This window comes from Cupriavidus basilensis OR16, assembly GCF_000243095.1.
Classification (GTDB): Bacteria; Pseudomonadota; Gammaproteobacteria; order Burkholderiales; family Burkholderiaceae; genus Cupriavidus; species Cupriavidus basilensis_D.
Genome location: NZ_AHJE01000036.1, coordinates 1 through 99,939 on the forward strand (window position 1 = coordinate 1; position 99,939 = coordinate 99,939).

The 99,939-nt window shown below is 64.6% G+C and carries 90 protein-coding genes, 7 tRNA genes and 12 pseudogenes; 66 read left to right on the plus strand and 43 right to left on the minus strand.

Annotation, left to right across the window (positions count from 1 at the left end):
• Positions 1–216: 216 nt before the first annotated feature.
• The 5 genes from folC to OR16_RS13745 all read left to right on the plus strand — a co-directional run bounded on the left by folC (position 217) and on the right by OR16_RS13745 (position 6,122).
• The gene (gene folC / locus OR16_RS13725; RefSeq protein WP_006158561.1) at positions 217–1,527 is read left to right on the plus strand and encodes a bifunctional tetrahydrofolate synthase/dihydrofolate synthase; all 1,311 of its coding nucleotides are present in this window, start codon (positions 217–219) and stop codon (positions 1,525–1,527) included.
• 110 nt (positions 1,528–1,637) lie between these two features.
• Positions 1,638–2,381, plus strand: a complete 744-nt coding sequence (locus OR16_RS13730) for an SPOR domain-containing protein (protein WP_006158562.1) — start codon at positions 1,638–1,640, stop codon at positions 2,379–2,381.
• 77 nt (positions 2,382–2,458) lie between these two features.
• Positions 2,459–2,956 carry a CvpA family protein gene (locus OR16_RS13735; RefSeq protein ID WP_006158563.1) on the plus strand — a complete coding sequence of 166 codons (498 nt, stop codon included), beginning with the start codon at positions 2,459–2,461 and terminating at the stop codon, positions 2,954–2,956.
• A 98-nt stretch (positions 2,957–3,054) separates the two neighbouring features.
• Entirely contained in the window at positions 3,055–4,590 is a 1,536-nt protein-coding gene (gene purF, locus OR16_RS13740) for an amidophosphoribosyltransferase (protein WP_006158564.1), read from the plus strand.
• Positions 4,591–4,916: 326 nt separating this feature from the next.
• A complete protein-coding gene (locus tag OR16_RS13745; protein WP_006158565.1) occupies positions 4,917–6,122 on the plus strand; it encodes an O-succinylhomoserine sulfhydrylase in 1,206 nt (401 codons plus the stop codon).
• A gap of 37 nt (positions 6,123–6,159) precedes the next feature.
• On the opposite strand, the gene OR16_RS13750 is transcribed toward OR16_RS13745, so the two are convergent.
• The 3 genes from OR16_RS13750 to nodI all read right to left on the minus strand — a co-directional run bounded on the left by OR16_RS13750 (position 6,160) and on the right by nodI (position 8,444).
• Entirely contained in the window at positions 6,160–6,465 is a 306-nt protein-coding gene (locus OR16_RS13750; RefSeq protein ID WP_237717054.1) for a hypothetical protein, read from the minus strand.
• A gap of 182 nt (positions 6,466–6,647) precedes the next feature.
• Positions 6,648–7,508, minus strand: a complete 861-nt coding sequence (locus OR16_RS13755; RefSeq protein WP_043419667.1) for an ABC transporter permease — start codon at positions 7,506–7,508, stop codon at positions 6,648–6,650.
• 24 nt (positions 7,509–7,532) lie between these two features.
• Complete coding sequence (nodI, locus tag OR16_RS13760) at positions 7,533–8,444, minus strand: nodulation factor ABC transporter ATP-binding protein NodI (protein WP_043419697.1); 912 nt, start codon at positions 8,442–8,444, stop codon at positions 7,533–7,535.
• Between the two features lie 202 nt (positions 8,445–8,646).
• Between nodI and OR16_RS40420 the strand changes: the two genes are divergently transcribed.
• Positions 8,647–8,928 (plus strand): hypothetical protein, encoded by a 282-nt coding sequence (locus OR16_RS40420; RefSeq protein ID WP_043419700.1) that lies wholly within the window; start codon positions 8,647–8,649, stop codon positions 8,926–8,928.
• Positions 8,929–9,025: 97 nt separating this feature from the next.
• Positions 9,026–9,643 (plus strand): LysE family translocator, encoded by a 618-nt coding sequence (locus tag OR16_RS13770; RefSeq protein ID WP_006158570.1) that lies wholly within the window; start codon positions 9,026–9,028, stop codon positions 9,641–9,643.
• Positions 9,644–10,042: 399 nt separating this feature from the next.
• On the opposite strand, the gene rpsU is transcribed toward OR16_RS13770, so the two are convergent.
• Both rpsU and OR16_RS13780 read right to left on the minus strand, forming a co-directional pair.
• Positions 10,043–10,255 (minus strand): 30S ribosomal protein S21, encoded by a 213-nt coding sequence (rpsU, locus tag OR16_RS13775; RefSeq protein ID WP_006158571.1) that lies wholly within the window; start codon positions 10,253–10,255, stop codon positions 10,043–10,045.
• Positions 10,256–10,289: 34 nt separating this feature from the next.
• Positions 10,290–10,487 carry a cold-shock protein gene (locus tag OR16_RS13780; protein ID WP_006158572.1) on the minus strand — a complete coding sequence of 66 codons (198 nt, stop codon included), beginning with the start codon at positions 10,485–10,487 and terminating at the stop codon, positions 10,290–10,292.
• Positions 10,488–10,616: 129 nt separating this feature from the next.
• Between OR16_RS13780 and OR16_RS13785 the strand changes: the two genes are divergently transcribed.
• Positions 10,617–10,692 (plus strand) — tRNA-Met (locus OR16_RS13785).
• Between the two features lie 196 nt (positions 10,693–10,888).
• On the opposite strand, the gene OR16_RS13790 is transcribed toward OR16_RS13785, so the two are convergent.
• Together OR16_RS13790 and OR16_RS13795 are read right to left on the minus strand one after the other, a co-directional pair.
• The gene (locus tag OR16_RS13790; protein ID WP_006158573.1) at positions 10,889–12,217 is read right to left on the minus strand and encodes an ATP-binding protein; all 1,329 of its coding nucleotides are present in this window, start codon (positions 12,215–12,217) and stop codon (positions 10,889–10,891) included.
• Positions 12,218–12,952: a response regulator gene (locus OR16_RS13795; RefSeq protein WP_006158574.1), complete on the minus strand. Its 735-nt coding sequence runs from the start codon at positions 12,950–12,952 to the stop codon at positions 12,218–12,220.
• A 177-nt stretch (positions 12,953–13,129) separates the two neighbouring features.
• Between OR16_RS13795 and OR16_RS13800 the strand changes: the two genes are divergently transcribed.
• From OR16_RS13800 to OR16_RS40425, 5 genes and pseudogenes are all read left to right on the plus strand, one after another.
• Entirely contained in the window at positions 13,130–13,942 is an 813-nt protein-coding gene (locus tag OR16_RS13800; RefSeq protein ID WP_237717055.1) for a MipA/OmpV family protein, read from the plus strand.
• Positions 13,943–13,952: 10 nt separating this feature from the next.
• Positions 13,953–15,149: an SDR family oxidoreductase gene (locus OR16_RS13805; RefSeq protein WP_006158576.1), complete on the plus strand. Its 1,197-nt coding sequence runs from the start codon at positions 13,953–13,955 to the stop codon at positions 15,147–15,149.
• 196 nt (positions 15,150–15,345) lie between these two features.
• Positions 15,346–17,474 (plus strand): annotated as a pseudogene (gene fusA / locus OR16_RS13810) (elongation factor G).
• An 81-nt stretch (positions 17,475–17,555) separates the two neighbouring features.
• Entirely contained in the window at positions 17,556–17,837 is a 282-nt protein-coding gene (locus OR16_RS13815) for a hypothetical protein (RefSeq protein ID WP_006158577.1), read from the plus strand.
• A 219-nt stretch (positions 17,838–18,056) separates the two neighbouring features.
• Positions 18,057–18,772: pseudogene (locus OR16_RS40425) on the plus strand (tripartite tricarboxylate transporter substrate-binding protein).
• Between the two features lie 133 nt (positions 18,773–18,905).
• Here the strand turns inward: OR16_RS40425 and OR16_RS13825 are convergent.
• From OR16_RS13825 to fdxA, 3 genes are all read right to left on the minus strand, one after another.
• Positions 18,906–18,981 (minus strand) — tRNA-Asn (locus tag OR16_RS13825).
• A 239-nt stretch (positions 18,982–19,220) separates the two neighbouring features.
• Positions 19,221–20,330, minus strand: coding sequence for an NAD(P)/FAD-dependent oxidoreductase (locus OR16_RS13830; protein WP_006158580.1), 1,110 nt, complete (start codon positions 20,328–20,330; stop codon positions 19,221–19,223).
• 98 nt (positions 20,331–20,428) lie between these two features.
• The gene (gene fdxA / locus OR16_RS13835) at positions 20,429–20,752 is read right to left on the minus strand and encodes a ferredoxin FdxA (protein ID WP_006158581.1); all 324 of its coding nucleotides are present in this window, start codon (positions 20,750–20,752) and stop codon (positions 20,429–20,431) included.
• A 354-nt stretch (positions 20,753–21,106) separates the two neighbouring features.
• Here fdxA and OR16_RS13840 point away from each other — a divergent pair, with 354 nt between their 5' ends.
• The 6 genes and pseudogenes from OR16_RS13840 (at position 21,107) to rmuC (ending at position 27,484) form a co-directional block, all read left to right on the plus strand.
• Complete coding sequence (locus tag OR16_RS13840; protein ID WP_050982968.1) at positions 21,107–21,646, plus strand: hypothetical protein; 540 nt, start codon at positions 21,107–21,109, stop codon at positions 21,644–21,646.
• Between the two features lie 93 nt (positions 21,647–21,739).
• Positions 21,740–22,680, plus strand: a pseudogene (locus OR16_RS13845) (nicotinate phosphoribosyltransferase).
• A gap of 86 nt (positions 22,681–22,766) precedes the next feature.
• Positions 22,767–23,429, plus strand: a complete 663-nt coding sequence (locus OR16_RS13850; protein ID WP_006158583.1) for a LutC/YkgG family protein — start codon at positions 22,767–22,769, stop codon at positions 23,427–23,429.
• Between the two features lie 177 nt (positions 23,430–23,606).
• On the plus strand, positions 23,607–25,049 hold the full coding sequence (locus OR16_RS13855) for a sodium:proton antiporter (RefSeq protein WP_006158584.1): 1,443 nt from the start codon (positions 23,607–23,609) through the stop codon (positions 25,047–25,049).
• A 2-nt stretch (positions 25,050–25,051) separates the two neighbouring features.
• A pseudogene (locus OR16_RS13860) lies at positions 25,052–25,992 on the plus strand (2-hydroxyacid dehydrogenase).
• A gap of 22 nt (positions 25,993–26,014) precedes the next feature.
• Complete coding sequence (rmuC, locus tag OR16_RS13865; protein WP_006158585.1) at positions 26,015–27,484, plus strand: DNA recombination protein RmuC; 1,470 nt, start codon at positions 26,015–26,017, stop codon at positions 27,482–27,484.
• 73 nt (positions 27,485–27,557) lie between these two features.
• Here the strand turns inward: rmuC and OR16_RS13870 are convergent, their stop codons facing one another.
• From OR16_RS13870 to OR16_RS45720, 5 genes and pseudogenes are all read right to left on the minus strand, one after another.
• Positions 27,558–27,824: a hypothetical protein gene (locus tag OR16_RS13870; protein ID WP_006158586.1), complete on the minus strand. Its 267-nt coding sequence runs from the start codon at positions 27,822–27,824 to the stop codon at positions 27,558–27,560.
• A 171-nt stretch (positions 27,825–27,995) separates the two neighbouring features.
• Positions 27,996–29,273 carry a gephyrin-like molybdotransferase Glp gene (gene glp, locus OR16_RS13875; RefSeq protein ID WP_006158587.1) on the minus strand — a complete coding sequence of 426 codons (1,278 nt, stop codon included), beginning with the start codon at positions 29,271–29,273 and terminating at the stop codon, positions 27,996–27,998.
• A 40-nt stretch (positions 29,274–29,313) separates the two neighbouring features.
• Positions 29,314–29,913, minus strand: a complete 600-nt coding sequence (gene mobA / locus OR16_RS13880) for a molybdenum cofactor guanylyltransferase MobA (protein ID WP_006158588.1) — start codon at positions 29,911–29,913, stop codon at positions 29,314–29,316.
• 46 nt (positions 29,914–29,959) lie between these two features.
• Positions 29,960–31,084, minus strand: a complete 1,125-nt coding sequence (moaA, locus tag OR16_RS13885) for a GTP 3',8-cyclase MoaA (protein WP_006158589.1) — start codon at positions 31,082–31,084, stop codon at positions 29,960–29,962.
• 216 nt (positions 31,085–31,300) lie between these two features.
• Positions 31,301–34,249, minus strand: a pseudogene (locus OR16_RS45720) (Rne/Rng family ribonuclease).
• A 732-nt stretch (positions 34,250–34,981) separates the two neighbouring features.
• Here OR16_RS45720 and OR16_RS13895 point away from each other — a divergent pair.
• From OR16_RS13895 to OR16_RS13910, 4 genes are all read left to right on the plus strand, one after another.
• Complete coding sequence (locus OR16_RS13895; RefSeq protein ID WP_006158590.1) at positions 34,982–35,983, plus strand: RluA family pseudouridine synthase; 1,002 nt, start codon at positions 34,982–34,984, stop codon at positions 35,981–35,983.
• Between the two features lie 19 nt (positions 35,984–36,002).
• Complete coding sequence (locus OR16_RS13900; RefSeq protein ID WP_006158591.1) at positions 36,003–36,662, plus strand: HAD-IA family hydrolase; 660 nt, start codon at positions 36,003–36,005, stop codon at positions 36,660–36,662.
• Positions 36,655–37,047 (plus strand): Rieske (2Fe-2S) protein, encoded by a 393-nt coding sequence (locus tag OR16_RS13905; protein WP_006158592.1) that lies wholly within the window; start codon positions 36,655–36,657, stop codon positions 37,045–37,047. The genes OR16_RS13900 and OR16_RS13905 overlap by 8 nt, the downstream gene beginning before the upstream one ends.
• A 61-nt stretch (positions 37,048–37,108) precedes the next feature.
• The gene (locus OR16_RS13910) at positions 37,109–38,278 is read left to right on the plus strand and encodes a S49 family peptidase (RefSeq protein WP_006158593.1); all 1,170 of its coding nucleotides are present in this window, start codon (positions 37,109–37,111) and stop codon (positions 38,276–38,278) included.
• An 81-nt stretch (positions 38,279–38,359) separates the two neighbouring features.
• On the opposite strand, the gene OR16_RS13915 is transcribed toward OR16_RS13910, so the two are convergent.
• Both OR16_RS13915 and OR16_RS13920 read right to left on the minus strand, forming a co-directional pair.
• Positions 38,360–38,767 carry a hypothetical protein gene (locus tag OR16_RS13915; RefSeq protein ID WP_006158594.1) on the minus strand — a complete coding sequence of 136 codons (408 nt, stop codon included), beginning with the start codon at positions 38,765–38,767 and terminating at the stop codon, positions 38,360–38,362.
• Between the two features lie 53 nt (positions 38,768–38,820).
• Positions 38,821–39,420, minus strand: coding sequence for a Maf-like protein (locus tag OR16_RS13920; protein ID WP_006158595.1), 600 nt, complete (start codon positions 39,418–39,420; stop codon positions 38,821–38,823).
• Positions 39,421–39,658: 238 nt separating this feature from the next.
• On the opposite strand from OR16_RS13920, the gene OR16_RS13925 reads away from it, so the two are divergent.
• The 23 genes and pseudogenes from OR16_RS13925 to nagZ all read left to right on the plus strand — a co-directional run bounded on the left by OR16_RS13925 (position 39,659) and on the right by nagZ (position 59,404).
• Entirely contained in the window at positions 39,659–40,255 is a 597-nt protein-coding gene (locus OR16_RS13925) for a DUF177 domain-containing protein (protein WP_006158596.1), read from the plus strand.
• Positions 40,256–40,374: 119 nt separating this feature from the next.
• Positions 40,375–40,554: a 50S ribosomal protein L32 gene (gene rpmF / locus OR16_RS13930; protein ID WP_006158597.1), complete on the plus strand. Its 180-nt coding sequence runs from the start codon at positions 40,375–40,377 to the stop codon at positions 40,552–40,554.
• Between the two features lie 323 nt (positions 40,555–40,877).
• Positions 40,878–41,954, plus strand: coding sequence for a phosphate acyltransferase PlsX (gene plsX, locus OR16_RS13935; protein WP_006158598.1), 1,077 nt, complete (start codon positions 40,878–40,880; stop codon positions 41,952–41,954).
• Between the two features lie 59 nt (positions 41,955–42,013).
• Complete coding sequence (locus OR16_RS13940; RefSeq protein WP_006158599.1) at positions 42,014–42,994, plus strand: beta-ketoacyl-ACP synthase III; 981 nt, start codon at positions 42,014–42,016, stop codon at positions 42,992–42,994.
• 72 nt (positions 42,995–43,066) lie between these two features.
• Positions 43,067–44,002 (plus strand): ACP S-malonyltransferase, encoded by a 936-nt coding sequence (gene fabD / locus OR16_RS13945; protein WP_006158600.1) that lies wholly within the window; start codon positions 43,067–43,069, stop codon positions 44,000–44,002.
• Between the two features lie 15 nt (positions 44,003–44,017).
• The gene (gene fabG, locus OR16_RS13950; protein WP_006158601.1) at positions 44,018–44,767 is read left to right on the plus strand and encodes a 3-oxoacyl-ACP reductase FabG; all 750 of its coding nucleotides are present in this window, start codon (positions 44,018–44,020) and stop codon (positions 44,765–44,767) included.
• A gap of 181 nt (positions 44,768–44,948) precedes the next feature.
• Positions 44,949–45,134 (plus strand): annotated as a pseudogene (gene acpP, locus OR16_RS13955) (acyl carrier protein); the annotation flags it as partial.
• Between the two features lie 199 nt (positions 45,135–45,333).
• Positions 45,334–46,456, plus strand: a pseudogene (fabF, locus tag OR16_RS13960) (beta-ketoacyl-ACP synthase II).
• Positions 46,457–46,520: 64 nt separating this feature from the next.
• A complete protein-coding gene (locus OR16_RS13965; protein WP_006158603.1) occupies positions 46,521–46,976 on the plus strand; it encodes a hypothetical protein in 456 nt (151 codons plus the stop codon).
• 129 nt (positions 46,977–47,105) lie between these two features.
• Positions 47,106–47,705 carry an RNA polymerase sigma factor RpoE gene (rpoE, locus tag OR16_RS13970; RefSeq protein WP_006158605.1) on the plus strand — a complete coding sequence of 200 codons (600 nt, stop codon included), beginning with the start codon at positions 47,106–47,108 and terminating at the stop codon, positions 47,703–47,705.
• A gap of 134 nt (positions 47,706–47,839) precedes the next feature.
• Complete coding sequence (locus tag OR16_RS13975; protein WP_043419672.1) at positions 47,840–48,469, plus strand: sigma-E factor negative regulatory protein; 630 nt, start codon at positions 47,840–47,842, stop codon at positions 48,467–48,469.
• Positions 48,470–48,477: 8 nt separating this feature from the next.
• Positions 48,478–49,551 carry a MucB/RseB C-terminal domain-containing protein gene (locus tag OR16_RS13980; RefSeq protein WP_043419712.1) on the plus strand — a complete coding sequence of 358 codons (1,074 nt, stop codon included), beginning with the start codon at positions 48,478–48,480 and terminating at the stop codon, positions 49,549–49,551.
• 113 nt (positions 49,552–49,664) lie between these two features.
• Positions 49,665–51,072: pseudogene (locus tag OR16_RS13985) on the plus strand (DegQ family serine endoprotease); the annotation flags it as partial.
• On the plus strand, positions 51,047–51,364 hold the full coding sequence (locus OR16_RS41245; protein ID WP_081488773.1) for a glutaredoxin family protein: 318 nt from the start codon (positions 51,047–51,049) through the stop codon (positions 51,362–51,364). The pseudogene OR16_RS13985 and the gene OR16_RS41245, both read left to right, overlap by 26 nt.
• A gap of 240 nt (positions 51,365–51,604) precedes the next feature.
• Positions 51,605–53,398 (plus strand): translation elongation factor 4, encoded by a 1,794-nt coding sequence (gene lepA / locus OR16_RS13990; protein WP_006158609.1) that lies wholly within the window; start codon positions 51,605–51,607, stop codon positions 53,396–53,398.
• 87 nt (positions 53,399–53,485) lie between these two features.
• Positions 53,486–54,385 (plus strand): signal peptidase I, encoded by a 900-nt coding sequence (gene lepB / locus OR16_RS13995; protein WP_006158610.1) that lies wholly within the window; start codon positions 53,486–53,488, stop codon positions 54,383–54,385.
• Positions 54,386–54,436: 51 nt separating this feature from the next.
• Positions 54,437–54,895, plus strand: a complete 459-nt coding sequence (locus OR16_RS14000; protein WP_337459838.1) for a DUF4845 domain-containing protein — start codon at positions 54,437–54,439, stop codon at positions 54,893–54,895.
• Position 54,896: 1 nt separating this feature from the next.
• Positions 54,897–55,667, plus strand: coding sequence for a ribonuclease III (rnc, locus tag OR16_RS14005; protein ID WP_006158612.1), 771 nt, complete (start codon positions 54,897–54,899; stop codon positions 55,665–55,667).
• Complete coding sequence (era, locus tag OR16_RS14010) at positions 55,664–56,599, plus strand: GTPase Era (RefSeq protein WP_006158613.1); 936 nt, start codon at positions 55,664–55,666, stop codon at positions 56,597–56,599. Before rnc ends, era begins: the two co-directional genes overlap by 4 nt.
• Entirely contained in the window at positions 56,592–57,515 is a 924-nt protein-coding gene (gene recO, locus OR16_RS14015) for a DNA repair protein RecO (protein ID WP_006158614.1), read from the plus strand. Before era ends, recO begins: the two co-directional genes overlap by 8 nt.
• Positions 57,409–58,137 carry a pyridoxine 5'-phosphate synthase gene (gene pdxJ, locus OR16_RS14020; RefSeq protein WP_006158615.1) on the plus strand — a complete coding sequence of 243 codons (729 nt, stop codon included), beginning with the start codon at positions 57,409–57,411 and terminating at the stop codon, positions 58,135–58,137. The genes recO and pdxJ overlap by 107 nt, the downstream gene beginning before the upstream one ends.
• Positions 58,134–58,583: a holo-ACP synthase gene (acpS, locus tag OR16_RS14025; RefSeq protein WP_006158616.1), complete on the plus strand. Its 450-nt coding sequence runs from the start codon at positions 58,134–58,136 to the stop codon at positions 58,581–58,583. The genes pdxJ and acpS overlap by 4 nt, the downstream gene beginning before the upstream one ends.
• A complete protein-coding gene (gene nagZ / locus OR16_RS14030) occupies positions 58,580–59,404 on the plus strand; it encodes a beta-N-acetylhexosaminidase (protein WP_006158617.1) in 825 nt (274 codons plus the stop codon). Before acpS ends, nagZ begins: the two co-directional genes overlap by 4 nt.
• A gap of 108 nt (positions 59,405–59,512) precedes the next feature.
• Here the strand turns inward: nagZ and efp are convergent, their stop codons facing one another.
• Together efp and earP are read right to left on the minus strand one after the other, a co-directional pair.
• The gene (gene efp / locus OR16_RS14035) at positions 59,513–60,073 is read right to left on the minus strand and encodes an elongation factor P (protein WP_006158618.1); all 561 of its coding nucleotides are present in this window, start codon (positions 60,071–60,073) and stop codon (positions 59,513–59,515) included.
• 5 nt (positions 60,074–60,078) lie between these two features.
• Positions 60,079–61,344: an elongation factor P maturation arginine rhamnosyltransferase EarP gene (gene earP, locus OR16_RS14040; RefSeq protein ID WP_006158619.1), complete on the minus strand. Its 1,266-nt coding sequence runs from the start codon at positions 61,342–61,344 to the stop codon at positions 60,079–60,081.
• Positions 61,345–61,456: 112 nt separating this feature from the next.
• Here earP and OR16_RS14045 point away from each other — a divergent pair.
• The 7 genes and pseudogenes from OR16_RS14045 to ybaL all read left to right on the plus strand — a co-directional run bounded on the left by OR16_RS14045 (position 61,457) and on the right by ybaL (position 68,289).
• A pseudogene (locus OR16_RS14045) lies at positions 61,457–63,455 on the plus strand (GIY-YIG nuclease family protein).
• Between the two features lie 102 nt (positions 63,456–63,557).
• Positions 63,558–64,160: a CDP-diacylglycerol--glycerol-3-phosphate 3-phosphatidyltransferase gene (gene pgsA, locus OR16_RS14050; protein WP_006158620.1), complete on the plus strand. Its 603-nt coding sequence runs from the start codon at positions 63,558–63,560 to the stop codon at positions 64,158–64,160.
• A gap of 168 nt (positions 64,161–64,328) precedes the next feature.
• Positions 64,329–64,404: transfer RNA gene (locus OR16_RS14055), tRNA-Gly, on the plus strand.
• Between the two features lie 69 nt (positions 64,405–64,473).
• Positions 64,474–64,549 (plus strand) — tRNA-Gly (locus OR16_RS14060).
• A gap of 105 nt (positions 64,550–64,654) precedes the next feature.
• Positions 64,655–64,728 (plus strand) — tRNA-Cys (locus OR16_RS14065).
• Between the two features lie 412 nt (positions 64,729–65,140).
• A pseudogene (locus tag OR16_RS14070) lies at positions 65,141–66,686 on the plus strand (methyl-accepting chemotaxis protein).
• 382 nt (positions 66,687–67,068) lie between these two features.
• A complete protein-coding gene (ybaL, locus tag OR16_RS14075; protein WP_006158623.1) occupies positions 67,069–68,289 on the plus strand; it encodes a YbaL family putative K(+) efflux transporter in 1,221 nt (406 codons plus the stop codon).
• Positions 68,290–68,317: 28 nt separating this feature from the next.
• On the opposite strand, the gene OR16_RS14080 is transcribed toward ybaL, so the two are convergent.
• Positions 68,318–69,223, minus strand: coding sequence for a LysR family transcriptional regulator (locus OR16_RS14080; protein ID WP_006158624.1), 906 nt, complete (start codon positions 69,221–69,223; stop codon positions 68,318–68,320).
• A 124-nt stretch (positions 69,224–69,347) separates the two neighbouring features.
• On the opposite strand from OR16_RS14080, the gene OR16_RS14085 reads away from it, so the two are divergent.
• A complete protein-coding gene (locus tag OR16_RS14085) occupies positions 69,348–70,451 on the plus strand; it encodes a YeiH family protein (RefSeq protein ID WP_043419677.1) in 1,104 nt (367 codons plus the stop codon).
• 240 nt (positions 70,452–70,691) lie between these two features.
• A tRNA-Leu gene (locus OR16_RS14090) sits at positions 70,692–70,776 on the plus strand.
• 151 nt (positions 70,777–70,927) lie between these two features.
• On the opposite strand, the gene OR16_RS14095 is transcribed toward OR16_RS14090, so the two are convergent.
• The 10 genes from OR16_RS14095 to OR16_RS14130 form a co-directional block, all read right to left on the minus strand.
• Positions 70,928–71,365, minus strand: a complete 438-nt coding sequence (locus OR16_RS14095) for a hypothetical protein (protein ID WP_006158627.1) — start codon at positions 71,363–71,365, stop codon at positions 70,928–70,930.
• On the minus strand, positions 71,362–72,183 hold the full coding sequence (locus OR16_RS14100; RefSeq protein ID WP_237717056.1) for a ComEC/Rec2 family competence protein: 822 nt from the start codon (positions 72,181–72,183) through the stop codon (positions 71,362–71,364). The genes OR16_RS14095 and OR16_RS14100 overlap by 4 nt, the downstream gene beginning before the upstream one ends.
• A gap of 198 nt (positions 72,184–72,381) precedes the next feature.
• Positions 72,382–72,537: a hypothetical protein gene (locus OR16_RS44060; protein ID WP_158001354.1), complete on the minus strand. Its 156-nt coding sequence runs from the start codon at positions 72,535–72,537 to the stop codon at positions 72,382–72,384.
• A 112-nt stretch (positions 72,538–72,649) separates the two neighbouring features.
• Entirely contained in the window at positions 72,650–72,865 is a 216-nt protein-coding gene (locus tag OR16_RS14105; protein ID WP_006158630.1) for a hypothetical protein, read from the minus strand.
• Entirely contained in the window at positions 72,862–73,206 is a 345-nt protein-coding gene (locus OR16_RS14110) for a hypothetical protein (RefSeq protein ID WP_006158631.1), read from the minus strand. The genes OR16_RS14105 and OR16_RS14110 overlap by 4 nt, the downstream gene beginning before the upstream one ends.
• Complete coding sequence (locus OR16_RS14115; protein ID WP_006158632.1) at positions 73,203–73,391, minus strand: hypothetical protein; 189 nt, start codon at positions 73,389–73,391, stop codon at positions 73,203–73,205. The genes OR16_RS14110 and OR16_RS14115 overlap by 4 nt, the downstream gene beginning before the upstream one ends.
• A 202-nt stretch (positions 73,392–73,593) precedes the next feature.
• Positions 73,594–73,779, minus strand: coding sequence for a hypothetical protein (locus OR16_RS14120; RefSeq protein WP_141639869.1), 186 nt, complete (start codon positions 73,777–73,779; stop codon positions 73,594–73,596).
• A gap of 189 nt (positions 73,780–73,968) precedes the next feature.
• Positions 73,969–74,142 (minus strand): hypothetical protein, encoded by a 174-nt coding sequence (locus OR16_RS44065; RefSeq protein ID WP_158001355.1) that lies wholly within the window; start codon positions 74,140–74,142, stop codon positions 73,969–73,971.
• Between the two features lie 2 nt (positions 74,143–74,144).
• On the minus strand, positions 74,145–74,525 hold the full coding sequence (locus OR16_RS14125; RefSeq protein WP_006158634.1) for a hypothetical protein: 381 nt from the start codon (positions 74,523–74,525) through the stop codon (positions 74,145–74,147).
• Positions 74,522–74,893, minus strand: coding sequence for a hypothetical protein (locus OR16_RS14130; protein ID WP_006158635.1), 372 nt, complete (start codon positions 74,891–74,893; stop codon positions 74,522–74,524). Before OR16_RS14130 ends, OR16_RS14125 begins: the two co-directional genes overlap by 4 nt.
• Between OR16_RS14130 and OR16_RS43500 the strand changes: the two genes are divergently transcribed.
• Entirely contained in the window at positions 74,880–75,794 is a 915-nt protein-coding gene (locus tag OR16_RS43500; protein WP_141639870.1) for a hypothetical protein, read from the plus strand. The genes OR16_RS14130 and OR16_RS43500 overlap by 14 nt on opposite strands.
• 80 nt (positions 75,795–75,874) lie before the next feature.
• Here the strand turns inward: OR16_RS43500 and OR16_RS14140 are convergent, their stop codons facing one another.
• The 5 genes from OR16_RS14140 to OR16_RS45725 form a co-directional block, all read right to left on the minus strand.
• A complete protein-coding gene (locus OR16_RS14140) occupies positions 75,875–76,192 on the minus strand; it encodes a helix-turn-helix domain-containing protein (RefSeq protein ID WP_043419684.1) in 318 nt (105 codons plus the stop codon).
• A gap of 214 nt (positions 76,193–76,406) precedes the next feature.
• On the minus strand, positions 76,407–78,521 hold the full coding sequence (locus OR16_RS39710) for a DUF5906 domain-containing protein (protein WP_006158637.1): 2,115 nt from the start codon (positions 78,519–78,521) through the stop codon (positions 76,407–76,409).
• Positions 78,518–78,796, minus strand: coding sequence for a hypothetical protein (locus OR16_RS14150; protein ID WP_006158638.1), 279 nt, complete (start codon positions 78,794–78,796; stop codon positions 78,518–78,520). Before OR16_RS14150 ends, OR16_RS39710 begins: the two co-directional genes overlap by 4 nt.
• A 16-nt stretch (positions 78,797–78,812) precedes the next feature.
• On the minus strand, positions 78,813–79,040 hold the full coding sequence (locus OR16_RS14155) for a hypothetical protein (RefSeq protein WP_006158639.1): 228 nt from the start codon (positions 79,038–79,040) through the stop codon (positions 78,813–78,815).
• A gap of 235 nt (positions 79,041–79,275) precedes the next feature.
• Positions 79,276–80,433 carry a tyrosine-type recombinase/integrase gene (locus OR16_RS45725; protein WP_423739655.1) on the minus strand — a complete coding sequence of 386 codons (1,158 nt, stop codon included), beginning with the start codon at positions 80,431–80,433 and terminating at the stop codon, positions 79,276–79,278.
• Between the two features lie 300 nt (positions 80,434–80,733).
• On the opposite strand from OR16_RS45725, the gene OR16_RS14165 reads away from it, so the two are divergent.
• Positions 80,734–80,991: a hypothetical protein gene (locus tag OR16_RS14165; RefSeq protein ID WP_006158643.1), complete on the plus strand. Its 258-nt coding sequence runs from the start codon at positions 80,734–80,736 to the stop codon at positions 80,989–80,991.
• A 196-nt stretch (positions 80,992–81,187) separates the two neighbouring features.
• A complete protein-coding gene (locus OR16_RS14170) occupies positions 81,188–81,595 on the plus strand; it encodes a heme-binding protein (protein WP_006158644.1) in 408 nt (135 codons plus the stop codon).
• A 247-nt stretch (positions 81,596–81,842) separates the two neighbouring features.
• Here OR16_RS14170 and OR16_RS14175 read toward each other — a convergent pair whose 3' ends face one another.
• From OR16_RS14175 to OR16_RS14190, 4 genes and pseudogenes are all read right to left on the minus strand, one after another.
• Positions 81,843–82,175 carry a hemin uptake protein HemP gene (locus OR16_RS14175; protein ID WP_006158645.1) on the minus strand — a complete coding sequence of 111 codons (333 nt, stop codon included), beginning with the start codon at positions 82,173–82,175 and terminating at the stop codon, positions 81,843–81,845.
• Positions 82,176–82,390: 215 nt separating this feature from the next.
• On the minus strand, positions 82,391–82,804 hold the full coding sequence (locus OR16_RS14180) for an ExbD/TolR family protein (RefSeq protein ID WP_006158646.1): 414 nt from the start codon (positions 82,802–82,804) through the stop codon (positions 82,391–82,393).
• 35 nt (positions 82,805–82,839) lie between these two features.
• A pseudogene (locus tag OR16_RS14185) lies at positions 82,840–83,061 on the minus strand (MotA/TolQ/ExbB proton channel family protein); the annotation flags it as partial.
• A gap of 98 nt (positions 83,062–83,159) precedes the next feature.
• Complete coding sequence (locus tag OR16_RS14190) at positions 83,160–83,816, minus strand: energy transducer TonB (RefSeq protein WP_006158648.1); 657 nt, start codon at positions 83,814–83,816, stop codon at positions 83,160–83,162.
• Between the two features lie 449 nt (positions 83,817–84,265).
• Between OR16_RS14190 and OR16_RS14200 the strand changes: the two genes are divergently transcribed.
• On the plus strand, positions 84,266–86,356 hold the full coding sequence (locus tag OR16_RS14200) for an AAA family ATPase (RefSeq protein ID WP_006158649.1): 2,091 nt from the start codon (positions 84,266–84,268) through the stop codon (positions 86,354–86,356).
• A 34-nt stretch (positions 86,357–86,390) separates the two neighbouring features.
• On the opposite strand, the gene murI is transcribed toward OR16_RS14200, so the two are convergent.
• Positions 86,391–87,203 carry a glutamate racemase gene (gene murI / locus OR16_RS14205; protein ID WP_006158650.1) on the minus strand — a complete coding sequence of 271 codons (813 nt, stop codon included), beginning with the start codon at positions 87,201–87,203 and terminating at the stop codon, positions 86,391–86,393.
• 105 nt (positions 87,204–87,308) lie between these two features.
• Complete coding sequence (locus tag OR16_RS14210; RefSeq protein ID WP_006158651.1) at positions 87,309–88,832, minus strand: fumarate hydratase; 1,524 nt, start codon at positions 88,830–88,832, stop codon at positions 87,309–87,311.
• Between the two features lie 287 nt (positions 88,833–89,119).
• On the opposite strand from OR16_RS14210, the gene OR16_RS14215 reads away from it, so the two are divergent.
• The 3 genes from OR16_RS14215 (at position 89,120) to OR16_RS14225 (ending at position 92,095) form a co-directional block, all read left to right on the plus strand.
• Positions 89,120–89,923: a hypothetical protein gene (locus OR16_RS14215; protein WP_043419691.1), complete on the plus strand. Its 804-nt coding sequence runs from the start codon at positions 89,120–89,122 to the stop codon at positions 89,921–89,923.
• 157 nt (positions 89,924–90,080) lie between these two features.
• Complete coding sequence (locus OR16_RS14220) at positions 90,081–90,833, plus strand: response regulator (RefSeq protein ID WP_043419734.1); 753 nt, start codon at positions 90,081–90,083, stop codon at positions 90,831–90,833.
• Positions 90,830–92,095 (plus strand): sensor histidine kinase, encoded by a 1,266-nt coding sequence (locus OR16_RS14225; protein ID WP_006158654.1) that lies wholly within the window; start codon positions 90,830–90,832, stop codon positions 92,093–92,095. The genes OR16_RS14220 and OR16_RS14225 overlap by 4 nt, the downstream gene beginning before the upstream one ends.
• A 144-nt stretch (positions 92,096–92,239) precedes the next feature.
• Here OR16_RS14225 and OR16_RS14230 read toward each other — a convergent pair whose 3' ends face one another.
• Complete coding sequence (locus tag OR16_RS14230; RefSeq protein ID WP_006158655.1) at positions 92,240–93,181, minus strand: DMT family transporter; 942 nt, start codon at positions 93,179–93,181, stop codon at positions 92,240–92,242.
• A 373-nt stretch (positions 93,182–93,554) separates the two neighbouring features.
• On the opposite strand from OR16_RS14230, the gene acs reads away from it, so the two are divergent.
• The 4 genes and pseudogenes from acs (at position 93,555) to OR16_RS14250 (ending at position 98,734) form a co-directional block, all read left to right on the plus strand.
• The gene (acs, locus tag OR16_RS14235) at positions 93,555–95,537 is read left to right on the plus strand and encodes an acetate--CoA ligase (protein WP_006158656.1); all 1,983 of its coding nucleotides are present in this window, start codon (positions 93,555–93,557) and stop codon (positions 95,535–95,537) included.
• Between the two features lie 94 nt (positions 95,538–95,631).
• A pseudogene (locus OR16_RS14240) lies at positions 95,632–97,669 on the plus strand (sodium:solute symporter family protein).
• Between the two features lie 62 nt (positions 97,670–97,731).
• A tRNA-Ser gene (locus OR16_RS14245) sits at positions 97,732–97,821 on the plus strand.
• Between the two features lie 532 nt (positions 97,822–98,353).
• The gene (locus OR16_RS14250; RefSeq protein WP_006158658.1) at positions 98,354–98,734 is read left to right on the plus strand and encodes a DUF5594 family protein; all 381 of its coding nucleotides are present in this window, start codon (positions 98,354–98,356) and stop codon (positions 98,732–98,734) included.
• Between the two features lie 7 nt (positions 98,735–98,741).
• Here OR16_RS14250 and OR16_RS14255 read toward each other — a convergent pair.
• The coding region (locus tag OR16_RS14255; protein WP_006158659.1) for an IclR family transcriptional regulator domain-containing protein at positions 98,742–99,939 on the minus strand (1,198 nt) is incomplete at its 5' end.

Below are 99,939 nucleotides of genomic sequence, written 5' to 3' on the forward strand. Positions count from 1 at the left end.
TGCCGTTGCCCTTGACGTTAAGCCGCTGAAGTTGCAGTTGTAGTTGCAGTTGCAGTTGCCTTGACCCCAAGCCTTTGACTTAATCCAACCCGCCCCAATATCCCCCCAAGTAAAGCTAAATCCAACCAATCCACCTCGCAAAAAGAACCACTTACCCCAAAACCGGCTCCAATTAGCCACCCCCCCCCCCCCCCCGATTAACGCCGTCTCCCCATCATGCCCATCTTCCCCTCCCTCCCCGAATGGCTAACCCATCTCGAATCCGCCCATCCGGTCGGCATCGACATGGGCCTGGCGCGCATCACCCGCGTCAAGGAGGCCCTGGGGCTGCGTATCGATGCGGTGGTGTTCACCGTCGGCGGCACCAACGGCAAGGGCTCCACCTGCGCCATGCTGGAGCGCATCCTGCTTGAGGCGGGCTACAAGGTGGGTTGCCATACGTCGCCGCACCTGATGGCGTTCAACGAGCGTGCGCGCATCAATGGCGAGTTCGCCACGGACGCGCAGTTGCTGCCGCATTTCGAGGCGGTGGAGCGGGCGCGGACCAGCTTTGCGGATCCGGTGAGCCTGACGTATTTCGAGTTCACCACGCTGGCCATCATTCACGCCTTCGCCGCGGCGGGGCTCGATGCCATGATCCTGGAAGTGGGGCTGGGCGGCCGGCTGGATGCGGTGAACGTGATCGATACCGATTGCGCCATCGTGACCAGCGTGGATATCGACCACACAAGTTACCTGGGTGATACGCGCGAGAAGATCGGCTACGAGAAGGCGGGGATCTTCCGCCCGGGCGTGCCGGCCATCGTGGCGGATCCGGTGCCGCCGCAGTCGCTGATCGATCATGCCGAGGCGATCGGCGCGGATCTCTGGCTGGTGGGCCGGGACTTCCATCAGCAGGCTTCCAAGGGCCAGGAGCGTCAGCAGTGGGACTGGAGCAGCCGCGAGCGCAAGCTCAACGGGTTGGGCTACCCAGCGCTGCGCGGTGCCAACCAATTGCTCAACGCTTCGGCCGCGCTGGCTGCCCTGCAGGCGATGCGCCCGCGGCTGCCGGTGAGTGCGCAGGAAGTGCGCAACGGGCTGGCCTTCGTGGAGTTGCCGGGGCGCTTCCAAGTCATGCCGGGGCGCCCGACGGTAATCCTGGATGTGGCGCATAACCCGCATGCGGCCGCCACGCTTGGCCAGAACCTCGACAACATGGGCTTCTTCCGCTACACCTACGCGGTGTTTGGCGCGATGGAGGACAAGGACATCGCCGGCGTGCTGCGCCATCTGGCCGACAAGGTCGACCACTGGTGCCTGGCCGACCTGCCGACGCCGCGCGCGGCCAGCGCGGCGGACTTGCTGGAGAAGCTGGAAGAGGGCGGTTTCCGTCCGGGGCCAGATGCCACGGCGGCCTGCTTTGCCAGCCCGGAGGCGGCTTACCGGGATGCCCTCGGGAGAGCGACCGAGGATGATAGAATTCTGGTCTTCGGATCGTTCTACACCGTGGCGGGCGTGATGGCTTATCGCGCCACCCGGGCAAATTGAGTCGCGCGGCCGCCGGGCAGTTTTCCGGGGCTAACACCGGGGCAAATCGCCGCGCAATCTGAGCGACAATTTCAACGGCCGGTTTTACGGCCGTCGCACCGAACCAATCTATGGGCCTGCTTTCGCTGTTTTCTTCCCGCAAGGGCAACGCCCCGGCACCGGAGCGTGGGCGCCGCTCGCGTTCGGATCCGGGTGCAGGCATCGCTTCGTCGCGGCGTCTGGCCGAGGAGTACGCGGACGACACGCTTGACCCGGAGTTTCCGCAAAAGCAACGGGCACGCCGGCGCCTGATCGGCGCGGTGGTGCTGATGGCGGCTGCCGTCATCGTGCTGCCGATCGTCTTCGAGACCCAGCCAAGGCCGGTCGTCGACAATATCGCGGTCAAGATCGATGGCGGGCCGGCCGGCGCCGCGGGCAAGGTGAAGCCTGATGCCCGCAAGGCGGAGCCGTTGCCGCCTGCTCCGCAATCCAAGCTCGATAGCCAGGCGCTTGATGCCGGCGAGGAACTGGTTGCCGATTCGGCTGCGGCCAAGCCGGCCGCCGCGGCCACTGTCGCAGCCGCTGTGGCAGTGGCTGCGGAGAAAGCCGCCGACAAGCCGGCCACCCCGGCGGCCAAGCCGGGCAGCGGCAAGTTCCTGGTGCTGATCGGCGCGTTCTCTTCGGAGGATAAGGCCAAGCTCTGGCTGAGCAAGCTCAAGGCCGGCAAGGTGCCCGCCTATATCGAGAAGAAGGTGCTGGCCGACGGAGAGCGTGTGCTGCTGCGTGCCGGCCCTTTTTCGGATCGCGACGCGGCTGACGCCGCCGAGAAGCGGGTGCGCGCCGTGGGCCTGACCGCCAAGGTGGTCGAACAGTAATGCCCGGCGCGGGCTGGTTGCCCCATGAGCCCCACTATCCTCACCACCCAGCCGCCGCACCGGGACACCGTATTCGCATGCAGCCGACTTTTTTCGATTACAGCGTTGTTTTCATCCTCATCGCCTCGGGCCTGATCGGCGTGCTGCGCGGGCTGGTGCGGGAAGTGCTCGCGCTGATCGGCTGGGTGGTGGCGTTCCTGGTGGCCTACCACTTCGCGGGCACCGCGGCTGGCTGGATTCCCGAATCGGTGCCCGGCGGGCAGCTGGCGCGCAGCGCACTGGGCTTCGCGGTGGTCTTCATCGGCACCGTGATCGCCGCGGCACTGGCCGGCACGGTGCTGGGCCAGTTGCTGGAGCGCACTGGGCTCAAGCCCGCCGACCGTGGCCTCGGGCTGGTGTTCGGGCTGCTGCGCGGCGCGTTGGTAGTGATGTTCGTGGTGACCGTGGCCGGGTTCACCAAGCTGCCTGAGGAAGCATTCTGGCGCGATGCGCTGTCCCGGCCCTACGTGATGCAGGCGATGGAGTCGCTGCGGCCCTGGCTGCCTCCCGAAGTCGCCAAGTACGTCAAGACATGACATGAGGCCGGGCAGACCAGCCCGGCTGGAAGTACGCGGGCTCCTCCCTGCAGGGCGGGGCCGCCCCCTGATTCAAACGCCTTTCCTGGGAGCTTGGCATGTGCGGTATCGTCGGTGTGGTTTCATCCACGCCCGTTAACCAATTGATTTACGACAGCCTGCTGCTGTTGCAACACCGCGGACAGGATGCAGCCGGCATCGCTACCGCAAACGGCAGCACCTTCCACATGCACAAGGCCAACGGCCTGGTGCGCGACGTGTTTCGCACGCGCAATATGCGCGGCTTGCCTGGTGCCGCCGGCATCGGGCAGGTGCGTTACCCTACCGCTGGTTCGGCCTCGAGCGAGGAAGAAGCCCAACCGTTCTACGTCAATGCGCCCTACGGCGTGATCCTGGCCCATAACGGCAACCTCACCAACTGGAAGCAGTTGCACGAGGAGCTGTTCAGCCGCGATCGCCGCCATATCAACACGCACTCCGACACCGAAGTGCTGCTCAACGTACTGGCCGACGAGCTGCAGCGCGCCAGCAGCGGCATGGCACTGGATCCCCCCACGATCTTCAGGGCCGTGGCCGGCATGCACCGCCGCGTGCGTGGTTCTTACGCCATCGCCGCGCAGATCGCCGGCTATGGCATGCTGGCCGTACGCGATCCGTTCGGCATCCGTCCGTTGTGCCTGGGCAGCGTGGAAACGCCGACCGGCAAGGAATGGATGGTGGCGTCGGAATCGGTGGCGCTCGAAGGCATCGGCTACAAGCTCGAGCGCGACGTGGCGCCCGGCGAGGCGATCTTCATCGACCTCGACGGCAAGCTCTACACCCAGCAGTGCGCCGACAATCCGGTGCTGACGCCTTGCATCTTCGAGTACGTCTACCTGGCTCGCCCGGATTCGTGCATCGACGGCGTGCCCGTGTACGACGCGCGCCTGCGCATGGGCGACTACCTGGCGGAGAAGATTCGCGGCGAAGTCTCCGCCGGCGACATCGACGTGGTGATGCCGATCCCCGACTCCAGCCGTCCGGCCGCCATGCAGGTGGCCAACAAGCTGGGCGTGAACTATCGCGAAGGCTTCTTCAAGAACCGCTATATCGGCCGCACCTTCATCATGCCCGGCCAGGCCGTGCGCAAGAAGTCGGTGCGCCAGAAGCTCAACGCCATGGGCGTGGAGTTCAAGGGCAAGAACGTGCTGATCGTGGACGATTCCATCGTGCGCGGTACCACGTCCTTCGAGATCGTGCAGATGGCGCGCGAAGCTGGCGCCAACAAGGTGATCTTCGCCTCGGCCGCGCCGCCGGTGAAGTTCCCCAATGTGTACGGCATCGATATGCCCACCCGCAGCGAACTGGTTGCCTACGGCCGCACGGATGAAGAAATTGCCCGCATCATCGGCGCCGACAAGCTGGTCTACCAGGACGTCGAAGCCATGAAGCAGGCCGTGCGCGACATCAACCCGAAGCTGAACGACTTCGATGCCTCGTGCTTCGATGGCCGCTACGTCACGGGCGATATCGACGAAGCCTACCTGGAGCGCCTGGAAACCGCGCGCAGCCAGGCTGATCGCGACGGCACTGGTGGCCTTGGCGACGGCGAGCGCTCGCAACTGCACTTGCAGCGTTCAGGCGGCAACGAGTAAGACGGCGCGCGTCCGCGACGCCCGCAAATAGTGCCGCGGAGTTGACGAGAAGCGAGGCCCGGCCGTAACATTGCCGGGCGTCGATTTGATTGTCAGCTTGCGGACGCGGGTCCTGCCGGAGCGCGGTGTTGATCGTTGATCCCGGAACAGGAAATTGCCCGTCACAGGGAAAAGCCCGAAACAGCTAAAGCGGAACGCCGGCTTCCCGGTAGTGCGCACCACGGGCACAATGGCAAGCCGGATTCCCGCCGCAGCGCGGGGCCTATCCCAAAGAACACAAGCAACCTCTTACACAGATAACCGCGCGGGTACTACCGCCTCCCATCATGAACGAACCGCTTCCTCTCGACTCCCTCGGCATCGATACGCTCGGCGTGCGCGCCGGCACCAAGCGCAGCGAGTTCATGGAGCACTCGGAGGCAATGTACCTGACCTCCAGCTTCTGCTTCAACAGTGCTGCCGAGGCCGCGGAGCGCTTTGCCAATTCGGAGTCGGGCTTCACGTACTCGCGCTTCACCAATCCCACCGTGGCGATGTTCCAGAGCCGCCTGGCCGCGCTGGAAGGCGCCGAGGCGTGCATGGCGACCGCGTCGGGGATGAGCGCGATCATGTCGATCGTGATGTCGTCGATGCAGGCGGGCGACCACCTCGTCAGCTCGCGCGCCATCTTCGGCTCGACCATGACGCTGTTCTCGAACATCTTCGGCAAGTTCGGCGTGGAGACCACCTTCGTGGATGGCACCGACCTGGCGGCCTGGCGCGCGGCGGTCAAGCCGAACACCAAGCTGTTTTTCCTGGAGACGCCGTCCAACCCGCTGACCGAAGTGGCTGACATCGCCGCGGTGGCGGATATCGCCCACAACGCCGGCGCGCTGCTGGTGGTGGACAACTGCTTCTGTTCGCCGGCGCTGCAGCAGCCGATGAAGTTCGGTGCCGACATCGTGGTGCACTCGGCCACCAAGCATATCGACGGGCAGGGCCGCGTGCTGGGCGGCGCGGTGCTGGGCTCTCACGATTTCATCATGGGCAAGGTGTTCCCGTTCGTGCGCACGGCCGGGCCGACGCTGTCGGCATTCAACGCCTGGGTGCTGCTCAAGGGCATGGAAACGCTGGCGATCCGCATGGAGCGCCACAGCCAGAGCGCGCTGGCACTGGCCGAGTTCCTGGAGTCGCATCCGGCGGTTGCGCGCGTGTATCACCCGGCGCTGAAGTCCCACCCGCAATATGAAGTCGCCCAGCGCCAGCAAAGCGGCGGTGGCGCCATCGTCTCGTTCGAACTCAAGGGGGCGTCGCCGGAGCAGCAGCGCGCCAATGCCTGGCGCGTGATCGACAACACCCGTGTGTGCTCGATCACCGGCAACCTGGGCGACACGCGTACCACCGTGACCCATCCCTATACCACCACGCATGCGCGCGTCAGCCCGGAAGCCAAGGCGGCAGCGGGCATCAGCGAAGGGCTGATCCGCCTGGCGGTCGGCCTGGAATCGGTGGCGGATTTGAAGGCGGACCTGCTGCGCGGCCTGCAGGGCTAAGTAGCTATGCCGCCATGAGCGCCAGGCGGCCTGGCGCTCATGGCGCCGGCACGGCTTGATCGCCGCTGCCGGCCACTGCCTTGACCCCGGCCTTGGTCACATCGTAGGTCGTCTCGACCACGGTCGATCCCACGCTCACGGCTGCGGAGCCGACCGTAGTCACGGTAGAGACCGCGGCACTGCCCACCGCGACGGTGGCGCCCACTACGCTGCAAGCGGCCAGTGCGCCGCACAGGCCGAGCGCGGCGAGCGTGGCTGCAGCGCGCGCGATCACAGGCACGACAGCGCGCTCTGGCGTAACGCTCTCGGCTGGCGCGATGCGGACGTTCATTGGAAATGGCATGGACACTGCTTGCCCTCGCGGGCTGTGGGGGATATGGGCGGCCGGCCTTGGGTATCCGGGTACACCGGACACCTTGCACCGTGCCCGGCATCATACTCTTCCCTAAGCGCCCGCTACCGCTACGTCAGTGGGCCCGGATCCCTATTCGGCGCGGGAGCGTGCGGCAATCCCGTCTCTTGGCCTCAGCGCAGCAAGCGTCGGCGCAGGAGCATCAGCGCCACCACCAGCGCCACGGCCGCGTATGCGCCGAGCACGGTCAGGTGCAGCGCCAGGTTGTCGATCGGGCGCCCCAGCATGATGGGACGGATCAACGCCACGGCATGCGCCAGCGGCAGCACCTGGGTGGCGGCCTGCGCGCCCGCGGGCAATTGCTCCAGCGGGAAGAACACGCCGGAGAGCAGCAGCATCGGCGTCATCACCAGCGTCTGGTAGAACATGAAGAAGTCGTAGCTGGGCGCCAGCGCCGTGACGATCATGGCCAGGCTGGCAAACGCGATGCCCGCCAGCACGATCACGGGCAGCGCCAGCAACGCGCCCGGCAACCGCGCGTAGCCCAGCGCGCCGGCCACCAGCATGATGGCCAGGCCCGACAGCACCGCCTTGCTGGCGGCCCACATGATCTCGCCCAGCACCACGTCGCCGAGCGTTAGCGGCGCATGCATGATGGCTTCCCAGGTGCGCTGCACATGCATGCGCGAGAAGGCGGAATACATCGACTCGAAGCTCGCCGACATCATCACGCTGGACGCCGTGGTGCCGGCCGCGAGGAAGGCGATGTAGGACACGCCGTTGACCTGCCCCACCAGCAGGCCAAGCCCAAGGCCGAGCCCGAACAGGTAGATCATCGGATCGGCCAGGTTGCCGATCATCGAGGGAATCGCCAGCTTCTTCCACACCATGAAGTTGCGGTACCAGACCATGGTCCAGTTGCGCATGTTCATTGGCAGCAGCGGTTGCGGGTAATGCTGCCGCTGCGCGGCGCCAGGCCGCGCAGCGGTGGTGGCGGCCGGCGGGACAGCGGGGCGGGGGTCTTGTTCGCTCATGTTCATTCCGTTGTCAGTCTGGCCTCAGTCCCGCATCTCGCGGCCGGTCAGCTTGAGAAAGACGTCTTCCAGGTTGGCGGGGCGGTGCAGGTAACGCACGCCGCTGCGGCCGTGCAGCGCCGCCAGCAATGGCGCTGGCTCCTTTACATAGCAAAACAGCGTCTCGCCGCTCATCTCGGTACGCGTCGCAAGCGGGTGCAGTTCGCTGCGCAGGGGTTCCAGGTTGTCGCCATACACTTCCACCACGTCGCAGCCGATCTGGCTGTCGATCAGTTCATGCGGCTTGCCTTCGGCGATCTTGCGGCCGCTGTCGATCACGCACAGGTAGTTGCACAGACGTTCGGCTTCTTCCATGAAGTGCGTGGTCAGCAGGATGGTCTTGCCGTTGGCCAGCAGCGACTTCAGGCGCTCCCAGATCAGGTGGCGCGCCTGCGGGTCCAGCCCGGTGGTTGGCTCGTCCATCACCAGCAGGTCGGGGTCGTTGATCAAGGCGCGCGCCACCGTCAGCCGCCGGCGCATGCCGCCCGACAGGTCGCGTACCTGCGCCTGGGCACGGCTCTCCAGCCGCGCGAATTCCAGCAGCGCCGGCACGCGCTCTTCGATCACGGCGCGCTCCAGGCCGAAGTAACGGCCGAAGATGCGCAGGTTCTCCACCACGGTGAAATCGGGATCGAGGTTATCGAACTGCGGCACCACGCCCACCCGCATGCGAGCCTGCGGCGCGCGTTGCGGAATCGGCTCGCCGCACAGCGTGAGCGTGCCGGACGCCGGCGTGGTCAGTCCCAGCAACAGGCGCAGCGTGGTGGTCTTGCCGGCGCCGTTCGGGCCCAGCAGGCCGAAGCACTGGCCGCGTTGCACGCTCAGGCTGAGATCGTCGACCACGACGGTGTCGCCGTATCGCTTGCTTACATTGCGTAGTTCAAGAATGGCAGTCAAGGCAGGAGCGGGAGTCAGGCGCGCCGCGGGCGCAATATCCGCCATTATGCAGGCAGTAGCGCGGATGCTTTGTGGCGCGCCGCAGCAAGAGTTCGCGGATGCGGTTATCGTGCTGGTTCGCGCGGGGGCGCGCATGCTGGCAGGCGTTGCTGCGTGCGCGGCACACAAAAGCAGATCGGAGCGGATCATGGAGACAAAGCAGATGAGTGCGCAAGACACACTGGCACAGTGGCAGGAAGCCGAGCGACTGGCGCGCGCCAGGCTGGGAGGGCCGGGTGTGGCAACGCTCGCGCAGTTGAGCGAACGTGCCGGGCTGCAGTTCTTCGAGGATATGCTGGCCGGCAAGCTTATCCGTGCGGAGGGCAAGGTCATCAGCCTGACCACGCAGATCGGCATTGCCGAGGGCCGCATTGTCGACACGCAGGGCAAGCTGTACGCTTATGCCACTACCACCTGCCTGGTCTTTCCGATGCCGGCTGGCTGATACGAGGCCGGGCCGACGCCGCTGCCAGCGGCAGGCTGTATTGCCTATACTTGCGCGTCACCCGTAGTGTGACCCATCAACGAAACCTGGAGTCGCAATGTCCTTCGAGCACTGGCTGGCCTTTGTGTTGACAAGTATCGTCGTGTTGATCATTCCCGGCCCGACCATCCTGCTGGTGATCGGCGATGCGCTTGCCCATCGTGGCCGCTCTGCTTATGCCACCGTGGCTGGCGTCGCCGCGGGCGACCTGACCGCATTCACGCTGTCCATGGCTGGCCTTGGCGCGGTACTGGCCACATCCGCAGCCTTGTTCACGGCGCTGAAGTGGGCTGGCGCGGCTTACCTCGTCTACCTGGGCATCCAGGCCCTGCGCGGCGCTTCGCGCGCTGGCGCGATGGCGGTCACGGCCCAGTCGGGCAGCAGCCGCCAGCGCTTTGCCAAGGCTTGGCTGGTCACCGCGCTCAATCCCAAGAGCATCGTGTTCTTCGTGGCTTTCGTGCCGCAGTTCCTCGACGCGCGCCTGGCCTTCTGGCCGCAGGCCGTAGTGCTCATTCCCACCTTCGTGGTGATGGCGACCGCCAACGCCGCGATCTACGCGCTGCTGGCACGTGCGCTGGCCACGCGCCTCACCACCCGGCGCGCGCAGGCCAATGTGCAGCGCGCGGGCGGCATCACGCTGATTGGCGCAGGTGCGCTGATTGCGGCGCGCAGCTGAGGGGGGCCTGATGTAGCCGCTGCCCTGCAGGCAGTGCGGGCTGCCATTGCGCGGCCTTTTTTACGGTCGCCAGCGCGCAGGCGCGCGAGGTCAAACGTCAAACGCAATGCGGCGGCAAGACGCAGCGGTGTCCGGGGCCAGGCAAAAAAGTCGGGAGGGGTAAAAGTGACAGCTGCGTCGCGCGCAAAAGGCGAGCGGGAGCTATTCGCCGGCCGCGCTCGATCCGGGTAGAACGAAGGGCAGGGCGATATCAGGGCCGGTCGGCGGGTGTCTGGCCACAGAGGGCCGGACATCCGGCGGTGCCGCTAAAACGAGAAAATCCGCCAGGCAATGACTGGCGGATTTATGCGGCCTGCGGCAGAAACGCGTCGAAGCGCGCTCGCCGCTTGCTGTGCCGAATCAGTACATCTTCTTCGGCAACATCTGCATGCGCAGACGCTTGCGAAGGCGCGATTCCGCGGCTTTCTTCTTGCGCTTGCGCTCGGTCGTGGGCTTCTCGTAAGCGGTACGGCTCTTGAGTTCAACGATCAGGCCGGTCTGGAGGATGGCCCGACGGAAACGCCGCATTGCAACTTCAACGGGCTCACCTGGTTTCAAGACGATCTTAGTCAATTCTGTCCTTTAGCTTTGCCGCAAAGCGGCGGGTTCAAACGGGGGAAACATTGGCCGCTTCAGGACCCTTCTTGCCCTGTTGCGACTGGTATTGCACTCGCTGGTTATCTTGCAGCGGAGCACCCCCGCGAACCTGAGAGATGTGGACGAACAAGTCCTTGCCACCAGCGTCCGGGGTGATGAAGCCAAAACCCTTCTGGGCGTTGAAGAACTTGACGGTACCAGTTTCCATGGAAAAATCCTTTTTTGAGCGCAAAGAATGCGCCCACTTGCTTTTACACGTTTACGTAAACGCTGTCAAGAAAGTGTGCTGGAAAAGCTTTGCAAATCCGTCAGGGTGGCGTATAGTACGCCCCTCTGACGCGGGGTGGAGCAGTTGGCAGCTCGTCGGGCTCATAACCCGAAGGTCGCAGGTTCAAGTCCTGCCCCCGCAACCAGACGTATTCTACTAAAAAGCCCGCCAGCAGTCCCGGCGGGCTTTTTGTTTTGTTGCGTGGGCAGACTACGTCACTGCCACGCCACTACTGCGGCATCAGGCCGGAGAACGCCATCGCCAGCCAGCCAGCGGCGGCGCACGCGCCCATCCACGAGAGCAGCACGGCGAGGATCGTCGACCATTTCATTGGCGGCTCCTCAAATCGACGGCTTGCCGGGCATGGCGCGCTCGTCCATGGGCGGCAAGGCGATCACGAAACGCGCGCCGCCCTCGCTGCCACTGTCCAGCCCCACTTGGCCGCCATGCAGCAACGCGATGCGTCGCACAATGGCCAGCCCCAGGCCGAAGCCCCCGGTGTGGCGGTTGCGGCTGGAATCGGGCCGATGGAAGGGCTCGAAAATGCGAGCGCGTTCCTCCGGCGCAATGCCAGGGCCATCGTCCTCCACCGTCAGGCGCAAGCGGCCAGCCGCGTCGGTCTCGGCGCGCAGGTGGATGGCGCTGCGGGCATAGCGGGTGGCGTTGCGGCACAGGTTGAGCAGGGCCCGGGCCACCAGCCGCGGATCGCAGACGTGGTGGGGGCGGGGGCCGGTGACGTGCACGGACAGCGTGAGCTTGTTGTCGGCCACCTCGTCGGCCAGGCTGGCCGCGACGCTGTCGATCAACTCGCTGACCGAGACCCGCATCAGCATCATCGGCGCCGCGCCTTGCTCTAGCTGGCCGAGCGTCAGCAGCTCGGTGACCAGCTCGTCGAGTTCGCGCACGTCGCGGCGCAGGTCTTCCAGCCGCAGTGCCTGGCGCGCCCGCTCGGCGTCGCCGGTGCCGGCCGACTGCAGCAAGGCGATGCCGAACTCCAGCCGCGCGATTGGCGTCTTCAGCTCGTGCGAGATGCCGTGCATCATTTCGCGCTGGTGCACGATCGACGCCTCGATCTGTTCGGCCATCTCATTGAATTGCGTCGCCAGCGCGGCGATGTTGGAGCGCCTTGGCAGGTTGGCCCGGGTCGACAGCTTGCCGCCGCCGAAATCCCTTGCCGCCTGCTGCAGCTTGTCCAGGTCGCGCCAGTGGTACCACACCCAGGCGATGATCGACAGCAAGGTGGCCAGGGCGATCAAGGCATAGGCCAGCACGGAGATGTTGGTGTGGTCTTCTTCCTCGCTGAGCGCGTGCAGGATCTGTCCGTCGCGCAGCGGCAGGTAGTAATCCTTGGCGTCGTAGCCGAGCACGAGCTTGCCGGCGGCAAGGTCGGCAAGCTGCTGTGCATCGAGGTGGGTCAGGCTGGCGGCGTCCACCAGGTCGAACTTCTCGCGCGCCTGCTCTTGCAGGATGGAAAGCGCGGCGTCGCGGTCCTTGCCCCGTTGCGGCCCGAGGTATTGGGATAGCGTAAAGGCATAGCCCCTGCGGTTTTCCCGTTCGGTCGCGGTGAAATGCTCATGGAACAGCGGGATGAAGGTGGTATTGATGGCGGTCACCGCGGCGGCCGCGGCCAGGATCACCAGCAGATAGAGCTTGAGTAGCGAGCGGACCATTCATTCCTCCCATGCCGAGGGGCTGAACAGGTAGCCGCGGCCCCAGATGGTCTTGATCTTGTGCGGCTCGGGCGAGGCATCCTCGAAGCGGCGGCGCAGCCGCGAGATGCCGGAGTCGACGGTGCGGTCGATGCCGTCGAATTCGATGCCGCGCAATGCCTTGAGAATGTCGTCGCGGCTCAGCACGGTGCCGGCGGCGCGCGCCAGGATCAGCAGCAGGTTGAACTCGGTGGTCTTCAGGTCTACTTCCTGCCCGCGCCATGTCACCTGCCGGTTCGGCGGCGAGATCACCAGGGCGCCGAATACCAGTTCATGGTCCCGTTGCGCGGGCGCGGCGGTCTCGGCAACCCGCTCTGCGGCGGCGCGCCGCAGCAGGGCGCGGGCGCGCGCCACCAGCAGCCTTGGCTCTATGGGCTTGACCACATAGTCGTCGGCGCCGATCTCCAGCCCCGCCACCTGGTCATACGTATCGACGCGCGCGGTCAGGATCAGCACGGGCACGCGCGAGAACGCGCGAATGCCGCGGCAAACCTCCATGCCGTCCATATGCGGCAGCATCAGGTCGAGGATGACCAGCGCCGGCCGGACGGCCTGGACCGCGGCTACCGCGATGTCGCCGCGCCGCACTACCTCCACCACAAACTCGTAGTTGCCCAGATATTCGCTGACAAGCTGCGCGAGGCGATCATCGTCCTCGACCAGCAATACCTTGTATTTGGCCATGGCATCGCTCATGACAGGGCTCCCGTGGGCAGAAAAGTGCCGATTCTATCCGGCCAGCGTCCCCCATTGGCTGCCCGAGACGCTTCAAGACAAATTTGCACAATTGAACAAGATTTCGCGCGATTTCAGGACAGACAGCCCGGGGCGCCATCCCTAATCTGCGTGCTTCGATATCAAGGCGGAGCATCCGTGGAACAGCGAGCAAGAAATCAATGGGATGTGGCAAGGTTGCCGGTGGCATGCAAGGGCGCGTTTCTCGTGGCCGCGCTGGCAAGCCTCTGCCCGGCGGCGCACGCGGAGAGAACCTATTCCATTGGCCTGGCCGCCGGTGCCGCGCCGCGCTACGCGGGCAGCCGCGACTACCGGGCGGTGGGCGCGCCGGTGCTGCGCGCCGACTTCGGCAATGGTGCCTTCATCGATGTGCTGCAAGGCGCTGGCTATACCTACAAGTTCGGCAACGGCATGTTCGCCACGGCCTCGCTCGGCTACGCGCTGGGCCGTACCGACAAGAACCGCGTGGACCTGCCGGGCTCCGATCACCTCAAGGGCATGGGCGATATCCGGGGTTCGCTGATGGGCGCGTTCCAGCTCGGCGCGCGCGTGTACGGCGACACCACGCTGAGCGTGACGCTGGACGCGCCGCTGACGCATCGCGAACGTGGCTTAAGCGGGCACATCGACCTGGTGGTGCCGGTGGTCCAGTCGGGCGCGCACCTGGTGACGCTGGGGCCGAGCGTGCACTACGGCTCGGGGCGCTACATGCAGACCCTCTTCGGCGTGACCGATGCACAGGCCGCCAATAGTGCCTTCAGCCAGTACGCCCCCAAGGCGGGCTTCGATGCCGCGACGCTGTCGCTCACATGGAACTACACGCTCTCGAAGGCGTGGTCGGTGTGCAGCCTGGTGGCGGCGACACGCTTGCTCGGGGATGCCGCGAAGAGCCCGATCGTGCAGAGCAAGCAGTCGTACTTCGGCATGAGCTCGATCAACTACACGTTCTGAGGAGAACGCCATGATGTGGGATTGGCACGCCAGCCTGCCCGCGCAGGATCTTGCCGCGCGCGCGCGGGCCTGCGACCGGCGCCTGCCCGGCGTCGGCGCGCTGCTGTTGACCGGCGCCACCGGCTTTATCGGCGGCAATGTGATGGTGGCCGCCATCAACGCTGGCCTTGCACGGCGCTTGCTCTGCCTGGTGCGCGGCGTGGATGCCGCGGACGCATTGGCTCGCCTGCGCGAAAACGCCATCCAGTGCGGCCTGTTGCGCAGCCGCGTGCAATGGCTGACCGAGGACAACGTGTTGCTCGGCGCGCTGGACAGCGATTTCGCGCCAGCCGCACAGGCGCGGCTGGCTGGCGTCACCCATGTCATCAACTGCGCCGCGATGGCCTCGTTTTCCGCCAATGCGCAGGTCACGCGCGTCAACGTGGGGGATACGTTGCGCTTTGCCTCGCGCTTTGCCGCCAGCGCGGCCTTGCGGCGCTTCATCCATGTCGGTACCGCGATGGCCTGCGGCACGCAGCGCGGGACGAGGATTTCAGAGCGGGACGCCGGTCAAGGGGGCACCAGCTATCCCAGCCACCTGGTGCCTTACACGCGCAGCAAGCAGGAAGTGGAGGAACTGCTGCGCAGCAGCTTCCCCGACCTGCCGCTGGTGGTGGCGCGCCCCTCCATCGTGGTGGGCCACACCGTGCTGGGCACGCAGCCCTCGGCCAGTATCTTCTGGCTCTTCCGGATCATCCACCAGTCGCGCCGTTATACCGCGGGCCCGCATACCCGCATCGACGTGATCGCGGCGGACGACTGCGCGCGGGCGCTGCTGCGGCTAGCGGTAAAGCCCGAGCTGGGCTTCGATGCCTATCATCTCTCGGCTGGCGAGCGCGCACCCACCATCGCGCAGGTGATCGCCGCCATGGACGAGGCTGCCTTGAGCGATGGCGTGCCCGCCTACCGCAGGTGCCCGGCCAGCGAACTGCCCGGCCTGGCGAGCGACGTGGCGCGTACGGAGCGCATCAGCAACCGGCGCCTGATCGAGCGCGCGCTGCGCCTGTACGCGGGCTTTGCCGAGCTCGGTTATGTCTTTGACAACGGGCGCATCCGGGAGGAGATCGATTTCGAGCCCTTGTCGATCACGGACTACGTCAGCGAATGCATGCGCACCTCGCGCGGCGTCGGCCTGCTCGAGCAGATGAGCTGGGATTTCAAGGCATGACGGGCTCCCGGCTAGCCGTGGCAGGGAACGATTCGGGACGAACGTGATGTTTGCGGTACTTTCGGCTGGCTGATGTGCCGGCGCGACGCGGCCTGCCACGGGCTGTGCCGGCCCGGCGAGCCGCCTGTGGCGGGCCGTACGATGCGGCGCCTGTAGAAGTGTTACTCTTTTGAGTGGTGCCTACCAGGAGATCACCGTGAGCCGCAAAACCCCCATTGAGCGCTATCGGAACATCGGTATCAGCGCGCACATCGACGCCGGCAAGACCACCACCACCGAGCGCATCCTCTTCTATACCGGGGTCAACCACAAGATTGGCGAAGTCCACGACGGCGCGGCCACCATGGACTGGATGGAGCAGGAGCAGGAGCGCGGCATCACCATCACTTCGGCCGCCACCACGGCGTTCTGGAAGGGGATGGCCGGCAATTATCCAGAACATCGCATCAATATCATCGACACCCCGGGGCACGTGGATTTCACCATCGAGGTAGAGCGTTCGATGCGCGTGCTCGATGGCGCCTGCATGGTCTACGACGCGGTGGGCGGCGTGCAGCCGCAGTCGGAAACGGTCTGGCGCCAGGCGAACAAGTACAAGGTGCCGCGCATCGCCTTCGTCAACAAGATGGACCGTGTCGGTGCGGACTTCTTCCGGGTGCGCTCGCAGATTGCCGACCGGCTCAAGGGCACGCCGGTGCCGATCCAGATACCGATCGGCGCCGAGGAAGGCTTCCAGGGTGTGATCGACCTTTCCAGGGTGTGATCGACCTGGTCAAGATGAAGGCGACGGTCTGGGACGACACCAGCCAGGGGCTACACTTCGAGTATCGCGAGGTGCCGCCCGAGTTGCTGGGCCTCGCCAAGGAATGGCGCGAGAAGATGGTCGAAGCCGCGGCGGAAGCCAACGACGAATTGCTGCACAAGTACCTGGGCGGCGAGCCGTTGACGGAGGACGAGATCAAGGCCGCCCTGCGCAAGCGCACCGTCGCCAACGAGATCGTGCCGATGCTGTGCGGCAGCGCGTTCAAGAACAAGGGCGTGCAGACGCTGCTCGATGCGGTGATCGACTACCTGCCGTCGCCGGCGGACGTGCCCGCGATTCTCGGCCATACAGAGGACGACAAGGAGGCAGAGCGCCATCCCAATGACGACGAGCCGTTCTCCGCGCTGGCCTTCAAGATCATGACCGACCCCTTCGTCGGGCAGCTGATCTTCTTCCGCGTCTATTCGGGCGTGGTGAACTCCGGCGACACGGTCTACAACCCGGTCAAGGAGAAGAAGGAGCGGCTGGGACGGATCCTGCAGATGCACGCCAACGTGCGCAGCGAAATCAAGGAAGTGCGCGCGGGCGACATTGCCGCGGCCGTGGGGCTGAAAGAGGCGACCACAGGCGACACGCTGTGCGACCCCGATCACGTGATCATCCTCGAGCGCATGAGTTTCCCGGATCCGGTGATCTCCCAGGCGGTCGAGCCCAAGACCAAGGCCGACCAGGAGAAAATGGGGCTGGCGCTGAATCGGCTGGCGCAGGAAGATCCTTCGTTCCGCGTGCATACCGACGAGGAATCGGGCCAGACCATCATCTCGGGCATGGGCGAGCTTCACCTGGAAATCCTGGTCGACCGCATGCGCCGCGAGTTTGGCGTGGAGGCCTCGGTCGGCAAGCCGCAGGTGGCGTATCGCGAGACCATCAAGCAGCCGGCAAAAGACATCGAAGGCAAGTTCGTCAAACAGTCCGGCGGGCGCGGCCAGTATGGCCACGTGGTGCTGGATCTGGAGCCGCAGGCGCCGGGCAAGGGCTATGAGTTTGTCGACGCCATCAAAGGTGGCGTGGTGCCGCGCGAGTTCATTCCCGCCGTGGACAAGGGCATCCGCGAAACGCTGGCGTCGGGCGTGCTGGCCGGCTATCCGGTGGTGGACGTCAAGGCGACGCTGGTGTTCGGCTCTTATCACGATGTCGACTCGAACGAGAATGCATTCCGCATGGCTGGCTCGATGGCCTTCAAGGAGGGCATGCGCCGCGCCAAGCCGATCCTGCTCGAGCCGATGATGGCGGTGGAAGTCGAGACACCCGAAGAGTTCACCGGCAACGTGATGGGCGACCTGTCTTCGCGCCGGGGCATCGTGCATGGCATGGAAGATATCGCGGGTGGCGGCGGCAAGTCGGTGCGCGCCGAGGTGCCGCTGGCCACCATGTTTGGCTACTCGACCTCGCTGCGGTCGCTGACCCAGGGGCGCGCCACCTACACCATGGAGTTCAAGCACTACACGGAAGCCCCGGCGAGCGTGGCCGAGGCGGTCATCAACAGCCGGCACACGCGCTAGCGCGCATTGAATGGCCGGGCAAGGGCAGGGCAAAGGCGCCGCGCGCCATGCGGCGCCGCTTCGACTTGATGGGAGAGTGCAATGGCCAAGCATCTGTTTTCCCAATTCCCCGAGGACGAGCAACGCGAGGTCGCGGCCGTCTGCTCACGGCTAGGCTTTGTGCCGGACGACTTCGAGATCACCGACGAGGGCTTTCAGCCGGATGACGGCGACCCGGCGCAACGCCAGGTGAGCGTGCGCCGCCCCGCGACCGATGCGCAGTGCGCCTACGACGCGAGCGAAGGACCCGGCTGGATCGGGGAGTTCGAGAGCGATCTCGAGTGCGGCCTGTTCGGGAAATCTTCAGGACGAGCGCCAGCCTAGGCGCAAGAGCGCCCAGGCGACGCTTGACCGCTGCATCCTGTACGCTTGCGCAATCACTTCGGCGCGGCGTCTTGCCGCGCCACAAAAAGACATTGGAGACAATTCATGGAGCGGGGTTTGCCGGCTATCGTGTCATCGCTTGTGCCTACTTTCTTGTTTTCCTTCCCGGCTGGTTCCCCCTCATCGTCCGCCGTCGCGCATGCCGCCCGGCGCTGGCAAATTGGCACGTGGCTTGCTACCGCGCTGCTTGGCCTGCCGGTGTTGGCGGCGGCACAGGCCGGGGATGGCTATCCTTCCAGGCCGATTCGCGTCGTGGTGCCGTATTCAGCGGGCGGCGGCGCGGACAACGCGGCGCGCGTGATCACGACCCAAATGAGCGTGCTGCTCAAGCAGCAGGTGGTGATCGACAACAAGCCGGGCGCGAGCGGTACCATCGGCGCCGCCGCGGTTGCCCAGGCGCCGGCCGATGGCTACGTGGTGCTGTACGATGCATCCACCTTTGTCGTCAATCCGGCGCTGCGCAAGCTGCCGTTCGATGCGGCCAGGGATTTCCTGCCGGTTTCGCTAGCGGTCACGGCGCCCAATATCCTGGTGGTTCCGCCAAGGCCGGCAAGCTGCGCGCGCTGGCGGTGACCTCCGCCAAGCGCATGCCGGCCTTGCCCGACGTGCCCACGCTGATGGAAAGCGGGTTGGCGGGCTTCGATGTGCTGGAGTGGAATGGTTTCTTCGTGCCCAAGGGAACGCCGCCGCGGGTGGTGGAGCGGCTAGCCGCGGCCGTGCGGGCCGCGCTCAACGATCCCAAGGTCAATGCCCGGCTGCTGGATCTGGGCGTGGTGCCGGTCGGCAGCAGCCCGCAGGCCTTTGGGCAATTCCTGCAGACCGAGCTCTCGCGCTGGGCGCGGCTGGTCAAGCAGAGCGGGATGACGATCGAGTAGGGCGTAGCGCGGCGGGATGCGGCTGCGGGCATTGCGTCCCGCGGCGACTCCCGCAGGCGGGATCGAGGTCAGAATGAATGCTGGGGTACAAATGGAAAAGGCCCGCAATTTCTTGCGGGCCTTTCACATTCTTTGGCTCCCCGAGCTGGGCTCGAACCAGCGACCTGCGGATTAACAGTCCGTCGCTCTACCAACTGAGCTATCAGGGAACAGCTGAGAAAAGGATTATAACCAGTCTCTCTTTTATTCGTCAACACCCTGGTGGCAAGTTTCTGCTGCAGGTGCTGCGAAATTTCTGGTTCCGCCGGAACGTATCCGTTGGTGCAAGCCGATGATACTGGCTTCGCGCGGACGGTGTCCGATGGCAGGGCCACATTATAGGCAGCCATCGAAGCTTTTGCCATAAAAAAAATGATGCCGCGTTCGGGAGTCGAATGCGGCCCCGGGCTCAGTCGAACACCGGTGAATCGACGCCGAGGATCTTGTGCAGCTTCGGCGACGTGGTGGTGTACTGCATGTGGATTTTCTTCTCGGGGAAGATGTAGGGCGCGGCGCCAAAGGCGGCCAGCGCGGCTTCATGGAAACCCGAGAGGATCAGCTTCTTCTTGCCGGGGTAGGTGTTGATGTCGCCCACCGCGAAAATGCCGGGGATGTTGGTCTCGAACTTCTCCGTGTCCACCTTGATCTGCTTGCGCTCCAGGTCCAGGCCCCATTCGGCGATCGGGCCCAGCTTGGGCGACAGGCCGAAGAACACCAGCAGGTCATCGAGCGGCAGGCGGCGGGTCACGCCGTCCGCGCCCGTCACCTTGATCTCGGTGAGCAGGCCGTCCTTTTCCTCGTAGCCGCTGATCTGGCCCACGACGAACTGCATCTCCATCTGCTCGCACAGGTCCTTCATCTTGGCGACCGAGGCCGGGGCGGCACGGAAGCCGTCGCGGCGATGGAGCATCACCACGGACTCGGCCTTGCCGACCAGGTCCAGCGTCCAGTCGAGCGCAGAGTCGCCACCGCCGACCACGACCAGGTTGCGGCCGTGGAAGCGGCTCGGATCCTTGACGCGGTAGAACAGCTGCTTGCCGTCGAACTTGTCGATGCCGTCCACCTTGACCGTACGCGGCTGGAACGAGCCCACGCCGGCGGCGATGAAGATGGTCTTGGTGATGAAGCGCGTGCCGAGCGAGGTCTCGACGAAGAAGCGGCCGTCTTCGCGGCGCTCCACCACGGCCACTTCCTGGCCCAGGTGGAAGGTCGGCTCGAACGGCTCGATCTGCTTGAGCAGGTTGTCCGTCAGGTCCTGGCCGGTGCAGATGGGCACGGCGGGGATGTCATAGATGGGCTTGTCCGGATAGAGCTCCACGCACTGGCCGCCGACCACCTTGAGGGAGTCGATCACGTGCGCCTTGATTTCGAGCAGGCCCAGTTCGAAGACCTGGAAGAGTCCGACCGGACCGGCACCGACGATCAGCGCGTCGATTTCCAGCGGGTGGCCGCCGCCAGCGTTGCCGGTGGCAACGTGGTTGGTGGCGTCGGCGACGGGGTTAGGGATGCTCAAATCCATATTCGTCCTGATACGTTGTGGGCACAGGCGTGCCCGGCATTACGGGAAAGCGCGTGGGTGGGGACGGCTTCCTGACCTGTCTTTTTGCGTTGCAGGTATCAGCGTTGCAGGTACTGCAGCTTGTCGGTCGTGTCCTTCCATTCCTCGGCTTCGGCCAGCGGGGCCTTGGTCTTGGTGATGGAGGGCCAGTTGCGTGCCAGCTCGGCGTTCAGGTCGATGAACTTTTGCTGGTCGCCCGGCACATCTTCCTCGGCGTAGATCGCGTTGACCGGGCATTCCGCCACGCACACCGCGCAATCGATACACTCATCCGGGTCGATGGCGAGGAAGTTGGGGCCTTCGCGGAAACAATCGACCGGACACACGTCAACGCAGTCGGTATAGCGGCAACGGATGCAGGATTCGGTGACAACGTGAGTCATTTCGGTTCCAGAAAAAACGGGATCGGCTTCGATGGGAATGGATTTGGCCTGCTGTGCCTTGCTCATCACGCCGGTGCGGGCCCAACCCGGGGTTCAGCGGGTTCACCATACGCGGCGCGAGCGAAGGCCGTGGCCTATCAAAGAGCGATATTGTAGCTGAGCCATAAAGCAAGGGTAGCCGCTCTATATAGCCAGATCAGATAGTTTTCTTATTTCTTTATGTGCATTTGATCCAAGACAGCCGGCGCCACGTCTGCCGATGTGCTTTACTGGCCGGTGCGGTGTTGGCGTTGTATGCTGCCTGAGCTTGTCTGCGCGGTATTGCCGCGTGCCTAATCGAATGAGGAGTGCGCCATGCCAAGGCCAAGACCAGTCCGGGAGTTGTTGCGCAGCTGCCGTTTCAGCCAGGTGGCGAGCGCCTTGCTATGCCTGGCGGCGCTGGCCATGCCAGCGGCGCATGCGCAGACGCTGGCCAAGGCCGGGCCGCCGGACAGCGTGGTGGCACGGCTGATGGCCTGGCGCACGATGAGCGACAGGCCGGTATCCCTGAGCGCGCTGGCGCTCTTTGAGTGGGATGATTTCGGCGTGGTGGTCGAGGTGGCGGGGGAGGGCATGGCCAACTGCGGCCAGGCCGGCTTCCTGCCATGCGACGCCAGCCTGCAGCCCGAGCGCGGCGCGCCGGTGCAGGTGCTGGTGTTCCGGCGTGGCACGCAGCGGGTCTACCAGGAGCGCATCACGGCCCGTTCGGCGACCTTCGCCGAACCGCTGCCCGCCGAAGTGCCCCGGGCGCAGGCCACGCTGGTTGGCTGCCCTGGCTATCGCGGGCAGGTCCTGTGGTGCCTGCGCGGCAGCGCGCGGGGCCGCCAGCCTGATCCTTTCCTCGATGGCGCATGAAGCCGGCCGGCATGGCCGATGCGGCTTCATAGCTTGAGCGCCGCGCTTTGGGTTAGCATGGCGCTCTGACTCGGCACTGCCGTCTGGCCCGACATGATCATTACCTCATTGCTCGACACCGACCTGTACAAGTTCACCATGATGCAGGTGGTGCTGCATCACTTCCCGGCGGCACAGGTCGAATACCGCTTCAAATGCCGTAACGCGGGGGTCGACCTGACACCCTACGTGGACGAGATCCGCGAAGAAGTGGCGCAGCTCTGCCAGGTCCGCTTTACGCCGGATGAACTGCAATACCTGCGCGAGCTGCGCTTTATCAAGAGCGATTTCGTCGACTTCCTCGGCCTGTTCCACCTCAACGAGAAATACGTGACGATTGCGCCCGCCGCTCCCGGCAGTGGCGAGATCGAGATCACCATTCGCGGGCCGTGGCTGCATACCATCCTGTTCGAGGTGCCGTTGCTGGCCATCGTCAACGAGGTCTATTTCCGCCGCACCCAGCCCCAACCGGACTGGAGCGAGGGACGCAAGCGCCTGGAAGACAAACTGGCCTTGCATTCGCGCTGGAAGTGTGGGCCAAGGAGTACCGCGGCGACCTCGGCATTGCCTTGTCCGACACCTATGGCTTTGACGCCTTCCTGCGCGATTTCGATTTGTACTTCTGCAAGCTGTTCGACGGTGTGCGCCACGATTCCGGCGACCCCATTGCCTGGGGCGAACGCATGCTGGCGCACTACGCCGCCGGCCGCGTCGACCCGTTGGGCAAGACGCTGATCTTCAGCGACAGCCTCGACATCCCGCGCGTGATCGAGTTGTACGAACGCTTCGGCGGGCGCTGCCGGCTTGCCTTTGGCGTGGGCACCAACCTGACCAACGACCTTGGCTACACGCCGCTGCAGATCGTCATCAAGATGACCCGCTGCAATGGCCAGCCGGTGGCCAAGCTGTCGGACACGCCCGAGAAGACCATGTGCGACGATCCCGCCTACCTGGCGTACCTGCGGCAGGTGTTTGGCATCAAGGCACCGGCGTAGCGATCGATTCCAGCGCGCCGGCATCGAAGCCCCTGCTCCTGCCAGGCCATCAAGCCATCAAGCATCCAACCTCCGGAAACCGACTCATGGATACCACCTCCGCCCGCGATCGCATCTTTGCCCGCATCCGCGCTGCCCAGGGCCGCGCGCCCGGGGTGAGCAACGGCGAGCGCGCGGCGGTGGCCGACTATCTCGCGCGGCATCCCGCCGGCCCCCGTCCGCCGGCGCCGGCGGACCGGATCCAGGCCGCCTCCACGGTGGAGCGGGTGGCCACCATGGCCGATGTGCCGGCCGCGGCCGCGCGCTACCTGGACAGCCTCGGCCTCGCGCGCCGCGCCGTGGCCTGGGACACCCTGGCAGCGCTGGACTGGCACGCGCAGGGCTTGGCCGTGGAGTGCCGCCCGCCCATCCGCGATGTGCAGGCCGATCACGACCATGGCGACATGGTCGGCATCACGGGCTGCTTTTGCGCGATCGCCGAGACCGGCTCGCTGATGCTGCTGTCCGGCCCGCAGACCTTCGCTTCGGCGGCGCTGCTGCCGGAGACGCATATCGCGGTGGTGCCGGTCTCGCGCATCGTCGATGGCCTGGAAGACGCCTTCGCGCTGGTGCGCAGCGAGCGCGGGGAACTGCCCCGTGCCACCAATACCATCAGCGGGCCTTCGCGCACCGGCGACATCGAGCAGACCATCGTGCTGGGCGCGCACGGCCCGTACCGCGTGCACGTGATCCTGGTCGAGCAGGACTGAGCGCGGCAGTCCAGGGCGTTCGGAATCGGCCGGGCCGCGCGGCGATTGCTTTACACTTGAGGGTCTCGCCGCGCGCCCGCGGCCCGCTCGCCGGGCCACGCGGGCTCGTGCGCTTTCTCCGCTCGCGGCCGCTGTCAGGCCCGGGGGACGCAATCCGATACAAGGAGATCCCGCCCGATGCGACGTGCCCCCGCACCGCTATCCTTGCTGGCCCCGCTGTTGTTCACCCTGCTGTTCACGCTGGCGCCGAGCCCGGCCAATGCCGCCGATCTCGATGGCGCCACGCTATCGCCAATATGGGCGTTGCCCTTCGCCGGCACCTTGCTGTCGATCGCACTGTTCCCGCTGATCGCGCCGCGCTTCTGGCATCACCACTATGGCAAGATCATTGCCGGCTGGGCGGTGCTGTTCCTGGTGCCGTTCGCGCAGGCCTTCGGCGTGCATGCCGCCGCCGCCAATGCCGTGCACGCGCTGCTGTCAGAGTACATCCCCTTCATCGCGCTGATCGCCGCCCTCTATATCGTGGCCGGCGGCATCTGCGTGCGTGGCAACCTGCACGGCACGCCGCGCCTGAATACCGGCCTGCTGGCGCTCGGCACGGTGCTGGCCAGCCTGATGGGCACCACCGGCGCCGCCATGCTGCTGATCCGGCCGCTGCTGCGCGCCAACGATAACCGCAGGCATGTGGCGCACGTGGTGGTGTTCTTTATTTTCCTGGCTGCCAATGCGGGCGGCGCGCTGACGCCGCTGGGCGATCCGCCGCTGTTCCTGGGCTTCCTGAAGGGCGTGGATTTCTTCTGGACCCTGCGCAACATCTTGCCCGAGACGCTGTTCATCTGCGTCGCGCTGCTGGTGATCTTCTATTTCGTCGATCGCCACTACTACCTGAACAAGGAAGAAGAGCTGCCGCAGGCATCGGACCCCACGCCCGATTCCGCGGGCATCCGCATCGAGGGCAAGCGCAATTTCGTGCTGCTGCTGGCGGTGGTGGGCCTGGTGCTGATGAGCGGGTTGTGGAAGCCGGGCATCGAGTTCAACGTGATGGGCACCATGGTCGGCCTGCCAGCGGCGGTGCGCGATGTGTTGCTGGTGGTCGTGGCGCTGGTGTCGCTGCTGATCACGCCGATCACGGCGCGCACGGGCAACGAATTCAACTGGGAACCGATCCTGGAAGTCGGCAAGCTGTTCGCCGGCATCTTCCTCACCATCATTCCCGTGATCGCCATGCTCAAGGCCGGCACCGGCGGCGCCTTTGCCGGCGTGATCCGGCTGGTCAGCGATGCCGGCGGCCAGCCCATCGACAGCATGTACTTCTGGGCCACGGGTATTCTCTCGTCCTTCCTGGACAATGCGCCGACCTACCTGGTCTTCTTCAACACGGCGGGCGGCGACCCCGCCACGCTGATGACGCGCGATGCCTCCACGCTTGCCGCCATCTCGGCCGGCGCGGTGTTCATGGGTGCCAACACGTACATCGGCAACGCGCCCAACCTGATGGTCAAGGCGATCGCCGAAAGCCGTGGCGTGCGCATGCCCAGTTTCTTCGGCTACATGCTGTGGTCGATCTGCGTGCTGGTGCCGCTGTTCCTGATAATGACCTTGATCTTTTTCCGCGTGTGAGCATGACCAAGCCTTCCATTCTTGTGACCCGCGCCGTCTTTCCCGAAGTGATCGACCGGCTCGCGCAGTATTTCGACGTCGACGACAACCAGCAGGATGTGGCGCTGGACGGCGCCGCGCTCAAGGCGCGCCTCGCCGGCAAGTCCGGCGTGCTGGCCAACGCCGCGGACCGTGTCGATGGCGCACTGGTAGCCGGGCTGCCGGCCTTGCGCGCGGTCTGCAATATGGCGGTGGGGTACAACAACCTCGATGTGCCGGCATTGACCGCCGCCGGTATCGTGGCCACCAATACGCCCGACGTGCTCACGGAGACCACGGCCGATTTCGGCTGGGCCTTGCTGATGGCCACGGCGCGCCGCGTGACCGAGTCCGAGCACTGGCTGCGCGCCGGCAAGTGGGAGCGGTGGAGCTACGACATGTTCCTCGGCATGGACCTGTACCGCAGCACGCTTGGCATCCTTGGCATGGGCCGCATCGGCCAGGCACTGGCGCGGCGCGCGGCAGGGTTTGGCATGTCGGTGCTCTATCACAACCGCAGCCGCTTGGCCCGTGACACCGAGCGCGCGCTCAACGCGCGCTATGTCAGCAAGGCCGAGACAGCATCGGCGCCGCCGAGCTGGCGCAGATGAAGCCGTCGGCTACGCTGGTCAACCTGGCACGCGGCGGGGTGGTCGACGATGCCGCGCTGGCCGAAGCGCTGCGCGAGCGGCGCATCTTCGCCGCCGGGCTCGACGTGTTCGAGGGTGAGCCGCAGGTCCATCCCGGCCTGCTGACGGTGCCCAACGTGGTGCTGACCCCGCATATCGCCAGCGCTTCGGAGAAGACCCGCCGCGCCATGGCCGATCTCGCTGCCGACAACCTGATCGCGGCGCTCGACGCGGGACCGCAGGCAGGGCATCCGCCTTCAGTGATCAATCCCGAAGTGATGGCGCGCCGCCGCTGATCCTCTCGCTGCCAACTCATTCATGACCTTGCTCCCCCTGTTGACCCTGGCCCTTGCGCTGGCAGCCGTGCTGATGCTGCTCGTGCTGTTGTTGCGGCCACGCACTGCACAAGACGGTGCCGGCCCGGAACTGTTGCGCCAGCTTGCCGAACTGCGTGCCGAAGGCACGCGCGGCAATGAGCGCCTGGAGCGCGAGCTGCGCACCGAGGTGACCGAGAGCGCGCGCGTCGGCCGCGGCGAAGCCGGCCAGCAGATGATGCGTTTCCAGCAGGCGCTGTCCTCGCAGCTCACCAGCATTGCCACGCTGCAGAACAACCAGATCGACATGTTCGCGCAGCAGCTTGCCAAGCTGACCGAGTCCAATGCCCAGCAGCTCGAGCAGGTCCGGCAAAACCTGCTGCAACAGGGCCAGCAGGCACGCGACGAGCAGGGCAGCGCGCTGCGCCGCTTTGGCGACGGGCTGCAGCAGCAGCTGGCGCAGATGTCGGAGGGCAACGAGCGCCGCCTGGGCGAGGTGCGTGCCACGCTGGAGCAGCGGCTCAAGGAGATCGAGGTCAATAACGCGGCCAAGCTCGAGGAGATGCGCCGCACCGTTGACGAGAAGCTGCACGCCACGCTGGAGCAGCGGCTGGGCGAGTCCTTCAAGCTGGTCTCGGACCGGCTCGAGCAGGTGCACCGGGGCCTTGGCGAAATGCAGGCGCTGGCGCAGGGCGTGGGCGATCTCAAGCGGGTGCTGACCAATGTGAAATCGCGCGGGACATGGGGCGAAGTGCAACTCGAGATGCTGCTCGAGCAGGTGCTGACCGCCGAGCAATACGCCAAGAATGTGGAGACGGTGCGTAATAGCGGCGCGCGCGTGGAGTTCGCGATTCGCCTGCCGGGCAAGGACGCTGCCGGCGGGCAGGTGTGGCTGCCCATCGACGCCAAGTTTCCGAAGGAGCAGTACGAGCGGTTGCTCGACGCGCAGGAGCGTGGCGATGTCGATGGTGTTGTGCTGGCCGGGCGCGAGCTGGAAACCGCGATCAAGCGCGAGGCCCAGACGATCTCCGAAAAATACGTGTCGCCGCCGGCGACCACGGACTTTGCCATTCTCTTCCTGCCTACCGAGGGGTTGTACGCCGAAGTCTTGCGGCGCCCGGGGCTGGCCGACCTGTTACAGCGCAACTTCCGCGTCACGGTAGCGGGGCCGACCACGCTGGCCGCGTTGCTCAACAGTTTGCAGATGGGGTTTCGCACGCTCGCACTGGAGCGCCGCTCAAGCGAAGTGTGGGAGGTGCTGGGCGCGGTCAAGACCGAGTTCGGCAAGTTCGGCGATGTGCTGGCCAAGACCCGCGACACCCTGGAACGCGCTGCCCGCAATATCGAGCAGGCCGAGGTGCGTACACGCCAGATGGAGCGCAAGCTGCGCACCGTGGAAGCGCTGCCGGGCGAGAATGCGCAGGAACTGCTTGGCTTGGCCGCCGTGCCCGATGACGAGGCCGCAGCCGGTTGAGCGGCAAAGTACGCTGGGCAAAAAAAAGCGCATCGATTCGATGCGCTTTTTTACTTTTCGGCGGCTGGCCGTTTCAGGACAAGTCGCGGATTGTCACCTCGATGCCGCCGAAACGCGCCGCTACCCAGTTGTAGGCCTTGCAGGCCAGCCAGAGCAGGCCGAAGCCGATCAGCGCATTGAGAATCAGTGCCGTGAAGACGGTGATGCCGGGCAGGTCGCCATAGCGGATAAAGGCCACGAACAGGCCCAGCGAGACGATGGGTACCGAAAAGCACAGGTACACGAGCACAAGCGCGCGGGCGGTTTTGACCGGGTGGAGGTACGCAATCTCCTGATTCATGACAGCTTGGGCAGTAAGCAAAGTAATGTTGCGCAAGTGTATCCAATGGGGGAGGCGGCGCATAGTCCGGCACTCGCGGGGTATGGAAAACCGCCGATCTGCTTGCTAAACCCAGGCAAAACTGCTGCGCAAAAACGACACAAAGGTGAAGCTTGCGTACCGTGGGAGGCTTTACATCAGCCCATCGAACAGCATGACCTCCACCTCGTCGCCAGTGGCCACCATGCCCTGTTCGTGCCCAAGCACGATGAAGCAATTGGCCTCGCTCATGGAGCGCAGCACGCCCGAGCCCTGCTGCCCGGTGATGCTCACCTGCCAGCCGCCTTCCGGGGCCGGCGCCAGGATGCCGCGCTGGTATTCGGTGCGGCCAGGTTTCTTGCGGATCGCCTGGGCGCTGCGCACGCGCATCAGTGGCAGGGGCGGCACTTTGGCGCCCATCTGGCGGTGCAGGGCGGCCCGCACGAAATGATAGAACGTCACCATCACCGCCACCGGGTTGCCCGGCAGGCCGAACAGCAGCGCCTCGCGGCCATGGGAGGCAATGCGCCCGAAGGCCATGGGCCGGCCGGGGCGCATGGCGATCTTCCAGAAGGTCACATCGCCCAGCTGGGCCATGATCTGCTTGGTGTAGTCGGCTTCGCCCACCGAGACGCCACCCGAGGTGATGACCGCGTCGGCGTTTTCGCACGCGCTGCGGAACGCGGCCTCCAGTGCTGCGGGATCATCGCGCACCACGCCCATGTCGATCAGGTCGACGTTCAGGCGCCGCAGCATGCCGTGCAGCGTATAGCGGTTCGAGTCGTAGACACAACCCGCGTCGAGCGGTTCGCCGATCGAGCGCAGTTCATCGCCGGTGGAGAAGAACGCCACGCGAAGGCGGCGCCGCACCTTGACCTCGGCCACGCCCAGCGACGCCAGCATCCCGAGGTCGGCAGGTTGCAGGATGCGCCCGGCGGCCAGCGCCGGCTGGCCGATCGCGAGATCCTCGCCCCGCAGGCGGCGGTTGTCGCCGGCCCGTACCGCCTTAGCGTCAAAGCGGATCAGCTCGCCTTCGACGTCGACGAATTCCTGGGGAATCACGGTGTCGCAGCCGGCCGGCATGATGGCGCCCGTCATGATGCGGGCCGCCTGCCCGCGCGCAACCGCTTGCTCGCGGGCCGCGCCGGCGAAGGCGCTGCCGGCCACCGTCAGGGTCACGTTGCCACCCGCGGCCAACTCACTGCTGGCGAACGCATAGCCGTCCATGGCGGAGTTGTCGTGCGCAGGCACATCCAGCGTGGAGACCACGTCTTCGGCCAGCACGCGGTCGAGCGCGGTGCGCAGGGCGACCTGCTCGGTGCCGCGCACCGGCTCGACCACCTCGCCGATGATCTGGTTGGCCTGCGCCACCGGCAACGCGCCGGGGTCATAGTCGGACAGGCAGGAAATAACGGAATGTAGTGATGGCATGGACCGTTCCCGGGAGGGGGCTGCGGCCTGGCTTGGGTTGTCAGCGCGCTTCCAGCGTGCGCAACTCATCCAGGGTATTGATATTGGCGAATGCGCCGGCGTCTTCGAACAGCACTTCGGCCAGGCGGTGCGAGGCGGCCCAGGTTTCGATCTTGCGGCCGCCGCCGTTGAGGAAAGCCAGCAGGCTATCGAGCGCCGTGACAGGCATCAGGCAAAACACCGGCTGGACCTGCCGGTGGCCGTCCGTGTCGATGGTGACCGGGATGGCCATCTGGGCATTTTCGCTGTCGATGGCGCTCGCCAGGCGTGCGGCCAGGTCGGTCGGCAGGAAAGGCGAGTCACAGGGGGCGCTCAGCATCCAGCCCGTCTGGCATTGTTCCAGCCCGGCCAGCATGCCGGCGAGCGGGCCGGCGAAGTCGGGCACCGAATCCGTGACCACCGGCACGCCGAAGGACTCATACGCGGCCAGGTTGCGGTTGGCATTGATCAGCATGCCCCCGGTCTGCGGCGACAGGCGCATCAGCGTATGCATGGCCATGGGCGCGCCGCGAAACGGTTGCAAGCCCTTGTCGGTGCCGCCCATGCGGCTGCCCCTGCCGCCGGCCAGGATCAAGCCCGTAATGTCTTCGCGTGCAATCATCGGGGGGTGGGAGGGTAGGGTGATGCGTTAGGCAAGGCGGCTGCCGTCAGCCGCCGATATACGACATTTCGATCTTGCTCTCGGCGCGCGCCTGCCTCACTGCGGGGTCGCTGCGCTGTTCCGAGTAGTGATCAGTGCGCCCTTGCCAGACCCCGGCAATGGCGTTCGAGATTTCCAGGTCGCTGTGCTCGCCGCGCAGCAGCGCCCGCAGGTCGTAGCCTTCGGTGGCGAACAGGCACAGGTAGAGCCGGCCTTCGGTCGACAGGCGGATGCGGCTGCAGTCGCCGCAGAAGGCGTGGGTCACGCTGGAGATCACGCCGATCTCGCCGGCGCCGTCGCGATAGCGCCAGCGCTCGGCGGTTTCGCCGCTATAGTTGGCGGCGATGGCTTCCAGTGGGAAGGCCTCGTGGATGCGGCGCACGACTTCGGCCGAGGGCAGTACCTCGTCCATCTGCCAGTGATTGCTCGCGCCCACGTCCATGAACTCGATAAAGCGCATGATGATGCCGCTGCCGCGGAAATGCGCGGCCATCGGCACGATCTCACCGTCGTTGGTGCCGCGCTTGACCACCATGTTGACCTTGATCGGCGCCAGCCCAACCGCCTGGGCGGTCTCGATGCCGTCCAGCACGTCGCCTACCGCGAAGTCGACATCGTTCATGCGGCGGAAGGTGGCGTCGTCGATGGCGTCCAGGCTCACGCTCACCCGCGCGAGGCCGGCGTCGCGCAGCGCGCGCGCCTTGCGTGCCAGCAGCGAGGCATTGGTGGTCAGGGTGAGGTCCAGCGGCTTGCCGGACACGGTCTCGATGCGCGCCAGCATTTCCACCAGCTTCTCGATGTTCTTGCGCAGCAGCGGTTCGCCGCCGGTCAGGCGGATCTTCTCCACGCCGTGCGCCACGAAAAGGCGGGCGGCGCGCTCGATTTCCTCAAAGCTCAGCAACTCGGAGTGCGGCAGGAAGGTGTAGTCCTTGTCGAACACTTCCTTGGGCATGCAGTAGACGCAGCGGAAATTGCAGCGATCCGTGACCGAGATGCGCAAGTCATGCAGCGGCCGGCCGCGGGTGTCGGCAACCAGCCCGGACGGCGCGGTGAGCACGGCCGGAATGCTTGGCGTCATCGAGCGGTAGCGATGGTCGCGCAGGTCGAAAATGGGGATGACGGATTCGGTCATGGCCTGGGGGCTTGGCAGTGCAGGTGACGGGCGGCTCTGGCGCGGTTGCGTGGGGCAAGCAACGCCCGTTCCGGGCACCATCTTTCGGGTGCCATCTATCTGTCATTCTAGCCGAGCCGCGCATGGTACCGCCGGCATCACCCGGGACAATGCCCCCGGGCATGAAAAAGGGACGGCATCGCCGTCCCTTTCCTTTGCTACCCGCGAGGGTACCGCTTACTTTTGCGGCGTCGTCTCTGCGGCATCGCCACCGGTCTCGACCAGGATCATCGGACCTTCAGGCAACGGCGGCAGGGGCTTGCGCTCCCGCACGACGCGCGGTGCCGGCGGGATGCTGGCGGCCGCTTCCTGCGCGGCGCGCAGTTTGCTGGTGTCGGTGTTGACCCACTCGAGGCCGGCCGAAGCCAGCATCGGCTGCAGGTTTTCCACTGCCACCGGGGCTGCGGCCGGCACGGGTGCCGGTGCGGCCACGGGTGCGGCTACCGCCACTTCAACGGCGGGTGCCACATCAGCGGGGGCTTGCACGACGGCTTCTGCCACGACCGGAGCAGGGGCCGGCTGGTAGGCGGCCGGGCTTGCCGCGACCGTTTCGATCACCGGTTCAGCCACCGTTTCCACGATCGGCGCAGCGACCGGGGCGGCGATGGGGGCAGCTTGCACGAACACCGGCTCGGCCGGCAGCTCGACGGGCTGTTGCGTCACAACGGCCGCCTCGGCGGGCTGGTATGCGGGCGCGCTCGGAGCAATTTCGGCAACCGTTACCGCAGCGGCTTCCACCACGGTAGCCTGGGCGACCACGGCAGGAGCGGCGGCTTGGGCGCTTTCGCGGGTTTCCGCCGCGTACTCGCTTTCGGCGCCTTCAGTGCCTTCGTTTGCCTGCACGCCGTCATCGCGCTCGCGGCGATAGCGGTTGCGGCCACGACGATTGCGGCGGCGGCGTTCTTCACCTTCGCCGTTTTCGGCACCTTCCGTGCCTTCCGGCAGGTCGGCGCGTGCGTTGTCGGCGTCGTCGTGCGAAGCAACTTGCGCGACGACAGCCGGCGCTGCAACAACAACGGCTGCGGTCGCGGCTACCGCTTCGGCAGCCAGGCCTTCGGTGGCTTCGCCTTCGCGCGGCGCGTCTCCTCGTTCACGCTGGCGGTCGCGCTGGCGCTCGCGGCGTTCCTGGTTACGGTCGCGGCGGCCTTCGCCACGGCCTTCCGTACGTTCGGCCGGTGCGCCCTCGGCCTGGCGGGCCGGCTGGACTTCCAGTGCGGCCTGGCGCGGGCGCGGGTGTTGCGCTCGCCACGTTCGCCGCGCTCACCACGCTCAGCACCGCGCTCGCCACGCTCACCGCGGGCTTCGACGCGCTCGCCACGCCGCCGCGCTCACCACGCTCGCCACCGCGTTCGCCGCGCTGGCCACGGCCTTCGCCGCGTTCGCCACGTTGGCCGCGTTCACGACGGTTCTCGGCGCTGCGCTGTTCGGCGTCCACCGGCTTGGCCGGTTCGACGGCTGGCGCCGCCGGCTTGGCGCCGAACAGGTTCTTCAGCCAGCCGATAAAGCCACCGCCGACCACCGGTTGGGTAGCAGGCACCGGGCGTGCGGCAGCCGCCGCGGCGTCCGGGCGCGGGGCGCGCTCGGCGCGCGGCACGGAGACGGGCGCCGGCTGTTCCGGGGTGATGCCCTTGACTGCGGCTTCCTGGCGCGGCTTGGCGTCTTCCTTCTTGCGGCTGCTGTAGCTGGTGTCGGCTTCGAGCTCCTTGGCGGCAGCTTCGGCCATCTTGTAGCTGGCCATGCTGTCTTCCAGGCGCGGGTCGTCGTGACGCAGGCGCTCCAGCTTGTAATGCGGGGTCTCGAGGTGCTTGTTGGGGATCAGCAGCACGTTGACCTTGAAACGCATCTCGATCAGGTTGATGTCCTGGCGCTTCTCGTTGAGCAGGAACGCAGCCACTTCCACCGGCACTTGGCAGTGGATGGCGGCGGTGTTTTCCTTCATGCCTTCTTCCTGGATGATGCGCAGCACCTGCAGGGCGGAGGATTCGGTATCGCGGATATGGCCGGTGCCGTTGCAACGCGGGCAAGTGATATGCGAGCCTTCCGACAGCGACGGGCGCAGGCGCTGGCGCGACAGCTCCATCAGGCCGAAACGGCTGATCTTGCCCATCTGCACGCGGGCGCGGTCATGGCGCAGGGCATCTTTCAGGCGCGTTTCCACGTCCCTCTGGGCCTTGCTGGCTTCCATGTCGATGAAGTCGATCACGATCAGGCCACCCAGGTCGCGCAGGCGCAGCTGGCGGGCGATCTCGTCGGCGGCTTCGAGGTTGGTGCGCAGCGCGGTTTCCTCGATGTCGGCGCCCTTGGTGGCGCGGGCCGAGTTCACGTCCACCGACACCAGGGCCTCGGTGTGGTCGATCACGATGGCGCCGCCCGAGGGCAACATCACCATGCGCGAATAAGCCGACTCGATCTGGTGCTCGATCTGGAAGCGCGAGAAGAGGGGGACGTCGTCCCGGTACTTCTTCACGCGGTTCATGTTGTCGGGCATGACCACGCTCATGAAGGCGCGGGCCTGCTCGTAGATTTCGTCGGTATCGATCAGGATCTCGCCGATATCCGGCTGGAAGTAATCGCGGATGGCGCGGATCACCAGGCTGGACTCGAGATAGATCAACAGCGGGGCCTTGTTGTCGCCGGCCGCGCCGTCGATGGCCTTCCACAGTTGCAGCAGGTAGTTCAGGTCCCACTGGAGCTCTTCGGCCGAACGGCCGATGCCCGCAGTGCGGGCGATGATGCTCATGCCCTCGGGCACGGCCAGCTGGCCCATGGTCTCGCGCAGTTCCTGGCGGTCCTCGCCCTCGATGCGGCGCGATACGCCACCGCCGCGCGGGTTGTTGGGCATCAGCACCAAGTAGCGGCCGGCCAGCGAGATAAAGGTGGTCAGCGCCGCGCCCTTGTTGCCGCGCTCTTCCTTTTCCACCTGGACGATGAGTTCCTGGCCTTCATGCAACGCGTCCTGGATGCGCGCGTTGCGCACGTCCACGCCTTCCTTGAAAAAGGCGCGTGCTACTTCCACGTAGTTGACGAAGCAGGCTTCCAGCGACGGCTCGATCCGGGTTCGCGCCCGGCGGCCTCGATGTCGATATCGATCAGTTTCTCACTCAATGCCGCGGATTGCACCGGCATGCGGTGCCCGCGGCGTTCGTTCCGTGGAGCACGCGAGGGAGCGAGTGAGGGCGCGAGAATTGCCAAAAGCGCCGTCGCGCAAATGAGCGCGGCCGGCTGGGCACGGGTGAAAGAGAGGTAACGACGTCGAAAGCGCCGTCCGCATGGTCGGAGAGAACGCCGGTGTGCTGCTCTGCGCAGCGACCCAGCGGGTTTCCGGCTGGCTTGGCGGCAGTGCGGGCGCAAAGGGGCGCCATCACACTGCGGCCGGCCGCGGAAGGGCCAGACGCGTCAAAGAGCAAGTTTGTCGTCACGGCAATGCTGCTTCGCTACCTGACATCTCCTGGCGGGCGCACCTACTGCTTGTTGGAGTTCTGCGACCGGGCGCCGGTATAACCAGTCAGGTGGCGTTGGAAGCATGCCGGCGGCACCGTTTCCCGGTGCGGGCGGGACTTCTCTCACCAGAGTGGATGCCGGGTGGGCATCCACTATCAAATTCTGTTCTACCTGAACACTCTATTCCCACGTGACCGCCGTCAGCGCCGAAGTTGCCTTTGGGCGACTTCCTGCGCGGGCGATACCGTGCGTGCTGCGTTTTTGCTGCCATTCACCAGCCCGGGGCTCGCGTGGTACGCAAAGAAGCGGGAGGCTGGCAGGGCTGGCGGCAACCCGAAGTGTAAAATACGACGAATCGCCTACACCTGACTTGCGCTGCCGGTCTTTGGCCGGGACAGCGAGGAAATTATATTGAAAATGAATGAGTTACGCCATCAAATTGAAAAAGAGGTGCGGCCCGCCGCGGCCGGCCCCCAGGTGGCGTACGTAACGATTGGCGACGAAGCCGATGGCCAGCGCATCGACAACTTCCTCCTGAGGCTCTCGAAAGGGGTGCCCAAGAGCCATGTCTACCGCATCCTGAGGTCGGGTGAAGTGCGTGTTAACAAGGGCCGGGTTGATGCCACCTATCGCCTGCAACTGGGCGACGTGGTGCGGATTCCGCCCATGCGTGTGGCGGCTCCGGCACCCGATGGCGGCAAATTCGTGCCGCCGGCCAGCTTCCCGGTGGTTTTCGAGGATGAATACCTGCTGGTGATCAACAAGCCTGCCGGCGTGGCCGTGCATGGCGGCTCCGGCGTGGCATTCGGCGTCATCGAGCAGTTGCGGCGGGCGCGCCCGCAGGCCAGGTTCCTTGAGCTTGTGCACCGTCTCGATCGCGAGACCTCCGGCCTGCTTGTGCTGGCAAAGAAGCGCACGGCGCTGGTGAACCTGCATGAACAGATGCGCGGCAGTGCGCTGGACAAGCGTTACTTCGCCTGCGTGGCGGGGCATTTCGAGAATGCCCGGCAGCACGTGAAATTCCCGCTATATAAATACACCACCCCGGAAGGCGAGCGCCGCGTGCGCGTGCAGGATGACGGGATTGCCGCGCATACCGTGTTCAACCGGCTCGAGGTCATGCCGGGTTTCACCCTGCTGGAGGCCGAACTGAAGACCGGCCGTACCCACCAGATCCGGGTCCACCTGGCACATTCCGGCTTCCCGATCCTCGGTGACGAGAAATACGGCGACTACGCCCTCAACAAGGCGCTGGCCCGCAGCGGCGCCAATCCCGGGCTCAAGCGCATGTTCCTGCACGCGCATAGCCTGACATTTACGCATCCGATAAGTGGCGAAATCACCACCGTCGTTGCGCCCATGCCGCCGGAGTGCGAAGCGTTCCTGCAGCAAGCCCGAAACCAGCGCGCCGCCGACTAAGGCGCAGACAAGGATATCAATGGCCAGGCAACGCTTCGACCTGATCGTGTTCGACTGGGATGGAACCCTGATGGACTCCACCCCGACCATCGCCAAGTGCATCCAGCTGGCCAGCCGCGACCTCGGCTTGCCAGTGCCTGACGACAACGCCGCCAGCCACGTGATCGGGCTAGGGCTCAAGGATGCGTTGTCGTACGCCGTGCCGACGCTGGATCCCGCCGACTATCCCAAGCTGGCCGAGCGCTACCGCTTTCACTTCCTGACCCGCGACGCCGAACTGGTGCTGTTCGACGGGGTGCGCGAGATGCTGGAGGCCTTGCACGCCGAGCACTATTTCCTCGGCGTGGCCACGGGCAAGACCCGCGTTGGCCTGCAGCGTGCCCTAGAGGCGACTGGCCTGGTGCGCCTGTTCGACGGCACGCGTTGCGCCGACGAGACCTTTTCCAAGCCCCATCCGGCCATGCTGCAAGAGTTGACCCGGGAGCTGGGGCAGGATATGGAGCGCACGGTGATGGTCGGTGATACCACCCATGACCTGCAGATGGCGGCCAATGCCGGTGCGGCGGGCATCGGCGTAGGCTATGGCGCCCACCCGGCAGACGCCCTGCGTGCGATGACGCCGCTGCATTGCGCGTCGTCCATCGCCGACCTGAGAGATTGGTTGCTGACGCATGCCTGACGCGACAGGCCCGGAGATGGCGGGCGAGCGCCGCCTGTGCGCGACGGAAGACTTGGTTGACGGCGGCGCCGGGGTGCGCTTCCTGGTCGAGATCGGCGGGCGTGCGGTGAGCGCGTTTGTCGTGCGCTTTGAGGGGCTCGCCCATGGCTACCTTAACCAGTGCGCCCACGTGCCGATGGAGCTCGATTGGCAGGAGGGGCAGTTTTTCGAGTCCTCGGGCCTATACTTGATGTGCGCGACACATGGCGCGGTTTATGCGCCAGACAGCGGCTTGTGCGTGGGCGGCCCCTGTCGGGGCGCGTCATTGTCCAAGCTGCGCGTCGACGAGCGCGACGGCAATGTCTACTGGTTGCCGGAAAGCCCATACGAAGCACCCGCAGGCTAGCTGGCAGCCGGCAGACCCGGCGCACGCTCTGCCTATCTATTCATAATCAAGAGCCAACTGCATGACTGAACAGCAAAAACCGCCCCACGACGATTCTGGCAAGACGCAGGATCCGGCGGCGCCTGCCAGCGCCGGAGCGCCGGGGGGTGGGGATGATCGGCTGGAAACGGCTTCCCAGGCTGATTTTCCGCTGGAGCAAGAATTGCGCGCCGGCGATGCGGCCTCGCAGAAGGAAGCCAGCCAGCGCAAGGCACGCCTGGCCGGCGGCGATGTGGGGCCGGTCCCCACCGGGACCGGCTGGGAGCGTGATGTGCTGGAAAAGGTGCTGATGGCGACCTTGCGCGAGCAGCGCGCCGCGCGCCGGTGGCGCATCTTCTTCCGCTTTGCCGGGCTAGCCCTGCTGGCACTGATCTTCTTTGCCGTCTTCGATTTCAAGGGTGATGGCAGTATCACCACGAGCGGCCGCCATACTGCAATGGTGTCGCTCGACGGCGAGATCGCAGCCGGTACTCCGGCCAGCGCCGAATCGATCAATGCGGCCCTGCAAGCTGCGTTTGCCGATACCAATGCTGCCGGCATCATCCTCAAGATCAATTCTCCGGGCGGCTCGCCAGTGCAGGCCGGCATGATCAATGACGAGATCCACCGCTTGCGCACCGTCTATCCGTCCAAGCCGTTCTACGTGGTGGTTGAGGAAATCTGTGCCTCGGGGGGGTATTACGTGGCGGCGGCGGCCGACAAGATCTACGTCGACAAGGCCAGTATCGTCGGCTCGATCGGCGTCCTGATGGACGGCTTCGGTTTCACCGGCCTGATGGACAAGCTGGGCGTCGAGCGACGGCTTTATACGTCCGGCGCTAACAAGGGCATGCTCGACCCGTTCTCGCCGCAGGTGCCGCGGCAGAAGCAATACGCCGAAACCATGCTCAAGCAGATCCACCAGCAATTCATCGACGTGGTCAAGGCAGGCCGTGGCGATCGCTTGAAGGACGATCCGGACCTGTTTTCCGGCTTGTTCTGGTCGGGTGAGCGCAGCGTTGAACTGGGCCTGGCCGATGGCCTGGGCAATGCGGACTACGTGGCGCGTGACCTCTTCAAGGCCGAAGACATCGTCGACTACACGGTCAAGGAGAACATCGCCGAGCGGGTGGCCAAGCGTTTCGGCGCTGCGATGGGCACGGCGGCAATGAAGACCATGTTGTTTGGCACGCGCGTGCAGGCCATGCACTAAGCATCCGAACTGGGTTCGGGGCAGAAAAATGGGGCGGTAACGCCCCATTTTTCTTTTGCTTCGCCGTTCGCCGGCCGGCGCTCAGGCTGCCAGCAGCGAAAAAATAGCCGGGCGCTTGTTCAGCTCCAGCCGCTCCGGGCGCCATTCGGAGATGGGCAACGTGACGATGGTCTCGCTCGGCAAGGTCAGGTCGACCGCGATCGACAGCAGGCTGGTGCCCGCGCAATGCTGGCGCATGGCGTCCAGCAAGGGGCCGTTGCGGTAAGGCGTCTCGATCCAGACCTGGGTCTGGTGCGCCTTGCGCGATAGCTGCTCCAGTTCCCGCAGGCGCTTGGCGCGCTCGCGAGGCCGGACGCCATCACGGCCAGCAGGATGGTAGTCCAGCCCGGCAGCGATTTGCTGCACGCCATCCGGAATGACGTCCGGCAGCGGGTCGAACTCGTCGCGTTTGCCCAGGGTGTTGGGGATCAGGTACAGGGTGCCGCTCATGCTTGGGTTCTCATTTTGTCTTCTGTGGCTTCGGCGCCGGGTGGGCCAAGCCCTCAGTCCTGGAAGAGTGGATAGCCGGCCTGGCGCAGCATGCTGGTCAGCGCGATCAGGGGCAGGCCCACCAGCGCGGTGGGATCGTCGGACTCCATATGCGAGAGCAGGGCGATGCCCAGTCCTTCGGATTTGGCGCTGCCCGCAACATCATAAGGGCGCTCGATGCGCAGGTAGGCATCCAGTTCCTGGTCGGACAGGTCGCGGAAGGTCGCGCGCGTCTGGATGTCCGCCAACTGGGCCTCGCCGTTGCGGCCGTCAAGCAGGCACAGCGCCGAGTGGAAAGTGACGGTGCGGCCACGCATCAACTGCAATTGGGCCAGGGCCTTCTCGTGGGAACCAGGCTTGCCGATCTGCTTGCCATCCAGCGTGGCGACCTGGTCCGAGCCGATGACCAGGGCGCCCGGATGCCGCTCGGCAATGGCCGATGCCTTGGCGTGGGAGAGTCGGAGCGCAGTGTCCTCAGGGCTTTCGCCGGGCTGCGGCGTTTCGTCGATGTCGGGAATCGCCACCTCGAAAGGCATGCGCAGGCGTTCCAGCAATTCGCGGCGATAACGTGAGCTGGAGCCCAGGATCAGGGTGGGGCGTGATGTTTGCGACATAAGTAATTGAGCGAAAAGGGAAAGCGGCGAATGGCCGTCTTCCAATATTTTGACCGCAGCAGAAGAATCGACGTATAATCTCGCGTTTAGCCAAGCAAGTCCGGCGCAATACCGTGTTTTTTCCGGTGTTGTGTAGCTTCCGAGTCACGTTTCGATGGTGCGTATACACGTATACGTAGAAAATTCGTCGAGACCGTGATCCTCCGGGATGCCTCCCGGCATGACGGCACGATAAGACATGACCCAGCCGATTGACCTGCGCGCGCTCGATCTCTTCGCGTTTTGCCGCGCTGGCGACGACGCCGCCGGCGAAGTTGCCGCACGTGATTTGCCGCGCATCATAGCCGAGACCGCGGCGCAAGCGCCAGCATCGGCGCCGGACGAGGTGTTCAGCTATGCGCTCTCGGGCTTTGTCGAGGAAGAGGCCGGCGAGCCCGGCAAGCCCGCGGTGGAGCGCCTGTTTGTCGATCTGGCCGTGAATGGCCGGGTCTGGCTCGATTGCCAGCGCTGCCTGCGGGTCTACGAGCAGCCGATCGCCACGGACATGTGTTTCGAGGTGGTCGCCAGCGAGGCGGATGCCGATGCGGCGCCCATGGACGACGACGGGCTCGATGTGATTGTCGGCTCCAAGCGTTTCGACCTGCAGACGCTGATTGAAGATGAAGTGCTGCTGGCATTGCCGGTGGCGCCCAAGCATGACGTTTGCCCCACGGTGCATGAAAGTCTCGTGACCGGGGTGGACGGACAGGCGGAACCTGAACCAGAGGTTCTGCCGGAAGAAGAAAAACGGCCTTCGCCCTTTGCGGCGCTGGCTGGCCTGAAAACGAAGCACTGAAGCCGGTTCACCGGCATCCGGCAACGTTCGAAGGCATCAGGATCAGCATCCGGCCGGGCCCGGCTACGCCTCGTGCGGGATGCGTGTGTTACCATTGAAAAATTCTCGAAGGAGTCATCATGGCAGTTCAACAGAACAAGAAGTCGCCCTCCAAGCGCGGCATGCATCGCTCGCACGACCACCTGACCACGGCAGCGCTGGCAGTGGAGCCGACCACGGGCGAAACCCACCTGCGTCACCACGTGAGCCCGAACGGCTACTATCGTGGCCGCAAGGTCATCAAGACCAAGAACGACTGACAGATCGTTCGGCGTGACTTTGCGTCTCGTACGCGCACGTTGGTAGGTCAAAAACAAAAAAGCGGCAAAATCGTTGCCGCTTTTTTGTTGCGCGCTCGCAGCGCAAACCGTAGCGCAGGCTTGCATCAGGCCGATTTGCGCCGCCGGCTCAAGCTGTGTGCATGGCTACGTGCCGTGCACGGTGGCGAGGGCGGCGCCAGATCTTGCCGTGGCGCGCTCCGGGAGTGCCGTCGGGTTGCCACCGGCCGGCCGGGCGCATGCCTGCCCGGCTTGGGAGCCAGGATTTCAAGTCACACCGACAAGCGCTTCTGCACCAGGAAACAATGACGATCAAACTAGCTATCGACTGCATGGGCGGCGATCACGGTGTCGCCGTGACCGTGCCGGCGGCGATCAGTTTTCTCTCAAGCCATAGTGACGCCGAAGTGGTGCTGGTTGGCTTGCGCGACAGCATCGAGCCACAGCTCAAGAAGCTGCACGCGCTCGACCATCCGCGGGTGCGCATTGTGACCGCGTCCGAAGTCATCACCATGGATGATCCCGTTGAGGTGGCGCTGCGCAGGAAGAAGGATTCCTCGATGCGCGTGGCGGTGACCCAGGTGAAGGAGGGGCTGGCTGGCGCATGTATCTCGGCGGGAAATACCGGCGCCCTGATGGCGGTGTCGCGCTATGTGCTCAAAACGCTCGAAGGCATCGAGCGGCCGGCGATCGCCACCACCATCCCCAACGAACAGGGCTGGGGCACCACGGTGCTCGACCTTGGCGCCAATGCCGACTGCGAGCCCGAGCACTTGCTGCAGTTCGCACGCATGGCCGAGGCCATGGTGGCCGTGGTGGATCACAAGGAGCGACCCAGCGTCGGCCTGCTGAATATCGGCGAGGAAGTGATCAAGGGCAACGACGTGGTGAAGCGCGCCGGTGAACTGCTGCGCGCTTCCGAGCTAAACTTCTACGGCAACGTGGAGGGCAACGACATCTTCAAGGGCACTACCGACATCGTGGTGTGCGATGGCTTCGTCGGCAACGTCGCGCTCAAGAGCAGCGAAGGGCTGGCCAAGATGATCGCCAACATGATCAAGGAAGAGTTCACCCGCTCATGGTTCACCAAGCTGCTGGCCGTGCTGGCCTTGCCAGTGCTCAAGCGCTTGTCCCGGCGCCTGGACCCGGCGCGCTACAACGGCGCGTCCCTGCTCGGGCTGCGCGGGCTGGTCATCAAGAGCCACGGCTCCGCCGACGCGCACGCTTTTGAGTGGGCTATCAAACGCGGGTATGATGCGGCCAGGAATGGTGTGATCGAACGCACCATCCAGGCTTTCGCCAACAAGTCGGGGAACAGCGCCCCGGCTACCGGCCCGCAGTCAGGCGCCCAGGATTCCAGTCCAAGCCCGCACGCCGCCTGAGGTCCTGATGTAGATGCCACGGGCAACGACCCGTGGCCACACGATCGATCCGACATTACATGACAAGCTACGCAAAAATCATCGGTACCGGGAGCTATTTGCCTCCGCGGCGGGTCACTAACCACGATCTCGCGGCGCAATTGGCTGAGAAGGGCATCGAAACCAGCGACGAATGGATCTTTTCGCGCAGTGGCATTTCTGCCCGCCATTGGGCCGAGCCGGACGTCACCAGCAGCGACCTGGCGGTCAAGGCGGCGGAGCGCGCGCTTGAGGCTGCCGGCATCGATCGGCAGAGCATCGACCTGATCATCGTGGCCACGTCCACGCCTGATTTTGTCTTTCCCAGCACCGCCTGCCTGGTGCAACAGAAGCTTGGCATCACCAACCACTGCGCGGCATTCGACCTGCAGGCAGTGTGTTCAGGCTTTGTCTACGCGCTGGCCACGGCCGAGAAATTCATTCGCAGCGGTTCGCATCGCAATGCGCTGGTGATCGGCTCGGAAGTGTTTTCCCGCATCCTGGATTTCAACGACCGCACCACCTGCGTGCTGTTCGGCGACGGTGCCGGCGCGGTCGTGCTGTCGGCCTCCGAGGAGCCCGGCATCCTGTCGTCGGCGATGCACTCCGACGGCAGCCACGTGGATATCCTGTGCGTACCGGGCAACGTCTCGGGTGGCAATATCACCGGCAACCCGTTCCTGCACATGGACGGCCAGGCGGTGTTCAAGCTGGCGGTCACCGTGCTCGACAAGGTCGCGCGCGAAGCACTCGCCGGCGCGCAGTTCCCGGCGGAAAAGGTCGACTGGCTGATACCGCACCAGGCCAATATCCGCATCATGCAAAGCACTGCCAGAAAGCTTGGCCTGCCAGCGGAGCGCATGGTGGCTACGGTGCACGAGCACGGCAACACGTCGGCTGCCTCGATCCCGCTGGCGCTCGACGTGGCGGTGCGAGATGGCCGCATCGGCGCAGGGCATCACGTGCTGATGGAAGGTGTGGGCGGCGGCTTCACCTGGGGCGCGGTACTGCTGCGCATGTAACATTCGGGCCGGTGCCGCGGTGCCATGGCGCCGCACCGGCCTGGCGCTATTCATCTTTACGATTCGATTGCGATGAAATTCTCCTTTGTATTCCCAGGGCAAGGCTCGCAGGCAGTCGGCATGCTCAACGCCTTTGCTGACAATGCGGTGGTCCGTGCCACGCTGGATGAGGCATCCGCCGCCCTTGGGCAGGACCTGGGCCGCCTGATCGCCGAAGGCCCGGCCGAGGACCTGAACCTCACCACCAACACGCAGCCGGTGATGCTGACAGCCGCAGTGGCTATCTACCGTGCCTGGCTCGACGCCGGCGGCCCGGCTCCAGCCTTGGTGGCGGGGCACAGCCTGGGTGAGTATTCCGCGCTGGTGGCGGCCGGGGTGATCCCCTTCGCTGACGCTGTGCCGCTTGTGCGCTTCCGTGCGCAAGCCATGCAGGAAGCCGTCCCGGTGGGCGAGGGCGGCATGGCGGCCATCCTGGGCCTGTCCGACGACGACGTGCGCGCGGCTTGCGCGGAAGCATCGGCGACCGGTGCTGGCGTGGTCGAGGCCGTAAACTTCAATGCCCCATCGCAGGTGGTGATCGCCGGCAACAAGGCTGCCGTGGAAAAGGCTTGCGAGATGGCCAAGGCACGTGGCGCCAAGCGCGCACTGCCGCTGCCGGTGTCCGCGCCGTTCCATTCGTCGCTGCTCAAGCCCGCATCGGATCGCCTGCGCGAGCGCATGGCCGGCATGGCCTTTGCCGCGCCGTCGATTCCGCTGGTGAACAACGTCGACGTGGCCATCGTCAACGACCCGCAAGCCATCAAGGACGCGCTGGTTCGCCAAGCCGCAGCCCCGGTGCGCTGGGTCGAGTGCGTGCAGAAGATCGCCGCCGAAGGCGTGACCCACGTGATCGAGTGCGGCCCCGGCAAGGTGCTGGCCGGCATGACCAAGCGCATCGACGGCAACCTGGTGGGTGGGGCGATCTTCGATCCGGCTTCCCTGCAGGACACGCTGGCGCTGCTGAAGTAAATAAGGACCAACGCAATGACAAAATTTCTGGAAAACCAGGTCGCGCTGGTGACCGGCGCATCGCGCGGCATTGGCCGTGCCATCGCGCTGGAACTGGCCGCCCAGGGTGCCACGGTGGTGGGTACCGCCACCAGCGAATCCGGCGCTGCCGCGATCAGCGAGTACCTGGCGGCAGCCGGCGGCAAGGGCCGCGGCGCCGTGCTCAATGTCAACGATGCGGCGGCTTCCGAGGCGCTGATCGATGAGCTCGTCAAGACGCATGGCGGCCTCGGAGTGCTGGTGAACAACGCCGGCATCACGCAGGACCAACTTGCGATGCGCATGAAAGACGACGACTGGAGCGCGGTCGTGGAGACGAACATGACGGCAGTGTTCCGCCTGTCGCGTGCCGTGCTGCGCCCGATGATGAAGGCCCGCGGCGGCCGTATCATCAACATCACCTCGGTGGTCGGCTCGACCGGCAACCCGGGCCAGATGAACTACGCAGCGGCCAAGGCCGGCGTGGAAGGCATGAGCCGCGCACTGGCGCGCGAGATCGGCAGCCGCAACGTCACCGTCAATTGCGTGGCGCCGGGCTTCATCGATACCGACATGACCAAGGTCTTGTCGGAAGAGCAGCATGCGGCACTGAAGACGCAGATCCCGTTGGGCCGGCTCGGCCAGCCGGAGGACATCGCACATGCGGTGGCCTTCCTGGCAGGCCCGCAGGCGGCCTACATTACTGGTACAACGCTCCATGTGAATGGTGGCATGTACATGAATTGATCGCCTTGTGCGGTGGTCGGATTCGAAGAAGAAGACGACAGAAGCTGTGCGAAGTGGTTATTTTTAAAACTGATCGGGCGCAGTTCTTGCAATAGACGGCGGGGGGCATTTTTATGGCCCAAACCTGCTAAAATGCGCCCACTTTTTGTCGAACTTCCCTGGAGGGCTACATGGACAATAGGCCGAGGCAGACATCAAGACCGAATCCTCGTTCGTGAACGACCTGGGCGCTGACTCGCTCGACACGGTTGAACTGGTGATGGCGTTGGAAGATGAATTCGGCATGGAAATTCCTGATGAGGAAGCCGAGAAGATCACGACCGTGCAACAGGCAATCGATTACGCCACTGCACACGTCAAGGCCTAAGCCTGTCGTATCTGAATTCCGAGCCACAGAAGGCAGGCGCGTGGGCCCATGGGTCCGTCGCGCTGTTTTCTGTGGCTTTCGTCTGTTCGAAGAAGCACAATTGGATGCGTTGCGCCGGTGTCGGTGCAGCCAGGTGCAGGCCATTGGCCGGCATCGATTCCCAATCCGGTTTTGCTTCACGTACCCGTAGGAAATCATAGTGAGCCGTCGTCGCGTCGTCGTCACTGGGCTTGGCCTTGTGTCTCCGGTCGGAAACACGGTTGCCGAAGGCTGGGCCAACCTGGTTGCCGGCAAGTCTGGCATTGCCACCGTTACTAAATTCGATCATTCCGCGCTCTCCGTGCACTTCGCTGGCGAGGTCAAGGGGTTCAACGCCGAGGATTACATCCCGGCCAAGGAAGCCCGCCATATGGATACGTTTATCCACTATGGCATCGCAGCGGGTTCGCAGGCGCTCAAGGACAGCGGCTACGAAGTGACCGAAGCCAATGCGGATCGCATTGGCGTGCTGGTCGGATCGGGCATCGGCGGCCTGCCGATGATCGAAGATACCCACGCGGAGCTGACCAATCGCGGTCCGCGCCGGATCTCCCGACAGTATTGGCCTGGCGGCTCGCCTGATCCAGGCGGGAGATGCCGACGTGATGCTGGCCGGTGGCGCCGAATCCACCGTCTCGCCGCTGGGCATCGGCGGTTTCGCCGCCGCGCGCGCGCTGTCGACCCGCAACGATGACCCCGCTGCCGCCTCCCGTCCCTGGGACAAGGATCGCGATGGCTTCGTGCTGGGCGAAGGCGCCGGCGTGGTCATGCTGGAGGAGTACGAGTCGGCCAAGGCTCGCGGTGCCAGGATCTATGCGGAGCTGATTGGCTTCGGCATGAGTGGCGACGCGTACCACATGACCGCGCCCAATATGGACGGCCCCCGCCGCTGCATGGCCAACGCCCTTCGGGACGCTGGCATCAATGCGGACGAAGTTGGCTACCTGAATGCGCACGGCACCTCGACTCCGCTTGGCGACAAGAACGAGACCGAGGCGATCAAGCTGGCCTTTGGCGATCACGCCTACAAGCTGGCGGTCAACTCGACCAAGTCGATGACCGGCCACTTGCTGGGCGGCGCAGGCGGGCTTGAGTCGGTCTTCACCGTGCTGGCGTTGCATCACCAGGTGTCGCCGCCGACCATCAACATCTTCAACCAGGATCCCGAGTGCGACCTGGACTACGTGGCCAATACGGCACGTGACCTGAAGATCGACGTGGCGGTGAAAAACAACTTCGGCTTCGGCGGCACTAACGGCACGCTTGTCTTCCGCCGCGCCTGAACCCGGCGGCCGCCGGGTGGCTTCCCCTTTGCGTCCGGTCAGGGCCCATCCCTTGCGGTGGGCCTTGGCGCTGTTCCTGGCCTGCGAGTTGGCAACGTTCGCGTTGCTGGCTCGGCAAGGAGTGCAGGAACTGGGGCGCTCGGCACAAGGCTGGGATTTCACGCAGTGGCTGTTGGCAGGCGGCCTGGCCGGATTGTGCGGCTGGCTGGCCTGGCATTGGCCCGCACTCTGGCGCGGGGCCGCTTGCACCTACGGCGGTTTGGCCCAAGGTCGGGACCGTACCGGCCGGCCGGGCATCCTGGTCGACATGCCGGATGGCCGCCGCGCGATAGCGCGGGTGGAATCCAGCTGGGAGCTGGGCGAGCTCGCGCTCGTGCTGGCCCTGGAGCCCGTGACCGGAAGGCCACCGCGTTTGCTGGTGGTCAATGGTGCATTTGTCGGCGCCAGCGCTTTGCGCGCCCTGCGACGCACCATTCGGGTCGCGCGCCGCGAAGGCCAGGCGGCCGGCGAGGTCGATTGATGCGCGGCCATTTCAGCCATTCTTCACAATATGCGTTGCAACGCACTGACCGTGCGGCCTGCAACGTAGGTAAAATACAACGTTTGTCGTGAAGACGATACCAAGAGATACACTGCAGGTGAAATATTCGTGAGCGAACGCGAAGCCGATCAGCTCCTCGTTGAACGCGTCCAGCAGGGCGATAAGCGGGCCTTTGAATTGCTGGTGGTGAAATACCACCGCAAGATCATCAGGCTCATTTCGCGTTTGGTGCGGGATTCCGCGGAAGTGGAGGATGTGGCACAGGATGCCTTTATCAAGGCGTATCGTGCATTGCCGCAATTTCGTGGCGAGTCGGCCTTCTACACCTGGTTGTACCGGATTGCGGTGAACACGGCGAAGAACTACCTGGCAACCCAGGGACGCCGGCCGGAAGCCTCCAGTGATATCGATGCCGAAGAGGCTGAAACTTTTGCGGACGGTGAGCAACTAAGAGATATCAATACGCCGGAGTCGATGCTCCATACCCGCCAGGTGGCCGAGACGGTCAACCGCGCGATGGAAGCACTGCCCGAGGAATTGCGCACCGCCATCACCCTTCGCGAGATCGAGGGCCTCAGCTATGAGGAGATCGCGGAAGCCATGGGTTGCCCGATCGGTACGGTCCGGTCACGCATCTTCAGGGCGCGCGAGGCGATTGCCGATAAATTGCGCCCGCTGCTGGGAACGGCAGAGGGCAAGCGGTGGTAGCAGGTAGTTACACGTAGTGGTAAGCAGCAAATAAAATGTCGTGCGGCCAGCGTTGCAGCCTATTCCTGCATCGAAGAACGACAAAGCAGTAGACGGGATTGTCGGTTGTTCAATGGTTTTTCTAGGGGTGGGAAATGGGTCAGGCTCATAAGCAGTCGGTTCATGAAGTGGAAGCAGCGGAGCAAATTTCCGTGCTGATGGATGGCGAGCTGGCGCCGCACGAAGTAAACGCAGTGCTGGACCTCGCAAAGAGCGAGGCAGGCATGGCGAGCTGGACCTCTTTTCAATTGATTGGCGATGCCCTGCGTTCGGAAGAATTGACGCATGCCGGCTCGACCGATGATTTTCTTTCCCGCTTTTCGGCTCGTCTGGACAGCGAACCGCATGTGCTGGTGCCTGCCGTCGCCAAAGCGTCGTCGGCCCATCGCCTGCTGTTCAAGCCGTCGTGGATGCGGCGCGTCGTGCCGAGCACGGCAATTGCCGCCGCGGTGGCCGCCGTCAGTTGGGTGGCCGTGCCGCAGCTGCGTGGCGCCGCCGACCTTGGCACGCCGGATGCGGTAGTGGCACGCGTCGAGCAACCCGCAGCGCCCAAGGCTGGCGGTATCGTGACTGTCTCCGCCGACAACGCGCAGATGATCCGCGATCCCCGTCTGGACGAATACCTTCGTGCCCACCGCGTCTCGGTTGCCACCGATGCGGTAGTGCCGACCATGCGCACAGTGGCTAACAGCGCAAACTTCTCTCAGGACAATTCGCAGGAATAATGCCGGACATGCATAAAGGATGGTCGCCCGCCAACGTAGCGGGCGCACACAGAATTGGGGCCCTTCGCAGGTCCTTTTTTCTGGCCTTGTGTCTGACTGCGGCTGCGGCAACTGCGCAGCCGCCGGACAATACGCTGGCCCGTCGCGACGCAACGGCCTGGCTTAACAAGATCCATCGCGCGGCCCAGCGCGAGAATTATGTCGGCACGCTGATTTATCAGCGTGGCAGCGTGATGCATGCATCACGTATCCAGCACTACAGCGATCTCGTCAACAACGAGTACGAACGGCTTGAGACGCTCGACGGCAAGCCGCGCGAGGTGCTGCGCCAGAACGACATCGTCCACAGCCTGATTCCCGAGGCCAAGCTGGTGGTGGTGGAGAAGCAGGAGGCCAAGGATCGCTTCCCGGCGCTGCTGGCCACCAACAAGAGCGACGTGCTTGATATCTACGATATGCGCAAGCTCCCTGGCGAGCGCGTGGCTGGCGTCGAGTGCGAAGTGTTCTCGCTCGAGCCGCATGACGCGGCTCGCTACGCCGTGCGGCTTTGGGCAGAGAAGAATTCCGGCTTGCTGATGCGTGCCCAGACCCTGGGCGAGGGCGGCAAGGTGCTGGAACAGGTTGCCTTTTCGCAGGTCGATATCGGCGTGCCGTCGGAAAAGCAGCGCATTCTCACGGCCATCAAGAACTCTGGCGCCTGGAATCACTACGAAGTGACCAACCATCCGGCCAATATCGCCGACGAAGGTTGGAGCATCGCGGTTCCGGTCAAGGGATTCCTGAAGATCCGCGAGGTTCGCCGTCCGCTGGGAGAGCTGCGCGCGCCGCAGGCCAATCCGCGCGGCAATGTCTTCGAAGTGCTGCAGATCGTCTACAGCGATGGCTTGACCGGCCTGTCGGTTTTCATCGAGCCGGTTTCCGAGCAGCGCGTGCGCCGCGAAGGCGTCGCCTCGCTGGGTGCCACGCAGGTGGTGGTGCGCCGCGTGGCGGACTTCTGGATCACCGTGGTGGGTGAAGTCCCGCCGGCCACAGTGAGGCAGTTTGCCTCGGCGGTAGAATACAAACCACCGAAGGCCCACTAGACCGGATCGCGGCGTCGCCGGAGGTGTGAACAATGCCTCCCGGCGCCCCGCCACTCGGCAACCCTGCTGCCTGTGCTTCCTTCCTCTTTTCGCTGATTTCCCGGGAGTCGACGATGTCACCAAGATCTCCAGCCTTGGCTCGGACCGTGCTCATGGCTGCCATTCTCGCCTTTGCGCCCTTTGTTGCCGAGTTGAGTCACGCGCAGGCCGCCGCGCCTTCCTACAACCTGCCCGATTTCACCGAGCTGGTGGAAAAGGCCGGCCCGGCCGTCGTGAACATCCGCACCACCGAGCGCGTGCGCGCGCGCGGCACGCCAGGGGGGACGGAAGACGACGAAATGGCAGAGTTCTTCCGCCGTTTCTTTGGCGTGCCCATGCCAGGCGCACCCACGCCACCGGGAGCCCCCCGCCGTGGCCAGCCGCCGCAGGGAGAGGAGCAGAGTCGTGGCGTGGGATCGGGTTTCGTCATCAGCCAGGATGGCTATGTGATGACCAATGCCCACGTGGTTGCCGATGCGGAAACCATCTACGTCACGCTGCCCGACAAGCGGGAATTCAAGGCCAAGCTGATTGGATCGGACAAGCGCACCGATGTCGCCTTGCTCAAGGTCGAAGCGACCGGCCTGCCCAAGCTGACGCTTGGCGATTCGGACAAGGTCCGCGCCGGCGAGTGGGTGCTGGCCATTGGTTCTCCTTTTGGCCTCGATAACACCGTGACTGCCGGCATTGTCTCCGCCAAGGGGCGCGATACCGGTGACTACCTGCCGTTCATCCAGACCGATGTGGCGGTCAACCCCGGCAATTCCGGCGGTCCGCTGATCAACCTGCGCGGCGAAGTGATCGGCATCAACTCGCAGATCTACAGCCGCAGCGGCGGCTATATGCATCTCCTTCGCGATCCCGATCGACGAAGCCTTGCGGGTTACCGAGCAGCTCAAGGCGACCGGCAAGGTCACGCGCGGACGCATCGCGGTGGCCATTGGCGACGTGACCAAGGAAGTCGCCGATTCGCTCGGCCTGGGCCGTGCCCGGGGCGCGCTGGTCGGCAGCGTCGAACCGGGCGGTCCTGCCGAGAAGGCTGGTATCGAGGCTGGCGACATCATCCTCAAGTTCAACGGCCGCGACATCGAGAAGGCGTCCGACCTGCCGCGCATGGTCGGCGACATCAAGCCGGGCACGCGCGTTCCGCTGCAACTCTGGCGCAAGGGCGCGACGCGCGAGGTATCCATCACCGTGGCTGAGCTCGACGCGGATGCCAAGGTGAAAACCCGCGGCGGCAACGGCCAGCGCGACGAAAGCAGCCCGCCGGCGGCCAAGCCTAATGCACTTGGCCTGATCGTCAACGAGATCCCCGACGGAAAGCTCAAAGAGCTCAAGATCAAGTCAGGGGTCGAGGTCGAGCAATCGGATGGGCCAGCGTTGCGTGCCGGCATTCGCCCGGGCGACATCATCCTGCGGCTGGGCGACAGCGATGTGACCAGCCCGAAGCAGTTCAATGAGCTGGTCAAGGCGCTCGACAAGGCCATATGGCAGGAGCTACTGCCATCTGTGCGAGGACATGAAAATCGCGCTGGAGCCGCTCCGGCGCGATTTTTCCTTTGTCCTGCACGAGGTGGACGTGGATGCCGACCCGGCGGCCGTTGCCCGTTTCGACGAGCTGGTTCCCGTGCTGATGGCCGGCTCCCCGGACGGCCCGGACGGGGAGCTGTGCCATTACTTTCTTGATGAAAAGCGGGTGAGGGCGTGGCTGGCCGCACATGTGGGGCCGCTGACGGCCGGACGGGCGGGCAATGGGACGGCGGATGGCGCATAAGTGCGCCCGGCGAAGCCCGCTTTGGCCGCGGGGCTAGCGCCGTGGCCCATTTCGCAATACGGAAGTCCTTGAAAATACGGTAAAATCGCACTTTGGCGCAAAGTCTGCGTCACCAACCTGCGGCCGGGATCGGCGCGCGCCCCGCAGGGCGCCAGTTCCAGGTCGTTCATAATTGCTGCGCCGCCCGGCGTGCCCACGCGGGCACTTCGTGGCCAGAATCGGCGCACCCCTGAGCATCAGATGGACCATATCCGCAATTTCTCGATCATCGCCCACATCGACCACGGTAAATCGACCCTGGCCGACCGCATCATCCAACTCTGCGGAGGCCTGTCCGATCGCGAGATGGAGGCGCAGGTGCTTGACTCGATGGACATCGAGAAGGAGCGCGGCATCACCATCAAGGCGCAGACCGCGGCGCTGAGCTACAAGGCGCGCGACGGCAAGATCTACAACCTCAACCTCATCGACACACCGGGACACGTCGACTTCAGCTATGAAGTCAGCCGCTCGCTGTCCGCCTGCGAAGGCGCGCTGCTGGTGGTCGATGCCTCGCAGGGCGTGGAAGCGCAGACCGTCGCAAACTGCTACACCGCGATCGAGCTGGGCGTGGAAGTGGTGCCGGTATTGAACAAGATCGACCTGCCGTCGGCCGATCCCGAAAACGCGATCCGCGAGATCGAGGAAGTGATCGGCATCGACGCGCATGACGCGACGCGTTGCTCGGCCAAGACCGGCCTTGGCGTGGAGGACGTCATCGAGGCGATGATCGCCCGCGTGCCGCCGCCCAAGGGCGACCCCGCTGCCCCGTTGCAGGCCCTGATCATCGACTCGTGGTTCGACAACTACGTGGGCGTGGTGATGCTGGTGCGCGTGGTCAACGGCACCCTCAAGCCCAAGGACAAGGTCCTGCTGATGGCCACCGGCTCGCAGCACCTGGTCGAGCAGGTCGGCGTGTTCTCGCCCAAGTCGCTGCCGCGTGAGTCGTTGCAGGCAGGGCAGGTGGGCTTCGTGATCGCCGGCATCAAGGAACTGAAGGCCGCCAAGGTGGGCGACACCATCACCACCATGACGCGTAAGGCGGCCGAGCCGCTGCCGGGCTTCAAGGAAGTCAAGCCGCAGGTGTTCGCCGGCCTGTACCCGGTGGAAGCCAACCAGTACGAAGCGCTGCGCGAATCGCTGGAAAAGCTCAAGCTCAACGACGCATCGCTCCAGTACGAGCCCGAGGTGTCGCAGGCGCTTGGCTTCGGTTTTCGCTGCGGCTTCCTTGGCCTGCTGCACATGGAAATCGTGCAGGAACGCCTGGAGCGCGAATTCGACATGGACCTCATCACCACCGCGCCGACGGTGGTGTACGAGGTCGACATGCGCGACAAGACCAAGCTGATCGTGGAGAACCCGGCCAAGATGCCGGACCCGAGCCGCATCGAGAACATCCTCGAGCCGATCGTCACGGTCAACCTGTACATGCCGCAGGCTTACGTCGGTTCGGTGATCACGCTGTGCACGCAGAAGCGCGGCACGCAGATCAACATGAGCTACCACGGCAAGCAGGTGCAGCTCACGTATGAGATTCCGATGGCGGAAATCGTCATGGACTTCTTCGACCGGCTGAAGTCCGTGTCGCGCGGCTATGCCTCGATGGACTATGAGTTCAAGGAGTATCGCGCCGCCGACGTGGTCAAGGTGGACATCCTGATCAACGGCGACAAGGTCGATGCGTTGTCCGTGATCGTGCACCGCTCCAACTCGCAGTACCGTGGCCGCGAAGTCGTATCGAAGATGCGCGAGATCATCCCGCGCCAGATGTATGACGTAGCCATCCAGGCCACCATTGGCGTCAACATCATCGCACGCGAGAACGTTAAGGCGCTGCGCAAGAACGTGCTCGCCAAATGCTATGGCGGCGATATCTCGCGTAAGAAGAAGCTGTTGGAAAAGCAGAAGGCGGGCAAGAAGCGCATGAAGCAGGTGGGTTCGGTCGAGATTCCCCAGGAGGCCTTCCTCGCGATCCTGCAGGTGGGCGACAAGTAAGCCGGCTGGGCCGTACCGGCGCCGCCGGCCGGCTCCTGGCAGTGGTTGACGCGGACTCTAACAAAACAACACGAAGATCTAGCCGACATGAATTTTGCACTGATCCTTTTTGTGCTGGTGGTCATTACGGGCATTGCCTGGGTGGCCGACAAACTGGTGTTCGAGAAGCAGCGGCGGCTTTCCGCCCAGTCCGCGCTGGCGGAATTCGACGCGCGCAAGGTCGATCTCCAGGGACGCTACGGCGTCGGTGAGATCGACACGTCGCGTAGCCGCCTGGCCGAGGAAAAGCTGCGCCAACCGTGGTGGCTGGAGTATTCGGCAAGCTTCTTCCCGGTCATCCTGGCTGTGTTCGTGCTGCGCTCCTTCGTGGTGGAGCCGTTCAAGATTCCGTCCGGCTCGATGATCCCGACGCTGCTGATCGGCGACTTCATCCTGGTCAACAAGTACGATTACGGCATCAGGCTGCCGGTGGTGAACAAGAAGATCCTCTCGGTCGGCGACCCGAAGCGCGGTGACGTGATGGTGTTCCGCTACCCGAAGGACCAGTCCCTCGACTACATCAAGCGTGTGATCGGCGTGCCGGGCGATGTGGTGAGCTACCAGAACAAGCGCCTGACCATCAACGGCAAGGCCGCGGACTACAGCACGCTGCCCGACTACCTGGATGAAGAGCGCCTCTCGTATTCGAAGCACTTCCGCGAGAAGCTGCCCGACGGTCCGGAGCACGGTATCCTCAACGACGCCGACCGGCCGCCTTTTGTCTCCGGCGCGGATCCCGATTTTCCGTTCCGCGAAAACTGCACTTACAATCAGCAAGGGCTGACCTGCAAGGTGCCGCAAGGTCACTATTTTGTGATGGGCGACAACCGCGACAACAGCCTGGATTCACGTTATTGGGGCTTCGTGCCCGATCAGAATATTGTCGGCAGGGCATTCCTGATCTGGATGAACCTCGGCAATATCGGACGCGTGGGGGCGTTCAAGTAAGCCTTCTGCGGTGCGTATAAATCACTCCAGTCAAGCGAGGGAAAGCGCAACATGGGTCAAAAGGGTCAAGCTGGTCAAGCTGGTCAAACGGAACAAGCTAAACAAGCGGAACAACTGAATCGGGACGTTGGTTCAGGCAGAGGCAGGGCGCGTCTGGCGGGGCGGTACAAGGCGCGCGGATTCTCCCTCGGCAGCTTGCTGATCGTCATCTTGATCGTCGGGGGCATCGTGATCCCGGCGGTCAGGGCGATTCCAAGCCTGCTGGAGTATTTCTCGGTCAAGCGCGCCATCAGTTATGCCAAGCAACAGGCATCCAACAGGCGCGAAGTGGCCGATTATTTCAACAAGCAAGCACAGATTGACCGTATCACCGCTGTACGCAGCGATGATCTGGATATTCACGAAGACGACAATGGCACGATCCGCTCGGTGGGCTTTTCCTACCGTAACGAGGTGCCGTTATACGGCCCTCTGAGCCTTATCATCACCTATTCGGGAACGCAGTACTGACATGAACCTCGATGCCTTGCAGCAACGCCTCGGCTACCGCTTCAGCAAGCCAGAATTGCTGCAGCAGGCGCTGACGCACCGCAGTCACAGTGCCTTGCACAACGAACGCCTGGAATTCCTGGGCGATTCGGTGCTGAACTGCGCCGTGGCCGATATGCTGTACGGCATGTTCAGCAAGCTCGACGAAGGTGATCTCTCGCGCGTGCGCGCCAACCTGGTCAAGCAGCAGGCGCTGTACGAAATTGCCCAGATGCTGCAGTTGTCCGAGGCGCTGCGCCTGGGCGAGGGTGAACTGAAAAGCGGCGGTTTCCGCCGCCCGTCGATCCTTGCCGATGCGCTGGAAGCCATCGTCGGCGCCGTCTTCCTCGACGCGGGCTTCGACGGCGCGCGCACGCTGATCCGCAAGCTCTATATTCCCATCCTCGAGCAAGTCGATCCGCGCACGCTGGGCAAGGATGCCAAAACGCTGTTGCAGGAGTACCTGCAAGGCCACAAGATCGCCCTGCCGCAATATAACGTGATCGCCACCCATGGCGCCGCGCATAACCAGCAGTTTGAAGTCGAGTGCACCGTGCCTAAACTGGAAGTGCGGGTGTTCGGCACCGGCGCGTCGCGCCGGGCGGCCGAACAAGCCGCCGCCAAGCTGGCGCTCGACGAGGTGCAAAAGCTCGTGCCCCAGTTGCTCAAGCGCAGCCGGGCCGAGCGCACCGGCAAGACGCGCAAGCAACCGGTGCCACCCGATCCCCAGTTGTCTCTCAGGTTGAAGGAATGACCGAATCTACCGATCCGCAGCAAGACGCCGCGGGTAACCCTACCGCAGCGTTTCGCTGCGGCACCGTGGCCATTGTCGGGCGTCCCAACGTCGGCAAGTCCACCCTGATGAATGCGTTGGTTGGCCAGAAGGTCAGCATCACCTCCCGCAAGGCGCAGACCACGCGCCACCGCATCGTCGGCATCCAGACCACCGAGGATGCCCAGTTCGTCTTCGTCGATACCCCGGGTTTCCAGACGCGCCATGCCAGCGCGTTGAACCGCTCGCTGAACCGCGCCGTCACCTCGACCCTGTCGTCGGTGGACCTGGTGCTGTTCGTGGTCGAGGCCGGCTATTACGGCGCCGACGACGAGAAAGTGCTGTCGCTGCTGCCGAAGAAAGTGCCGGTGCTGCTGGTCACCAACAAGCTGGACCGCCTTGGCGCGGACCGGGCCGAGGTGATGATGCCCTTCCTGGAAAAGATGGGCCACCAGTTCCAGTTCGCGGAAGTGGTGCCGATGTCAGCCAAGACGCACGATCACATCGAGCGCCTGCTCGCCATCATCCGGCCTTACCTGCCGGAAGGGGAGCCGATGTATGACGCCGACTCGATGACCGATCGCAGCGAGCGCTTCATGGCCTCGGAGATCATCCGCGAGAAGGTGTTCCGCTGGACCGGCGACGAGTTGCCGTACACCAGCACGGTCATCATCGAGAAGTTCGAGACCGAAGGCCGGTTGCGGCGCATCTTTGCCACCATCCTGGTCGAGCGCGACGGACACAAGGCCATGATCATCGGCAACAAGGGCGCCAAGCTCAAGACCATCTCCACGGAGGCCCGCATCGACATGGAGAAGCTGTTCGACGGCAAGGTCTACCTGGAGATGTTCATCAAGGTAAAGAGCGGCTGGGCCGACAACGAAGCTGGATTGCGCGCCTACGGCTATGAGTGAGAGAGCGGGCGGGCCTGCCCTGAAGGCCCGCCGCATTGATCCGGTGGTGGAAGAAGCTGCCGAACTGCTGGACAGCCACGCCGTGCCTGGCATGGCAGTGGCGGAGCAACGCGCGATGATGGATCGCGCGTTGCGCATTGTGCCGGCGCGCACGGAGCTGCGCGTGGCCAACCAGCCCGGCTTTGTGCTGCACGCCTGGCCGTACCGCGAAACCAGCCTGATCCTGGACGTGTTCACGCGTGACCACGGCCGCGTGGCCATGGTGGCCAAGGGCGCCAAGCGTCCGCATTCGGCGCTGCGCCCGGTGCTCCAGCATTTCCAGCCAATCTCCCTGTCATGGAGCGGCCGCGGCGAGGTCAAGACGCTGACGCGCGCGGAATGGGTCGGCGGCATGCTGCCGCTGGCCAGCGACGCCTTGCTCTCGGGCTTCTACCTCAACGAGTTGCTGCTGCGCTTTTGCGCCCGCGAAGACGCCCACGTTACCCTGTTCCGCCAGTACATGGCCACGCTGACCCGGCTCTCGCATGGCGAGCCTGCCGGCCTGGTGCTGCGCGGCTTCGAGCGCGTGCTGCTGCAGGAGACTGGCTTTGCGGTCGCCTTCGATGAGTGCGCCAATTCGGGCGAGACGGTCGAGCCGGCGCTGGACTACGTCTACCAACCCGAGCGAGGCGTGCGCCGGGCACAGGCCAGCGATCCTTCATCCTGGCCGGTGATTTCCGGGCAGACGCTGCTCGACATGTCGCAGGACGACTATAGTGATCTTCCACGCGCATCCCGGCGTCATCGACCTTGGCGTCAATATCGACCACGTGGCCACGCTGCGCAATGCGCGCGGCACGGTCTATCCCGATCCGATCCAGGCAGCGCTGCAGGCCGAGCAGGCCGGCGCCGACCTGATCACGCTGCACCTGCGTGAAGACCGCCGCCACATCCGCGACGCCGACGTGCAAGCGCTGCGGCCCCTGTTGGCAACGCGCATGAACCTGGAGTGCGCGATCACGCAGGAAATGCTCGACATCGCCTGCGGGATTCGTCCCCAGGATGTCTGCCTGGTGCCCGAGCGGCGCGAGGAAGTCACCACTGAAGGCGGCCTGGACGTAGCCGGCCGCTTCGAGCAGGTCAAGGCCGCCTGCCGCCAGTTGGCCGATGCAGGCATCCGCGTCTCGCTGTTCATCGATGCGCAGGCAGAGCAGATCGAAGCCGCCGCCGCTTGCGGTGCGCCGGTGGTGGAGCTGCACACCGGGCGCTACGCCGATGCGCATTCGCCTGAGGAGCAGGCCACCGAGCTGCGCCGAGTCGCCGAAGGCGTCGATGCCGGCGTGCGGCTTGGCCTGGTGGTCAACGCCGGCCACGGCCTGCACTACACCAATGTGCAGCCGGTTGCCGCGCTGCATGGCATCAAGGAATTGAATATCGGCCACGCCATCGTTGCGCATGCGGTCTTTGTCGGCTGGCAGAACGCCGTGCGCGAGATGAAGGCCATCATGGTGGCCGCGCGTCTGGGCACCACTTATCCGCGCCCGGACGCCGCAGCGTGATCTACGGCATCGGCACCGACATCATCCAGATCGATCGCGTGCAGGGCGTGATGGAGCGCACGCGCGGCCGTTTTGCCGAGAAGGTGCTCGGCCCGCAGGAACTCCAGAAATACCACGCCCGCAAGGCCCGCTCCGAAAAGCGCGGGCTAGCCTTCCTGGCCACGCGTTTCGCCGCCAAGGAGGCCTTTTCCAAAGCGATCGGCCTGGGTATGCGCTGGCCGATGACTTGGCGCGCAATGGAACTGCTGAACCTGCCCTCGGGCGAGCCGTATCCGCATTGCCACGGCGAGCTCGATGCCTGGTTGCGCGAACGCGGCCTGGTGGTACGGGTCAGTGTCAGCGACGAACACGATTACGCGATCGCTTTTGCGATCGCCGAGCCGGGTGGTGCTGGCGTCAGCGCCAGCCTGCCGCTCGCCTCCCAGCCTAGTGAAGACTCCAAATGATCAAGAAGATTTCCGGCAAACGGCCGGGCCCGGTCGTACTCGACGTCAAAGGCAAGCAACTCGATGCGGACGATGTCCGCCGCATCTCCCACCCGCTGACCGGCGGCGTGATCCTGTTTGCGCGCAACTTCGAGTCGCGCGCGCAACTGCAGGCACTGACGCATGAGATCCGTGCCGTGCGCGACGACGTCCTGATCTGCATCGATCACGAAGGCGGGCGGGTGCAGCGCGCCAAGACCGATGGCTTCACGCACCTGCCGGCCATGGCCCGGCTCGGCGCGTTGTGGGACCAGGATGTGCTCGCGGCGACCAAGGCGGCCATGGCTTGCGGCTATGTGCTCGCGGCCGAGTTGCGCGCCTGCGATATCGATCTGAGCTTCACCCCGGTGCTCGACCTGGATTACGGACTCAGCGCCGTGATCGGCGACCGCGCCTTCCACGCCGACCCGCGCGTGGTGACCATGCTCGCCAACCACCTGACCCACGGCCTGCTGCTGGCCGGCATGGCCAATTGCGGCAAGCACTTTCCGGGACACGGCTTCGTGGCCGCGGATTCGCATGTGGCCGTGCCGGTGGACGAGCGTGGCCTCGACGAAATCCTCTCGCAGGATGCGCGCCCGTACGAGTGGATGGGCATGGCGCTGTCTTCTGTGATGCCGGCGCACGTGATCTACCCGAAGGTGGACCCACACCCGGCCGGCTTCTCCCGCATCCGCCAGCTGTTCGGACGCCGCAAGCCGCTGGACTGGAACAAGCTGATGCAGGAGGCCGAGTACGCCGCCGCCATGCGCGTGCTCAAGAGCCACGGCCTGATTGCCTGACACGGCATTCGCCGAACGCCGGCACGCAGCTGGGAAAAGAAAGGGCAGCCGAAGCTGCCCTTTTTCGTTGCGCCATCCACGATGCGGATGGCGGCGAACAAACTGCGCTTAGTTGGCGCGGCTGCGGTATTCGCCGGTGCGGGTGTCGATTTCGATCTTGTCGCCGATGCTGCAGAACAGCGGCACTTGCAGCTCGAAGCCGGTGTTGATCTTGGCGCCCTTGAGCACCTTGCCCGACGAGGTGTCGCCCTTGACGGCCGGTTCGGTGTAGGTGATTTCGCGGACCAGCGTGGTCGGCATGTCCACCGAGATGGCCTTGTCGTTGTAGAACACCACTTCGACGGTCATGCCGTCTTCGAGGTAGTTCAGCGATTCACCCATGCTGTCCTGCTCGACTTCGTACTGGTTGAAGTCGGTGTCCATGAACACGTACATCGGATCGGCGAAGTACGAGTAAGTGCATTCGCGGCGTTCCAGCATCACGACTTCAAACTTGTCGTCAGCCTTGAAGACGGATTCACCCGGGGCTTCCGTCAGCAGGTTCTTGTACTTCATCTTGACCACGGCGGAGTTGCGGCCCGACTTGTTGTACTCAGCCTTCTGCACGACCATCGGGTCGGTACCGATCATGAATACGTTGCCGACGCGGAGTTCTTGTGCGGTTTTCATCTGAACTATTTCCTGAAAAAGTATGTCTCGGAATTCGGTATGGCGAAGGCGCTCTGCCGACTCTGCCGACACACTGCGCAGTTTTCACAGAAGGCCACGAGATTTGCCGCCAGGTCACCCAGGTGCTGCAGGCTGCGCTGCCACTGTTCGGTAATGGCGCCAAGCACGGGCAGATGGGCGCGCAGGCGCGGCCAGTCAGGTGCTTCTTCGTCCTTGTTCCAGCTGTGCCAGAAGCTGGAAAGTGCATTGGCAACCTCAATCTGACCGCTGCGCTCCAGCCGCTGCAGGAACAAGGCCAGGAAGGCATCGAGCTTGACCATGTGTGCCGCGTCGGCCTGAGGGTAGATATGCCAGACAAAGGGCCGGCCGGCCCAACGCCCCCCCAACAAACAATCCTCGCCGCGCACGAAGTTGAGGTCGCACAGCCACAGCAGTTCATCGTAATGCTCCTGGCGCACAAAGGGCACTACCTGCACGACCAGGTTGCCGCGTGCGAAGACGCTGCCCGGGGCGCAACCGGCCGCCCCGAACCATTCGCTTGCCTGTAGCGCCGCCAGGCCGGCCGGGACCAGGCACTGGACGGGTTCCGGACCATTCTGCCATTGTGCGAGCAACGCCGGCAGCGCGGGGTTGGGATAGGCGAACAGGCTGACTTTCAGTGCGCCGTCGACGGGCTGGAAGCCAAGGCGGTGCCAGAGCGCTGCCCGGGCCGCAGGGCTGGTGCGCAGGTGCTCGCGCTGCATGCCCAGCATGGCCTCGCGCAGCAGGCCGCCCGTGCCGGGCTCGAAGCCAGGGAAGAAGAAGTGCTTGACCAGCGGCAGGCGCGGGTGGGGCGAGGCCATGCCGTGGTGCTCCCTGACCCAGGGCTCGGCGCTCATGTATTCGAGATTGATCCAGGCCGGCCTGGGCTCGCATGCGGCCATGGCGGCGAGGAATGTCTCCGGCAGGTCGCAGCCGAAGGATTCGATCACTGCATCGTGCGGGGTGACCCCAGCGAAGCGCGCGGCGCTGGCCTGCGCGCTTTCCTGGTCCGGGCGCTGCCACGGGCGAATCGTCACGCCGGCAAGCGCTTGCTCCGGTGCGGCAGTGTCGAGCCCTGGCGCGAGGCGCGCGAAGCTGGCTAGGTCGTCCACCCACAGGCGCACGGCGTGGCCGTGTTCCTGGGCCAACTGGCGTGCCAGCCGCCAGCACACGCCAATATCGCCATAGTTGTCGATGACGGTGCAAAAGATGTCCCACGAGCGGATGGCGCGATCGGGCTGAGTTGGCATGGTGGCGTGATTCGGCAAGGATTTGCTCTAAACTTGCGATTTTAGAGCTAGTTGCGCCGTGGCCCTGCCGGTCATGCGCGCCACGTGCCATCCCACGGTCAATTTGCTACCGATGTCCCAGCAGGAACCCGAAACCCACGATCAGGGCGCGTCCGCGCCTGCCCAGCCGGACGGGCTGCCCGAGCAGCCCACCGAGGCGTCCTTGGCGGCCCCGTGCGCCGCATCTCCCGAAGCGGTGCCGGAAGCGCCGTTCGACGCCAAGGCCGTGATCGCGCAATTGCCCGGCCTGCCCGGGGTCTACCGCTACTTCGATGCCCAGGGCAATGTCCTTTACGTGGGCAAGGCGCGCGACCTGAAAAAGCGCGTCTCCAGCTACTTCAGCAAGACACTGCTGTCGCCGCGCATTGCCATGATGGTGGCCAAGATCGTGCGCATCGATACCACGGTGGTGCGCACCGAGGCCGAGGCGCTGCTGTTGGAGAACAACCTGATCAAGGCGCTGGCGCCGCGCTACAACATCCTGTTCCGCGACGACAAGTCGTATCCGTTCGTCAAGCTGACCGGCCATCGTTTCCCGCGCATGGCCTACTACCGCGGCGCCACCGATCGCAAGCACCAGTACTTCGGGCCGTTCCCGAGCGCGCACGCGGTGCGCGAAAGCATGCAGATCCTGCAGCGCGTGTTCCAACTGCGCACCTGCGAGGACACGGTCTTCGCCAACCGCACGCGGCCGTGCCTGCTGCATCAGATCCACCGCTGTACCGGGCCTTGCGTGGGCGCCATCAGCGAGGCGGACTATGCGCGCGACGTCGGTAACGCGGCGCGCTTCCTGCAAGGCCGTCAGAGCGAGGTGCTCGAAGGCCTGCAGGCGAAGATGGAGGAGCACGCCGGGAGGCTGGAGTTCGAGCAGGCGGCGGCGGTGCGCGACCAGATCGGTGCGGGGCCGCGCGTGTGTCAACCTGGCGATGGTGCGCGGCGGCCGGCATCTTGGCGACAAGGCCTACTTCCCGGCGCATGTCGAGGAAGGCGCGATGATTGTCGAGCACCAGGACGAGGATGCCGGTGCCAGCGCGGTGATCGAGCCGGTCGAGCCGGGCGAGGCCGGTGTCGAGGGCGCGGCAGTGCTCGGCGGCCCGGCCGGCATACCGGTCGAGCGGATTGCCGCCGAGGTATTGTCCGCCTTCATGGCGCAGCACTATCTGGAGCAGGCCGTGCCGCCGATCCTGGTGGTGAGCCACATGCCGCCGGACAAGGCCTTGCTGGAGGCGCTGTCGCTGCAGGCCGGGCGCAAGGTCACGCTGGTGCGCCAGCCGCAGGGGCAGCGCCGGTCCTGGCTGGAGATGGCGCAGAAGGGTGCTGAACTGGCATTGTCGCGCCGCCTGGCGGAGCAGGGTAGCCAGCAGGCCCGCACGCGGGCGCTGGCCGATACGATCGGCATCGACATGGAAGACCTGGCATTGCTGCGGGTCGAGTGCTTCGACATCAGCCACACGGCTGGCGAAGCCACGCAAGCGTCCTGCGTGGTCTTCCACCATCACGAGATGCAGAACGCGGAATACCGCCGCTACAACATCCAGGACATCACGCCCGGCGACGACTACGCCGCCATGCGCCAGGTGCTGACTCGCCGTTACCAGAAGCTGGTAGAGATGCTGGAGCAGGCGCAGGAACCCGGCATCGAGGGCGGCGAGGCGGGGGCGCCCAGTGCGTCCAGTGCGCAGGCGCTGGTCCCGAGTGTGGTGCTGATCGATGGTGGAAAGGGCCAGGTGGAGGTCGCGCGCCAGGTGTTCGAGGAGCTTGGCCTCGATATCGGGCCCGATGGCCGTCCCTCGCTGGAGCTGGGGCAGGGCAGTGCGGCGCTGATGCTGGTGGCCCAGATCCGCGACGAGGCGCACCGCTTCGCCATCACCGGCATGCGCGCGCGCCGAGCCAAGGTGCGCAACACCTCGCGGCTAGAGGAGATCGAGGGCGTCGGTGCCCGGCGCCGGCAGAAGCTGCTCACGCGCTTTGGCGGCCTGCGCGGGGTGGTCGCGGCCAGCATCGACGAACTGGCCAGCGTCGATGGCATCTCGCATGCGCTGGCCGAGGAAATCTATCGGCAGTTGCATTGAAGCATTCAAATCCGAGGCCCATGTGGCAGGAAATGCTCGGCCCCGGTTGAAATAGGCGACAATCCCGAAGTCCCCATCGCTGTTGCCTCGTTCCGAGCCCCCATGCCGCTGAATATACCGATCCTGCTGACCTGGCTCCGTGTTGCCATGATTCCCCTCGTGGTGGGCGTGTACTACCTGCCCGAAGCATGGTTGCCGATGCATGCCAAAAACATGACGGCAGCCGGTTTCTTCATCGTGGCCGCGGTCACCGACTGGCTGGATGGCTTCCTGGCCAGGCGCTGGAACCAGACGTCTTCCTTCGGCGCGTTCCTCGATCCGGTGGCGGACAAGCTGATGGTGGCGGCCGCGCTGCTGTCGCTGCTAGCGCTGGGCCGGGTGGCCGACCTGATCGCGCTTGTCATTATTGGCCGGGAGATCACCATCTCTGCGCTGCGTGAGTGGATGGCGCAGATCGGGGCGTCCAAGAGCGTCGCGGTGAATTTCCTCGGCAAGCTCAAGACCACCTTCCAGATGATTGCGATCCCGTTGCTGCTCTTCAACGATAGCCTGTTCGGCATCGTCGATGCTTCGGTGCTGGGCGCATGGATGATCTATGTGGCCGCGGTGCTGACCCTGTGGTCGATGTTCTATTACATGAAGCTGGCGTGGCCACAGATTCGCGAGCGCAGTGGCCTGAGTGGCGAGGCCACCGCACAAAAGTGATGACCCAATGAAAAATATGCTTGACGACCACGGCGCCGATTTGCAATAATCCTGTTCTCGCTTCTGACGAAACAAACCGAACGAAGCGAAATGCAGCAAGAACGTAGCGTGAAGTGAGCGGTATCGGCACGGAAGCTTACGTTTCAAGTAAGAAGTTAGCAGGATCCTGCGGGAGTAGCTCAGTTGGTAGAGCGCAACCTTGCCAAGGTTGAGGTCGCGAGTTCGAGCCTCGTCTCCCGCTCCAGGTTTCGGTTAAATGTGGATTCCACGGTGTTTGTCGTGTGATTCCAGATTGGCACGCAGAGTAGTAAATGCGGGAGTAGCTCAGTTGGTAGAGCGCAACCTTGCCAAGGTTGAGGTCGCGAGTTCGAGCCTCGTCTCCCGCTCCAATCCCAAAGGGAAGCACCGCTTCCCTTTTTGTTTGTGATGGTAGAGCGCAAGCGCGGCCCCGGCAGGGTCGGGCGAATGCGGCTACAATCCAGCAGCCGTCACCCGGCGGGGTGGCAGAGTGGTCATGCAGCGGCCTGCAAAGCCGTGTACGCCGGTTCGATTCCGACCCCCGCCTCCAAGATAGTCAAGCACAGAGCGCTACCCTCACCGGTGGCGCTTTTTGCTTTCTGGTGATCCGATCGCGGCGCCATCCGTTCCAGCGATTTCAATTTCCCCCCCCCAACTTCCCCTCAAGTTTCCGCCAGGCCGCACGTCCCGGCTCCTGTTTTTTCGCTTATCCTCGTCGATTTTTAGGACTAGTCCTAATATCGTCGCTTATTTTTGCCTTCTTTCCTGATTTCACTTCAGCTATCCCGGCAACTGCCGTAAAGGCGGAGGTAAGGGCTGTCCAAAAGACGGCTCGCCCGATATCGAGATTGTTGCAAGCGCGCTTCGAAAGCAGATTGCCTGGCCCCGTTGCCAACGGCCGTCAATTCATCGTCCACCATTCCTGGAATCGGTGTCGCCCTCGTGCGCGCCGACTATGCGCCATGAACATCACGCAACGCCTCCTAGCTACCTTATCGCTGGCCCTGCTTGCCCTGCTTGCCGTCGGAGTCGGCGGCCTCTGGCAACTGCGCGAGTCGCAGGAGCGCTTTACCTACTTCAATGACAACACGCTCACCAGCGTTCGCACGCTGAGCGACCTGCGGGATACCGTCAGCACCATGCGCGTGTCGCTCTATCGCTATGCCTTGTCGCCGGAGGCGAGCAGCCGCTCGGAGGCCGTGCAGGATCTGGCGAAGGCGGACGAGGTCTTTGACAGCACGGTCGCAACCTACGAGCGCACCGATCTGTCCGACGAGACCGACCGCCAGCTGCTGGAGGCGGACCGCGCCGCGGCGAGGCAATATCGCGCGGAGCGGGGGCGCTTCCTGGAGCGCTTCGCCGCCAACGACGATGAAGGCGCGCGGGGCATGCTGGTCGGGGGCTCGCTCTTTGTCGCGGCCTCGGCGCTGCGCACTGCCATCGACAAGCACGTGGCGTACAACGCGGGGCTGGGCGAACAGGTGGTGGCGAGCAACGGCAAGGCGTACGGACTGGCCCTGAAGGTCTTCTCGGCGGTCATTGCCTGCGCTTTCCTGGTCGCCGGTGCACTTGGCTATTCGCTCTACCGCCGCATCCACAACAGCCTGGCCGAGATCGAGCAGACCTTGCGCTATGTGAGCGAGTCGCTCGACCTCGATCGCCGCGCTTCGGTGCGCCATGAGGATGAGATCGGGCGCACGGCGGTTGCCTTCAACCAGTTGATCGAGCGCGTGGCATTGGCACTGCGTGAAGTCCGCTTGTCAACCGATTCGGTGAGTACGGCTGCCCACCAGATTGCGGCGGGCAACGCAGATCTGTCCACGCGTACCGAGCAGCAGGCGGCATCGCTGGAGCAGTCCGCCGCCAGCATGGAAGAGTTGACCGTGACCGTGCGCCAGAACGCCGACAATGCGGCGCCAGGCCAGCGGCCTGGCGGACAATGCCGCCGAGGTGGCGGAGCAGGGCGGCGCGGCCGTGCAGCAGATGGTGGAAACCATGGGTGCAATCAGCACCAATTCCACTCGCATTGCTGAAATCACCACGCTGATCGAAGGCATCGCCTTCCAGACCAATATCCTCGCGCTCAATGCGGCGGTCGAAGCGGCGCGTGCCGGCGAGCAGGGCCGCGGCTTCGCGGTCGTGGCCGGCGAAGTACGCAGCCTGGCCCAGCGCTCGTCCAGTGCGGCAAAGGAAATCAAGGATCTGATCGACACCTCGGTGAACACGGTTCGGCAAGGCTCGGCGCAAGCCGAGGATGCCGGCAGGACCATGAGCGAGATTCGCCAGGCCGTGCGGCGCGTGTCGGACATCATCGGGGAGATTGCCGCGGCCTCGCGCGAGCAGAGCACCGGGATCGAGCAGGTCAACCAGGCCGTCGGACAGATGGACCAGGCCACGCAACAGAATGCGGCTTTGGTGGAGCAGGCGGCAGCGGCCGCGCAGTCGCTCGAGGAGCAGTCCCACAAGCTGCGCGATACGGTCGCGACTTTCCATGTCGCCGGGCGATAGCGCGTCAGCGGGATGGGGCGGCAGCCCCGGCGGGCTTTTGCAGTGATTGGGGGTACTTCCCGCCGCGATTCCACGCTTTGTCATTGTGGTGATCGTGTTACATTGCACGTTGCAGTCTTCACGGGGCGTTCAGGGGATATCCGACCTGAACAGCGTGCCATCGCCGTCCGCATGGACCTATGCCACGTTGTTCGCCTCCGGGCTGCTGTAAGACTCCCGTTTCCGTTTCCCTCAATCAGTGCGCTACCTCCCGGACTGTGCCCGGCGTTCGACGCCGCAACGCAGCCCAGGGGTCGCCTTGTGGTCCCCGCCGTATGGCCGCCGGGGCGGGCGGGTCATCCAGTCACCGCCGCCATGGCCAAGCACGAGGAACCCAGAACGCATGCATCACGCTACCCCGCTTATCAGCACCATCGTCGGCGGTCTCGTCCTGGCGTTCATATTGGGCGCGCTGGCCAATCGGCTAAAGCTCCCGCCGCTGATCGGGTACTTGTGCGCGGGCATCGTGGTCGGCCCGTATACGCCGGGCTACACCGCGGACCAGGCGCTGGCGCCGGAACTGGCTGAGCTTGGCGTGATTCTGCTGATGTTTGGGGTTGGCTTGCATTTCTCGCTCAAGGACCTGATGGCGGTGAAAACGATCGCCATTCCGGGCGCTGTGGTGCAGATCGCCATTGCCACCGTGCTTGGGATGGGCGCGGCCTGGGGCTTTGGCTGGGAGTGGGGGCCGGGCCTGGTCTTCGGGTTGGCCCTTTCGGTGGCGAGTACCGTGGTACTGCTCAAGGCATTGCAGGAGCGCGGCCTGGTGGAGTCGCCGCAAGGCCGGATCGCGGTGGGCTGGCTGATCGTGGAAGACCTGGCAATGGTGCTGACCCTGGTGCTGTTGCCGGCGCTGGCCGGCCTGCTCACGCCGTCCGGAGGTGCCGCGCCGGACTCAGGTGAAGTCGTGTTCGCCGTGTTCGCTACCTTGGGCAAGGTGGCCGCCTTCGTCGCGGTGATGTTGGTGATCGGCCGTCGCTTTATTCCCTGGATGCTGGAGCGCATCGTCTGGACCGGGAGCCGCGAGCTGTTCCGCCTGGCGGTGCTGGCAACGGCGCTAGGGGTGGCCTTCGGCGCGTACTCGCTGTTCGGCGTGTCGTTTGCACTTGGCGCTTTCTTTGCCGGCATGGTGTTGGCGGAATCGGAGTTCAGTCACCGCGCGGCGGAGGAGTCGCTACCCCTGCGAGACGCGTTCGCGGTGCTGTTCTTTGTTTCGGTCGGCATGCTGTTCAACCCCATGGTGCTGATCAGCGACCCTTGGGGTGTACTGGCCACGCTATTCATCATCGTGGTGGGCAAATCGCTCGCCGCGCTCTGCATCGTGCGGGTATTCGGGCATTCCACCCGTACCGGCATGACCATTGCGGTCAGCCTGGCCCAGATCGGCGAGTTCTCCTTCATTCTCGCGGGCCTTGGCGTCTACCTGGAGATCCTGCCAGAACGGGGCCACGCACTGATCCTGGCTGGCGCGCTGCTGTCCATCGTGCTTAACCCGCTGCTGTTCCATCTGCTCGATCGCTATACCGCCAAGCATGCAGGCGAAGGCGATCCCCAGCCCGCCTGAGCGCCGGCAGGCAGGGGCGGCGGGCCGCTCACGTGCCGGGCGCCGCGGCATCGCGGCGGAGATATTCAGTAAAAGCCAGCAAGCCCTGGGTGGGGTACTTGTCCTGGTGGACCACGAGGTGCAGCGGCCTCACCACGTCGGGCAGGCCCTCGCGCAGCGCCACCAGCGTGCCGTGCCGCAATTCGTCTTCCACCACCTGCAGCGACAGGCAACTCACCCCGTAGCCGCTCATCACGGCACGCTTGATCGCTTCAGAGTTGCCCAGTTCCAGCGCAAAACGCAGCTCGCCCAACAACGGCGCCAGCCTTTGCTCGATGATCTCGCGCGTGCCTGACCCAGGCTCCCGGACCACCCAGTCGGCATCGCGCAGGGCGGTCAGGTCGCCAGGCTGGCTTGCCAGCGGGTGTGACGGGCTGACCACCACGACCATGGTGTCGTCCCGCCAATGGGCGCTGCGCAGGTCGCGCTCGTGGCACGTACCCTCGATCAGCCCGATATCCGCCTCGAAATGCAGCAGCGCCTGCAGGACCTCGCGCGTGTTGCCGATGCGCATGTCAAGCGCGCAGGGCCCGCTCTGCGCATGGCGAAAGCCTGCGAGCAGGCCCGGCAGGATATAGCTGCCGATGGTGTTGCTGGCGGCAATGCGCAGTTGTACCCCGGGCTGCACGGTGAAGCGCTCCAGCTCATGTGCCTGGTCCAGCAGCGACAGCGCGCGCGGGAAAAACAGCCGGCCGGTTTCATTGATGCTGAGGCGACGCGCGACGCGATCGAAGAGGGCGCCGCCCAGTGCGGACTCGAGATCGGCCAGTGCGGCGCTGACCGCCGATTGCGACATGGCCAGCGCATCGGCAGCCGCGACGGTGCTCCCGTGCTGCGCCACCGCGACGAAGACGGAGAGCTGGCGTAAGGTCAGGCGGAGCGGGCGTTGGTTCATATTTGTAAAGCAGGTAATGTATAGCGATATTACCTGTTTTACAGATTTTGGCCCGCTAAGTACGCTTCGGACATACTCAATATGCGCCCCGAAGCCCTCCGGTGTTACGGGCAGGATCCCCGCCATGTCTTCTACTCCCACGACTGCCGCTGCCACGCGCGTTGTCGAACTGCCCTCGTGGCCGACCCGGATCCTGACCTTGGTGCCGCTGGGTTTTATCGCCTGGCTAGCCATGGTGTTCTCGGCGCACCCGGCGGTTTCGCACCTCGGCATGAGCGCCCTGACGCTGGCCATGTTTGCCGGCATGGTGGCGGGCAACACGCTGCCGCAACGCTGGCTCACCCCGCTTGCGCCGGGCATGCTGCTGGCGCGCCAGCAACTGCTGCGCCTCGGTGTGGCGCTGTATGGCCTGCGCCTCACCTTCGGCGCGATCGTGGACCTGGGCCTGGCGGGCGTGCTGGTGCCGCTGGCCATGCTGGTGTCGACCATGTTCCTGGGCGTCTGGATCGGCTCGTCGCTGCTGGGGCTGAGCCGACGGGAGGCCATCCTGGTCAGCGCCGGCAGTGCGGTGTGCGGTGCCGCCGCGGCCATCGCAGTGGCCTCGGTGGTCCGTACCGACGACCGTCAGACGGCCGTAGCCGTGGCCACGGTCGTGTTGTTCGGCACGGCCGGCATGCTGCTCTATCCCTATCTGTATGAGCTGGCCACGCAGCACTGGCACCTGGCCATCAGCGAGCGCGCCTTCGGTATCTATACCGGCGCCACGCTCCACGAAGTGGCCCAGGTCATCGCATCGGGCAAGATGGTCAGCGATGCCACCGCGGACGCGGCCGTGGTGACCAAGATGGTGCGTGTGCTGGCGCTGGGTCCCTTGTTGCTGGTGCTGGCGCTGTGGCCGAAGGCCGGCCTCGGCCTCGAGGATGAGGGCAAATCCGGCAAGGCTGCTGGCGCACGGCCGTGGGGCGCGATCCTGAAAGCGGTGCCATGGTTTGCGGTTGGGTTTGTGGCGGTGATGGCCGTGCATTCCGCGGGCCTTGTGCCCGAGGACTGGAAGCCTGCCTTGCTGGCCTTCGATAACTGGCTGCTTGCTTGCGCGATGCTGGCAATCGGCTTGCACACCCGCATCGGCACCTTGCTGCGCGCCGGGCGCAAGCCCCTGGTGCTGGCCGGCCTGCTGTTTGCATTCCTGGTGTGTGGCGGCGCGCTGTTGTGCGCGGCGGTGGCCTGAGCACGCAAGGCCGGGAGAGGGTGGATGCTGGTGCGGCCGACGGGGGTCGAACCCGTAAGCCCGTAAAGGCGGCAGATTTTAAGTCCAGTACAATCGCAAAGCAACGACACCATGCACAACGTAACACCTTGATTTTATGGGGATATCTTCACGTCGCTTCACGTTCGTGTCGCTCGCTTGTGGTCGGTTGCGATGTGCGTTACGCACCGATTACACAAGCTGCGCTATACTCGCGGCCTCGCCCGGATGACGAAACTGGTAGACGTACCGGACTTAAAATTCGGAGCCGAAAGGCGTGCGGGTTCGACTCCCGCTCCGGGCACCACACCAAAAGCAAACAGCCCTGTCCATCGCGGTGGACAGGGCTTTTGTCTTTCTAGGCGCCGCTGCTCGCTGCGCCCCGCGCTGCCGGCTTGGTCGTTACCTTGGTGGTCGAGTGAATAGCCAACACGTTGCACACGAATCGCGTGCCGCTGTTACGCGCGCCAATCGCGCACATCACGTACTGTAGGGCGAACAAGCCCCCAGCAATCCATCGACTCGCAGTGGGTGCCCCTGCGTACCACAGCGCGAGAGGCTGGATCGGTCGGCAAGGCCCCGACATTCCTTGCCAGCGCCTTCATGTCGGTGCGGGCATCTGCCGGCGCGTATTTCGTGAAAGCCTGGCTGCCTGGTAGCGGGTTTCTGATCCTCCAGTAGACAAGCCTCGCCTTAGCTTCATGCGACAAAAGCCCGGTGAGCAACAGAACCACAACCGGCAACAGCGGCGATGCGCTGGCCCGCAGGATAGCCATCTTGCTGGCGTCCACCAACTCGGGCGCGATGAAAAGGAGCACCACGGCCGCATCCAGCACGGCCAGCATAACCAGCCACTTGATGTTCGCGTCCTTCAGGACGTGTGAGCGGGCTTTCATCCTTGGCACTCCGTGTCGATGTGAAAGGTGCCGTCCTCGGAGACCTCGAACTGGATAGTCCCATCGCGGCGCGTGGTAAGCACGTGGCGCCGCTTGCCCGTGGTCCTCACCAGCACGCCGGTGTCTCGCACCACGGCCCGATAGTCCGGCACGGTGCGCTGTGTGTCGTGCTGGATCGGCTTATCGGAAATGACGATTGCTTGGGGCGTGCAGAAGTTGAAAAGCTCGGGGCAGAAACCGTTTTCGCGCCCATGATGCGAGGCCACCAGGACATCGAGATTGCTCAGCGCTTGTCGGAAGTCTGCCCGCTGAAGCAGTGCTCGCCAGCCGTCCTTTTCAATGTCGCCTGGAAACAGAATGCTAAAGGGGCCGTATCGGATGAAGACGGCCAGGCTGAGATTGTTCGTATCTGTGAAAACCGGGTAGCTGTTCCAGAAAGCCGTCGCCGTGATACCGCCCATGTACTGGTTGAACGGCTCGCTGGCGGGCTGGTTGTAGCTGGCGCACGCATCTGCGTACCAAGACGCGTCGCCAGTAAGCGGTCCGCCGTTAAGCTTGACCTGGCGAATCTGGTTGCTGGTGTAGCTAGGATTGCGAAAGAGGACTGGGACGACGATGCCGGCGTCCTCTATGCCCCGCAAGTCGCTCATGTGGTCTTGGTCGGCGTTCGTGATGAACAGGTAGTCCAGCATGTTCCGACCCAGGCCGTGGCGGATGAAAGTGCTTGGCCGCCACGAATCGGTATCACCCGAATCGATCATCGCCAGCCGTCCGCCAACATCACCGCCCAGAAGCGTGGACGTGACATGCTGAATCATGGCGCAAGCGCCGTGCTCCACGTCCCATACGCGGAGCCGCATAACCCCCGGCATAGTAGCCCCCAAGTCCCAAGACAGGGGTTAATGTAATGCCTGGGGCCTGCATCCGCTAGTTTACGCCGCTTGGCCCCTCAACTTACCAACAGTTAGGCGGCCATGGGCGATGGCTTGCAAAAATGCCCGCGCTTGGCGGTGTGGTCAGGCAGTGGCCGGGAACACGTCCAGCGCATGCTGCACGTTCCTCAGCGGCGGCATGCTGCTGCGCAGGGCTTGATACACGTCTGCGGCAAGCTTTGCGCGCAAATCGGTGTCGATGGGCAATCCGGCGTGGGGTTCCAGTGCGTCGGCTGCCATGTTGGCAAGTTCTCCAGCGAGTGCTTGGAGTAGAGCGATGCGGGCGTGGTCAGAGTGAGTCAGAACTTCCATTTGTTGCTGTGGTTCGTTGTTGCTGGGTTGTGAAACTTGTTTAAACGGTCGCGCGGTGCTCGGCTTTGCAGGCTAGGTCTTTCTCGCCAGCAGTCCGCAGCGCGGCGGCAGCCAGGGCCAGCGCGTCGCGGCGGCGCTTGCAGGCTGGATCGCTAGTCAGGCGCGGCCCCAGCAGGCGAGCAACGGCGGCATCCCAGGTTTCCGCGTCGCTCCAAGGCGCCTCAGTAGGCATGCGGTAAGCGTCGCCCTTGCTCATCGCGTCACCAGCTGCATGGCGCGGCCAATGGCCACCAGGGCGGCATCACGCGTCAACCCGTTGCGTTCGAAAACCGTGCCGAATGCCGCCAGGTCTTCATCGCTCGGTTTGTCGTGAACCCCGCCAAGCCATCCCAGCGCCAGAAGCGTGTCGCGGTCAGGACGCCTGCGCAGTCCGTCAGCGCGCTGCTCGCCCTTACGAAGGTACAGAAGGAACACGGGATCAAATTTCCCGCGCTCCACGGCAGGCAGCAGCTTGTCGTCCCGATACTGCGTGACGCGGCGCGCCGTAATTCCCAGGATGGCGCCAATTTCCGGAGCGGTCATTGCGAAATCAATCATGCGGTGGCCTCTACGGCGGGTTGATAGTCTTTGAATTGAAAGGCAGCGCCTTTCCACACCTTCAGTGCTTCGCGGATGCGCCCGGCGGTGTCGCGGTCTTTTGCTGCCAGGCGCGTATCGGCTGCAATCTTGTCGGCAGTGCTGATTGCGCTGACCAACTGGCTGAACAGGTCTTGGTCGTTCATCGCTTGGCGCTCCGTGCCTGCTCCAGCCACGGCGCGGCAGGATCAATCCGGCGCGCACCAGGTGCAGCGCGGCGCTTGGCCCGGCGTAATTTGCGGCGGTCCTGGCGCGGTGCTGGTGTGGTCGGCGCTTGCTCGCGTGCGGGCGAGTGGGTGGCTTCGTCGTTTGCTCGACCAAGCAGGCGCGAAATCAATTTCCCAAACATCACTCGTCCCCCAGCGTTGCGCGGTGGCCGTTGGCCTCGGCGCGCTGTTGGGCAAGCAGGTCAATGGCCAGGATTTCAATTTCCTGGGCGGCGCGGCGAAGTTCGCCAGCAACGTCAGTGACGGCGGGCGACAACAGAGTGGGTGAGCCGAACAGGACGCTGCGCTGTACTTGCAGGCCGTTCATGATGATATTCAGCTGCTGCGAAAATGGTTTTGCGTGCATTGGTCAATGTTTTGTTGGGTGGTGCGCCGATATTTCCGGCCTCGGCGCCAGGGCGGGTGATACGGACCGCGTTTCGAAGTCGTTGGTGCGGTCCTACTCCCACGCTCGCGCTCTTTCCGGACCCAGGCGGCGCGAGTGGCCTGGTCTGCTTTAACCCGCAGCGGGTTGAGAGTCGTTCGGCTGGTGGTCCAGCGCGCGCCGCAGTAGCGCCTGGGCGGCCTGGCTCATTGACAGCTCGGCGCCGACACGCTGCGACATATCGCGGCGTGCAGTTTCAATCTGTTGGCGCAGTTCGCCCGGAAGGCTAAGCGAAATCTTTTCCATGTTTAAACGCTCCGAATCGGTTGCCAGTTCGCCCACCTTGACCCGCCACGCACAGCAGCTGCGGCGGCTTCCTGCTCGCGCTTGGCCGCGATGACTAGAGAGCCGATCAGGCCAAGGGCGTGTTGCCGTTGCACATCGGTCAGGTCGGGCCAGTTCGACTGCAACCAGGCGCGCGGCTGCTCGGCGCCGTAGAAGAACGCGCCTCGCGCCGTGGTAATCAATTGACGCGCAGATTTATCGTCTGCACCAGGACGCCCGATTACGTGCGCGCCGGCAATGGTGACTGCCACATCGGCGGGCAATGCGTCGGTGGGCGCTGTGGCGGCCACTGCAGCAGCTTCGTCCTGGCAGCTGCCCAGCAGGTTTTTCAGGTTGCCGATCATGCCGCCACCGTGAAGAAGTCCAGCGCAGCGGTGGGCAGGACGGCGCGCGCGTTTGCAAACACGCTAACGTCCAGGTTTCCGTTTGCATCCATGCGCTTGGCGTGGACGCTCACGGTCGGCCACACAGCGACGAACGCGCGCGAGAACACACCGGCGAACGACTTGGCATGACCAGCCGTTAGGCGCGCGGCGATGCCTTCCTTCGAACGAAGCGTGCCATCCTGCCAAACAGTTGCGCCCTGGCCGCCAGTTCCCAGGATGGCGGTGACGTCGCCGAGGCCGACGTTGCGGGCTGCCAGCCTCCCGAAATCGAACGCTGCCGGGGTCGCTGCGTCGATGGCGTCGAATACCAGCTTGTCCACAAGCAAGCCCAACGCCGCGCAAGATGGCGTTGGTCAGTTCGTCATGCAGCGTATCGCCGCCCAGGGCGCGCTGCTCGGCTCGCGACAGCGTAAAGCGAAGCGCGTAAGACGGCATGTCGGCGTATCCGAAGCTCAGGTCATGAACCGGCTTTGGCGACACAGCCGCGCTCGCGCCGTCAGCCACCTGCGCAAACTGCGCAGCATCGACCACGCGACCGAGCGCCGTTGTGCTGTACCCGCTGGTGGCAGCGTTGTATCCCGGCGCCCGCCCGTCCGGGGGCAGGAAGACGAACGCGCCAGCGCGTGCGGCCTGCGAGTGTTCGCGTACGGTCGCCAGCGGGTCAACCGCCTTAGTCTCGCCAGCAGGCTTGGTGGTCGCGCTGGGCAGTGGAACGTTCGTGTCGGGATTGCCGCCTGCCGGTGCGATGCTTTCGATGCCCAGCAATTGCGCAATATTTGCGCCATTCACTCCCAGGTCGATGGCGCGAGCCAGGTCAATCGCGGCGGTTGCGACGGCCGGCTGTGCAACGCGGCGCGGCTCGTCGCCCATGCCAATGTCGCGGAAGCCAAGCGCGCGGCCACCTTGTTCGATAGCAATGCGGATCGGGTTGGCCTGTGCGCCGGCGCTGGGTTTGCCAAGCGCATTGGCCATGCGTTCCAGCAGGTCGGCGTTGCGCGTAAATTCCGGCGTGGTCGGGTTCAGGTATTCGTCAAAAACGTCTTTGTGCATGCGGTCGCTCGGTTTCGGTTATCTCGGTTTAGATTTTGCAGAGTTCGCGCCCGTTTTTCCTCTTGTGGGTTCTTCGCGCTGCAGTCCTGCGAATTCTTGCGCGTTCGCGCCTGGACTTCCTTATGTGGGATTTCCGCGCTGCGGCGTCTCCGTTTCACAATGCGGAAACGGAAATGATGTTTTTTGGGGCACTGACACCTGGAGTGCGGCGGAGCCACTGACTCCGCATGACATACCCCCTCAAAGAGGACCCGGCATCACATTTGCCTGCCAGCCGCCCTAGCGGCCCGCCTGCGCCCCTCCGTGGTGAGGCTGTACCTACCCCTGCCATCCCTGGCCACCAGCCCAGCGCGCGCCATCCTCGCAAGCCTGCGCACTATCGTGGGCCGTGGCATGCCCACATAGGCCGCCAGCTTCCAGGCGGTCATGGGCTTGCCCTCCAGGTCGCCAACCGCCACTGCGCACACCAGCAGCACGTCACCGGCATGCGAGGCGAACCGATGCTGCCCCAGCAGTGCCATGGACAGGTTGCGCATGTCGTGCAGGGCGCGGTGCAGTGTGGTTGGTCGGGGCATATACCTTCCTGACTTAGCGCGCAGAGGTAACGGTAACGGTAGGTAACGGCAATCTGCATAGGCTTGGGAAAATCCGGTGAATTTCAGTCCTATTAGAAATGCCGTTACCTGCCGTTACCGTTACCTTCACTCCGCATCATGGAACGTCACGCGCTATAGCTCACTTCAATCCCGCGTAATGTGCGGCCAACAAAAAGCCCGCCTTGGTGGCGGGCTATTGGTCAGGCTGCAGCCAGGACTTCCGGTGTGGTCCTGAACCCATCAGGGCGCGCTCGGCAGATTTCCGCCGCCAGATCGTGCCCCTTGGCGCTCGTCCAGGTTCGTCGGCGTTGCGATGCATCAGCGATTTCGACGCATCCACGGCGGCGCGCTTGGCGTCGCTCATCGGCGGGCGCTCACCTGGGTTGAATGCGCTGATATCGCGGTCGCGCAGCCACACGCCAACGGCGTTGATGAATTCGCCATCATCCAGCAGCGCATACAGGCGCGCGTAGACTTCCGGGGAGCGTGGCGCCGCGTCGTGCCGCACCACACGCCAGCGGCGGTCGGTATCGTTCAGCGGCAGCGCGTTGTCGTGGTTGCTGAACACCAGCCAGCGGCAGGAATTGTGTTCCTTGAACTGGCGGCCGAATTTCGGATTGATGGAGCGTTCCTCGGCGTTGACGATAGATTTCAGGCGGTTAGCGTGGCGGAACTGGTTTTCGCCTCCGCCCTCTTGCACTTCGTCCACCATGGCCAACACGCGGCCCGCAAGCGCGCCGTTGAACTGGCTTTCGAGTAGCGCCGGCAAATCGACGTTGGGAGCCACATAGCCGCGCCACAAGCGAGCCAGCACCGATGCCAGCCAGTTGCGACCGGTGCCGGTGTTCTTGGCGATGTGCAGCCAGCCGTAATGCGGCAGCACACCGGGGCGCTGCTCGATGTGCGCCAGCCAATCCAGAAACGCGCCGCGCTCGGTGTCGTCTCCGATCAGGTACTCGACTTGCTCAAGAAACGGGGTCACGTCGCGTGCGGCCTTGCGGCGCTCGATGGGACGCCACGAATTCAGCGCAGTCGCGCCATCAGGGTCTGCGCAGATGGCAGGCGCACCAGCGTAAAACGTGCGGGTCATAACCGTTTTGCGCTCGGCGTGCTGCTTCCAGGTGACAGCGTGCAGCACGCGACGGCGCCGGCCATCGTCGCCTTCCACCTTGCTGGCGCAAGATGCAGTCAGGTCGCAGAACTCGCTGAACGGCAAAACCCATTTGGGATTGCTGATTCGGCCCACCTGGCTGCCCGATGCGATCCACACGCAGTCGTTCAGCATGTCATCGATAGATAGCGACGGCGGCTCGGTGTCGTGCTCCGCTTCCTGCAGTCTCGCGTTTTCGTCTTGCTGCAGGCGGCGGCGCGCATCGTTACGCGCATTGTCGTTCGCCGCAACCTCCACTGCCTGCTTCAGCACCGCCAGCACGGCATCGGCGCCACGCTCAAGGTGCAGGTCGTTCACGTCATTGCCGTCCGCCAGGTCGGCAGGCAGCACGGCGTATGCGCACCCATGACGCGCAGCAGCGGCGGCGGCTTCGCGCTCTTTGCCACGGTCAGGAACGATGATCGGCTTGGCGCCAGCGCGCTTGATGGCGGCGGTGGCTTTCTCGATGTTGCTAGCTCCGAACGACACCACTGCGGCGCTGCCAGTGACTGCGTTGACGCTCCAGGCATGCCCAATGCCTTCAATGATGTACGCGGGCGCGCCATGCTCCAGCGTGCCAACGGTGAACGTCCCGGCCATCGAGCAGCCAAAGGCGTTCAGCTTCTCGCCGCCGTTCGGGCCGATGAACTGAATGGACGCCAGTTCGCCGCTTGGCGCGCGAACCGGGACCATCAGCCAGCCTTCCAGGCAGCGCCCCTTGAACGCCGCCCAGCCCTGCAGCGGCCACGACACCAGGCGCAGCCCGTCAGGCGTGCCGTGTTTCCTGGTGATGTAGCCATGATCCGCCGTTGCTGCCGGACCACGTTCCCACCATTCGCGCAGTGGTGCGGCGCGTCTCGCATCACGCTGGGGCTTGTGGTCGCTTGCCGGGTCAGCCCAGCCAGCTTCACGCGCCAGGTGGAACAGGGTGCCGGCATTCACGCCGCCGTCCCGCTTAAATGATTTCCAGGCGTCGCTGGTGTCACCCTGGCCGCCGTAGTTGCCGGCGGTCGCGCTCCAGTCGTTGAAGTCCTCGAACGTGAGGCCAGCAGCCTTCGCTGCGCAGCCAATGCGGACCCATTCGCGGCGATCCACGCCGGCATCCAGCGCCCACAGCGCAGCGCGTGCGCGGTCAATGTCGATAGCGGCCGCGCTCATGCCGCACCCCGCATCGCCAGTTCGTTGACGACAGTCGCAACGCAATCGTGAAAGCCGTTGATGCTCGCCAACTGCGCCAAGTCATTCGCCACCGTCTCGGGCGACTGGCCACGACGCAGCAGTCGTGGCACTAGATCGAACAGCGCGACATGAACCTGCACATAGTTGTGCGCAAAAACCACACGATTGAAATAACGCATATAGCTACGCGGCGATGCGGTGTTACGCATATAATTGGCGGTGTTCGTGGTGTTTTTCTTAAAGGATCGTTCCATATGAACGGTCCTTTTTTTATTGTTTAGCCACGGCCACGCCGCCAGTTTCCGATAGCCATTCCTGATAGCGGCGTTCGGAAATCAGCAACTTTTTTCCAAGCTGCACGCAAGCCTTGGCCAGGCCGTTGTAGTCCCGGAACCTAAGCTGGTAGCGCAGGGTTTGCACCGACAGAATCTTCGGATGACGCGCAGCGAAGTCGTGCACGTTATAAAGGTCGTTCAGTTCGATTTGATTGGTCTGCACGATTTCTTGCTCCCAACGAATTAGTTGTGTTGGGTGCAACGTTAATACAGAACGATATTCACAGGGGTCAACACGTTGCTAATGTGCGTCGATCCGCTGCGGACGAATGAGTGATGCGATGTTTAAATCAATGACTCAGCGTGAAGTGCAATGATTTAAAATATTCACGCGCGTGAATAAAAAGGGCACCCGAAGGTGCCCAAAAAAACTTGTAACAAATTGTAACGACGCACATCTAAGCACCGCTGCCGAACGTTCGCTCGGCAATCTCCACGGCGTCATCTGTGTCCAGGTGCGTGTACCGGTTGAGCATCGCCAGCGTCTTGTGGCCGGTAACGGCCTGCACCTTTGCAAGGTTCTTTTCGCTACGGACTAGCTTGGTCGCGGTGGTGTGGCGCGTTGTGTGCAGCACCACCTGGTCCAGCGGGTCGTCGCGGTCCTGCCATAGGCCAGCGCGCTTGCGTGCGGCCTTCCATAGCATGTCGATATTCTTGGGCCGCTCGGGGTGCCTGGGGTCAAAGAATACATAGTCCGAATTCAGCGCGCGCACCTTCTTGGCTTCGGTCAGCGCGGCCTTCACATCGCTCACCAGGGGCAGGGCGCGCGATGAATCGTTTTTCGTCTTGGGCAACATCGCCACGGAGCGGTCGAAATCCACATCCTGCCAGCGGAGATTTAGAACCTCTGACTTGCGCGCCGCAGTCGTAAGGCAAACGCGCAACAGCAGGCGCATCATCGGCCAGGTGCTGGCGTCGCAAGCGGCATACAGGCGCTGTTCTTCGTCTGGCGTAAGGATGCGGCGCCGGCCCTCGGATTCCTTCTCCTTGGCCACCGCGCCACCCTTCATGGGGTGCGAGTCAATAACGCCACGCTGCAGAGCAAAGTTCAGGACGCTGGAAAGCGTCGCCAGGTAGCGGTTGACCGTCGCGGGGGTTAGTGGCTTGTCCAGAGTGATCGGCCCTGCCGGCGTGAACCTGACCGCAGGCTTTACCAGCAGCGTCGCCTTGCAGGCGTTGATTGCACCCCTGGTGATTTCGCCAGTTTTCATGGCGCCAAGCTCAACCCGCCAGAAGTCAATATGAGCCGGCTCCCAGAACCGGGTGCCTTTGGTCGGCGGCGCCTTGACGAATGAATCCAGCAGATCGCCAAACTTCGGACCAGCTGCAGTTCCCAGCGCGGCGAGGGAGGCGCTGCTCTCGTTCTCCCGGCGTACTATCCGCCTCCGGCTTATATTGCCGCACCGCCCGTGATCATGGCGCCTGCTCCTGTCTACTATGGCCCGCCGCCGGTCTACTACGGTCCGGGCCCGGGCTATTACGGCTACGGCCCGCGTTACTATGGCCGCGGTTACTACGAGCGGGGCTACGGCCGGGGCTATTACGGCCATGGACATGGACGCCACTGGCGATAGGCATGAACGACCTGCCGCGCGCTGGTTGGTGAAAAGGGCCCTTCGGGGCCCTTTCGTTTTCCGGGCGCAGCCCTGGGAGGCAAACTGTAGGCGGCAATACGGACAAGGTTCCGTAGTCGGCAGAAGGGTCAAAATATTTGAAGAGACAGGTCAAACCAGCGCTCATATCGTTATTAGGGTTTCCCCTTATACTGCTGCTGTGACGCCGTGATGACAAGATTCCGCAAAGCTTCATCATCCAGCGCCCCTCCAGCACCACCTAATTCCCAAGAGGATCCGCCCATGAAGATCAAGAACAGCCTGGTGGCGATCGCAGCCCTGACCGCCCTCTCCGCACTCTCCGCATCCGCCTTTGCAGCCGGTATTGCCAAGGCAGACCCGTACACCGATGGTGCCAAGATCGGCAAGGTCGATCCCTACACCGATGGCGCCAAGCTTGGCAAGGTTGACCCGTATACCGACGGCGCACGCAAGGTTGATCCGTTCACCGACGGCGCCAAGGTTGGCGATCGCCGCGACCAGTTCAGCGACGGAGCCTGAGTTTGCCGGACACAAGCCCGCAGCCCCGAGGGCTTCGGCAGTCCGCATCCCGCAACGCCGTGAATCAGTAAAAGGCCCGCTCAAAGCGGGTCTTTTGCTTTTTGCGGACAGGTGCCGGGACGGTTGTGGCATGGTCATGCCAAGGGCCGTGGCGCTATACTTCCGGCTCACTGAAATGATCTTCGAGGAGAGTGGTATGCAGCAAAAAACCGTGCTGACGGCAGATGATGTGAAGAAGGTACTGGCCGCGGCCGAACTGGAAGCCAAGAATCATCAATGGGCGGTTTCGATTGCCATTGTGGACGATGGCGGCCACCTGCTGGCACTGCAACGCCTGGATGGCGCTGCACCAATCTCGAGCTACATCGCCACCGAGAAGGCGCGTACGTCGTCGCTGGGCCGTCGCGAGTCCAAGGTTTACGAGGACATGATCAACAACGGCCGTCATTCGTTCATGACCGCGCCGGTGCTGCAAGGCATGTTGGAGGGTGGTGTGCCTATCGTGGTCAATGACCAGGTAGTGGGTGCGGTTGGCGTGTCGGGCGTGAAGTCGACCGAAGACGCCCAGATCGCGCGTGCGGGCATTGCCGCGCTGGGCGTCTGATACACGCCTGCAAGCAGAGGCGAGCGTAGCGCCGGCAGTGAGCGTAGCTCACTGTCCAGGCGCTACCTGCTTCCCGCTTACTGCTGACTGAAGTGCTTGTGTTGCCTGACGCTAAAGTCTGTCGACCTGCTTCAGCGCCGGGCTGCCGGCTCCGGTAGCCCGGCGCTGCATCCCTAGGAATCCGTACAGCGTGGCATGGTTTCCCGCGGCATGGCCCGTGCTTGCGCGGGTGTACGCTTGTGCACGCTCACTTCGTCAGGATCAGCTTTCCGTAGCGCGTAATGCGCAGCGTGTAGACTTCGCCGTTATGCAGGATCGGCAGCAGGTTGGTGCCGCGCATCAGCGAATCCAGGGGCACGGCATCGCCAGTGGGCGCTGTGGGAAGGCTATCACGCACCAGGGCTTCCAGCCGGGCGGGCAGGGCCGCGACAGCAGATTTCATGGATTCGATAGCCGCGCTGGCGGGGTTCTCGCGCCGCGCTTGCGCAGCCTTGTTGGGGTTGACTTCGACCCGGCGCAGGGAAAGACGGCGGCGGGTGACTTCATGCGGTTGCGACAGCGGCAGGGTCAGGGTGCTCATGGGTGGGCTCCGGTCCGGTGGTCTGTGGCGGCAACGCGGGACTGCGTGCTGCCACGACCGGGTTCAAGTTGGCCTCATCTTAAATGAGAATTGTTATCATTACAATAGAGATTTTCAATCTCGCCAGCCGAGCGCTACCCGCGCCGGCGCAACACTCCATGGAGTGCCCTTTTTGCTGCTGCGCTGCCGGCCCGAAGGGCGCGGCGCGAACAACGCTAGTGCTTGGGTTCCGTGATGAAACCGATCTTTCCCAATCCGCCATGCTGCGCGGCCGCCATGACTTCCGCCACGCGCTCATAGCGCACGTCGCGATCGGCCCGCAGATGCAGCTCGGGTTGCGGCTGCTGCTGCGCGGCTTGGGCGATGTTGGCCTCGAGCGTGGGCTCGTCGACCTCGGCCTGGTTCCAGAAGACCTTGCCGCTGGCGTCGATCGACAGGTTGATGCTCTGCGGCTTGGGATCGTTGGGCGTGTTGGTTGCACGCGGAAGGTCGATCTTGACCGCGTGGTTGATCACGGGGATGGTGATGATGAAGATGATCAGCAGCACCAGCATGACGTCGACCAGCGGCGTCATGTTGATTTCGCTCATTACTTCGTCATCGTCCGAGTCGAGGGTGCCGAATGCCATGATGACTTCCTTGTTGCCTTGGCCTTGCTACGGCCTTACTGGTTCTTGACGGCGAGGCGCACGCTAGTGTCGTCCGGGCGGGCGCTGGTCGGGCGCATACGGGCGCCGGTGACGAAGTAGGCGTGCAGGTCGTGGGCGAAGCGGTTGAGCTTCGAGATCACGCCCTTGTTGCCGCGGGTCAGCGCGTTGTAGCCGAGCACGGCGGGGATTGCAACGGCCAGGCCGAACGCGGTCATGATCAGTGCCTCGCCCACCGGGCTGATGGCGGTGGCACGCATGACGAAATCGCCTTGCGTCCAGAGGTGTGAAAGTCCGAGGTCCTGCATGTTGGTTCCTGGTGAGGTCGGTATTGAAATCAGTTGAGTTCGAACCCGATCGGCTGCTGGGCGGTAACCGCCACGGCACGACCGTTGTCCAGATAAGGCTTGCAGCGCATGCGTCGCACCGCGTCTTCGGCGGCCTGGTCCAGCCTGGAGGATCCGCTTGAGGTCACGACCGCGGTCTTGACCACCTTGCCGGTATCGTCTGTAGTCAGACGCACCACGGCCTTGCCGGTTTCACCCATGCGCCGCGATTGCGACGGATAAGTGGGTTGCGGCGGGCTGCACTGGATCTCGCCAATGCCGACCGCGCGCGGCGCTGCCGACACAGGAGCGACCGGCTCAGGGGCGGGGGCAGGCGGTGCCGGCGGGGCAGGCGGCGCGGGCGGTGCTTCCACGGCATTGGGCGTCGGCGGCAGCGATGCCACCGGCGTCGGCGTGGGGCGCGGTTGCGGCGGTGCGGGCTTGGGTGCGGTGACCTTCACCTGCTTGGGCGGGGATTCCGGTTTTGGCTTGGGCGTCTCGACGGCGGGCTTTTGGGGCGGCTCGAGCGGAATGATGCGGGCGACGATTTCAGGCGAGATCACGGCTTCCGTGATCTTGCGCCCCAGCCCGCTCTGGATCAGGTAAAGCAGGCCGACGTGGAACAGCAGGACGGCGAGCGTGATCTTGAAAAAACGTTGATCGAACATGAGAAAACAGCAGATGTCGGCGAATTGGCGCGGCGCCGGCTTTATTAGCGATAGGGCCTATTTGCGATAGAACAGGATCAGCGAGATGCCACAACCGACCAGCAAGCTAAGCAGCAATTCCATGATAAACGCTCCTTCAACAGTGATGCCGGTGGGAGCGCCGCTCTCGAGGCAGCGTGTCAGGTGCCCAGTATAAACGATAATGATTCTTATTTGGTAGCATTTTGTGCAATGCATTGAATCGCTGCCGCGAACCCGTCTTTATACGCCGATTTGGCGACGGCTTCCCGCGGCTGCGACAAAATGCGCGCTCTCGCACGGCCCAGGGTTGCCGGCAATGCCCGATCTGCCACAAAGCGCGCTAGCATAGGAAAAAGACGAGCCATTCGAGCAATTCGAGCATTTCGCCGCGCCGGCCACGGCGCTCCCCCGTGCGAGAGGACCAGGCCATGGACTTCACCCGTTTCGCCGAAGACGACCGCTCGACCCTCCTGCGTGCCGCTACCGGCGCGCCATGCACCTCCGCGCTCGACTGGATGTGCGCCCAGTTCGCCCTGCGGGTCGTGTGCTCGCTGGGGCCAAGATTCAACCTGCGCAGCAATATCAACGACATCCTGACGGTCAGCGCCCAGGAGATGGTTTGGCCGTACGGCGTGGTATTGCGCGTCCAGCGCTTCCTCGCCGCGCGCTGCGCCGATATGCCCGCCTGGAAGGGCGCCGCGCGCCTTACGCCCGAGGAATTCCTGGAGCGGCACGGGCAATGGAACAGCGCGTTCGACGAGAGCGCGCTGTTCTACTACCTGGATGAGTACGTCAAGCATCACGCCAAGGATATGTTCGCCGTGTTCGACGCGTCGGCGGCGGCGCTGGCGGCGCGGCTGGATGGCGAACGCGTGCTGCTGGTGCGCAATATCGACATGCTCAGCCATGTGCTGGATTTGCCCGAGCACGAGCGCAAGCTGCTGCTGTATGCGGCGCTTGCAAAATACAAGCGCGACCTGCGCGCGGTGATGGTGGACTGCAAGGTGGCGCACAGCCAGGAAGCCTTCCAGATCCTCGCCGGCTTGACCGGCGCCAGTCCGGCCGCGGTGGCGGCCTCGCTGCGGCCGGGCTCGCGCCTGGAGACGCTCAACCTGATCGAGCAGCCATTGCCGGAGAACAGCGTGACCGACCTGGGCGACCTGATGCGCCTGTCAGATCGCCTGCTGCATGTGCTGCTTGGCAACTATGCGAACGAAGCGGAGATGATGGCGGTGTTCACGCGCCCGGCGGCGGCGCCCACGCTTGGCACCGGGGACTATCCACATGTCGAGACCGATGCACGCTACCTCTCGGCGCTGCTGGCCAATGCCACGCGGCAGCATGCCTGCGGCGTCAATGTGCTGATCTACGGCCCGCCCGGCACCGGCAAGACCGAGTTCGCGAGGCTGCTGGCGCGCGAGGCCGGCTGCGAGCTGTACGAGGTGGACTGCCTGGACCGCGACGGCAACAGCTTGTCGGGCAAGGATCGCTATCGCTCGCTGCAGGTGTCGCAGGCGTTTCTGCGCGGACGGCCGCGCACGGCCTTGCTGTTCGATGAAGTCGAGGATGTGTTCCCCGGCAGCGCGCGCGAACTGACCAGCCTGTTTGGCCAGGAAGACCCGCGTGGCTCGGTGAACGGCAAGGCCTGGGTCAACCAGACGCTGGAGCAGAACCCGGTGCCGGTGATCTGGATTTCCAACTCGATTCGCCAGATCGATCCGGCCTACCTGCGGCGTTTCCAGTTTCACCTGGAACTGAAGATCCCGCCGCCGCTGGTGCGCGAGAACATCATCCGCAAGCACCTGGGCACCTTGGATGTGAGCGACGCCTTTATCGCGTCGCTGGCGGCGCGCAAGACGTTGACGCCGGCACAGGTGCAATCGGCCGCGCGCTTCGTGCAATTGGCAGGCCCGGGCGTGGCGGAGCCGGTGGAGGCGCTGATCTTGCGGCAGCTTGACCATGCCGATCGCGCCATGGGACTGCGCCCGGAAGTGGAGGGGCGCCCGGTGGTGACGCACTACCGCCTGGATTACCTGAACCTGGAGACGCGCTACGAAGTCGGCAAGATCGTGCAAGCGCTCAAGGCGCGACAGCGTGGCACCTTGTGCTTCTACGGCCCCCCGGGTACCGGCAAGACGGCGCTGGCCGAGCACATCGCGGCCGCGCTCGAGCAGCCGCTGATGATCCGGCGCGCCTCCGACCTGATGAGCAAGTACGTGGGGGAAACCGAGCAGCAGATTGCCGCGATGTTCGCCCGTGCGGAGGAGGATGGTGCAATCCTGCTGCTCGACGAAGCCGACAGCTTCATGCAAAGCCGGCAGAACGCCGTGCGCAACTATGTGCGCGAAGAGCTCGCGAAGATGGATTGCCTGACGCCGGGCGATTTCGCCACGGTCAAACGTCAGTGCGTGCTGCTCGGCGAAACACTGACGTCCGATGAGTTCCTCGCGCAACTGCGCCAGGAGCATGCGGTCAAGCCGGATGTGCGGCAGCACCGGCCGCTGGGGTTCCTGCAATGACAATAACAATAACCAGACGCAGGATGGCGTTGTCTTAGTCGAATGCCGGCGCGGGCTCGATCACCAGGGTTTGCGCCGGCGCGTCCACATGCAGCAGCGCCGCAGCCATGGCGCGCAGATGGGCGGCGTCCTTGGTCGAGGTGTAGCGGTCGTTCGGCACCGCATCGGCGCTGGCGGCCATGCCGTGCTCGGCCAGCTTGCGCCGCAACTGCCGCGCGATGGCATCGCCGGTATCGACCAGCGTAAGGCGCTCGCCTACCAGCTCCCGCACAGTCTCGGACAGGAAGGGATAGTGGGTGCAGCCGAGCACCAGTGTATCGGCGCCGGCTTCGAGCATGGGCGACAGGTAGGCGGTGAGTTTCTCGCGCACGGCCGGGCCGGCCACATCGCCTTGCTCGATCAACGGTACCAGCCCGACGCCGGCCTCGCAGAGGAAACGGCTCTCGCCTTCCAGCGAGGCAAGCAGGCGGCCGAACTTTGCGCTTTTCAGCGTGTTGGCCGTGGCCAGCACGCCGACCACCTTGCTGCGGCTCGCTGCGGCGGCGGGTTTCAGGCCGGGCTCGACGCCGATGATCGGCAGCGTCAGCCGTTCGCGCAGTGTGTGGATCGCATGCATGGTGGCGGTGTTGCAGGCGATCACCAGGGCCTTGCAGCCCTGCGCCACCAGCCATTCGCAAACCTGCAGCGTGCGCGCCTCGACAAAGCGCTCGGGCTTTTCGCCATAGGGCGCGTACTTCGAGTCAGCCACGTAGATCAGCGATTCATGCGGCAGCAGGGCGCGGATTTCGCGCAATACGGACAGGCCGCCGAGGCCGGAATCGAAGATGCCGATAGGTGCGTTGTTCACGTTTGCGTAGTGCGTTGTGCGTAATCAGGAAGATGAGTAGCAAAAAGCCGGGTCGGAAGACCCGGCTTTTTGTTCACAGCATGGCTGTCACGGCGTGGCCGGCCTTTACAGCGCAGCAACCGGGATCTTGCCAATCTTGGCTTGCCATTCGGCGGGGCCGGTCTTGTGCACCGAGGTGCCTTCGCTGTCCACGGCCACCGTCACGGGCATGTCCTTGACGTCGAACTCGTAGATGGCTTCCATGCCGAGGTCTTCGAAGCCGACCACCTTGGCCTCTTTGATCGCCTTGGCCACCAGGTAAGCCGCGCCGCCGACCGCCATCAGGTAGGCCGACTTGTGCTTCTTGATGGCCTCGATCGCCACCGGGCCGCGCTCGGCCTTGCCGATCATCGAGATCAGGCCGGTCTCGGCCAGCATCATCTCGGTGAACTTGTCCATGCGGGTCGCGGTGGTCGGGCCTGCCGGGCCGACGGCCTCGTCACGCACCGGATCGACCGGGCCCACGTAGTAGATCACGCGGTTGGTGAAATCGACCGGCAGCTTTTCGCCCTTGGCCAGCATGTCGGCGATGCGCTTGTGCGCGGCGTCGCGGCCGGTCAGCATCTTGCCGTTGAGCAGCAGGGTCTGGCCCGGCTTCCACGAAGCGACTTCTTCCGGCGTCAGCGTGTTCAGGTCGACGCGCTTGGAGGTCTCGGTGTTCGGTGCCCACTCGACCTTCGGCCAGGCCGACAGGTCAGGCGCTTCGAGCTTGGCCGGGCCGCTGCCGTCCAGCGTGAAATGCACGTGGCGGGTGGCCGCGCAGTTCGGGATCATTGCCACCGGCTTGGAAGCCGCGTGGGTCGGATAGCCCATGATCTTCACGTCCAGCACGGTGGCCAGGCCGCCCAGGCCTTGCGCGCCGATGCCCAGCGCATTGACCTTCTCATACAGCTCGACGCGCATTTCCTCGATCCAGTCCTGCGGGCCGCGAGCGATCACGTCCTGGATGTCGATCGGGTCCATCAGCGATTCCTTGGCCATGACCATGGCCTTCTCGGCAGTGCCGCCGATGCCGATGCCCAGCATGCCCGGCGGGCACCAGCCGGCGCCCATGGTCGGCACGGTCTTGAGCACCCAGTCGACGATGGAGTCGGACGGGTTGAGCATGACGAACTTGGACTTGTTCTCCGAGCCGCCGCCCTTGGCCGCCACCTGGATGTCCACCGTATTGCCCGGCACCACTTCGTAGTGGATCACGGCAGGGGTGTTGTCCTTGGTGTTCTTGCGGCCGCCTTCGGGCGGGCTCACGATGGACGCGCGCAGCACGTTGTCCGGGTTGGTGTAGCCGCGGCGCACGCCTTCGTTGATCATGTCCGACAGGCCCATGGTGGCGCCATCCCAGCGCACATCCATGCCGACCTTGACGAAGATCGTCACGATGCCGGTGTCCTGGCAGATCGGGCGCTTGCCTTCGGCGCACATGCGGCTGTTGGTCAAGATCTGCGCGATCGCATCCTTGGCCGCGGGACTCTGCTCCAGCTCATAGGCACGGCCCAGGCTGGTGATGTAGTCCATCGGGTGGTAGTAGCTGATGTATTGCAGGGAGTCGGCGACGCTCTGGATGAGGTCTTCTTGTTTGATGACAGTCATTTTTGTGGGGAGGACAGTCGAGGGGAAATTCAGCCCGAAATCATACACCTAGCGAGGGGGGGATGCCGGATTGCATGCGCTTGTCGACAGTACTGAGGGTGCGCTTTGCTGCGCATGGCCGGCCGATGCGCGTCACCTGCCGCGAAGCGCATCCTCCCTGCCTGGGACCTTTGCCTTACAGGGCCTTACGGGGAGGCGAAATGGCCCCGATTCCGTTTTCTCCTTGGACAATGTTCCCGGTGGGCCGGCGGTTATCTTGGCATCTCCTCAATAACGGAGATGTGATCATGACCTTGAGCGCAATTGGCAGCAACACGTCGCTGTCCAGCCTGTTCCAGACGCAGTCCACCACCAAAAGCTGCGGTAGCCAGGATGCGACGAGCGGCAGCGACACCAGCAACTCGGTCAGCAATCCAGCCGATGCGCTGATGCAGGCACTTCAGCAAACGCTGGCGCAGCTGGGCATCACGACCGCGTCGTCCAGCACGGACAGCTCGACGACCGCGGCGTCCGCCATTTCCTCCACTTCCGCCACTTCCGCCAGCACCGCTTCGGACGCCGCCGCCAGCAACGCCGCCACCGCGTCCAGCGCGACGGACAGCACGGATGCGTCCGGCAACGCGGTGCAGGCCTTTGTCGGCGCGTTGTTCCAGGCACTTGCTGCCCAGGCTGCCGGCACCACCGCGAGCCAGGGCACAAGCGCCGCGGCCAGCGCCGCCAGCACGACGGCCAGCACCGTGGCCAGCGCCACCGGGACCGACGCCACGCAGACGGCGCAGGCGCCGGCTGCCGCATCCGGACATCACCACCATCACCACCATTACCAAAGCCTCAGCTCGGATCTGTCCAGCCTGGCGCAAGAGGCCGGCGCCAGCACCACTTCGTCCACCGGGACCAGCGCGGACGGCGCCAGCAGCTCGGCCGCAACGACGCTCGGGACCCTCGAGACGGATTTTTCCGCGCTACAGCAATCCGGTAGCTCGGGATCGACGGTATCCTTGCAGTCGTTCCTGCAAACGCTGTCGGCCAACCTGAGCAGTGGCAAGGGTACGATGAGCACCGTTGGTAACTTCGTCACCACGCAGGCATAAAACACCGCTTGGATGGCCGGTGCCGGCATTGCCGGCCACCGTGCCGCGCACGCCGCTCCCGGTCGGCGTGCGTACGCCTTCACCTGCGGAACCCCTATGGCGACGGACAGGCAGCCGCTTCATTTCGTGCAGGCGCCTGGCTCGCCAAACTATGTACATGACTCCTCACGTGCTTCTCGTCGACGACGACCCCGTCGCCTGTGATCTGCTGTCACGCATCCTGCTATCGAGCGGCATGACGGTGTCGGTGCTGCATGATGGCTACGACCTGTCGCGCCGCCTCACGCAAGAGCGGCCATCCGTCGTGCTGCTCGATATCATGATGCCGCGCAAGGACGGGCTGAGCGCGTTACGGGAAGTGCGCGCGGCCGGCGACGATGTGCCCATGATTTTTCTGTCGGCGCGCGGCGAGGCCGCCGACCGTGCCGCGGGCCTGGAGCTTGGCGCCGACGACTACCTGCCCAAGCCATTTTGCTCGCGCGAATTGCTGGCGCGGATCCACGCGGTGCTGCGCCGCCGCCCGCAGGCCCCGGGTAGCGCGCCCGAGCGGCGCCTTTCTTACAGCTTTGGCCCGTTCGACGTCGATTTTTCCGTCCGTATCCTGACGCGGGACGGCGAGCGCCTGCCATTGCGCGATACCGAATTCGCCATGCTCAAGGTCTTCACCGGCCACCCCATGAAAGTGCTTTCGCGTGCCCGGCTGCATGACCGTCTCTATGGCTCGGACATGCATTTCCGCGACCGCAGCCTGGATGTGCCGGTTTGGCGCTTGCGCCGGGTGATTGAAGATGATCCATCGGTACCCCGTTATATCCAGACAGTGCGGGGCCGCGGCTATGTCTTTGTTCCCGGGCTCGACGCGTTCTGCGCTGACGAAGCCGATGACGTCGATGAAGCGCCGGACGCATGAAGAATCCGTTCAATACGCTGTTCGGGCGCATGGCGGTGCTATCCGTATCCGTGCTTGTCATCGTTCATCTGGGCTGGACCGCGCTCATGTTCCACCTGCGCCCGCATGGCCAGGCGGAAGGCATGGCGCGGGGCATCGTGCTGGCACTGGGCACGCTCGACGGGCGGCCGGGCGCCGGCGCGGGGCGCAAGCCGGGCGCTGCCATCCGGCTTGCCGCGCCTGGCACCGAGCCCGCCGCCGGCCCGCTGCCGGAGCATGGGCCGCTGCGCCATCTGTTGCGCGACCTTCGGCAAGGGCTTCCCGCGGGGTCGGAGCTGCGGGTGGACCAGGCTTGGCCGCCGCACCTGTGGGCGCGGCTTCCCGGGCAGCCCCACTGGGCCGTCATGGCACTGGACATGCGGCCGCCGCCATTGCCGCCGTTCGTCTTTGAAACCACCGGCATGCTGGTCGCAGCGATCCTGCTGTCCTTGTTCGTGGCATGGCAGATGCAGCGCCCGATTGCCCGCGTGGCCGGTGCCGCGCGGGAGCTTGGCGATGGCGGGAGCGCGGCGCTGATTCCGGTGACGGGCCCGTCCGAGTTGCGCTATCTCGCCGAGTCCTTCAACGACATGATGCGCAGGCAGGCGGAGAGCCGCGAGAACCAGGCCGTCATGCTCGCCGGCGTGGCGCATGACCTGAAGTCGCCGCTGACCCGGCTGCGCCTGCGCGCCGACGTGCTGGCGGATACCGCGGAGCGCGGCGGCTTTGTGCAGGACATCGACTCGATCACCCATATTGTCAACCAGTTTCTCGAATACGCGAACGAGAGTCCCGATCCCGGGCCGGCCATCGAGGTCGACGCCTTCCTGCGCATGCAGTTTTCCGGCGCATTGTTCCAGTTGCGCCTGGATGCCGGCCCGCAGTGCGTCCTGCCGCGCACGCTGGTGGACCGGATGGTCACCAACCTGGTGGACAACGCGCTGGAGTACGGCATGCCGCCCATCCAGATCGAGACCAGGCGGCAAGGCGATCGCTGGCATATCGTGATACGCGACCATGGCGAGGGCATGCCGGACGCGCAGGTCGAGGTGGCCATGCGTCCCTTCGTCAGGCTTGATACGTCGCGCGGCGGTGACGGGCATTGCGGCTTGGGGCTGGCGATCGTCAGCCGCCTGGTGGAGCGGATGGGAGGGCAATGCCTGGCTAGTAATGCTGCAGGGGGCGGCTTTCAAGTCTCCCTGGTGCTGCCCGTGCCGCACCCGCCAGCTCATCCGGCGGCATGAGGCGCTGGCCGCTGGCCGCTGGCATAAGGCGGCACCCCTTCAGCCTGCCGTGCCCAGTCCGTTTTGGTGGCTGCCCAAATGCGGGGGGGGCGGGATCGTGCACTGCGCAGATTTCGCAGATCCGGGGGCTTTGCCAGCGCGGGCCTAGTCGGCATTGCGCGCCTCTTTCCTGCTGGCGAGCCATGCCCGGCGGGCCAGCGGCCCGGGCCAGCTCGCCAGGGCGATGCCCGCCAGCACGCAGGCGAGCGCGACGCCGTGCGGCCAGCCCGGCGTCTCCCCGAGGAACACGATGCCATAGGTGGCGGCCGCGATCGGCAGCACCGCCGTGAACACGCCCGCCATCTGCGCTGGCACGTGGCGCACGCCTTTCATCCACAGCCAGAATGAGAAGATGCTGGCCGACAGCGCGTACCAGAGCAGCATCCACCATATGCTCATCGGCACCGATGCCATGTCGAAACTCAGCAGCGGCATCAGGCCCAGCGGCAGCATCAGCAATCCACCGATCAGGTGGGTGTAGGCGCAGATCTCGATGGCGGCCAGGGTCTGCGCCAATCGCCGCGAGAGGATCACGTAGATCGACTCGCAGATCACCGCGCCCATGATCATCAGGTTGCCGAGCAGCGCATGCTCGCCGCCGCTGCCACCGGCGCCGCCGCCATGCTCCGTGCCACGCGCCACGTTCAGTACCGCGATGCCCGCCACCGCCAGCAATACCGAGAACACCGTACGCCGGGACAGCCGTTCGCGCAGGATCAGCCAGGAGAGCAGGGCCACCGTGGCCGGGATGGTGCTGGTGATCACGCCCGCCGCCATGGCGCTGGTCAGCCTCACGCCGCCCAGCATCAGCAGCGTGAACAGGAACGTTCCGAAGAAGGCTTGCAGGAAGAGATTGAGCCACTCGCCGCGCGACACCGCGCGCATGCGTGCCGGACGGTACCAAGGCGCCAGGCAGGCAATGGCGATGGCGAAGCGCAGCAGCGCGAACAGCAGGATCGGTACGTAGGCAACGATGGCTTTGCCCAGCCCGACATTGCTGCCGACAAGGGCCATTGCGGCAATCAGGAAGAGGGCGTGGATGGGCACGGGGTCTGGGGGGCGGCGCGGTTTGGCCGGGATCTGGCCAGGGTTTGGCGAGCACCGGCCGGTGCTCGCGGTGGCGTGTTGCGCTGAGCGTTTCTGCCAGCGAAGTTCCGCAATGCCGCAGCGCCGCGTTCGGGATAGGGCTCGGGGCATTATAGCTGTGCTAGCCTAATGGAGAAGACTGCACATCCCTACCCGCGAACCTGGTCGCGCGCCGTGCCCGACGGCTCTCCATGGTGCGTCGCATGGTGCGACGCAGCAAAAGGCGCGCGAGCGCCGGCACGCAAGCGGGTTGGGTTTGGCAGCGTCAGGTTTAAGTAAGCCGTCGAGCGTAAGTTCGCAGCCAGGCAGCCACGCAATATCAGGAGACAAGCAAATGTCCGCCATCGAGTCCGTGATGCAGGAGCATCGCATTTTCAATCCCCCGGAGTCGTTCGCCAAAGCCGCCGCGATCCCCAGCATGGAGGCTTACCAGGCCTTGTGCGCCGAAGCCGAGCGCGACTACGAGGGTTTCTGGGCACGCCACGCCCGCGAGCAGCTGCACTGGACCAAGCCCTTCACCAAGGTGCTGGACGAGAGCAATGCGCCGTTCTACAAGTGGTTCGAGGACGGTGAGCTCAATGCCTCCTATAACTGCCTGGACCGCAATCTGGACAATGGCAATGCCGAGAAGGTGGCCATCGTCTTCGAGGCGGATGACGCTACCGTCACCAAGGTCACCTACCGCCAGCTGCATGCCAAGGTCTGCCAGTTCGCCAACGGCCTCAAGGCGCTGGGCATCAGGAAGGGCGACCGCGTCGTCATCTACATGCCCATGTCCATCGAAGCCGTCGTGGCGATGCAGGCCTGCGCGCGCCTCGGCGCCACGCACTCGGTGGTGTTCGGCGGCTTCTCCGCCAAGTCGCTGCAAGAACGCCTGGTGGACGTGGGCGCGGTGGCACTGATCACCGCCGACGAGCAGATGCGCGGCGGCAAGGCGCTGCCGCTCAAGGCCATCGCCGACGAAGCGCTCACGCTGGGCGGCTGCGAAGCCGTGAAGAGCGTGATCGTGTACCGCCGCACCGGCGGCAAGGTCAGCTGGGCCGAAGGGCGCGACCGCTGGATGGACGATGTTGCCGCCGGCCAGCCGGAAACCTGTGAAGCCGAACCCGTCAGCGCCGAGCACCCGCTCTTCGTGCTCTACACGTCGGGCTCAACCGGCAAGCCCAAGGGCGTGCAGCACAGTACCGGCGGCTACCTGTTGTGGGCGCTGATGACGATGAAGTGGAGCTTCGACATCAAGCCCGACGACCTGTTCTGGTGCACCGCCGACATCGGCTGGGTCACCGGGCATACCTATATCGCCTACGGCCCGCTGGCCGCCGGCGCCACGCAGCTGATGTTCGAGGGCGTGCCTACGTATCCCAACGCCGGCCGTTTCTGGGACATGATCGCGCGCCACAAGGTCAGCATCTTCTACACCGCGCCCACGGCGATCCGCTCGCTGATCAAGGCGGCCGAGGCCGACGAGAAAATCCATCCCCGGCAATATGATTTGTCGAGCCTGCGCCTGCTGGGCACGGTGGGCGAGCCCATCAACCCCGAAGCCTGGATGTGGTACTACCGCAATATCGGCGGCGAGCGCTGCCCGGTGGTCGACACCTTCTGGCAGACCGAGACCGGCGGCCACATGATCACGCCGTTGCCGGGCGCCACGCCGCTGGTGCCGGGCTCGTGCACCTTGCCGCTGCCGGGCATCATCGCGGCCATCGTCGACGAGACGGGGCAGGACGTGCCGAACGGCAGCGGCGGCATCCTGGTGGTCAAGCGTCCGTGGCCTTCGATGATCCGCACCATCTGGGGCGACCCGGAGCGCTTCAAGAAGAGCTACTTCCCGGAAGAACTCGGCGGCAAGCTATACCTTGCCGGCGACGGCTCGATCCGCGACAAGGACACCGGCTACTTCACCATCATGGGCCGCATCGACGACGTGCTCAACGTCTCGGGCCACCGCATGGGCACGATGGAAATCGAGTCCGCGCTGGTGTCCAACCCGATGGTGGCGGAAGCCGCGGTGGTGGGCCGCCCGGACGACATGACCGGCGAGGCCATCTGCGCCTTCGTGGTGCTCAAGCGTTCCCGTCCGAACGAGGAAGAGGCCAAGCAGATCGCCGCGGAGCTGCGCAACTGGGTGGGCAAGGAGATCGGCCCGATCGCCAAGCCGAAGGACATCCGCTTCGGCGATAACCTGCCCAAGACGCGTTCCGGCAAGATCATGCGGCGCCTGTTGCGCTCGCTGGCCAAGAACGAAGAGATCACCCAGGACACGTCCACCCTGGAAAACCCCGCCATCCTGGATCAGTTGAAGCAGGCACAATAACGCGGTAACGCGGTCATCCGCCCCCTGCCGGCACGCCTTGCGCGTGACGGCAGGTTCCTTGCTCGCCCAACCCGCCTGCCCAATCACTGCTCCCATGCCTGACGAACAGTCGCGCTTTCGCCGACGGCTGCTGCTGTACTACGGCTTGTTCACGATAGGCCTGTTTGTCTTCATCGGCATGATGGGCCTGCTCGAGCATTCCAGCGGCGATGCCCTCTGGCTCGGCTACGTCTTTCTGTTCGTCACCATCGCCATCTATGCGTGCATCGGGCTGATCTGCCGCACCTCCGACCTCAATGAATACTATGTAGCCGGCCGGCGCGTGCCCGCGCTGTTCAATGGCATGGCGATCGCGGCCGACTGGATGAGCGCGGCATCCTTCATTGGCCTGGCCGGCATCCTGTTCGCCTCGGGCTACGAAGGCCTGGCCTACGTGATGGGCTGGACCGGCGGCTATTGCCTGGTCGCGTTCCTGCTCGCGCCCTACCTGCGCAAGTACGGTGGCTACACCATCCCCGATTTCCTCGCCGCACGCTATGGCAATGGCAAGCCCGGCGGCAACATGCCGGTGCGCGCAATCGCGGTGATGGCGGCTTCGCTATGTTCCTTCGTCTACCTGGTGGCGCAGATCCATCGTCACGCGCTTTATCGGCGTGGAGTTCGCCGTCGGCGTGTTCTTCGGCCTGGCCGGCATCCTGGTGTGCTCCTTCCTTGGCGGCATGCGCGCGGTGACCTGGACCCAGGTCGCGCAATACATCATGCTGATCGTGGCCTTCCTGGTTACGGTCAGCATGATCGCGTGGAAGCACCATCACGACCCGCTGCCGCAGCTGAGCTACGGCACGCTGCTGCAGCAGCTCGACACGCGCGAGCGCAGCATCGAGCGCGACCCGGCCGAGCAGGCCGTGCGCGAGTACTACCGCCAGCAGGCCATCCAGATGCAGGACCGCATCTCGCGGCTGCCGCACTCGTTCGACGAGGAGCGCAATGCGCTGTCCGCGCGCTTGCAGGAGCTGCGCTTGCGCAACGCACCGCTGCGCGAGATCAAGACGGTGGAGCGCGAACGGGTCGAGTTTCCGCGTGACATAGCGGCGGCGCAGCAGCAATGGAACCAGCGGCGCGAAGAAGCCCTCGCGCGCAGCCAGCCTTCCACGCCGTCGACCGAGCCTTATCCGTCGCCCTCGGAGGCGGAGCGCAAGACCAAGCGGCTGAACTTTGTGCTGCTGGTGTTCTGCCTGATGCTAGGCACCGCCAGCCTGCCGCACATCCTGACGCGGCTCTACACCACGCCGTCGGTCAAGGAGTCGCGCAACTCCGTGGCGTGGGCGGTGTTCTTCATCGCGCTGCTCTACGTCTCCGCGCCCGCACTTGCGGCGCTGGTCAAGTACGAGTTCTTCCAGCACCTGGTCGGCACACCGTACGCGGAACTGCCGCAGTGGGTGGTGCAATGGCGCAAGGTTGACCCGCCGGTGTTCGGCATTCGCGATGTCAATGGTGACGGCATCGTGCAATGGGCGGAGATCCTCATCCAGCCCGACATGATCGTGCTGGCCGCGCCGGAAATCGCCGGCTTGCCCTATGTGGTCTCGGGGCTGGTTGCCGCCGGCGCATTGGCCGCGGCGCTGTCCACCGCCGACGGCCTGCTGCTCACCATTGCCAACGCGCTGTCGCACGACGTTTTCTATCACATGGTCGACCGCACCGCGAGTCACCAGCGGCGCGTCACCACCGCCAAGATCGTGCTGCTGGGCGTGGCGCTGTTTGCCTCTTACGTCACCTCGCTGCGTCCCGGCAATATCCTCTTCCTGGTCGGCGCGGCGTTCTCGCTGGCTGCGTCCAGTTTCTTCCCGGTGCTGGTGCTGGCGATCTTCTGGCGCCGCACCACGGCGGCGGGCGCAGTGGCCGGCATGGTGGCCGGGCTCGGGGTGGCGGTCTACTATATCTTCGTCAACTACCCGTTCTTTACCCGCATGACCGGCATTTTCGGCAATCGCTGGTTCGGCGTGGACCCGATCGCCTCCGGTGCGTTCGGCGTGCCCGCGGGCTTCGCTGTGGCCATCCTGGTCAGCCTGCTGACGCCGCGCAACGCACCGGTGATTGACCGTCTCGTAACCTACTTGCGACGCGGATAGGGCCTTCGGTCACGAAACACTAGATTTGCGAAACAACACTCTGATATACTCGCGGACTTGCTGGAGAGATGGATGAGTGGTTTAAGTCGCACGCCTGGAAAGCGTGTATAGGTTAATACCTATCCGGGGTTCGAATCCCCGTCTCTCCGCCAGAACAACGGAAAAAGCCCTTGATATTCAAGGGCTTTTTCTATTTCCGGGTCAGGGGCGCTATTTCAGGTCAGGGGCGCTATTTCCGGTTCAGGGGCAGCGCACACTGGGCACTGGCAGGGGCGGACTCGGCACGCATAAAAAAAGCACCTGTAACAGGTGCTTTTTTATTTCCCGCGGTTGAGAGGGGGAGGGGACCGAACCGGGTCGGCAAACTCATTGGGATCCGGTTCGGACTTGCAAGCCTAATCGGCTTGCTCGATCTCACTGCCATCTTGGCCAGAGGATCATCTGCCACTTACCTTCGCTTTGCTACTGCGTGTCTCAGTCGGCAGGACTCCAGTATAGGTCAGCAGAAGTTGGGGTCAACCTGAGTTTAAGGACGGGATGTCGGGGGCTCTCATGGACGGCTTTTGCCGGCGGGCCATTGCGCTTGTGAGTCCCGCTGCACACGGCACGCCCGCGAGTATTCCCCATGCCGTCGCGGCAAAGGCGCCATGCTACGATCGATAAACAATCGGGATGAGACACTCAGTGAGCCAAGACATTGCAGCGCGCTTCAACGCGGAGTTGGCCCCGCGGATTGCCGAAACCATCGCGGCGTTGTTCAAGCGCCGTATCCGTGTCGAGGTGGTGCCGGACGAGAGGGCTGGCCGCGCTGCGCGCGTCCACCTTTCCGGCGAGCCCCTGGATGAGCCGCGGCGGTTCGCGCAGCAGTTGAACGTCTACCTGTCATGGGACGGCCTTGAGGTTGAGGCGCTGTTCGCTGCCGGTGGCGCGGAAAAATTCGAGCACTATCTAGCTGCCCTTCCGGGCAAGATGCGCGCCTGGCAAACGCCCCGGCAAATCGATTTCGGGACCCGTTCGCAGGCGGATCCCACCGTGCTGCTCGGTGGGCTGGATTTCGAGCATTGAACGGTCGTCACCGCATGCCCAGCAGCCTCTCCACGTTTCGCGCCAGATCGAGCAGCCCCGGTGTGACTTCGCGCTCGCGCGTGGCGAATGGCCTGGCCTGTGCCGATACCCCGCAGTTGAAGATCAGCCATTGCGAATCCACTGGCCGGAACAGCGGCACGGCAAAGGCATAGACATCGCTGCGCCATTCGCCGCGATTCACGCAGTAGCCCTTGGCTTCGAAATCCAGCCGCAGCCGGGACAATTGCGGCTGGAAGCGCAGGAAGGCATCCGGGTCTTGCAGGCGCAGGCGATTGAGCACGCTTTCGCGCTCTTCGGCGGGCGCCTTGCATAGCCAGGCCTTGCCGATGGCGGTGGTGAGCATGGGCAGCGCGGCGCCGATATCCGGCGTGACGACCAGGCTGTCGGTGGAGCGGGCGGTTTCCACATAGATCATCTGCGTGCGGTCGCGCATGCCTAGCGACACCGCGCCACCGATGCGATCGGCAAGTTCTTTCATCAGCGGCCGCGCGATCTGCCGAATATGCATGCTGGCCAGCAGCGGGTAGCCGAGCGAGAGCACGGGCGCGCCGAGCCGGTACTTTGCCTGCGCGGCGTCGCGGCGCAGATAGCCAAGCACGGTCAGCGTGTGCGTGAGCCTGGCCACGGCCGGCCTGGACTGGCCGGTGCGCTGCGCGAACTCCTTGTTGCCGAGCAGGGACTCGCCCGGACGGTAGGCCAGCAGGATGTCGATGCCATGCGCGAGCGTGGTGGCGAACTGGCGATCGCCGGTATCGGGTTCGTCGGCCACGGGCGTGCCGCGCGGCGTGACTTGCGAGGCGTCGCATGTCATCCTGGCGCTCGGCGCCCCGCAATTGAAGACCAGTATCTCGCCATCGATCTCGGCGCGCATCGGCACGGCTACGGCATGCACGTCGCGCTGCCATTCCCCGCGCGACAGGCAGAAACCGAGCGTGGCGAAATCGCGCGCCGCGGCATCCAGCGCGGCGGCGTGCGCCTGCCATTGCTCGGCATCGCTGGCGCGCAGCGCTGCCAGTACCGGCTCGCGCTCGCCGGGAGAGGCCTGGCAGAGCCAGGCGCGTCCGATGGCGGTGGGGAGCATGGGCAGCGAGGCGCCGATATCGGGCCGGAAGGCGATGGCGTCGTGTCCGCGGCTGGTTTCCACGTAGACCATTTGCAGCCGGTCGCGCAGGCCCAGCGAACCG

What these genes read in the sequence shown, in the direction of transcription:
- folC (WP_006158561.1), top strand. Translation starts at nt 217, where the DNA reads ATGCCCATCTTCCCCTCCCTCCCCGAATGGCTAACCCATCTCGAATCC.
- OR16_RS13730 (WP_006158562.1), top strand. Translation starts at nt 1,638, where the DNA reads ATGGGCCTGCTTTCGCTGTTTTCTTCCCGCAAGGGCAACGCCCCGGCA.
- OR16_RS13735 (WP_006158563.1), top strand. Translation starts at nt 2,459, where the DNA reads ATGCAGCCGACTTTTTTCGATTACAGCGTTGTTTTCATCCTCATCGCC.
- purF (WP_006158564.1), top strand. Translation starts at nt 3,055, where the DNA reads ATGTGCGGTATCGTCGGTGTGGTTTCATCCACGCCCGTTAACCAATTG.
- OR16_RS13745 (WP_006158565.1), top strand. Translation starts at nt 4,917, where the DNA reads ATGAACGAACCGCTTCCTCTCGACTCCCTCGGCATCGATACGCTCGGC.
- OR16_RS13750 (WP_237717054.1), bottom strand. Translation starts at nt 6,465, where the DNA reads ATGCCATTTCCAATGAACGTCCGCATCGCGCCAGCCGAGAGCGTTACG.
- OR16_RS13755 (WP_043419667.1), bottom strand. Translation starts at nt 7,508, where the DNA reads ATGAGCGAACAAGACCCCCGCCCCGCTGTCCCGCCGGCCGCCACCACC.
- OR16_RS40420 (WP_043419700.1), top strand. Translation starts at nt 8,647, where the DNA reads ATGAGTGCGCAAGACACACTGGCACAGTGGCAGGAAGCCGAGCGACTG.
- OR16_RS13770 (WP_006158570.1), top strand. Translation starts at nt 9,026, where the DNA reads ATGTCCTTCGAGCACTGGCTGGCCTTTGTGTTGACAAGTATCGTCGTG.
- OR16_RS13780 (WP_006158572.1), bottom strand. Translation starts at nt 10,487, where the DNA reads ATGGAAACTGGTACCGTCAAGTTCTTCAACGCCCAGAAGGGTTTTGGC.
- OR16_RS13790 (WP_006158573.1), bottom strand. Translation starts at nt 12,217, where the DNA reads ATGGTCCGCTCGCTACTCAAGCTCTATCTGCTGGTGATCCTGGCCGCG.
- OR16_RS13795 (WP_006158574.1), bottom strand. Translation starts at nt 12,952, where the DNA reads ATGAGCGATGCCATGGCCAAATACAAGGTATTGCTGGTCGAGGACGAT.
- OR16_RS13805 (WP_006158576.1), top strand. Translation starts at nt 13,953, where the DNA reads ATGATGTGGGATTGGCACGCCAGCCTGCCCGCGCAGGATCTTGCCGCG.
- OR16_RS13815 (WP_006158577.1), top strand. Translation starts at nt 17,556, where the DNA reads ATGGCCAAGCATCTGTTTTCCCAATTCCCCGAGGACGAGCAACGCGAG.
- OR16_RS13830 (WP_006158580.1), bottom strand. Translation starts at nt 20,330, where the DNA reads ATGGATTTGAGCATCCCTAACCCCGTCGCCGACGCCACCAACCACGTT.
- fdxA (WP_006158581.1), bottom strand. Translation starts at nt 20,752, where the DNA reads ATGACTCACGTTGTCACCGAATCCTGCATCCGTTGCCGCTATACCGAC.
- OR16_RS13840 (WP_050982968.1), top strand. Translation starts at nt 21,107, where the DNA reads ATGCCAAGGCCAAGACCAGTCCGGGAGTTGTTGCGCAGCTGCCGTTTC.
- OR16_RS13850 (WP_006158583.1), top strand. Translation starts at nt 22,767, where the DNA reads ATGGATACCACCTCCGCCCGCGATCGCATCTTTGCCCGCATCCGCGCT.
- OR16_RS13855 (WP_006158584.1), top strand. Translation starts at nt 23,607, where the DNA reads ATGCGACGTGCCCCCGCACCGCTATCCTTGCTGGCCCCGCTGTTGTTC.
- rmuC (WP_006158585.1), top strand. Translation starts at nt 26,015, where the DNA reads ATGACCTTGCTCCCCCTGTTGACCCTGGCCCTTGCGCTGGCAGCCGTG.
- OR16_RS13870 (WP_006158586.1), bottom strand. Translation starts at nt 27,824, where the DNA reads ATGAATCAGGAGATTGCGTACCTCCACCCGGTCAAAACCGCCCGCGCG.
- glp (WP_006158587.1), bottom strand. Translation starts at nt 29,273, where the DNA reads ATGCCATCACTACATTCCGTTATTTCCTGCCTGTCCGACTATGACCCC.
- mobA (WP_006158588.1), bottom strand. Translation starts at nt 29,913, where the DNA reads ATGATTGCACGCGAAGACATTACGGGCTTGATCCTGGCCGGCGGCAGG.
- moaA (WP_006158589.1), bottom strand. Translation starts at nt 31,084, where the DNA reads ATGACCGAATCCGTCATCCCCATTTTCGACCTGCGCGACCATCGCTAC.
- OR16_RS13895 (WP_006158590.1), top strand. Translation starts at nt 34,982, where the DNA reads ATGAATGAGTTACGCCATCAAATTGAAAAAGAGGTGCGGCCCGCCGCG.
- OR16_RS13900 (WP_006158591.1), top strand. Translation starts at nt 36,003, where the DNA reads ATGGCCAGGCAACGCTTCGACCTGATCGTGTTCGACTGGGATGGAACC.
- OR16_RS13905 (WP_006158592.1), top strand. Translation starts at nt 36,655, where the DNA reads ATGCCTGACGCGACAGGCCCGGAGATGGCGGGCGAGCGCCGCCTGTGC.
- OR16_RS13910 (WP_006158593.1), top strand. Translation starts at nt 37,109, where the DNA reads ATGACTGAACAGCAAAAACCGCCCCACGACGATTCTGGCAAGACGCAG.
- OR16_RS13915 (WP_006158594.1), bottom strand. Translation starts at nt 38,767, where the DNA reads ATGAGCGGCACCCTGTACCTGATCCCCAACACCCTGGGCAAACGCGAC.
- OR16_RS13920 (WP_006158595.1), bottom strand. Translation starts at nt 39,420, where the DNA reads ATGTCGCAAACATCACGCCCCACCCTGATCCTGGGCTCCAGCTCACGT.
- OR16_RS13925 (WP_006158596.1), top strand. Translation starts at nt 39,659, where the DNA reads ATGACCCAGCCGATTGACCTGCGCGCGCTCGATCTCTTCGCGTTTTGC.
- rpmF (WP_006158597.1), top strand. Translation starts at nt 40,375, where the DNA reads ATGGCAGTTCAACAGAACAAGAAGTCGCCCTCCAAGCGCGGCATGCAT.
- plsX (WP_006158598.1), top strand. Translation starts at nt 40,878, where the DNA reads ATGACGATCAAACTAGCTATCGACTGCATGGGCGGCGATCACGGTGTC.
- OR16_RS13940 (WP_006158599.1), top strand. Translation starts at nt 42,014, where the DNA reads ATGACAAGCTACGCAAAAATCATCGGTACCGGGAGCTATTTGCCTCCG.
- fabD (WP_006158600.1), top strand. Translation starts at nt 43,067, where the DNA reads ATGAAATTCTCCTTTGTATTCCCAGGGCAAGGCTCGCAGGCAGTCGGC.
- fabG (WP_006158601.1), top strand. Translation starts at nt 44,018, where the DNA reads ATGACAAAATTTCTGGAAAACCAGGTCGCGCTGGTGACCGGCGCATCG.
- OR16_RS13975 (WP_043419672.1), top strand. Translation starts at nt 47,840, where the DNA reads ATGGGTCAGGCTCATAAGCAGTCGGTTCATGAAGTGGAAGCAGCGGAG.
- OR16_RS13980 (WP_043419712.1), top strand. Translation starts at nt 48,478, where the DNA reads ATGCATAAAGGATGGTCGCCCGCCAACGTAGCGGGCGCACACAGAATT.
- OR16_RS41245 (WP_081488773.1), top strand. Translation starts at nt 51,047, where the DNA reads ATGAGCTGGTCAAGGCGCTCGACAAGGCCATATGGCAGGAGCTACTGC.
- lepA (WP_006158609.1), top strand. Translation starts at nt 51,605, where the DNA reads ATGGACCATATCCGCAATTTCTCGATCATCGCCCACATCGACCACGGT.
- lepB (WP_006158610.1), top strand. Translation starts at nt 53,486, where the DNA reads ATGAATTTTGCACTGATCCTTTTTGTGCTGGTGGTCATTACGGGCATT.
- OR16_RS14000 (WP_337459838.1), top strand. Translation starts at nt 54,437, where the DNA reads ATGGGTCAAAAGGGTCAAGCTGGTCAAGCTGGTCAAACGGAACAAGCT.
- rnc (WP_006158612.1), top strand. Translation starts at nt 54,897, where the DNA reads ATGAACCTCGATGCCTTGCAGCAACGCCTCGGCTACCGCTTCAGCAAG.
- era (WP_006158613.1), top strand. Translation starts at nt 55,664, where the DNA reads ATGACCGAATCTACCGATCCGCAGCAAGACGCCGCGGGTAACCCTACC.
- recO (WP_006158614.1), top strand. Translation starts at nt 56,592, where the DNA reads ATGAGTGAGAGAGCGGGCGGGCCTGCCCTGAAGGCCCGCCGCATTGAT.
- nagZ (WP_006158617.1), top strand. Translation starts at nt 58,580, where the DNA reads ATGATCAAGAAGATTTCCGGCAAACGGCCGGGCCCGGTCGTACTCGAC.
- efp (WP_006158618.1), bottom strand. Translation starts at nt 60,073, where the DNA reads ATGAAAACCGCACAAGAACTCCGCGTCGGCAACGTATTCATGATCGGT.
- earP (WP_006158619.1), bottom strand. Translation starts at nt 61,344, where the DNA reads ATGCCAACTCAGCCCGATCGCGCCATCCGCTCGTGGGACATCTTTTGC.
- pgsA (WP_006158620.1), top strand. Translation starts at nt 63,558, where the DNA reads ATGCCGCTGAATATACCGATCCTGCTGACCTGGCTCCGTGTTGCCATG.
- ybaL (WP_006158623.1), top strand. Translation starts at nt 67,069, where the DNA reads ATGCATCACGCTACCCCGCTTATCAGCACCATCGTCGGCGGTCTCGTC.
- OR16_RS14080 (WP_006158624.1), bottom strand. Translation starts at nt 69,223, where the DNA reads ATGAACCAACGCCCGCTCCGCCTGACCTTACGCCAGCTCTCCGTCTTC.
- OR16_RS14085 (WP_043419677.1), top strand. Translation starts at nt 69,348, where the DNA reads ATGTCTTCTACTCCCACGACTGCCGCTGCCACGCGCGTTGTCGAACTG.
- OR16_RS14095 (WP_006158627.1), bottom strand. Translation starts at nt 71,365, where the DNA reads ATGAAAGCCCGCTCACACGTCCTGAAGGACGCGAACATCAAGTGGCTG.
- OR16_RS14100 (WP_237717056.1), bottom strand. Translation starts at nt 72,183, where the DNA reads ATGATTCAGCATGTCACGTCCACGCTTCTGGGCGGTGATGTTGGCGGA.
- OR16_RS44060 (WP_158001354.1), bottom strand. Translation starts at nt 72,537, where the DNA reads ATGGCAGCCGACGCACTGGAACCCCACGCCGGATTGCCCATCGACACC.
- OR16_RS14105 (WP_006158630.1), bottom strand. Translation starts at nt 72,865, where the DNA reads ATGAGCAAGGGCGACGCTTACCGCATGCCTACTGAGGCGCCTTGGAGC.
- OR16_RS14110 (WP_006158631.1), bottom strand. Translation starts at nt 73,206, where the DNA reads ATGATTGATTTCGCAATGACCGCTCCGGAAATTGGCGCCATCCTGGGA.
- OR16_RS14115 (WP_006158632.1), bottom strand. Translation starts at nt 73,391, where the DNA reads ATGAACGACCAAGACCTGTTCAGCCAGTTGGTCAGCGCAATCAGCACT.
- OR16_RS14120 (WP_141639869.1), bottom strand. Translation starts at nt 73,779, where the DNA reads ATGAACGGCCTGCAAGTACAGCGCAGCGTCCTGTTCGGCTCACCCACT.
- OR16_RS44065 (WP_158001355.1), bottom strand. Translation starts at nt 74,142, where the DNA reads ATGGAAAAGATTTCGCTTAGCCTTCCGGGCGAACTGCGCCAACAGATT.
- OR16_RS14125 (WP_006158634.1), bottom strand. Translation starts at nt 74,525, where the DNA reads ATGATCGGCAACCTGAAAAACCTGCTGGGCAGCTGCCAGGACGAAGCT.
- OR16_RS14140 (WP_043419684.1), bottom strand. Translation starts at nt 76,192, where the DNA reads ATGCCCCGACCAACCACACTGCACCGCGCCCTGCACGACATGCGCAAC.
- OR16_RS39710 (WP_006158637.1), bottom strand. Translation starts at nt 78,521, where the DNA reads ATGAGCGCGGCCGCTATCGACATTGACCGCGCACGCGCTGCGCTGTGG.
- OR16_RS14150 (WP_006158638.1), bottom strand. Translation starts at nt 78,796, where the DNA reads ATGGAACGATCCTTTAAGAAAAACACCACGAACACCGCCAATTATATG.
- OR16_RS45725 (WP_423739655.1), bottom strand. Translation starts at nt 80,433, where the DNA reads ATGTCCATGGCCGTAATAGCCCCGGCCGTAGCCCCGCTCGTAGTAACC.
- OR16_RS14165 (WP_006158643.1), top strand. Translation starts at nt 80,734, where the DNA reads ATGAAGATCAAGAACAGCCTGGTGGCGATCGCAGCCCTGACCGCCCTC.
- OR16_RS14170 (WP_006158644.1), top strand. Translation starts at nt 81,188, where the DNA reads ATGCAGCAAAAAACCGTGCTGACGGCAGATGATGTGAAGAAGGTACTG.
- OR16_RS14175 (WP_006158645.1), bottom strand. Translation starts at nt 82,175, where the DNA reads ATGAGCACCCTGACCCTGCCGCTGTCGCAACCGCATGAAGTCACCCGC.
- OR16_RS14180 (WP_006158646.1), bottom strand. Translation starts at nt 82,804, where the DNA reads ATGGCATTCGGCACCCTCGACTCGGACGATGACGAAGTAATGAGCGAA.
- OR16_RS14190 (WP_006158648.1), bottom strand. Translation starts at nt 83,816, where the DNA reads ATGTTCGATCAACGTTTTTTCAAGATCACGCTCGCCGTCCTGCTGTTC.
- OR16_RS14200 (WP_006158649.1), top strand. Translation starts at nt 84,266, where the DNA reads ATGGACTTCACCCGTTTCGCCGAAGACGACCGCTCGACCCTCCTGCGT.
- OR16_RS14210 (WP_006158651.1), bottom strand. Translation starts at nt 88,832, where the DNA reads ATGACTGTCATCAAACAAGAAGACCTCATCCAGAGCGTCGCCGACTCC.
- OR16_RS14215 (WP_043419691.1), top strand. Translation starts at nt 89,120, where the DNA reads ATGACCTTGAGCGCAATTGGCAGCAACACGTCGCTGTCCAGCCTGTTC.
- OR16_RS14220 (WP_043419734.1), top strand. Translation starts at nt 90,081, where the DNA reads ATGACTCCTCACGTGCTTCTCGTCGACGACGACCCCGTCGCCTGTGAT.
- OR16_RS14225 (WP_006158654.1), top strand. Translation starts at nt 90,830, where the DNA reads ATGAAGAATCCGTTCAATACGCTGTTCGGGCGCATGGCGGTGCTATCC.
- acs (WP_006158656.1), top strand. Translation starts at nt 93,555, where the DNA reads ATGTCCGCCATCGAGTCCGTGATGCAGGAGCATCGCATTTTCAATCCC.